The organism is Chryseobacterium lacus (assembly GCF_003336205.1).
Taxonomy (GTDB): domain Bacteria; phylum Bacteroidota; class Bacteroidia; order Flavobacteriales; family Weeksellaceae; genus Chryseobacterium_A; species Chryseobacterium_A lacus.
In genome coordinates this window covers 1-115,343 of sequence record NZ_QPIE01000003.1, presented here as the reverse complement: position 1 = coordinate 115,343, position 115,343 = coordinate 1, and the positions used below count along the sequence as shown (strand labels likewise).

Genomic DNA, 115,343 nt, shown 5'->3' with positions numbered 1-115,343 from the left:
TGCCAAGGCCTTTCGTGCAGTTCGTTTCTTACTTTTTTCTCGATATTCCCTGCAAGAGCAGAGACTTGGGTATTGGAATTTCCGCTACAAATGATGAATGTTTCGGCTACAGAATTTTCAATTCCGGTAAGGTCAAAAATCATGATATCTTCACCTTTGGTATCCTGTATTGCATCTACGATTTTATCTATTAGTTGCTGTTTATCAGTATTTTTACTCATTAAAATTTTCTCTAATCTGCAAATTTATTGTTTTTTCTTTATTTTCACGTTTTTAAAAGTATTAAAACTTTCTTAAATGAGTCCGCTCTTATACCTTCAACATTGCCTTTCCACGAATGATGAGATCCTCCTTCATCCGAATTTCCAAAGCACCGATGTGATTGGGATGTATACTTTTCACCAGACCAAAGGTCGCGGACAGTATGGCAATTCGTGGAAATCAACTGAGCATCAGAATGTTGCCTTTACTATAGCAGTTGAGGAAACACATTTTAAAAACTCAGGTGCATTGATCAATTTTTATACCGCAGTCATTCTCAGGGATTTTATTGCCAATCTGACAAAAAGCGAAGTGAAAATTAAATGGCCGAATGATTTAATCATCAAGAATAAAAAAGTAGCAGGAATTTTAATTGAGAAAAAAGCCCACAAATATATTATCGGAATCGGGATTAATGTGCTGCAGAAAGATTTTATCGACTTGCCGAAAGCTGGAAGTATCCTGACACAAACTGGGAAAATGGTGGATCTTCACTTGCTTGCACGAGGTCTTTTCCAACGTTTCTCATATTTATTTAGTCTTAAAATACCGGAAGATATCGTTTCGGTTTACAATAAGCATCTTTTCAGAAAAGATGAAATTTCCGTTTTTGAGATCAAAGGAGTACGACAAAATGGCATTATTCAGCAGACCGATTCTGGTGGTTATTTATGGATAAATTTAGAAAAAGACGGCGTTCGCAAATTTTCCCATAAAGAAATTGAACTGCTTTACTGATTGGCTCTTTTAAAATATAAGTAGGCTGCGAGCGGCGTGAAAACCATATTTGGCAGCCACATGGCCAGCAATGGCGACAGCGTTTTATTTTCAGAAACAATTTTCAGGGCTTCAAATGAGAATACAAATACAAATGCAAGAGAAATTCCGATTGCTAAATTAACACCCAAACCGCCTCTTTTCTTCTGTGAAGAAAGTGACAGCGCCAGAAATGTGAGTACGATGACCGCAACTGGCATAGAAGTCCGCTGATGAAGTTCATTCAAATGGGTATTCAGGTTGCTGTTTCCTTTTTCCCGTTCTCTGTTGATAAAGTTGGTTAGTTCCGGCGTTGTTTTGCTCTGGCTTAGCAGCACATCCGGGAAAAGTTCCTCAGGAGGAAAGCCGAAACTGCGGGTCATTTCGTTGCCATTGTTCAGGCGCTCGGTATCGTCTTTGTTGATAGTTTTTTCGTGAAAACTGGTAAGAATAAATACTTTTTTCTGCGGATCCCAGTTCATTTCCGAAGCTAAGATTTGGTAAGTGAGTTTTTTGTTTTTATCAAATTTTTTATAAGCAAACCCCGAACCCCTTTTTTCTTTTTTGTTGTAACTGTGGATGAAAATAAATTCATCCTTATTGATTTGGGTAGAAACCGGCGCACTTCCAATAATTTTCTCTCGGTTGGCCGCGCTGTAAGTGTACACTTCCAGTTCATTTTTTTTCACATTCGCCCAAGGCAATACGAAATGATTAATGAGCAAAGAAGCTGTTGCAATGAAAAGTGAAGTGATCAGATAGGGTTTTGCAAATCTGTGAAAACTGGCTCCACTGCTGATGATGGCTACAATTTCCGTGTTGTTGGCCATTCGGGAAGTGAAAAAAATAACGGAAATAAATACCAGAATTGACATGAAAGTCATGACCAGATAAATAATCCAGAAGGGATAATAATTGATCAGGAAATGAGACAGTTCGAAACCGTTGTCCTGGATTCTCGGTTTTTTGGCCTGAACATCAATAATCAGAACCACAACTGACAGCAACAGCAAAATAAACCCGAACGTTCCGAGGTATTTTCTGATGATGTATCTGTCAATAATTCCCATTATTCTTTATTCTGATGTTTTATAAACGTTGTCTGAGCGCCGGCGTAACAGAATCTTTCCATTCATAAAAATCTCCTGCAACGATATGTTGGCGCGCAGTTTTCACCAGATCCAGATAGAATGCCAAGTTATGAATAGATGCTATTTGCTTGGCCAGATATTCTTTGGCAATAAAAAGATGCCTTACATACGCTTTCGAGTATTCTCTGTCTACAAAGCTGGTTCCGAATTCATCCAGGTCGGAGAAATCATTTTTCCACTTTTCGTTTTTCATGTTCATCACCCCGTTCCAGGTGAAGAGCATTGCATTTCGCGCATTTCGGGTCGGCATAACGCAGTCCATCATATCAATTCCCAAACCGATGGATTCCAAAATATTCCATGGCGTTCCTACACCCATTAAATATCTTGGTTTTGCTACCGGTAAAATATCGGTTACAATATCGGTGATGCGGTACATTTCTTCTTCTGGCTCGCCAACAGACAGTCCGCCAATGGCATTTCCGATAGCATCTGCTTCTGAAATCACCTCGGCAGAAATTTTCCTTAAATCTGAATATACTGAACCCTGAACAATAGGGAACAAATGTTGTTTATGACCATAAAGTTCGGGATTTTCTCCGCACCAACTGATGCATCTCTTCAACCAGCGATGGGTGAGTTCCATTGAGGTTTTTGCCTGATTGTATTCACACGGATAAGGCGTACATTCATCAAAAGCCATGAAAATATCCGCACCAATTTGTCTTTGGATTTCCATCGATTTTTCCGGAGAAATAAAGTGAAAGCTTCCGTCGATATGAGATTTAAATTTAACACCTTCTTCCGTCATTTTCCTTGAATCGGAAAGCGAGAAAACCTGATAACCACCGGAATCCGTGAGGATAGGAAGGTCCCATTTCATAAATTGGTGAAGTCCGCCTGCATTTTGCATCACTTCCATTCCGGGCCGCAAATAAAGGTGATAGGTATTTCCGAGAATGATTTCAGCTTTGATGTCCTCTTTCAGCTCGTGCTGATGGACCGTTTTTACGGAAGCTACTGTTCCGACGGGCATGAAAATCGGTGTTTGAATCTGGCCATGGCTGGTAGAAATGACTCCCGCTCTGGCTTTGCTTTCTGTTTTTTTTTCTATTTCAAAAAATGGCTGCATATATTTTATCTTGGAGCAGAGGTGATTTCAGGATTTCCTTTCAGTTTCTTTTCGACGAATTTTTTGGCATCAGGATGTTCTTTCAGAATAATGTCCTGAGCTTTGATCAGAACCTCATCCATTTCCTTTTTCATGATGTAATATTTGTAACTTTCTGTAAAATCTTCTGCTTTTATCTTGTGTTTTTTCAAAATCTCCTGAGTTTCTTTCTGCATTTTACTTCCGGGTTCAGCCAGAAGTTCCTGTTGGCGGAGGGTCATTTCGGCTATTATTTCTGCCATTTGGTTTTTTGAAAGTGGCTTTTCCGGCACGTCCACATATTCGGTACATGCTGTTGTGATTAAAATCAGAAATAGGAATATGAGTTGCTTTTTCATGAATTATAATCTGTTGATCAGCGATTTCCATTTCAAATTAAGCACTCCGAAAATAGCTTCACCAATAATGCCGCCATTCATTTTGCTTTCTCCCTGCACTCTGTTGGTAAAAATAATTGGCACTTCGATAATTTTCACTCCTTTTTTGTACGCTCTGAATTTCATCTCTACCTGAAAACCGTAACCTTTCAGTTTTATTTTATGAAGCCCGATTTTTTGGAGAGTTTCCCGCGAAAAACAAACAAAACCTGCCGTAGTATCATACACAGGAATTCCCAGAACAAACCGGACATAACGCGAGGCGAAATAAGAAAGCAACACCCTTCCCATAGGCCAGTTTACGACATTTACGCCATTGCAATACCGGGAACCCACACTCATTCCGCCTTTTTTGCAGGCTTCAAAAAGTTTGGGAAGGTCTTTTGGGTCGTGTGAAAAATCGGCATCCATTTCAAAAATGTAATCGTAATTATTTTTCAAAGCCCATTGAAATCCATGAATGTATGCTTTTCCCAATCCGTCTTTTACTTTTCTTACACTCAAATAAAGTTCTCCCGGATAATACTCCTGAAGATTTCTTACAATCTCGGAAGTGCCGTCGGGAGAAGAATCGTCCACTACCAGAATATGATATTCCTGCTGCAAAGCAAACACCGCTTCAATGATGTTTCGGATGTTTTCTTTTTCGTTATAAGTAGGTATGATGACGAGTTTCTTCATTTCAGGTGCAAAGATAGCGTATTTCCACTTTTGCTATTTAGGGTGTTTAAAATAATCTCTACTTTTGCAAAAAAAATACCTTTGATATTGGCACTGAATATCATCAGCACCATCAGAATTCCGGAAAATAACGACTGGGTTATCTTTATATTGCTCGGGTGTGGTTTTCTGTACTTATTCATGATTATTTCGCTGCAACGGGATGCTACTATCAGAGAATTTCTTTTGCAGCCGTTTGAGGATTCCAGCAATCAAATCTTGAGCTGGATGATTGTTTCATTGGTGTACTGTATCTCTTTGTCGGTATTGGTTTCTCAATATATTCCATTTGTACCACAAATCGTTGCTGAGAAAGAAATTCTTGGATATCAGTTGAATAAAATTGGCTATACGATGCTGAGTGTTTTTTTGTTCTATTTCGGCAGAATGATTCTCAGTTATTTGTTTTACCAAAGTATCGCTGATTCCAGAAAATGGCCTTTATTTTATTTTGCTGCGACGAAGTTTTACTTTGTGGTTTCGCTGATCCTCATGGCTCTCATTATTGTTCATTATTACTTCGGTATCAATAAGGCAGAAGTATTTCCATATTATATTTTGGGCCTTTGCTGTATTTTTGCATTTAAAAATCTGTTCTATCTGTTTCACCCTCAGAAGGTTTTCCCGTCAGAATGGTATTATAAAATTTTGTATATTTGCACCCTCCAATTTGTGCCATTGTTGGCACTGTGGAAACTGTTGTTTTTTTAAGAAAAATTGAAATGAAAATAAAATCTATTCTTGTATCTCAGCCTGCTCCTAATGAATCTTCTCCTTATCTGGAAATGGCAAAAAAAGAGAAAATAAAAATAGACTTCAGGCCTTTTATTCACGTAGAAGGGGTAGACAATAAAGAACTGAGGACGCAGAAAATAGATCTTTCCCATTACACGGGGATTATCTTTACCAGCAAAAACGCAATCGATCATTATTTCCGGTTGGCAGAGGAAATGCGCTTTAGCGTGCCGGATTCTATGAGGTATATCTGCCAAAGCGAGGCTGTTGCCAATTACCTTCAGAAACACATCATTTACAGAAAAAGAAAAATCAGTTTTGGAGAAAAGAATTTTGCCGATCTGGCTCCTCTTTTTAAGAAATATCCTTCCGAAAAGTATCTTATTCCTACCTCAGATGTCATGAGTCCTGATATTCCGGTAACGCTGGATAAAGCCAATATTGACTGGACCAGATCCATCATGTACCGAACTGTTTGTTCGGATTTGTCGGATATTAATATTGAAGATTACGATATGCTCGTTTTCTTCAGTCCACAAGGGATTCGTTCGCTATTTCAAAATTTTGAAAATTTTAAGCAAGGCAAAACCAAAATTGGCGTTTTCGGCACCACGACACAAAGTGCTGCGGAAGAATCCGGATTGGTAGTGAATGTAATGGCACCTACCAAGGAAAACCCTTCCATGACGATGGCAATAGAAAAATATATCAGAGGTTTAGGTAAATAATTTCCTAAAAATAAGCCAATAGCCGTCTTTTCAGTGTGAAAAGATGGCTTTTTTATTATAATTTTGATTTCTAAATTTTTTAAATGAAAGCTCCCGTAGCGCAAAAAATAAAAAAAGTTCTGGAAACCCATGGCGATCAACGTATTGATCATTATTTCTGGCTGAACGAAAGAGAAAATCCTGAAACGGTCCGATATCTGGAACAGGAGAATGAATACGCCGCTTTCATGATGAAGGATACTATCGAGCTTCAGGAAGCGCTGTATGAGGAAATGAAATCCCGCTACAAAAAAGATGACGAAAGTATTCCTTATTTTTTCAATGATTATTGGTATATCGTCCGTTACGAAGAGAATAAAGAATATCCCTTATTTTGCCGTAAATATCTTTCTTTAGATCAGACGGAAGAACTGATGTTCGATACCAACCTTCTTGCGGAAGGACATTCTTATTTTGATTTCGGAAGTGCTGCCGTAAGCACTGATAATGAATTGGCTGCCTTTTCTACCGATACAGTCGGAAGAAGAATTTATACCATTCAAATCAAAAATCTGAAAACAGGAGAACTTTTACCCGATAATATTGAGAATACCACCGGAAAAGTCGTTTGGGCTAATGATAACCAACATTTCTTCTATATCCGGAAAGACAAAAACCTTCGCGCATTTCAGGTTTTTCGGCACGAGTTGGGAACCGATTCTTCTCAGGATGTTCTGATTTTTCATGAAAAAGATGAAGCTTTTGATGTAAATGTTTACAAAACAAAATCGCTGAAATACATTTTTATTGGCAGTTCAAGTACAGTGTCGGATGAACATCGATTTATACCTGCAGATCAGGTTTTTGCAGATTGGAAAATAGTACAGCGACGAAAAGAAAATCTGGAATATTCCATTGAACATTACCAAAACGATTTCTACATCATTACGAATGCGCAAGATGCTTTCAATTTCAAATTGGTGAAAACTTCCGTAGATCATTGTGAAATGAAATTCTGGAAAGAAATTATCCCTCACCGTCAAGAAATTTTATTGGAAGGTTTTGAGATTTTTGCCCAACATTTGGTATTGGAAGAAAGAAAAGGAGGCCTTTTGCAGATTAATATAATCAATCAGATGACTGGAAATTCTCATTATCTGGAGTTTTCTGATCCGGCTTACACCGCATTTATCGGAATTAATCTGGAATTTGATACCACCAAGCTCCGTTATGGTTATACTTCTTTGACCCAACCGAATGCTTCATTTGAATATGATATGGACAAGAAAACCACAATACTTCTGAAACAGCAGGAAGTTTTGGGCGGAGATTTTCATCCGGGAAATTATATTTCTGAGAGAATATGGGCACCATCCCGGGATGGAGTTACTAAAGTGCCGATTTCACTGGTGTATCGCAAAAACACACAAAAATCTCCTGAAACTCCACTGCTTTTATATGGCTACGGAAGTTATGGGCATACGGTAGATGCGAGTTTTTCTAACGTAAGATTGTCTCTTTTAGACCGGGGTTTTGTTTATGCCATTGCACATATTCGAGGCGGTGAATATCTGGGCAGAACCTGGTATGAAGACGGAAAAATGCTCCGTAAAAAGAATACTTTTTATGATTTTATAGATGCGGCGAAATTTCTCATTACAGAAAGTTACACCTCATCTGCCCATCTTTATGCGATGGGCGGAAGTGCAGGCGGACTTTTGGTAGGAGCTGTCATGAATATGGAGCCGGAACTTTTTAACGGAATTATCGCTCAGGTACCTTTTGTAGATGTGGTAACCACTATGCTGGATGAAACAATTCCGTTGACGACGGGAGAATTTGACGAATGGGGAAATCCCAAAGAGGAGGAGTATTATCACTACATTAAATCTTATTCGCCTTATGATAATGTAGAACCGAGAAAATATCCTAATATTCTGATTACAACTGGTTTTCATGATTCGCAAGTACAATATTGGGAACCTGCAAAATGGGTTTGTAAGCTTCGTGAATTAAAAACCAACGATAACATTTTACTGTTTAAAACCGACATGAGTTCAGGTCATGGGGGAGCCAGCGGACGGTTTGAAAGCCTGAAAGAAGATGCCTTGGAATTTGCATTTTTGCTAAAATTAGAAAATAAAAAATGAAGAACGAAACAGAACTCTGGAAAGAAGTAGAACGTTTTTTCCAGGAAAATTTTGATACCGAAAAACACCCTACAATAGATACCCTGCTTTTCCTTATCGGCATTCAGGAGCTGGGCAGTGGAAAACAAAAATATTCTAAAGACGACAAATTAAACCTCATTCATATTGCGGTTTGCCGGCTTTTGGAACCTTTCGGATATTATCGGTTTTCTCATTATGATGACGATGGTTATCCCCATTTCGAAACTTTGGATGTGCTTCCGGAATTGAAACCGAATGAGCAGCAGATTCTGATGAAGAAAGCCATCATTCAGTATTTCGTGGATGAAGAGCTGTTTCCCGAAGATATTTCAATACTGGAATAGAAAATATCTGTTAAAAATCATTTTTTTGAAACAATATGTACAATATATTGTCGCATTATCTGTTTTTATATTGTTAAAATCAGTAATTTTAACATTTGAATTTAATTTTTGAATGAACAATAAATTCATCCCTATCATTTCGGTGTTTATGACGATTTCTTTAATCGTCTTTGTCACACTGCAATTTTATTGGCTCAAAGGATATTATGAGGCATTGGAACAGGACTTCTCCAATAAAGTTCACGCCGCATTAGAGTCCTCTGTCAAAAAAATAAATGATCAGGAAGTAGAGAAATACTACGCCCGATACAAGAATTTCGATCAGGAAGCGATCGCAAATGCGGATCAGCCTACACTTACGCTCATTCAAACGGTGGAAGATTCGGCAAGTAAAAGGCAAATCACAACTTATAAAAATATCATTGAAAAACAGAGTATTCCGATTTCTCCGCAAGGTGATAGTTTGAATCTTACCAAAATGTACACTGATGAGGCTTTGATTACCATCAAAAAAAATCAGAATACACCCGAGTTGCTTACTGCAGAACAAAATTCACAGATTGAAAGTGGTGAATTCAATTTCCGCGAATTTGCTCAGCTTAATGTAAAAGATCTGCCAATAGATCAAAGAGTGGATCAAAACAGCATTGATTCTTTGGTTTCCAGAGAATTGAAAATGAAGGGAATAGATACCAAATTCGGTTATGGAATAATTGATAGTAAAGATCAGCTTACCACAGTCGCAAGCAGTATTTATAAAGACGAAAAAAATGCCGACAGCTATTCTTTCCCGTTGTATCTGGACAGTAATGATCAGATCCAATATAGTCTGGCGTTAGTCTTCCCGAGGAAAGGATATTCTTTGGCGAAAAATAATTTGCCCATGCTATTGGGAACATTTCTGTCGCTTCTCACGATCTTAGGAATTTATATCATTTCCATCAATTATATGATGAAACAAAAGAAAATAGCTGAGGTAAAAACGGATTTCATCAATAACATGTCACATGAGTTCAAAACACCTTTAGCCACGATTTCAGTAGCGACGGATTCGCTTGCCAATGACAAAATTTCCAATAATCCTGAGAAGGTAAAATATTATTCACATCTGATTAAGCAGGAAAATCTCAGGATGAAAAAGCAGATAGAAAATGTCCTGAACATGAGCAAACTGGAAAGAAATGAGGTTCAGCTTTTTCTGAAAGAAACCAATCTCAGAAATTTAATCCGGGAAATTACAGAAAGTTTCAGCCTCATCGTTGCGCAGCGTGACGGCACGATAACTCAGGAATTTACCGCCGACCGTTACATCGTAAAAGTAGATGAATTCCATATTTCCAATGCGCTCATCAATCTTTTGGATAATGCCAATAAATATTCACCGGAAGTACCCGAAATCTCGGTGAAAACCAAAAGCGACAATCACTGGTATATCATCGAAATTTCGGATAAAGGAATTGGATTGGACAGCGATAATAAAAAGAAAATTTTTGAAAAATTCTTTCGAGAGGAGACGGGAAATATTCATAATGTAAAAGGACAGGGACTAGGACTTTCCTATGTAAAAAAAATAGTAGAGCTTCATAAGGGACAAATTCTGGTGGAATCGCACAAAGGAAAAGGAAGTACCTTTACACTGAAATTGCCCATGACGTCGTAACCTAAATTAAGAATAACAAAAACAAAATAAAATGAACAACAGGATTTTATTAGTAGAAGACGACCAAAGCTTCGGTGCTGTACTGAAAGATTATTTAACCATTAATAATTTTGAAGTAACACTCGCGACCGACGGAGAACAAGGCCTGAAAGAATTCACGGAAAATGAATACGATATTTGTATTTTCGATGTGATGATGCCCAAAAAAGACGGTTTCAGCTTGGCAGAAGATGTGAAAAAAATTGATAAAAACACCCCTATTATTTTCCTTACGGCTAAGAATCTGAGAGAAGATATTTTGCGCGGATATCAAATTGGGGCAGACGATTATATTACCAAACCTTTTGATACCGAATTGCTTCTTTATAAAATAAAAGCGATTCTGCAGCGCAGCAGCACGATTGAAAATGAAGAGCAAGAACAGTTCAAAATGAGTAATATTTATTTCGATTCCATGCTGCGGCAACTCAGAGTAGGCGATAATGAATATAAACTCTCTCCCAAAGAAAATGAATTGCTGAAATTACTTTGTATTCACCGCAATGATTTTATGCCCAGAGATCTGGCTCTAAGAAAAATCTGGAAAAAAGAAAATTATTTCACCGCCAGAAGTATGGATGTTTACATTGCCAAGCTTCGCAAACTGCTGAAAGATGATGATGGGCTGGAGATCATCAATGTTCACGGTGAAGGATTCAGGCTCCTCGTAAAACATTAACTTCCTTTGTTTTAAAAGCATCATTTGTAAAATTTTGCTAAATTTGATGCTTTTACTTTTTAAATTTAAAATATAATGAAAAACTATTTAAATATTTTTCTTGCATCAGGATTACTTCTTACTGCTTGTTCTAAAGATCAAACAACCAATACAACAGCCAATGAAAACGCTGTTACATCCAATGATTCATTAACTGTAGATTCTGCTATGGTCAATACACGGGGCGAAGCAAATACCGTTGCGGCCAATTCAGCTTCCGGTTTAAATCCTGAACACGGACAACCGGGACACCGTTGTGATATTCCGGTTGGTGCTCCGCTCAATTCAGCTCCTTCTGTTACTCAGGCACCTGTTGCAGCAACTGGAGGCGGTTTCAATACCAATCCCTTAGCACAATCCAGAAGCGTTAATGCTCCAGCTCCTGTTGCAGTTCCCACACCGGCTCCGGCTCCACAACCCGCTCCACAACCCACAGCGAAAAAAACTGCGCCCGGAATGAATCCACCACATGGTGAACCCGGCCACCGTTGCGATATTGCCGTAGGAGCTCCTTTGAACAGTGCGCCAGCTAAACCTGCAACAGCACCGCAACAAACACAAACCATTACTCCGGTTTCCAATCCAGCTCCTGTTGCAGAAAAGGCAGCTACTGCCAGCACCGCACCAGGAATGAATCCTCCACATGGAGAACCCGGCCACCGATGTGATATTGCTGTAGGCGCACCTTTAAAATAAAAATTGTAACTTTGCAAATCAATGGCAAAGAAACTGAGTATTTTCCTGTTGATTTTTGCTTTGGGTTTATTTATTACACCCAAACAGATGCTTTTTGCCCAAGCAGAATCGATATGCTGTATTGCAGATTCAGATTCGAAAGACTGTTGTCAGTCCTCACAGGAAACTCAGGAAAAACCATGTCACGATTCAGGCAGTAAAGAACATTCCTGTGAAGGATGCCTTACCTGTACTGCCTGTCATCTTCATATTGCTTTTTTTTCCGTTCCTATTTCGGGATTCTCAACGGATATTCTCAGGGTTTTACCTGTCGAAAAAAAGGCGTTCGCTTATATTACTCCCGAAATTTTGGATGTTAATTCCAAAATCTGGCATCCTCCTAAAATAGTTTAATTTTTTATTGATAGCCAAAATTATGTGCTTCCTTCAACAGTTGAGAAGACTTTTTTTGGGATATTTATTTTATAAATTAAACCTATTTTACAATGAAATTATTATATAAGAGCTTACTAATCATAGTGTTATTCGCTGCCAATTTTATCTTTGCACAAAATGTTACTCACGCAGTTCTGGTAAAAGGCGAATGCGGAATGTGTAAAGAACGCATAGAAACTACCGCCAAAAAAGCCGGAGCAAAAACGGCAAACTGGAGTGCTTCCACTAAAATTCTTAATGTTGAATTTAACGAAAGCGAAACCAACCTCGATACTGTATTGAAGAAAATTGCCGACGCCGGACATGATAACGAACGATACAGCACAACTCAGGAAACGTACAATAACTTACCCGATTGCTGCCATTATGAACGGCAACCCTCTTTCCTGAAAACTGAAAAGAAAGATTCCGAACTTCAATACTTCGTAAAAGGAAACTGTGTGTCCTGCAAAAACAGGATTGAAAAAGCAGCTTTAGATGCGGGTGCAGATGTCGCAGTTTGGGATGCTCCTACTCAGAAGATTACATTGCAACTGGATCCTTCTAAGACATCTGCTGAAGCCATTTTAAAGAAAATTGCGGATGTTGGGCATGATAATGAAATGTTTCAGTCAACAGAAAAAGCGTACAAAGATTTGCCGGCCTGTTGTGTGTACAGCCGGACGCTGGCTTTTGGCGAAAAAAATCCGCTGGTACATATCGATGAACAACCTTCGGAATCTGTTGCCCGAAAAGATTTTTCTGATCATCCGGAACATTATGACAACAGCATTGAAGGAGTAACAGTTATTAAGGAAAGGGACGCTACAGCGCTGAGCAGAAAAGATGTTGGACTGACTTTTAATATCAGCGGAAAAGAACTTTTGAAAGCCGCCTGTTGTAATTTATCTGAAAGTTTTGAAACCAATGCCACAGTTGATGTTTCCTATAGCAATGCCGTAACGGGAACGAAACAGCTCAAAATGCTGGGTTTGGATCAGAAATATACTTCTCTTACTAAGGAATTGCTGCCCGAAATTCGCGGTTTGGCGTCACCTTACGGACTCAATTTTATTCCCGGAAGGTGGATTGGAGGAATTCAGCTTACCAAAGGCGGAAGCACCGTCACCAACGGATATGAAAGCATCACAGGCCAAATTAATACTGAACTTCTGAAACACAGTAAAGAACCTGAAACCTCTTTGAATATTTTTGCAGATTCTAATGCGAGAACTGAAGCGAATATTACCCATACTTCTAATTTAACACAGCACTGGAGTCAAAGTATTTTGCTTCACGGCAACGGAACTTTGGTAAAATCGGATCATAATAATGACGGGTTTTTGGATCAGCCAACCGGAACACAGCTGAATGCAACTTATCTCTTGAATTATACCGATCTTGATCACTCAGGATGGGCTACCCATTTTGGAATCAATTTTCTTCAGGATAAAAGAAAAGCGGGGCAAGTTGATTTTGATTGGCAAAAACCTCAAATTTCTCAGCCGAATTATGGTGTCGGAATTGATATTTCCAGATTTCAGGTTTGGAACAAAACCGGCCATATTTTTGAGGGAAAACCATATCAGAGTATTGGCTGGATGAATCAGTTTACGTACCATCAGCAGGACAGTTTCTTCGGATTGAGAGACTATTTTGGAAAACAAAAGACTTTTTATTCCAATCTTATTTTTGAAAGTATCTTCGGAAACACGAATCATAAGTACAAAACCGGAGCAAGTTTTCTCTACGATAACTATGATGAAGATTATCTTTCTCAAAATTTCAAACGCACCGAAACCGTTCCCGGATTGTTCTTTGAATATACGCTCACAGGAACGAATTATACACTGGTAGCAGGAGCCCGAACAGATTTTCATAATCTGGCCGGAACTCAGTTTACACCAAGGTTAAATTTCAAATATGATTTTACGCCCAAAACCATTCTCCGTTTGTCCGCTGGAAAAGGATTTAGAACGGCCAATGTTTTTGCAGAAAGTCAGGGGTATTTTGCATCCAACAGAACGATAGAAATCATTCCCAATGATGGTGAAATCTATGGTTTGAAGCCGGAAATTGCATGGAATTATGGTGCAAGCCTTCAGCAGGAATTCCAGTTTTTAGGCAGAAAATCTACTGTGGTTGCCGATTTTTTCCGGACTGATTTTCAGCAGCAGGTATTGTTGGATCTGGACCAATCTGCGCAGAAAATTGTCTTTTATAATTTGAACGGAACTTCTTTTGCCAACAGTTTTCAGACGCAATGGGATTTCACGCCCATCAGAAATTTTGAAGTTCGGTTAGCGTATAAATATTATGATGTTCAGGCAGATTATGCCAACGGCCGCCGCGAAGTTCCTTTTATGGCAAAACATCGGGGTTTTCTGAATCTTGCTTATACCACATCGAAAAATGAAAAGGGTGGATTTTGGACATTCGATACTACATTGAATGTTGTTGGAAAACAACTGCTTCCAGAAATGGGAACCAATCCTTCGGAATTTCAGTTGCCAAAATATTCAGGTTCTTTTTCTACATTAAATGCCCAGATTGCTAAAAATTTCAATGATAAAATGAGAGTGTATATCGGTGGTGAAAACCTGACTTCTTACACACAGAACAACCCGATCATTGATGCAGCCAATCCTTTCGGAAATTATTTCGATGGTGGAATGGTGTATGCGCCCATCATGCCGGCTCACATTTATGTAGGTTTTGATGTGAAGTTTTAAAGTTCATTTCAAGCATTAAAAAAAGGATTTCTCAACGGAAATCCTTTTTTATTTTATACCGTTTTCAGCCATTGTGAAGAACTCAAATATTCCTGATCCGGATAATAAATGAACAGGCAATTCTCTTCTTTTATGGTATCAATAATAGATTTTGCCAACGCTCTGGGAATCGCAGGACAACCCCAGCTTCTTCCGATTCTTCCGTGCTTTTTTGTGAACTCTTCGCTCACATAATCCGCGCCATGCATTACTACAGCACGTCTTTCGGCAGCATCATTATAACCCGCATCCATTCCTCGCAATCTTAGTGAATAACCATTTTCTCCAAAATAAGTTTGGTCCGTAATATAAAAACCCATGCTGGATTGCAGTGAACTTTCTGTATTTGAAAATTTCTCAGCAAACTCTTCTCCGGTATTTTTTCCGTGAGCTACCAAAGTATTGAACAGTATTTCTCCGGTTACGGTATTGATGATCCACAGCCTTTTTTCGTTTGATGACAACGAGAAATCACAAATCGTAAGAAGTTCCGAAGTTGCCTTCAGTTTTCCGCTTTCTTTCAACTGATGAAATCCGTTGATGGCTTTTTCAAAAACATCATATTGTAAGATATTTCCACCTTTAAAATCCAAGCTTTTATACAAATTTTCCGCAGAAGATAACTTTTCTTTATTGAGGTAAGAAGAGTTGACAGAAGTTATCTCAGAAGTGCTTATTTTATCTTTGGGTACAGTGTTTTTATTTTCAAAAGGAATATAAGAAGTAGCAACCCCAAAAGTAGCCACCAGTGTTATCATTAATTTTTTCATCTATATTATGTTAAATCATTTGGCTTTGCAAATGTATAAAAACATAACTGTCAATCCTTTAAATTGAAAAAATTTAACGCTAATTAAGATAAATTAACGATGATAATCAGTTGTCCGGCACGAAATCTAAACTAATGGAATTCATACAATAGCGTGTTCCGGTTGGAGGCGGCCCATCATTGAAAACATGGCCCAAATGAGAAGAACAGCGTTTGCAAACCACTTCTATCCGCTCCATTCCGTGGGAGGAATCTCTTTTATACTCGACCCCGTTTTTATCGGCTTCAAAAAAACTTGGCCAACCGCACGTTGAGGCAAATTTCTGCGTACTTTTAAATAAATGATTTCCGCAAGCTGCACAATAGTAAGTTCCTTTTTCATCAAAATCGTTGTATTTACCGGTGTGTGGGCGCTCCGTGCCTTGCTGACGTGCGATGTAATATAACTCAGGATCCAGGTGTTTTTTCCATTCTTCTTCTGAAATGTTAATTTTAGCCGTATCTGTTCTGGAAAAATATGGATTGTTTTTTGATGTGTTGTTGGTCATATCGGATGATTTTATAGGTTGATAGTTCTGAGAACATGCCAACAGAGAAAATGAAATGAAGATGAAGTATAAAATTTTCATTATTCTGATATAATAATCGGAGAATTTCTCTGTCAACAATATTCAAATTTAATCATTACAGAATGAATGAAGAGCAAAAAAGACACCAACTCAGGAAATATAAAACCTTTGCGACAGGGCTTTTCGTTTTAATGGCAGTCATTTTTATTGTTACCACTTATCTGGAAAAACAAGACAATTCCCATTGGATTGGGTATTTCCGGGCTTTTTCTGAAGCGGCGATGGTAGGTGCACTTGCCGATTGGTTTGCCGTTACCGCGCTTTTTCATCATCCTTTAGGTTTAAAAATTCCCCATACGAATCTGATTCAAAATAAAAAAGATCAAATTGGGGATAACCTCGGGAGTTTTGTGGTTTCTAATTTTCTTTCGCCTCAGAGTATTCGTCCCTATATTAAGAAACTTGCTGTTGCGGTATTTGTGGGAGAATGGCTTTCTAAAAATCACAATCAACAACTGCTCATCAAAGAAAGTTCCAATATTCTTCTCGATATTGTTCACCGTTTGGATGACGATGAGGTGGTTCAATTTATTTCTGAAAAAGCAAAAGAAATGTCTGATGGTCTCCGGCTTCATGAAATGATCGGCAGCGGTTTGGAATATGTTATCCGGAGAAATGATCATCAGAAACTCATCACTTCTCTGGCCAAACAAATTAAGGAATATGTTGTCAACAATCAGGATATGGTGCAGGAACGAGTAAAGAAAGAAAGTTTTGCGCTCATTCCTAAGTTTGTGGATAACGTAATTGCAGAAAAAATAACCCGAGGAATTTCCGAGTATTTTGAGGAAGTGGAGCAGTCTTCAGAACACCAATTAAGGAATGAAGTCACTTCTAAACTGCTTCTGTTTTCCGATGATCTCAAAACCAGTGAAATCTGGGAGCAGGAATTCCGAGAAATTAAAAGTAATTTTCTAAAAGAGGAAAAGCTTCAACAGTACTCCCGCGATTTATGGAATTCTATTAAAAAATCCTTGGTTCAGGAACTTGAAAGTGATGATTCTGTTTTCAAAAATTATCTCGTGAAAAATATTTCAGAATGGTCGCAAAAACTTCAGCATGATGAACAACTGAAATACAGAATCGACCATTGGATTCGGGTAACGGCCTATAAATACATCTTAAAAAATACACATCAGTTTGGCCAACTCATCAGCAACACGGTGGAAAATTGGGAAGGAAAAGCCCTGAGCGACAAACTCGAACTGGAAGTCGGGAAAGATTTACAGTTTATTCGGGTAAACGGAACTTTAGTCGGAGGTTTCGTTGGACTTGTGATCTACACGATTACCCACTTTTTTATTTAATATTTTCCAGAATTTTCTGATTAATTTTCTTGATTAATTCCGGGCCTTCGTAGATAAATCCGGTGTATAGCTGAACGAGGCTTGCTCCTGCTTCCAGTTTTTCCATGGCATCTTCGGTGGAATGAATACCGCCAACACCAATAATCGGAAATGCTTTTCCACTTTTCTCCGATAGAAAACGAATCACTTCTGTAGAACGTCTGGTAAGCGGCTTGCCAGATAATCCACCAGACTCTTTTTTATTTTCTGAAATCAAGTTTTCTCTGGAAAGCGTCGTATTGGTTGCAATTACGCCTGCAATCTTGGTATCTCTTACAATGTCAATAATATCTAACAGTTGTTCATCAGAAAGATCAGGAGCTATTTTCAGTAGAATGGGTTTTGCCTTTGCTTTATTAAGATTCTGAGTTTGCAGTTCGCCTAAAAGCTTCGTTAACGGTTCTTTTTCCTGTAAAGCTCTTAAATTAGGTGTATTGGGAGAGCTGACATTGACCACAAAATAATCGACAAATGGAAAGAGTTTTTCAAAACAGATGAGGTAATCCTGCACTGCTTCCTCATTAGGCGTCGATTTGTTCTTGCCAATATTTCCGCCGATGAGAACACCTTTATTTTTTCTGAGCTTCTCCACAGCAGCATCTACTCCGCCGTTATTGAAACCCATTCTGTTGATAATGGCTGAATCTTCCAATAACCGAAACAGTCTTTTTTTGTCATTTCCCGGCTGTGGTTTGGGAGTCAAAGTGCCGATTTCTATAAAACCAAATCCCAAATCCGATAGCTCCTGATAAGCGACTGCATCTTTATCTAGACCCGCAGCAAGTCCGACCTGGTTTTTAAACTTCAGCCCAAAAACTTCTCTTTCCAACCTCTTGTCATGCAAAGGTTTGCCGTATATAATTTTCGAAAGAAAGCTGAAATTTTTAAGCAGGAAAAAGGTCAGATGATGTGCTTTTTCAGGATCCAGCCTAAAGAGTAATGGGCGAATAATGCTTTTATACATAGGATAATTAATAGAAAGCAATATGTGAACTTTTTGTAAATTTATAAAGGCTGTTTCAAGTATGAATACAGCCTTTAATTTAAATTCCGAAAAAGTGAATAATAATATTTACAAAAAATAAATTTACTTAATACTTTCAATATAAATATAAGAGAAAAGAGAACCTTTTTGGCATTCTTCGGATACAAAAAGATCCATTTCTGCTTTTGTTGGGGCTCTATGAGTAATGGTAATCGGCTTATTAGCTTGTTGATATTCTTTTGGTAGATTTAATTCATAAAAGAGATTGCTTGAATTATTTTTACCAGGTGTGTCTGACATGAGCTTGATAATGTATACTTCGTCTTTAAAAGCATCATCTGATTTACAATCAAGTTTAGCCTTCCCTACCACTACTGCATTAGTATCACCCATAGATGATCTGCTTTCTTCGTCGCAGGAAACAGTTAAACTCAGTATAGATAAAAATGCAATTGAAGTTATCACCTTTTTCTTGTTAATAAAAAAATCTTTCATTTCTTTAAAGTTTAGTTTTAATTCAGCGAATATACTATATTATTTGATTTAAAAAAAATATTTTAGATTTTAATTTATTTTTGAATATATACATTTGTAGTCAGCTAAAGGTCGTGATGCATTTCTTTCTGCGCTCATTTTCAAATCGGGATAAAAATCTCTATTTTTGCACATCTAATCAATATTTTATGGCAAAACAGGAAGATGCTTTCAAAAAAGTGGTGTCTCACGCAAAAGAATACGGTTTTATCTTTCCAAGTTCCGAAATTTATGATGGCCTTTCTGCTGTTTATGATTACGGACAAAATGGTGCAGAACTGAAAAACAACATCAAACAGTACTGGTGGAAGGCCATGGTACAGCTGAACGAAAATATTGTAGGAATTGATTCTGCAATTTTGATGCATCCTACCACATGGAAAGCTTCGGGCCACGTTGATGCGTTTAATGATCCGCTGATTGATAACAAAGACAGTAAAAAAAGATTTCGCGCCGATGTTCTGATAGAAGATTATTGTGCAAAGCTGGAAGATAAAGCGCAGAAAGAAATAGATAAAGCTGCAAAAAGGTTTGGCGATGCCTTTGACAAAGCGCAGTTTGAAGCGACTAACAGCAGAGTTATTGATTATCGTGAAAAACAAAAAAGTATTCTGTCGCGAATGGCACAATCTCTTGATAACAATGATCTGGCGGATGTAAAGGCGTTAATCGAAGAACTGGAAATTGCCGATCCTGATACAGGCTCTAAAAACTGGACAGAGGTCCGTCAGTTCAATCTGATGTTCGGAACCAAACTTGGTGCTTCTGCAGAACATGCGATGGATCTTTATCTGCGTCCGGAAACTGCGCAGGGAATTTTTGTTAATTTCCTGAACGTACAGAAAACTTCCCGGCACAAACTGCCTTTCGGTATTGCCCAAATTGGGAAAGCATTCCGGAATGAAATCGTCGCTAGACAGTTTATATTCAGAATGCGTGAATTTGAACAGATGGAAATGCAGTTTTTTGTACCTCCGGGAACAGAATTGAAATTTTATGAAGAATGGAAGCAAAAACGCCTCAACTGGCACTTGGCATTAGGACTTGGCGAAGAAAATTATAAGTTTCACGATCACGAAAAGCTGGCACATTATGCCAACGCTGCGGCGGATATCGAATTTAAATTTCCATTTGGCTTTAAAGAACTGGAAGGAATTCACTCCAGAACAGATTTCGACTTGAATGCACACGAACAACATTCCGGACGGAAACTTCAGTATTTCGATCCGGAAAGAAATGAGAATTATGTTCCGTATGTGGTAGAAACTTCTATTGGGTTAGACCGTTTGTTTCTTGCGTTGATGTCCAATTGTCTGAAAGATGAAGTTCTGGAAGATGGTTCAGAAAGAACGGTTCTTTCGCTTCCTCCCGCCTTGGCTCCGGTAAAAGCTGCCATTCTTCCATTGATGAAAAAAGACGGATTAGGCGAATATGCAGAAAAAATATTTGATGATTTGAAATATGATTTCAATCTTATTTATGAAGATAAAGACAGCATCGGAAAGCGTTACCGCAGGAATGATGCATTAGGAACACCTTATTGCATTACAGTAGATCATGAGTCTTTAAGCGACCATACGGTCACGTTAAGAGATCGTGATACCATGAAACAGGAAAGGGTTGCAGTAAGCGAACTAAGAAGAATTATTGATGAGAAAACCAATTTCAGAAATCTGCTGACTCAATTGAGTTAATCAACTTCAGAAATGATTAAAATGAAAAAGTCCCATAACGGGACTTTTTTTGTGGGCAGTACAGGATTCGAACCAGTGACCTCTGCGATGTCAACGCAACGCTCTAAACCAACTGAGCTAACTGCCCGAACTTCTTCAGTAAAGAAAATTTCTATAAAAAAACCATCAGAATTTTCTGATGGTTTGCTCCTCCTGCTGGGCTCGAACCAGCGACCCTCTGATTAACAGTCAGATGCTCTAACCAACTGAGCTAAGGAGGAATGCTTTTCTTTTGTTAAGCGTGTGCAAATATAATATGTTTTTCAATATTGCACAAATCTTTTTCGGGAAAATTACAGTTTTCCGGTGAAGAGCTTGAAAATGTCGTTTCCGAAAATAAGAAGCATCAGTCCTAAGAGGAAAATGACTCCAATCATCTGTGCGTGTTCCAGAATTTTCTGAGGTACAGGTTTTCCTGTAATGATTTCCCATAAGGTGAACATTACATGGCCACCATCCAAGCCTGGAATTGGGATCAGGTTAAGAAAGGCCAGCCAAACGGAAAACATCGCTGTAAAACTCCAGAACGCAGGCCAGTTGATGCTTAGTGCTCCTGTTTCGGATTTTTCCACCGGCATCATTTTCACAATAGCGATAGGGCCCCCAACATTTTTATATCCCTGAACTTTCGAATTAAATATAATTCTGAACTGCTTCACTTGGGTTGTAAGCGCATCTACTGTTCTTTCCAATCCTCTAGGTATAGCCTGAAAGAAAGTATATTCCTGAACTGTTTTTGTCTTTTCATCAGCGGAAACCAGTTCATTTGCATCAAATGCAAATCCGAGTTTTCCTTCTTTGTTTACCTGAGCTTCCACGGTTGCAGGAGCATTATTTCTTTGAATACCTAGTGTAATTTTTTGTCCCTTATTTTGAGAAAGTTCTCCGGTCAGTTCATCAAAATACTGTACATTTTTTCCATTAACCGAAACGATATGATCTCCTTTTTGCAAACCGGCCTTTTGTGCAGGGCTTTGTGGTAATATAGAATCCACCACGGTTTTAAATCTTGGTGTTAGGTAAAGTCTCACCTCTCGCTGTTTGATTACTTCAGCAATTCCATCTTCGCTCACCGGAAAAGTAATTTCCTGTCCATTTCTCTCTACCGTAACGTCATTGCTGAAAAGAATATTAAGCGATGCCGTTTCGAAACGTTCTACAGGATTTCCGTCTACTTTCAGGATTTTATCTCCGTTCTGAAAGCCCATTTTTCTTCCGGATTCTGTAACGCCGATTCCATCTTCAAATTTATTTAGCGAGCGATATGATTCACCGTTAAAAAAGCTCAGGCTAGAATATATAATCCAGGCGAGGAAAAAGTTGACAGTTACACCACCAAGCATGATGATCAGTCTTTGCCAGGCTGGTTTACTCCGAAACTCCCATGGTTGTGCAGGTTTCTTAAGTTGCTCCGTGTCCATGCTTTCATCTACCATTCCGGCGATTTTCACATATCCGCCTAAAGGCAACCATCCAATACCGTATTTGGTGCTTTCGGGATGCTTTCTCCAGTCGCTTTCCGGAAGATTCTCAATATTAACAGGAACTTCTTTGCTTTCGCCATTCACCAGGATTTTTTCTGTATCGGGCAGGTTTTTCGAAAGAAATTTAAACTTCCATTGGCCATTGATTTTCTTCATCGAAAAAAGAGAAAAATAAGGATCAAAAAACAGGAAGAATTTCTCTGCCCGGGTTCGAAACCATCTCGCTGGCAGAAAATGCCCAAGTTCGTGAAGAAGTACTAAAATTGATATGCTGAGAATGAATTGAAATATCTGAATTGCTAATTCCATTAAGTGTTTTAATTAATTTGCAAATGTAGTAATTATCAAAAGGATGCCAAATAAAAAGGTCCTCGAAGTTGAGAACCTTTTTTGTGATTTTTATGAAGAGGTTTTTAGAAAGTAAATCTTAATCCGATACCGAACCTTCCCGCAAGGAAATCTGAATTACCGCTTCCGAACCAAATTCTTGGTCTCCAGTCGAAAGAAATATCTAATGGTGCACCGGAGATTTTATAATCTAAACCGGCAACAGGTACAATGGAAAATGCAGAATTTCCGTCACCAAAACTTACAGCTGGTCCCGCTCCTACATACCACATTAAACCTGATGCTCCGCTGAAAGGCTGATGGTATTGGTATAGTGCCTGAACGGTTGTCATGTTTCCGCCGAATAATATGGAAAACTCACCGGCATTACTTCCTGAAAAGAAATGCTTCAAATGTGGGCCTACGAGAGTCGATCCGTCACCGACGTCAATCAGTAATCCTGCTCCCGTTCTGTAGGTTTGGGCATTTGTAAATTGGGTTCCTAAGAGAAGTGCAGCTCCTAACATTACTGCTGAAAATAGCTTTTTCATAATAGTAAATTTTTAATGTTTATTTTAATTTTGATGTTTTGAGTATTGATTTTTATTAAAACAACAGCGAACTGACTGTCTGAAAAATCAGTAAAGAAGTAAACAAAAATAAGACCAAAACGATAAAAACAGGCTGTATCACGGAATTGTTCTATCTTTAATGATTGTAAATCTTTTTATCTGATGAAAATTTTAGGCCTCAATCAAAACATCCACTGGAAGGATAAAAACAGAAATTTCCAAGACATTGAAAAAGCGTTTGACCACCAGGAAAGCGACATATTTTTGCTTCCGGAAATGTTCCCGACAGGATTCTGTATGGAACCTGAAGACATTGCAGACAGAAATGAAGAATCTCTGAGTTGGATGAAAAGTTTTGCAAAAAATAAAAACGCAGCAGTCTGTGGAAGTGTGTCCATACACGAACATCAAAAATTCTATAACAGAATGTATTTTGTGGAACCCGACGGAAATTATACCCAATACGACAAAAGACATCTTTTCTCATTTTCCGGAGAAGACAAGGTATATACTGCGGGAAATAAAAGAATGATTACTCAGTATAAAGGCATTCGGATTTTGCTTCAGATTTGTTATGATCTTCGCTTTCCGGTTTTTTCACGAAATAATGGAGATTATGATCTGACTTTGTACGTTGCGAACTGGCCTGAAAAAAGAGTAGAAGCCTGGCAACACCTTTTGAAAGCACGAGCCATCGAAAATCAGGCGTATGTTTTTGGATTAAACAGGATTGGTACGGATGGAAACGGATTATTTTACAAAGAAAGTTCCCATTGTTTTTTTGCAGATGGAAGCGAAATTTCACAAAAAGAAGGCGATCTAATTTCCGCAAAAATAAATCTGGAAAAGCTGATTCAGTTTCGGGAGCATTTCAGGTTTCTGGATGATCGCGATGCGTTTGAAATCAAATAAAACTAACTTTCAGCAAATTGTTTTAGCAGTTTGGTAAGCGTATTCACATCATGAACCCCGCTTTGCTTATACAGCAGTTCTCCATTTTTGAAAACCGCTAACGTGGGAACTCCCCGAACGCCGTATTCAGCGGCAATAGCCGGAAACTGATCGACATCTATTTTTACGATTCTGGCCAAATCGCCAATATTTTCCTTTACCGTGGTAAGAACAGAAGACTGAACTTTGCATGGTCCGCACCACGTGGCAAAAAAATCAATAAGTACCGGACGTTCCGACTGAATGAGTTCCTTGAATTTCTGGGACATTTTTATATTACTTTAAATTGTTAAATCAATTTTCTCTTCGATTTCTTTTGGTTCCGGAAGCTCTAGCTCCGGTGTGTCATCTTCCGAGAATTCATCCCGGTACACCTGTATCAAAAGCACAGTCATAGAAACCAAAATGGGTCCGAAAACCAATCCGATAAATCCAAAAAGATTAAGTCCGAGAATAATTCCGAAGACAGTATTCAGCGGATGTATATTTTCAAGCTTTTTCAGCAAAGTAAATCTCATGATGTTATCCGTAAGCCCGACGATAATCATACAGTACAGCAGAACGCCCACACCTCCGAAAGTATCGCCCTCCGCAATCATAAAAATTCCTACCGGAACAAAAACGATTGCACCGCCTACAATAGGAATCATAGACGTAACTGCCGTTAATGCAAATAAAAGAACCGGGCTTGGCGCTCCGAAAATTAAATAACCAATAAGCGCTACCAAACCCTGTCCTATTGCAACTACCGGAATACCAACAGCATTTGCGATCACCAATTTTCTGAATTTTTCGCCGATAAGATTGATATTGGCTTTTTTTAAAGGCGCTGCAGAAGCAACAAGTCTTTCAAAAAACCTTGGTTTTTCCAGCATAAAATACAGCATGAAAAACATCCCCGCAATCACCGAAAGTGTGCTGAAGGTTCCGCTGAGTGCGGATGTGGAATAATTCCCTGCCCATTCTTTGATCTTGTCCAGGTTTTCCTTGCTTAGGATATCGATGTTCGTTTTGGCATAAACATAATCATGAATTTTATCGAGAAAAACATTGAATTTCTCCAGATATTCTTTAGAATCTCCAATTCGTTCTATGATCAGATCGACCAACAGATATACAGGAATTACCAACACGATGATGCCCAAAAAAACGATCAGTAAAGATGCCCAGACCGGTTTCCATTCTTTTTCTTCCTGAAGATAAAAATTGAACTTACGACAAACAATATACAAGGTAAGCGCACCCAAAAGTGCAGGAATAAACATCGAAAGATTAAATAAAATAAGCAAAACCATGACGGTAATAATCAGTAGCAGGAAAACCTGTTTTATTTTTACTCCGCTGATCTGGTATTTTCTATTGGGCATATTCAAATATTTTGGCGTGGTGTCAACAAATCAAATGTACAAATAATGTTCTTTCTATGATGAATCTGCTTAAACTTTAGAGAAAAATTTACTGTTTTGCCGGCCGCTCTTCTTCTCGGAAGATTCCTTTATAAAGAACATAAATCATCGCATTGGTGAAAGCAAATGTAAACGGAATGCCTATTATTGTGATCATCCCAACGAATTTGAAAATCATCGAAAATAGAATTCCAGACAAAATTAATGGGAAAAACTTTTTCCAGGCCGTAATGTTGAGGCTAAACGTTTGAAAAATCCGCAAATTTCTGAAAAACATCAAAGGCGCACTGAACAAGGTAATGCCTACCCAAATAATCCCAAGAAAAACCGTCGGAGCAGTAAGGCTAAATACCATAAACCAGAAAAAATAATAGCTGGCATAATTGAAGAAATTGATTCCGACATATCCCGCAAACAGGTCTTGAACTACGAGAGGTTCTTTCAGGTCAAGTTTTCTGAACATTTTGTAAAGTCCCATATTCAAAGGAAAAAGAAAAGTAAGGACACCGATAAGAACCCAAGAAAAATTACCATAATTAGGATTCGCAATGATTTTCTTCTGCGCTTCTGCATACGCTTCCATTCCGTTTTTAAGTTCATCCACACTTGCCAGATAATCCTCCATAATGCCATAATATTCAGCAAAATAAAACAACACTGTAATGAGTATCGAAATATAAAGGAGGCTGAACATTACCTGATACATCAGCGTTCTGGTCCAGTAAGAAAATGCTTCTCCAATAATCGTGGATATCCCGACTTTTTCAGGGTTATTTCCGTTCATCTTTATAATTTTGCACAAAAGTAAGGCTAAATAAATTATTTTTGTTTCATGATTACAGGTTTTCATCCCGCTTTCGACAGAATGGATGCCCTTTCCCGGGAGAAAATCCCTTTCTTTTTCATGATTGACTTTTTGTCTGAAAATATCGTTTTATCTACTGTTGAAGAGCTTTCAAACTCAGGAATCCATATTAATTTTCCTCATTTCAAAAATTATGAATTGCCTGACATTTCCCCGGAACTAACTGAATTTACAGCGTTTCCCGAATCTCAGGAATCCTATAAAAAAGGGTTTGATCATGTTCAGAGAAACCTTAAATTGGGAAATTCTTATCTTACCAATTATACCAGAAAAACGGAAATAAAAACCAATCTCACCCTAAAAGACATTTTCTTTGTTTCAAAAGCGAAATATAAAGTTTTGTATCAGGATCAGTTGGTGTTTTTCTCACCGGAAACCTTCGTGGAAGTTCGTGAAGGTAAAATTTTCACGCACCCTATGAAAGGAACAATCGATGCGGAAATTGAAAATGCGGCTGAGATTCTCAAAAATGATGTTAAAGAAAAAGCCGAACATTACACTGTGGTCGATCTCTTACGAAACGACCTGAGCATGGTGGCCGATGAGGTGAAAGTGGAAGAATTTCAACGGATAGATTTTATCAGAACCAAGCAAAAAAATCTGTATGCCATGAGTTCTGAAATTTCCGGAATTTTAAAACCTGAATTTCTCGGAAAAACGGGAAGTGTTATGAAAAGCTTGCTTCCTGCCGGTTCTGTTTTGGGTGCACCTAAACCAAAAACGCTGGAAATTGTTCTGGAATCTGAGGGATATAAAAGAGGTTGGTACACTGGTGTTTGCGGTTGGTTCGATGGCGAAAACATGGATAGTTGCGTGATGATCCGCTTCATAGAAAAAGAAAATGGAATACTTTATTTTAAAAGCGGCGGCGGCATCACACATCTGAGCAATTTAGAAGATGAATATCAGGAAATGAAAAACAAAATTTATGTTCCGGTTCATTGAAAGCATCAAGGTTGAAGAACAGAAAGCTTTTCTTTTGGAGTACCATCAGAAAAGGGTGAACGATACTTTCAAACATTTCAAAAAAGAAAATCCGCCAGATTTATTGCAAATTTTCAGGAACCTTCTGCATCAGAAAAATGGTTTGTTTAAGCTTAGGATTTTGTATGATTTACAAGGAAATTATAATTGTGAAATTCAGCACTATTCTGTCCCGCTCATTTCTGATTTTCAATTGCTCAATGGAGATGATTTAAAATATTGCTTTAAGTATGAGAACCGGCAATTTTTTACTGAATTAAAATCAGAAGCAAAAGCGGCAGAAATTATTATTGTTCAAAATGGTCATATTACAGATACTTCTTTCAGCAATCTTATTTTCTTCAAAAATGAAACATGGTTTACACCTTCTACTTTCCTTCTGAATGGTGTCCAGCGTCAATTCCTTCTGAAAAATAATCAAATTAAAGAAACAAGAATCACGGTAGAGAATCTGAAAACCTTTTCTCATTTCAGGATTATTAATGCCATGAACGATATGAATTCAGGAATTATTTATCCTATAGAAAAAATCATCAACCTGCTTGGTTAATAAATGGTGATCAGTCTTTCAGGTATTCAAAATAGTTTTTCAGGATTTCTGCATTTTCAATTTCACGGGTGATCACTTCCAGGATTTTCGGCTTTTCACTGGTTCGGAAAAATCCGTCTAACACGCGTTCCAAAGTTCCGTCATCTTCTACTTTAATGTATTCAAAACCAAAATGCTGCGCAAGATTTCTGGCTTGTAAAGTGTGTGAAGTAGTTATAAACTCATCCAATGCGTTGCTCGCTTTGGAAGGCCCGGGAATAATTTTAAAAATATCGCCGCCGCCATTGTTGAAAACAACAATTCTCGTGTAAGGTGGAATGTATTGGTTCCATAATCCATTGATGTCATAGAAAAAACTGAGTTCGCCGGTTACCAATAGCACAGGGTTTTTATCTGCCATTGCAAAACCCATCGCTGTGGAAGTGGAACCGTCAATTCCGCTGGTTCCGCGGTTGCAGTAAACTTTAAACTTTTGAAAATCAAAAAGTTGTGCATACCGAATCGCAGAACTATTACTGAAATGGATGTTATAATTCGCAGGTGTTTTTTCTGCTAATAATTTGAAAAGGTAGAAATCGGAAAAACCGGTTTGCAGTGCATATTCCTGATGTTTTACATCTTTCTTTTCCCTCAGTATTTCCCAAAGATTGAAATAAGGTTGAGGTTCCAGATTGATGGCTTTCAGAAGTTTACTAAAAAAGACTTCGGGTTTTGCAGTGATTTGTTGTGTCAGCGAAAAGTAGGTATCTGGTTGCCAGATTTCATCAATATGCCAATGATTTTTGGGTTTGGCTTTTCTCAAAAACTGTTTTACCCTTTTGGAAACTACATTTTGTCCGATGGTAATGAGCAAATCCGGAGCGTATTTTCGTTCATCTTCATCATTAAAACCAAAGACGTAACGATCGATATGGGAAAAGAATTTCTCATTATTCAGGTTGGAGTTGGCTTCGGTTAAAACCACAGCACTATGATTTTTAACCAATTGTGAAAGCTGCATTTGCAGTTCTTCGCTGTAATCCCGCGTTCCTGCCAAAATGAGAATTCTTTTAGAAATGTTCCAGTCGGCAGTGAGTACGGACGGTAAATTATAATTTTTCTTTTGAATGGTATTTTCCACATCAGCAAACAACGGAAGCTCGGAAACCAGCTCATACAACGGTTCCGAAAGTGGAATGTTAATGTGTACCGGGCCTTGTTTTTCCAGACAAACTTCGATTGCTTTTTTTATGATATCAAAATTGTATTCATCAGCATTTTCCTCATCATCTTCTTTCAACTGAAAATCTCCATAACTGTGTTGGTTGAAAAGATTTTTTTGCCTGATGGTTTGCCCGTCGAATAAATCCACGAAATCTTCCGGCCGGTCTGCAGTTAAGAGTAATAACGGAACGTTTTGATAAAAAGCTTCGGTAACAGCCGGATAATAATTTGCTGCTGCCGAACCGCTGGTGCACGTTACGGCAACGGGGTTTTTTAGGCTTTTTGCCATTCCGATGGCGACAAATCCGGCACTTCTTTCATCCACGATGCTGTAACAGTTGAAGCTTTCTGTTTCCGAAAAATGAATAGAAATGGGCGCATTGCGCGAACCGGGAGAGATGATAAAATGCCTGATTCCATAGGCTTCCAGAAGGTGTGCCAAGATTTGGACACTGCGTTTCGATGAAAACTGTTTCATACCGCAAAGGTAGTGGTTTTTTGAAGCGGATGGTACACCGGTTTACAACTTTAAGATTTGCTCTTTATGAGAATTTGTTTACTTTTATCAGACAATAAATTCAGTTTTTATGTTAATTGACTAAAATTAAAATATACCTCAAAATAAACTTATGAAAACCCATACTGCCAATTATTTTGACACTTTTATAGAAGTAGCTGATGACACGAAAGCAGAAGTCGGAACGCCGCCACCGTTGAAGGAAAAGAAAACTGTGGCCGCAATGCAGTATGAGCTCCTAGTTGAAAATCCGTATCGTTTTACTTCGGATGATATTCTGTTTCAAGTGTATGCCGACAGAAACAAGGTGGAAAGCGGAGATTATTCTGAAGCTAGAAAAGCGTTTTTCTCCAAAGGACAACCTTGTTTTCGGGCTTCGCCGTTGACAAAAAGTTATGGGTTTGGAATTCACAGCGATAGTAACGGTAAAATTGCCCTTTATGGAATGGAAACAAAAGAATACCAAAATTTTGTGGCGGATTCAAACATCAAAAAGGTAAAAGCGATGAGATCTCAGAAAAAGTAAGCGGTTGATTTGAATAATAAATAATTTGCCAACTTTAAAGAAATAAAAAACAGCTCCCCGAAAGGAACTGTTCACACTCAAAAAAATCGTTGTAAGGTTACCGAAGTCTGTCCACAGATTTTACGAGCCTTTCATCTCTGCGGATGTAAATATTCGCCATAAAAAGGCAAAATATCGCTACCACAGGAAAGACGGGCTCAATACCTTTCTCAGGAAACGAAATTCCTCCAGATAAATTGAGCAGCCAGTACATCAGTACACCAATCAACAAAACGTTTATAAACAAGTTGAACGTATTCAACATGATTTGTCTTTGTCTTTGCTTATAACTGAAAATGGAAACGATTGCTACCATAAATGAAACCAAACTTATCGCCGCAACGATATATTGGCTTCCGAAAACTTCTGCATCCATTCCGGTAAAATGCAGAGCCGCTGCGGATAATGCAGCGATGAACAGGAAAACAGTTTGTATTCTTTGTATCATTTCAGCTAATAGAGCGCAAAAATAGCACAAATTTTGTTCAATTCAAAAATAAGTGTAGATTTGCAATACAGATTCCTTGGAAAAAAGTCGCCCGACTTGTTTTCTTATCAACTATCTTACAACAACATTTTTTTTTACGAAACATACCTATCATTACTATATGTTCAACTTAGAAACGCTAAGGTCTAAATCCATTTCGGAACTGACCAAAATTACCAAAGATTTGGGCGTGAAAGTAACCAAAAACAGCGATCCTGACACCATCATTTTCGCTATTCTTGATTTTCAGGCTTCCAATACCAAAATAGCCAAAGAATATTACCTCGCTTCCGAGCATCCTGCAAAGGAAGAAGAATCACAAAAAGCACCGGAGCAAGTGAAAAAAACAACTCCCAGAAAGCGAAGTACACCAAAACCCAAACCCGAGGAAGTAAAACCTAAACCAGAAACTGCCGAAGAAAAATCAGAAGTCACGGATATACTTACCATTCCGGCTCCAGTTGCGGTACAGGTACAGCCAACTGAGCAAACTCCAGCGCCCACTTCTGATAAAAAGAAAAGAAAAAGGGTAGACAACAAAACCGAACCTGAAAAATCGCAACCCGCTGAAAAACCAGCTCCCGCATCTTCCGAAAAAACGGAAACTCCTCCAGCGCCACAGCCTAAACCACAGCATCCAAATCAGGCCAACAACGGTGCGAAACAGCATCATCCTCAACATCAGCATAAAAATTCCAATCAACAAAAAAGTACAGAACCGCAGCAGGAATCTGAATCTAAAAAGGAATTTAATTTTGATGGTCTTGTTATTATCGAAGGAGTTTTAGAAATTTTGCCAGACAATTACGGCTTTCTCCGTTCTTCGGATTTCTCCTACATTTCTTCACCCGATGATGTGTATGTTTCTACCTCTCAAATTCGGAATTTCGGCCTGAAAACAGGAGATACTGTAAAAGGAATTGTAAGATTGCCAAAAGAAGGAGAGAAATATTTCTCGCTTCAAAAACCATTAGAAGTAAATGGAAGAGATCTGGCTTTCATCAAGGATCGTGTTGCTTTTGAATATTTAACACCACTTTTTCCTGAAGAGAAATTCAATCTTGCTGGAAAAGAGTCTACGATAGCCACCCGTGTCGTGGATTTATTTGCGCCTATCGGAAAAGGACAGCGCGCCATGATTGTTGCGCAACCCAAAACCGGTAAAACCATGTTGTTGAAAGACATTGCCAATGCTATAGCAGCCAATCATCCTGAAGCTTATATGATGGTTCTTCTTATCGATGAACGTCCGGAGGAAGTTACTGATATGGAAAGGAGCGTGAACGCAGAAGTAATTGCTTCTACATTTGATGAAGCTGCAGATAAACACGTGAAAGTAGCGAATCTGGTTCTTGCAAAAGCACAAAGAATGGTAGAATGCGGACACGATGTTGTGATTCTACTGGATTCTATTACCCGATTGGCAAGAGCTTATAATACCGTAACGCCTGCTTCCGGGAAAGTTCTTTCCGGTGGTGTGGATGCCAATGCGCTTCACCGTCCGAAAAGATTTTTTGGAGCTGCAAGAAATATTGAAGGCGGCGGATCTTTAACCATTATCGCCACTGCTCTTATTGACACAGGTTCTAAAATGGACGAAGTGATTTTTGAAGAATTTAAAGGAACCGGGAATATGGAACTGCAACTCGACCGGAAAATTGCGAATAAAAGAGTATATCCGGCCATTGATTTGGTGTCCTCCAGTACACGACGGGATGATTTGCTTCATGATGAAAATACCCAACAGAAAATGTGGATTTTCAGAAAGTATCTTTCTGATATGAATCCGTTGGAAGCAATGGAATTTGTTCAGAAAAATATAAAAGGTACATTGAACAACGAGGAGTTCTTGATGTCGATGAACCGTTAATAGTAGCTTTCATCAATTATTGATATAATTTTTTTAAAAAATGTTATAAGTTAAAAGAGCGTAAAGATCCCTATCTTTGAAACTAATTAAAATCAACAATATGTCATTTGAATTACCGAAATTAGGATATGCGTACGATGCATTAGAACCAACTATTGATGCTAAAACGATGGAAATCCATCATACAAAGCACCATCAGGCTTATATTGATAATCTGAATAAAGCCATCGCAGGCACCGAACTGGAAGGTAAATCTATTGAAGAAATCTGCAGAACAGGAGCAGATAAACCTGCTGTTAGAAATAATGGAGGGGGACATTTCAATCACACTCTTTTCTGGGAGATTTTGACACCTGGTGGAAGCAAAGAACCAACAGGAAACGTGAAAAATGCAATTGAAAAATTGGGAGGATTTGATAAATTCAAAACTGACTTTTCAGAAGCGGCTAAAACAAGATTCGGTTCCGGTTGGGCTTGGTTATGTAAAAAGGAAGATGGTTCCGTAGAAATTTGTTCAACTCCAAATCAGGACAATCCGCTAATGCCTAATGCAGGTTGCGACGGAACGCCAATCCTTGGTTTAGATGTCTGGGAACACGCTTATTATCTGAATTACCAGAACAGAAGACCCGATTATGTTACTGCTTTTTTTGAAGTAATCAATTGGGATAAAGTGGAAGAACTCTTCAATAAATAGACTTTTCTAAAATAAACGAAGGAAAAAAGACTGTTTTTACGACAGTCTTTTTTTCTTATACACTCCAGAATTCACGATCCAAGCTTCGGTATTGTATGGCTTCTGAAATATGGTCGCTCTCTATATTGTCCAGCCCTTCTAAGTCGGCAATCGTCCTTGCTACTTTTAGAATTCTGTCATAAGCCCGTGCAGAAAGATTCAGTTTTTCCATCGCCTGTTTGATCAGATTTTTAGATGCTTCCTCCAGCTCACAGTGTTTTTCTATTTCTTTCGGTCCCATCTGCGCATTATAACTGATGTCGAGATCCTTATAACGATCAGTTTGTTTGGCTCTGGCTTTCAGAACCCTTTCCCGTATCTCAAGACTGCTTTCTCCTTTTCGTTTGTCCGAAAGTTGGTCAAATTCCACTTTTTGAACTTCAATATGAATATCAATTCTGTCTAGCAACGGCCCGGAAAGTTTGCTCATATACCGTTGCATTTCAAATGCGGTGGAAGTATTATTCGGATCATCAGGAAAATATCCACTCGGACTGGGATTCATACTTGCGACCAACATAAAACTTGCCGGATAATTCACCGTGAACTTAGCTCTAGAAATCGTTACCACGCGATCCTCTAAAGGTTGCCGCATTACTTCTAGAACCGTTCTTTTAAATTCCGGCATTTCGTCCAGAAACAAAACACCGTTGTGTGCTAAAGAAATTTCTCCCGGTTGCGGATAGCTGCCACCACCTACCAAAGCGACATCAGATATCGTATGATGAGGGCTTCGGAATGGTCTCACTGTCATCAGAGAAGTTTCCGAACCTATTTTTCCGGCAACAGAATGAATTTTGGTAGTCTCCAGAGCTTCTTTCATGGTTAATGGCGGCAATACACTCGGAATTCGTTTTGCCAACATGGTTTTTCCGCTTCCCGGAGGCCCGATCAAAATAATATTATGTCCGCCAGCTGCAGCAACTTCCATCGCTCGTTTAGCTGTTTCCTGTCCTTTTACCTCAGAAAAATCAAATGGAAAATCGTTCATTTTTTCCTGAAATTCTTTCCGGGTATCCCATTCTGTGCGTTCCAGCGGAATTCCTTTATCAAAAAAGTCAATAACTTCTTTAATGTTTTCGACACCGTACACCTCCAGTTGGTTCACAATGGAGGCTTCGCGTGTGTTTTGTTTTGGGAGGATAATTCCTTTAAACCCTTCTTCCCGGGCTTTTATTGCAATGGGAAGAATCCCTTTTATTGGCTGTAAACCGCCGTCCAGAGACAGTTCGCCCATGATAATATAATCAGAAACCTGATCTCCCTGTATCTGTCCCGATGCGATCAGAATGCCAATGGCGATGCTCAGGTCATAAGCAGAACCTTCCTTTCTGAGATCGGCAGGAGCCATATTAATGGTGATTTTCTTTCCCGGAATTTTAAAACCCACATTTTTTAATGCTGCGGAAATTCTGTGGCTGCTCTCTTTTATAGCGTTATCGGGCAGGCCAACCAAATAATAGCCTACACCTGGCGTATCTACATTTACCTCGATGGTAATGGTTTGTGCAGAAACTCCATAAATGGCACTTCCATAGATTTTTATAAGCATATCAAATTTGGTTTAAATGGTAAAAATAAGAAGTTTATGTTATACAAAAAACAGGAAAATTCCTGTTTTTTCACTTCATTTTTATCGTTACTTTTGTTTATCTGCTGAGGAACATAACTTGACGACTAGATAATTTATTTTAGAAACAATAGAAAAATTCATTTCAACTAAACAATTTTACAAAAATGATACAAAATATTCCCATCGAAAAAGTGTTGTTTCTGGATATCGAAACCGTACCGAACGCTTCAGCTTGGGAAGATCTTCCCGATTCCGAGAAAAAACTCTGGGACAAAAAAACTTTTCATCAACGTAAAAACGAATTGACAGCGGAAGACTTTTATCAGGAACGAGCGGGTGTGATGGCAGAATTTGGGAAGATTATTTGTATCTCTATCGGAAAAATAGAGAAAAACGGAAAACTTCTTATTAAAAGCTTTTATGGAGACGATGAAAAAGTTTTGCTGGAAGAGTTTGGTGAAATTTTTAACAGACCTAAATTAAGAGATTCCATCTTGTGTGCACATAACGGAAAAGAATTTGATTTTCCGTGGATTGCCCGTCGTTTTCTAATTAACGGAATGCAGCCTCCGATCCCGTTTCAGATGTACGGAAAGAAACCCTGGGAAATTCCACATATTGATACAATGGAGCTCTGGAAATTCGGGGATTATAAATCGTATATTTCGTTGGAACTTCTTGCTCATGTATTTCAAATCCCTACGCCTAAGGACGATATCGATGGTTCACAGGTTTCATCAATCTATTATATTGATAAAGATTTATTTAGAATCGTTCAATATTGTGAGAAAGATGTCTTAACTTTGGCCAATATTTTCCGCAGAATGAGACAGGAAGAATTGCTTATTAAAAAAGAGGAATAATTCAGGATGCGGCAAAAATTTTGAATTATGAAGTTAAATGACGAACAAATAGCCAATTTAGGCGATAATATTATTAAAGCACTCAAAACCGTTTATGACCCTGAAATACCGGTCGATATTTATGAATTAGGACTTATTTACGATATACAGATTTCTGATGAAGCCGAGGTAAAAGTAGTGATGACTTTAACAACGCCTAATTGCCCCGTTGCTGAAAGTATGCCCGCCGAAGTGAAAGAAAAAGTAGCCGGCGTAGAAGGTGTGAAATCTGTGGATCTGGAACTTACTTTTGAACCGGCATGGCATAAAGATATGATGAGTGAAGAAGCGAAATTCGAACTTGGAATTTTATTCTGATTTGAAATACAGTTGATCAATAGAAATTATATTCATCATCTTCATCTACAGGAATATTCCGAAGGAAATTATCGAATTCTTCACCGGGATAATTGCTTTCCGCGCCATAAGAATCGATAATAATTCCTTTGTTTCCCTTCTGATCTACAACTACATAAAGTACTGCATTATCTTCCGGGCTGCTGTCACCTTCAAAACGGAAAGTTTTTAATATTTTTAAATCTTCTGGCTGGTAAGCATGCTCATTACCTTCCAAAATCATCTGCAGATTTTCATGCATCCGAAATTCATTCGTAATTCCTTTATCTGCAAGCTTACTCATTATTTGGCTCATGGTGAGCATCGGTTTTGGTTTTTCCATTGTATTTTTAATTTGTGATGATCAAATATAAAAATATTGTTTAACGAAAACCTTATAGAATTATAATGATTTCTTATTTTTAAAGACCAAATATTAGTATCAGTGTTTAAACCTGAAATTTTGAAAGAAATCTGTGTTGTTAGAATGCCGTTCGGTAAGTATAAAGATACCGTTTTAGCCGATTTGCCTGTTTCTTATCTTGAATGGTTCATGCGTAACGGCGGTTTCCCGAAAGGTAAACTCGGGATGCAACTTTCTACGATTTACGAAATTAAAATTAACGGTTTAATGGATTTGCTAACACCGCTACGTGGAAATACGAAGAATAATGACTCGCCCAAAAAGAAGATTTTCAGATTTTAAGAAACAGTGAACGAAGAAGTCGTTCTAACCTTTAAGTACAGCAATTTCATCACGTAATTTCGCAGCTTTTATAAAATCAAGATTTTTCGCAGCTGCTTCCATGGCTTTCTGTTTTTCAGCAATGAGCTTATCCAAATCCGCTTCGCCATAAGTTTCGCGCTGTTCAGCAACCTGTTTTAAGATCTCTTTCTGCGTATATTTTTCATCAGGGAAATCTTTAGCTCTTCCCACCAAAGCTTCAGATATTTTTTTGTTAATCTGAGTTGGAACAATATTATTTTCCAGATTGTATTGCATCTGTTTATCTCGTCGATAATTGGTTTCATCGATGGCAGCTTGCATGCTTTTTGTGATTTTATCCGCATACAATATTGCTCTTCCGTTGATATTTCTTGCAGCCCGCCCAATAGTCTGAATCATCGAACGTCTTGACCTCAGCATTCCTTCCTTGTCTGCATCTAATATTGCAACAAGAGAAACTTCAGGTAAATCCAGGCCTTCCCTCAAAAGATTCACTCCAATCAGAACGTCAAAAAGCCCGGTGCGTAAATCCTGCATGATCTGGATCCGCTCCAAAGTTTCCACATCAGAATGAATGTATCTGCTTCTGATTCCAAATCTTGTAAAGTATTTTGTGAGTTCTTCCGCCATTTTCTTAGTAAGCGTTGTCACCAAAACGCGTTCATCAATTTCTGCCCGTTTTTGAATTTCTTCCATCAAATCATCAATTTGATTAATCGTCGGCCGAATATCGATCACAGGATCCAGAAGTCCCGTCGGACGGATGATCTGTTCCACATATTCACCGCCGGTTTTTTCCAGTTCGTAATCTGCCGGTGTTGCGGATACATAAATCACCTGGTTTTGCATTCCCTCAAATTCTTCAAACTTCAAAGGACGGTTGTCCATCGCAGCCGGAAGCCGGAAACCATATTCTACCAAGGCTTCTTTACGGCTGCGGTCGCCGCCGTACATCGCGTGAACTTGCGGGATTGTCGCGTGAGATTCATCAATTACCATGAGAAAATCTCGTGGAAAGTAGTCTAACAGACAAAAAGGCCTTGAGCCGGGCAACCTTCCGTCAAGATAGCGGGAATAATTTTCAATTCCGGAACAATATCCGAGTTCTTTAATCATTTCTAAATCCAACTCTGTACGCTCCTGTAAACGCTTGGCTTCCAGAGGTTTTTCAATGCTGTTGAAAAAGTCTACTTGTTTTACCAAATCATCCTGAATATCCCGAATGGCACCGTTTAACGTTTCTTTTGAAGTCACAAAAAGATTGGCAGGATAGATTTGAATTTGGTCGAAATTACTTTCCACATTTCCTGAAACCGGATCAAAAGTTTGAATTTTCTCGATCACATCCCCAAAAAAATGAACCCGAACAGCATTGTCCGCATACGCTGGGAAAATATCAATAACATCGCCTTTCACCCTGAAAGTTCCTCGCTGAAACTCATTCAATGTTCTGGCATATAAAGCATTAACCAACGAATGCAATAGCGCAGTTCTGGTCACTTTATCACCAACCGCAATTGAAATAAGGGATTTATGAAATTCGTTTGGGTTTCCGATACCGTAAATACAGGAAACGGAGGCAACTATCAGAACATCCCGCCTTCCGGAAAGCAAACTTGCCGTTGCCGAAAGTCTTAGTTTCTCAACTTCTTCATTGATGGAAAGGTCTTTTTCGATGTAGGTTCCGCTCGAAGCAATGTACGCTTCCGGCTGATAATAGTCGTAATAGGAAACAAAATATTCAATGGCATTTTCCGGGAAAAATTCCTTGAACTCCATAAAAAGTTGTGCTGCCAATGTTTTATTGTGTGCTAAAACGATGGTTGGTCGCTGAATGTTATTCACAACATTGGCTATGGTAAAAGTTTTTCCGGAGCCTGTTACACCCAGAAGAGTCTGATATTTTTCGCCGGTTTCTATTCCCTTTGTCAATTTTTCAATTGCTTGGGGCTGATCACCAGTTGGTTTAAAGTTGGAATGGAGATTAAATTTCATTGTTCAAAAATACAAAAAGAAAAAAGTAATGTCAGCCCATCATGGTTCTAATTAATTTTGAAACAATAAGCATAAAAGCTATAACCTGTCAATTCAGAAAAGAACTATTTTTACTAAAATTTGAATAAATGAACAGTGCATTTAAATTTCTGGCTGTGGCGACATTATTTCTTGCAGGTTGCCAAAACAATACCAAAAGCCAAAACGGATCTTCGGAAGCGGTTGGAACAGCCCTCCCAAATCCGGAAAGTGATAAGAGAAATACTGATATTCCGGCTGCTTATGAAGGGCAAACCAGGGTAAAAGGCGTGAAAACATCGGTTCCGTATGAAGCTCAGGTAATCGCTTCCGGTCTCGGGAAACCTTGGGGAATTATTAATTTACCGGACGGAAGATTTTTGATCACCGAAAAATCAGGATCTATGATTATTGTTTCAAAAGATGGTAAAACAAAACTTACCGTCGACGGATTTCCAAAAGTGGATGATAAAGGGCAAGGTGGTCTTTTAGATGTCGCTTTAGATCCTGATTTTAAAAACAACAGAATGATATACTGGACTTTTTCAGAACCAGTTAGCAACGGAAATCATACAGCCGTAGCGAAAGGAAAATTATCTGCTGACGAGAAATCAGTTGAAAATCCGGTGGTGATCTTTCGTGCAGTTCCAACTTATGATGGTGATAAACACTACGGAAGCAGAATTATTTTTGATAAAGACGGAAATTTATTCGTAACTACAGGAGAACGGTCAGATATGGCAACGCGTCATTTGGCACAAGATCAAAGTGGTTATTTAGGAAAAATTCTTAAAATAAATAAAGAAGGAAAAGCAGCTGCAGGAAATCCAAATATACCGAGCTGGAAACCGGAAATTTATGCTACAGGAATCAGAAATCCGCAAGGTATTGCATTTCATCCGACAACGGGAGCGTTATGGCAGGCTGAAATGGGGCCCAAAGGAGGGGATGAAGTGAACCTCATAAAACCTGGAATCAATTATGGCTGGCCAACGATTACTTACGGCGAAGAATACAGCGGAAAAACCATTGGCGAAGGAATCGGGCAGAAAGACGGATTGGAACAACCGGTTTATTTCTGGGATCCTTCCGTTTCTCCCAGCGGGATTGATTTTTATACCGGAAATATTGCGGAATGGAAAAATAATTTAATGATTGCCTGCCTTAGCGGAAAAAAAATTATTCGGCTTGTGATAGAGAATGACAAAGTAACCGGCGAAGAATGGTTATTAGAAGACGAAAATGAAAGATTCAGAGATGTTTTGAATGGCCATGATGGAAATCTGTACGGTATTACGGACAGCGGCAAACTGTATAAAGTTTCTCCAAAATAGGGTATCTTTGTCGGATAAAAAATATAAAATATGAAGAAATTATTATTAGCAGTTTCCATTTTAAGTTTAGGATTTGCCTATGCACAAAACAGTGCCTATAGAGGTGAGGGAGACCTCCGATTGAATATTGGTGCGAATTTGCAAAGCGGAGGAACCGGAATTATGGTGTCTTTGGATTATGGTTTGGGCGAAAGTTTTTCTGTTGGAGCACAGGCTGGTTATCTGCTGGGAGCTAAAGAAAATGTCATTGGGGATAAAATTATGGCGGAACATCGGTTTGATGTAAAAGCCAGAGCCAGCGCACACTTGGGTGGTGTTATTGGTCTTCCTGAAAATTTCGATATTTATCCGGGACTGAACCTTGGACTGAAGAATTTCGGTGGCCATGCGGGAGTTCGATATTTCTTTGATAAAGGATTCGGGATTTTTGCAGAAACTCAGTTTCCTATCGCGAGATTCAATACGGATGCGACGGGCTACCGTTTATTGAACAATCAGTTTGCATTTCTCGTAGGCGCATCTTTTGACCTGAACAGAAACCGTGCTACTGCTGAATAAATTATTCATAACCTAAAAAGTAAATCCCGGAAAGCTTTTCAGTTCCGGGATTTTTTGTGCTGTTCTTCTACGCTTCTTTCAGCTTCACTGTAAAATGACGCAAAATTTCCGGTTCCCAGGTGATTTGATATCCTTTGGTGATTTCATTTCTTCTCTCAAAAACATTTTTTAATGCCACCGCAATGTAATCCATGTGATTATTAGTGTAGGTGCGACGCGGAATAGCCAAACGCAAAAGCTCCAGTTTCGGATATCGGTTTTCTCTTGTTTCGGGATCACGGTCTGCCAATAGCGTCCCGATTTCTACACCCCGGATTCCGGCTTCTTTATACAATTCCAACCCCAGTGTTTGTGCAGGAAATTCCTCTCTTGGAACATTGGGCAAGAATTTCAATGCATCAATGAAAACGGCATGTCCACCGATCGGTTTTTGAACCGGAATTCCAAATTCCATTAATTTATTTCCGAGATATTCAACTTGTGAAATTCTGCTTTCTAGGTACTCTAGTTCGGTAGCTTCATCCAGACCAACGGATAGAGCCGACATATCTCTTCCAGCCAGTCCGCCATACGTGATGAAACCTTCATAAATAATAGTAAAATTGGACGCTTTTTGAAAAACTTCTTCGTTATTCAGTGCAATAAATCCACCGATGTTCACCAAGCCGTCTTTTTTAGAACTCATCGTCATTCCTTCTCCGTAGGAAAAAATTTCGCGACAAATTTCTTTGATACTTCTGTGTTGCTGACCTTCCTCTCTTCGTTTGATGAAATAGGCGTTTTCTGCATACCGCGCACTGTCGAAATAAATAGGAATTCCGTAACGGTCAGAAAGTTCTTTTACCTCTTTTATATTCTTGATAGAAACAGGCTGTCCTCCGGAAGTATTGCAGGTAATCGTAATGAGACAAAAAGGAATTTTATCTTTTGGATAGGTTTGATATACTTTCTCCAGTTTTTCCAGATCGATATTTCCTTTAAAAGGATGAAGGTTTTTGATGTCAAAAGCCTCGTCTATGGTACAATCTATTGCGTGCGCTTTCCTGATTTCGATATGGCCTTTTGTCGTGTCAAAATGAGAATTTCCGGGAATCACATCGTCCTCTTTTACCAAGACAGAAAATAGAACATTTTCGGCAGCTCTACCTTGGTGAGTAGGCAAAAGGTAAGGAAATCCTGTAATTTTCTGAACAGTATTGTGAAGTGCTTCAAAAGAGCGGGAACCTGCGTAGCTTTCGTCGCCAGTCATCAGCGCACCCCATTGCTTGTCGCTCATGGCACCTGTGCCGCTGTCGGTGAGCAGATCTATAAATACTTGTGAAGATTTTAAATTAAAAAGATTGAAGTTTGCTTTTTTCAGCCATTCTTCTCTTTCTTCTTTTGTGGATTGACGAATTTCTTCGATCATTTTAATTCTGTAAGGTTCAGCGTAGGGTAAGTTCATTTCGTTAAATATTTTCTGTAAGTAAGGTTGGTAATATTAATAGTAAATTTATTTTATTCCGCAGTTTTGGAAATATTTTTTTCAAGGTGAAATCCCGCTACACCACCGCTTACAGCAAATTTCATGGCTGTTGCAGCACTCATTCCAATAATAGGTTCTATGTTATCTTTTTTGGTGACAATGACCCATCCGGAAATGGCATAAGAGTGCGGAAGGTAAACCGCAACGTGTTCATTTTTATTCACCTCCAACATGTTTTGTTGCGTCAGGAAACCAATTCTCCATATTTCGGGATGTTCGTTGGTCTTTACCCAAACGGGATGGTTGAATTTCTTTTTATCGCCAACGAAGGACGACATCACATCTTTTGTAGGCGTATAAATATGCTTGATGCCTGGTGTTTTTTCCAAAAGAAAATCGATTCTGTCCAGCAAAAGTCTTCCTAAAATGAATTTATTTCCCAAAAATCCCAGAATGGCGGTGAGAGTAATAACAGAAATAAAAACCAATCCCGGATACTGATGTGAAACGGAAGGAAAAAGATTATCAATAGAAGAAATAATATACCAGATGACGAAAACCGTGAGCCCAAACGGGCCGATAATCATCAATCCCTGAAAAAAAGACTTGAGGAAGAATCCCGGAAAATCTCTTTTTCTTTTCACATTGGCCGGCAGCCAGCTTTGTTTATCCGTGTATTGTTTCTCTGGTTCCATATCCTGCGATGATTTTTGCTTCATATTCAAGCCATTCTTCCCATCGTTCGTTCACTTTTTCAGGATCGCCCAACTGCCGAGCGAAACCAATGAATGTAGTATAATGGTTGGCCTCGGAGATCATTAATTCCCGATAAAAAACTTTTAGTTCTTCGTCTTTTATATTTTCTGTGAGCACCCGAAAGCGCTCGCAACTTCGGGCTTCTATCATGGCTGCAAAAAGCATTTTATCGATAATTAAATCTTCACGGCTTCCCTGAATGATAAATTTGGCCAGATCATTTACGTAATCATCCTTCCTCGCTCTGCCAAGCTGATAACCGCGTTTTTTAATAATCTCATGAACCTGCTGAAAATGATCCAGTTCTTCCTGAGCAATGGCCAGAAGTTCGGAAACGATGTCAGGATATTCCGGCAACATAGTAATGAGCGTGATAGAATTGGTGGCTGCTTTCTGCTCACACCAAGCGTGATCCGTCAGAATCTCAGGAAGATTGGATTCTGCGATATTCGCCCAGCGCGGATCAGTCGGGAGTTTTAATTTGAACATATTTTCCTGTGTTTTTGGTAAATTTAAGATTTATCATTGATAAAATTCCATTTTCAAAATTATAACATCTCATTATATGATTCACATGATTTCAGAAATTTTGATTTTGTGGCACTCTAGTTGAAATTCTCATCCTATCAATTATTCAACTATTAAAAAATAAAATTATGACAACTTCATTATTAAAAAGAAAATCCGAAAAACTCGTGTTGCTTACTATTATGCTGCTTTCAAGTATTGCGGCTTTTGCCCAAGACAGCATTTCCATCACTGAAACTACCACCACTAGTACCACAACTGAAGAATGGATGGCAAATCCGTTATATTGGGTGATAGGTGCATTGCTTTTAATCGTTTTGATTGCCTTTATCGTAAGAAGTAACAGCAGAAAAGACTAAGATTTCCACGTTATTTTTTTCGTGCTAACTCATGGAATGTTTAAATATTTATGCGTTTGTACGGAAGCTTGCCAGTGTGGATTTGCCAGAATATAATCTGTAATCTTAGGATACATTTCGTGTCGCTTGCTCCATTCGCTTTGTAGAAAGAGTCGGCATTCAGGAGAAACTCTGGCTGCTTGTTCTTCGGCGAATTTAAAATCGTGTTGATTGAAGATAATCATTTTCAATTCTTGAGCTTGCTGATAAATCTCCGGCTTTGGCAATCCTGTCTTTTTTGGAGAAAGACAAATCCAGTCTAGAATTCCACTCATAGGATAGGCGCCGGAGGTTTCGATATGAATGGTACATCCCAGTTCTTTCAGCCTTCCGGTTAGGATGTCAAGATTCCACATCAGCGGTTCTCCGCCGGTTAATACGATAGTTTTGCAAAAACTTGCTGCTATTTCGGCTACAGATTTCGCATCCATAAGTGGATGTAAATTAGGATCCCAGCTTTCTTTCACATCGCACCAATGGCAGCCTACATCACAACCGCCTAATCTTATAAAATAGGCTGCTTTTCCGGTATGTGCACCTTCGCCCTGTATGGTATAAAAATGCTCCATCACCGGGAGCATTTTTCCTTGTTTTAATAGTATTTCCTGATCGTTTGTCATTTATTTTTGTACAAAATCCATTCATAGAATTCTGTCTTGCAAAATTATTTATTAAATCTCTTGTAGGCAAGTAAAGTGTTTTTCATCAGCATTGCCCTTGTCATCGGTCCAACTCCGCCTGGAACCGGGGTAATCCATCCCGCTTTCGGTTCGCAACTTTCGTAATCTACATCGCCTTCAAGGTGATAACCTTTTGCTCCTGTATCTTCTACGCGGGTTATTCCCACATCAATAATAACTGCACCTTCTTTGATCATGTCTGCTTTCAGATATTTCGGAGCACCTAAAGCCACGATAACTATATCCGCATTCCGGGTATATTCTTCTATATTCCGGGTATGGCTGTGCACGACTGTTACGGTTGCATCTCCGGGATTTCCTTTGCTGCTCATCAGAATGCTCATCGGTCTGCCAACAATTCTGCTTCGGCCTACTACCACGCAGTGTCTTCCGCGGGTAGGTATGTGATGTCTTTCCAGTAATGTCATGATTCCATACGGTGTTGCAGGAAGAAATGCTTCCATTTCCAATGCCATTCTGCCGAAATTCTCCGGATGAAAACCATCCACATCTTTTTTAGGATCTATTGCATTGATGATTTTTTCCTGATCTATTCCTTTCGGAAGTGGAAGTTGGACAATAAATCCGTCCACTTCTTCATTATCGTTGAGTTTTGTAATCTCCGCAAGAAGCTCTTTCTCGCAAACAGTGTCTGGGAAACGGATTAAAGACGAAACAAATCCTACTTCTTTGCAGTCTTTTACCTTGCTGTTGACGTAGGCTTTACTTGCGCCGTTTTCACCCACCAGAATCGCTGCCAAATGAGGCGGCCTTTTCCCTGCTTCTGTAATTTTTTCTACTTCCAGTTGAATTTCTTGTTTGATTTCTTTGGAAACTTTGAGTCCGTCAAGAATCTGAGCCATTTTTTATTTATTTTTGATGATTGCTATATCCTGGAAATGGGCGGCATTTTCTTTTGAAACGAAGCCATTCCAATATCCAGGTTGTATATTTTCGATTTCTAATCCAGCGTTTTCTGTCATTTTCTGTAAGAGCGGAATACTGACTGCGATGTTCGCGGATTCCACTTTTTTATTCATCAGCCGATAGCCTTCTGAAAACTGATGCGGAAAGCTGAATCCTTCATTATTTGCAATCGTTTCTTCAGTGTTTTCATCGTACAAAAAGAAAGTAGCCAGACACTTTCCCTCGGGTTTCATTACCCTTTGAATCTCTTTGAGATAATGTTGAATTTCATGAGTTTTCATGTGGGTGAAAACTGAAAAAAGAAAAACTTTATCAAAATGATGATTGGGATATGGAAATTTAAATTCCGAAACTTTGGTATCAAATGTATTGTACAAATCGTTGTGAAGCGGAACGAATTTGAAACTGAAGTTAGGGTATTTTGTTGTAATATTTTTTTGGCACCAGTCCACTCCCTTTTTTACGACATCGAAACCTTCGTATTGTCCTGTGGTGATTATTTCCGTTAAAGGAACTGCAGTTCGGCCAATTCCGCTGCCAATATCCAGTACCACGTCATCACTTCTCAAATCAATATACTCTTTAAGCTGTTGTGCCTGCTTTTTTCCTTGTTCTATGAAATCTCCGGATCCAATATAAATGTCTCCTTTTCCGGGTTCCATTATTCCTTTTTTTCCGAAAAGGTTTCTATAGCAATCGTGTGGCCAATAATAGATTTTTCTTACCAACAGCCTGATTTCGGGGCTTAATGCATAATATAAAGAGCGAATACTCATAAATGATGGCGTTTAAAATAAGCAATTAAACCATTGGTGGAGCTATCGTGAGAGGTAATATGATGATCATTTTTCAACTCCGGAAGTATCGTTTTGGCCAGAACTTTCCCCAACTCTACTCCAAACTGATCATAACTGAAAATATTCCAGATCACGCCCTGCACAAAGATTTTATGTTCATAAAGTGCAATAAGCTGTCCCAAAGAGAAAGGAGTCAACTCCTTAAACAGCAGACTATTTGTGGGTTTGTTTCCTTGGAAAATATGATGATTAACGAGATTTTCTACAGTTGCAGCATCCATTCCGGATTTTGCCAGTTCTGTTCTTGCTTCGATTTCCGTTTTTCCAAAAGCCAAGGCTTCCGGCTGAGCGAAAAAATTAGCCAGCAATTTTTCCTGATGATCTGAAAGATGATCTGCAGACTGGGTAAAAGCAATAAAATCTGCAGGAATTATTGCAGTTCCCTGATGAATCAGCTGAAAAAATGCATGTTGCCCGTTGGTTCCGCGTTCGCCCCAAAGAATAGGGCCAGTTTTGTAATTAATAAATTCACCGTTGCGATCCACAGACTTGCCGTTGCTTTCCATATCTGCCTGTTGCAAATAGGCCGGAAAACGATGTAGATATTGAGAATAAGGAAGAATTGCATGGGTTTCTGCATGATGAAAATTTCTGTACCAAATTCCCAGCAATCCCATAATTACCGGAATATTTTCGCTGAATTTCGCTGTCCGGAAATGCTGATCCACATTAAAAGCACCTGTCAACAATTCCTCAAAACGGGTAAAACCAACGGCTAAAACAATACTTAATCCGATGGCGCTCCAGAGAGAGTATCTTCCGCCAACCCAGTCCCAAAACCTGAACATATTTTCTTCATCAATACCAAAGTTTTTTACTGCTTTTGTATTCGTTGATATCGCCACAAAATGTTTTGCAATATCCTCATATTCACCACCATTTTTTAAAAACCAATCTTTAGCAGATGCTGCGTTGGTCATAGTTTCCTGAGTTGTGAAGGTTTTGGAGGCAATAATAAAAAGTGTGGTTTCAGCATTCAGTGCTTTCACTGTTTCCGCCAGATGGCTTCCGTCAATATTGGAAACAAAATGTACATTCAGCCGGGTTTTGAAATGTTTCAAGGAAGATACCACCATCGCCGGACCCAGATCTGAACCGCCGATTCCGATATTGACGACATCTGTAATTTGTTTACCCGAAAATCCGCGATGCTCGCCGGAAATTATTTTTTCAGAAAAATCCCGCATCTGATTCAAAACCATTCTGATTTCTTCCTTGATATTTTTGCCATCAATCAAAATCGGATCATCAGAAAAATGACGAAGTGCAGTATGAAGAACAGCTCGGCTTTCTGTTTCATTAATTTTAGTTCCGGAAAACATGCTGTCAATTGCTTCCTTCAATTGGCATTCTTCCGCAAGCTGAAACAGAAGCGTAATCGTTTCCTCGTTAATCAAATTTTTAGAATAATCGAAAAGGAAATTTTCTTTCTCAACCGAAAAATTGCTGAAACGCTCCGGCTGCAGGAATAAAGTCCGCAAATCAAAATCGGTCCGGGCAAAATGAGCCTGAAGCTTTTTCCAGGCCTGTGTGGTGGTAGGATTTATTTTAGCGAGCATACATTTTTGAATTGTAACCGAACTTCAAACTGAGACAAAGTTACGGAAAAAATAAGGCTTTGGAAAGAACACAATGAGTTAGCAGAAATAAAAAATCCGCTTTCAGAAGTGTGAAAGCGGATAAATATAGTGTTTTGCTTGAGGATTGCTTTCCCGGATTAAAGTGAGAAAAGCAATGCCATCAGGTTAATGATGACCGTGATCATTAAACGGGCCGCGACCTTTCGGATTGCTGTAAATCACTTCGGCACCTTGTTCCGGTAATGTTTTTCTTCTTATATCTTCAGGATCGAAAGGTTTTGTTTTTCCAAAATATTCTCTTAATCCTGAAGTCAGCCACATTGGGATGATGACTCCGAAAAACATCAGGATACACCAGAATCCTATCAGGAACATGATTACAAAAAACACGAACCAAAAGAATTGGTAACCTGGCCAGAAAGATGATAATATCAATAACATTGAATTCAGATTTTGAGCAAAATTAAATTATTTTGTTGTATTAAAAAAGTTTTTCATCCTGATTTTTGTTATTTGAAAGCACTTTAGATCATTTTAACGGGAAATACTCTCGAAGAAATCATTCCCTTTGTCATCTGTAATAATAAAAGCAGGAAAATCCACTACTTCAATTTTACGGATGGCTTCCATACCCAATTCCGGAAAATCAACTACTTCTACCGATTTGATATTTTCTTTTGCCAGAATCGCAGCCGGGCCGCCAACAGATCCTAAATAAAAACCACCGTATTTCGCACAGGCATTCGTAACATCCTTGCTTCGGTTTCCTTTTGCCAGCATAATCATGCTGCCGCCATGAGCCTGAAATTCGTCCACATACACATCCATTCTCCCGGCGGTTGTAGGCCCAAAACTTCCGGAGGCCATCCCTTCTGGCGTTTTAGCCGGCCCGGCGTAATAAATCGGATGATTCTTAAAATATTCGGGCATCGGATTACCGGAATCCAGAATTTCTTTGATTTTTGCATGCGCAATATCACGAGCCACAATAAGGGTTCCGCTAAGTTTCAGTCTTGTTTTTATCGGATATTTTGAAAGTTCAGCAAGAATCTCTGCCATAGGACGATTAAGATCTATGGCTACAGGAGCTTCCAAATGTGGTGGCGTTTCCGGCAAAAATCTTTTAGGATTCTCTTCCAGCTGTTCCAGAAAAATTCCTTCTTTATTGATCATTGCCTTGATATTCCGGTCTGCCGAACAGGAAACTCCCATCCCAACCGGACAACTCGCAGCGTGTCTTGGCAACCGGATAACGCGAACATCATGAGTGAGATATTTCCCTCCGAACTGAGCACCAATTGTACTTTTTCGACAAATATCTTGCACTTTTTCTTCCCATTCCAAATCGCGGAATGCCTGTCCGCCCATATTTCCTTCTGTAGGAAGATGGTCATAATATCCGGCGCTCGCTTTTTTCACAGCAGCCAAATTGGCTTCCGCCGAAGTTCCTCCAATCACCAAGGCGAGGTGATATGGCGGACAAGCTGCGGTGCCCAAATCCATTATAGATTTCCGGATGAACTCTTCCATGGATTTTTCATTCAGCAACGACTTGGTTTTTTGATACAGGAAAGTTTTATTGGCCGAACCACCACCTTTTGCAAGAAACAGGAATTTGTAGGAATCTCCTGCCGTTGCGTAGATGTCGATCTGTGCGGGGAGATTGGAACCTGAGTTTTTTTCCTCAAACATGGTAAGAGGTACGATTTGTGAATATCTGAGATTTCGGTTTTGGTACGTATTAAAAATTCCTTTGGAAATCCATTCTGCATCCTCAGCACCGGTGTACACATTTTCGCCTTTTTTGGCTACACAAATCGCGGTTCCGGTATCCTGGCATGACGGCAGTGCTCCTTCCACAGCTACAGCGGCATTTTGCAGAAGATTGTACGCAACAAATCTGTCGTTATCAGTAGCTTCAGGATCATCAATAATATTTTTTAATTTTTGAAGATGTGAAGGGCGAAGCATAAAAGAAACATCGCTAAGTGCATTTTCGGCTAAAAATTCGAGGCCTTTCGGGTCGATCACGAGAATTTCCCTGTCGCCAAGTTTTTCTATTTTTACAAAATCCGAAGTCAGTTTTTTGTATTGCGTGTCATCTTTTAAAATAGGATAAGGTTCCTGATACTGAAATTCCATCATTAATTTTTTATAACAGCAAATTTACAGAAATTTACCGATTGGCAGGCACTGCAACGGTGTGATCAAAATCATTTTTTGTGCTGCAAATGCAGAGACATTTTCTCTACAAATGAAAATGCAGCGGGACAGATAACGGTGTTTTGAATGGTAAGATGATTAATCTGGTAAATTTTCTTTCTGTTCGTATGTGGAAATTCGCGACAGGCTTTTGGCCTTATTTCATAAATAGAACAGGTGTTGTCTTCATTCAAAAACCAACATGGAAGCGAATTCAGTACTTTATCCTGATCTTCATCCGTTCTCAGAAAACGATTTTCAAAGTCTACAGCTTTCATTTTCAGGCCTTTTGATATTCTTTCAATATCTTTTTCCGTAAAAAGTGGTCCTGTGGTTTTGCAGCAATTGGCACATTTGAGACAATTGATATTTTTAAAAACTTCATCATGAATATTTTGAACAGTAACATCCAGATTTTTGGGCGGTTTTTTCTTCAGCTGTGCCAGAAATTTCTGATGTTCTTTTTGTTTCTGAAGCGCTTGTATTTTATGAAGTTCCAAATCCATCGGGCAAATTTACTTTTTTTAAAATTTCATCCAAAAGGCAATGCTTATAATATTTCATAACTTTGTGGTTATGAAAGATCTTGAAACAAGAGCAGACATTGAACTTCTGGTGAATACTTTTTATGGCAAAATTCAGAAAGACGAAACCATTGGTTATTTTTTTAATGATGTAGCTCAGGTAGACTGGAATATTCACCTTCCGAAAATGTATCAGTTTTGGGAAACTTTGTTATTCGGAAAGGTCTCTTACAAAGGAAATCCCATGTCCGCCCATTTTCCTGTTAATGCGAAAGTTGCCATAGAAAAACATCATTTTCAACATTGGCTTCAGCTCTGGACAGAAACGGTAGAGGAACTTTTCGCAGGTGAAATTGCAGAAATGGCCGTTTATAAAGCCAGAAATATATCACAACTCATGGCTCACAAAATGGCGGTAGCGAAAAAGTTGGAATAAAAAAAGCTGTTTCGAAACTGTTTATTTTTGAGAGTTTTAAAATTAAATAATTATTTAAGAAACTAATTGATATTATTCCATAAATAATAGTCCTGAAAGTCTGTAAACATGTGAAATAGAAGTCCTACGGAAATAATCCTGAGATTTCCTTTAAGAAAAATAGTTCCCAGAAAATACAGCGCAATCATCGGATAAGAATGTAACGGATGAAACCCGATACTGTTCCTGTCCGGATCGAAAAGCGGTGTTGCCAGAAGATGATCCAGATCTACCAACATGGTTGCAAGCATCAGAAAGTAAGCTTTCTTCCAATTTTTTCTGAAGAAAACCAGCGCTATAAAAACCGGAAAAACCAAATGTAAAAAATAATGAACAAAGGTTCGCCAATCAGACAACTCCATATATTCTTCCTTTTAAATAATCCTGCCGAAGCGCCTCATTCAGCTTTTCAATAGCGTAACGAAGTGTGGTTCGCGGCATTTCCCGATAATGCTTATTCAGAAAACCGAGGAGAATTTCTTCATTTTTATTTCCCATTTCACGCAGTAACCAGCCGTTGGCTTTGTGCATCAGATCATGAGTATGTTTCAGGTTTTGAAGCACCAATTCCTGTGTCAGTTGAAAAGATCCTTTCTTTACATGCCACAGTGTCGCGACGATGGCCATGCGCTTCTGCCAAAGATTTTCTGAAACTGATAAATTTCGCAAAATGCTGTCGTCATCATGTTCAAAACTGTGTCTTCCCAGAATTTTATAACAGGAATTATCCACCAAATCCCAGTTGTTGATATACTCCAAATGCTGAAGATAGAAATCCACAATTTCATGTTTTTCCTCTTCAGATTTTGATTTCTCATACTTAGAAACAAGCATCAGCAGAGCGCAATGACGGTGCTCATGGATTTTTAAAGATAACAATACGCTCAGTTCTTTCAAAGAAATTTTCTGAAAATAAGCTTTGGCTATTTTCCGTTGATCCGGAACCGTGACGCCGATGAATTCGTCGACTTCAGCATATTCGCCCGGCCCGGATTTAAAAAAGCGGGGAAAGAATTCCTTTTTCTCAGGTTGGGAAAGAAACTGAAGCGCAGTTTTGATTTCTTCGGTCATTATTTCTCCGTTTCTTCCTCATCAAAATATTCAAAAAGAAAATCATTGTACGGAAATCTGGAAATATGAATACGATGAACTTCTTCATAAATCAGTTTTTTCATTTCCGGAAAATTTTCTTTGTTGAGCGCAGAAATAAACACGGTAGGATGTTTGGATTTTGCCATCCAAGTTTTCATCCATGCTTCCAGTGAAATGTTTTTTCGCGTGGAAGGAGTCAGATCGTCCTCAGATTTCTGTTCGTAAGCAAAAGCGTCTATTTTATTAAAAACCATGATCATCGGTTTCTGATGCGCATTTATTTCCATCAAAGTTTGATTTACAGAATCAATATGATCTTCAAAACTTTCATGAGAAATATCCACCACATGAATCAGCAAATCCGCTTCACGAACTTCATCCAGCGTAGATTTAAAACTTTCCACCAACTGAGTGGGTAATTTCCTGATAAATCCTACGGTATCGGTTAAAAGAAACGGCAAATTCCCGATCACTACTTTTCTCACCGTAGTATCCAACGTGGCAAACAATTTATTTTCAGCAAAAACTTCGGATTTTGAAAGCGCATTCATGAGCGTAGATTTCCCGACATTCGTGTATCCTACCAAAGCTACGCGCACCATTTTTCCACGGTTTTGCCTTTGGGTCGTCATTTGTTTGTCGATGGATTTCAATTTTGCTTTCAAAAGAGAAATTCTGTCGCGGATGATCCTTCTGTCGGTTTCAATTTCCGTTTCACCGGGACCGCGCATTCCGATTCCTCCTCGCTGCCTTTCCAAGTGAGTCCACATTCTGGTCAATCGTGGAAGTAAATATTCGTATTGTGCCAATTCCACCTGAGTTCGTGCGTAGGAAGTTTGTGCTCTTTGTGCAAAAATGTCGAGGATTAAATTGGTTCTGTCGATAATTTTCACTTCCAGTTCCCGTTCCAGATTTTTCAGTTGTGACGGGGAAAGTTCGTCATCGAAAATAACGGTTCCGATTTCGTTTTCTTTTACATATTCTTTGATTTCTTCAGCTTTACCGCTTCCTACAAAGGTTTTGGCGTCCGGCTGAGTCATTTTTTGTGTAAATCTTTTTTCTACGGATGCTCCTGCTGTATAAGCAAGAAACTCCAGTTCATCAAGATATTCATTTAGTTTTTCTTCATTTTGATCTCTGGTAATTAAGCCGACCAAAACGGCGCGTTCATAACTATGATCTTTTTTTTCAAGCATAAATTCTTCCTTTCAATGTTACAAATTTAGTTTTTTCCCCGGTTATAAATCATTTTGAAAACAAGCAGAACAGTGGTCGCTATACAAGCTATAGAATTGGTAACAATCATGGAAATATGTTCCTGAATAATGCCGTACCAAAGCCAAAGTCCCGCACTCACAATACCGATAATACAGGTGAGCAATGATATTTCCTCAGCTGATTTCTCTTTGAAAATTTTGATAATCTGAGGAATAAATAAGGCCGAAGACAAACCTCCTGCAAAAAATCCGATAATTTCGGGATCTACATCCATCTGTTCTTTTTATCCGTAAATAACGGGCTTTGAAGGCCTAAAATGTTTCTACTATTTCGGATATTTAATATAAAATTGCAGGCATCACTTTTCACTGGTCGTAAAAATCATTTCGTTTCCTTGCCCATCTGCAAGAATCAGGCGCTGATTTTCAATACGGTACGATTTCATTTCAGCAATCTGCGAGATGAAGTTTTTTTCCAGTTCCATATTATTTTCACAATACATCATGGTGGCGCCAATATCGGAAAACTCAACATTTCCTTTTGAATCAAATTTTGCGGTTAAAAATAAATTGTTGCATCCCATGTAGGCACTGTACTGGTTTTCAGCAGATTCCTTAGGAATTAAATTCAGGTACGCATTGTTTTTCGTCAGCAGAGTTTTATCAAAATCGCTAAATGAAATCAGGCTCCACTGTTTTTGGAGTTGATCTTTGTTGTGTTGTGAGTTACAATTCATCATCAAAATTAACATTAAAGGGAGCAGCAACTGCATAGCGAAACTTTTCATTTATCCGGGTTTTTTAAACAGATCATTCAAAAATACATTAAAAAATGATTAAATTGCGGCAAATTTAATTTTACTTATGAAAAAGATATTTTTACTCTTAACATTCATGTTGAGTTTTGTTCAAATGAGAGCCGATGAAGGAATGTGGCTGATGATGCTGGTAAACAGACTGAAAGGACAGGATTTACAGAAAAAAGGACTAAAATTAACTGCAGAAGAAATTTATTCGGTGAATGGCTCTAGCCTGAAAGATGCCATCGTGCAGTTTGGTGGCGGATGTACTGCGGAAATGGTGTCTAAAGAAGGGTTGCTGTTCACGAATCACCATTGTGGTTACGGACAGATTGCAGCGCTTTCTACCCCTGAAAAAGACCATCTCACGAATGGATTCTGGGCGATGAACAAAAGCCAGGAACTTCCGGCAAAAGGTCTTTCAGTGAGATTTCTGGTTAGAATGGATGATGTTTCCAACAGAATCAATGCGTTGCTGAATAACCAAATGTCCACCAAAGAAAGAAGAGACATCATCGACGCTGAGTATAAAAAGATTCAGAATGAAAATTCTGAGAACGGAAAATATACCGTAGTAGTTCGCGATTTTTACAATGGAAACGAATTTTATTATTTTGTTTATCAGGATTTTAAAGATGTGAGATTGGTAGGAACTCCGCCTAATTCCATCGGAAAATTTGGTGGTGATACCGATAACTGGGAATGGCCAAGACACACCGGAGATTTTGCGGTTTTCAGAGTTTATTCGGACGTCAATGGAAATCCGGCAGAATATTCCCCGAACAATGTTCCGATGAAGCCTAAACATCACCTTCCCGTTTCTATAAAACCTTTTACAGCAGGAGATTTTGCAATGATTGTAGGATATCCGGGACGAACAAACCGTTATATGACATCGTACGGAATTGATCAACTGGTAAATAAAGATTACCCGGGTTGGGTAGACGCGTCCAGAAATGCGATGGATGTGATGAAAAAGTATATGGATCGCGATCAGGCTACGAAATTAAATTACGCTTCTCAGTACGCTTCCGTAGCCAATTACTGGAAAAACAGACAAGGAACCATTGAATCCGTCAATAAAAACGGAACGATTCAGGATAAACAAAAGGTAGAAGAGGTATTCCAAAAATGGGCACAAAAACCTGAAAATAAAGACCTGTACGGAAATGTACTTGCTGATATGGAGTCTTATTACAAAACAACCTCTGCCAGAGGTGTAGAAAGAAATTATGCTTCACAAATGACCAGAAATGCAAAGTATATTTCTTACGCCGTTTCTTTGGGAAGTGCTTTCAAAACGATGATGAACGAAACCGATGCTGCCAAAAAAGCGGAACTGAAGAAAACTTTATCGGAAAGAATCAATACGATGTATGAGAAATTCAATCCGGCAATGGAGCAGGAAATGCTGAAAACCATGGTGGGCCTGTATAAATCCAAAGTGGATGGCTTTGTGGCTTCGCCTTATTTCCAGCATATCAATGCTGATCTTCTGGACGATGTTGCGAAACATTCCATTTTTGCAAACAGAAACTCAGCCATGAATTTCCTTAACAATCCAGATATGCAAACGCTGGAAAGAGATGCGCTTTATAAACTGGGTACCGGATATGTGGAAGATCAAAGAAAACTGAACGATAAATTTTCAGCGGAAGATGATAAATTCAGCAACATCAACAGACTTTATTTCGACGGTTTAAGAAAATCACATCCCAAAGTTGAATTTTATCCGGATGCCAACTCTACCATGAGAATTACTTTCGGGAAAATCTCGACACTTCCTTTCAGAGATGACAGAAATTACCATGGTGTTACCAATAATTTCTACACAGATCTAGACGGAACTGTAGCAAAATACAAAAAAGGAGACGAAGAATTCGATATGCCACAAAAGCTTATCGACCTGAATGCGAAAAGAGATTATGGACAATACGCTGATCCTGCAGGATACCTTCCGGTTAATTTCCTTACCGATAATGATATCACAGGCGGAAATTCCGGATCGCCGGTTTTGAACGGTAACGGAGAACTGATTGGTTTAGCTTTCGACGGAAATTCTGAAGCCCTTTCCGGAGACATCGTTTTCGAGGAAGAATGGCAGAAAACCATTGCCGTAGATTCCAGATATGTACTTTGGGTTATTGACAAATTCGCCGGAGCAGGCCATTTGATCAATGAAATGACCATTGTAAAATAAAATTGAGTTCTAATATCTTTTCTGAAGACTGTCTCCGAAAGTGAGGCAGTCTTTATTTTTATACAAATTCTCTTAAAATATCCAAAATCTTAAAATGATTCTTGAAAGAAATTACTAAATTAGCCACCATTAATAATTTTAGAACAATGAAAAGAATATTTTTACTGCTTACATTCCTTCTGAGTTTTGTACAAATGAAGGCTGATGAGGGAATGTGGCTCATGATGCTGATCAAAAGACTGAATGGAGTGGATATGCAGCGCCAGGGCCTGAAACTGACTCCTGAAGAAATTTATTCCGTTAATAATTCTTCCCTGAAAGATGCTATTGTAAGCTTCGGAGGATATTGCACGGGTGAAATTGTTTCTGATCAGGGATTAATCTTTACCAATCATCACTGTGGATATGACAACATTGCGGCTGCTTCCACTCCGGAACAGGATTATCTGAAAAACGGATTCTGGGCCATGAAGCAGAAAGATGAATTTAATGCGAAGGATCTGTATGTCCGTTTCCTTATCAGAATGGATGATGCAACCCAAAGAATCAACTCAAAACTGAACGATACTATGACGGAAGAACAGCGCAAAGCCGTCATCGACAGAGAATATAAAGCCATTCAAACTGAAAATTCCGAGAACGGAAAATATACCGTAGTTGTTCGGGATTTCTTTAACGGGAATGAATTTTATTATTTCGTTTATCAGGATTATAAAGATGTAAGACTCGTAGGCGCACCTCCCTCTGCCATAGGAAAATTCGGGGGCGATACCGATAACTGGGAATGGCCAAGACATACCGGAGATTTTGCTGTTTTCAGAGTGTATGCTGATGCCAAAGGAAATCCTGCAGAATACGACCCGAAAAATGTTCCTTTGAAACCGAAACACCATCTTCCTGTTTCACTCAAGGGCATTCAGCCCGGAGATTTCTCCATGATCATCGGATATCCCGGAAGAACCAACCGTTATATGACGTCTTATGGAATCAATCAGCTCGTGACCAAAGATTATCCGGCTTGGGTAGAAGCCTCCAATCTCGCGATGCAGGTAATGAAAAAATACATGGACAGGAATAAAGCGACACAATTGAATTACGCTTCACAATACGCCAATGTTGCCAATTACTGGAAAAACAGACAAGGAACCATTGATGCAGTTATTCAAAATTCTACCATTTCTGAGAAAGAGAGAGAGGAGAATGCCTTTGCCAACTGGACACTGCTTCCCGGAAATCAGGATTACGTCGGGATCTTGGAAGAAATAAAAACCTATTATCAGCAGGTTTCCCAACGGAATATGGAAAGAAGCTATAATATTCAGATTCAAATCAATTCCAAGTATATTACAACACCTTTTCAGCTGGGGAATTTATTTAAAACCTATGCAGATCAGGATATGCAGAACAGAATCAAAATGAGGCCTCAACTGGAGGAAGCGATCAATGATTTCTACAATGATTTCGATGCAGAACTGGAAGGCGAAATGCTGAATTCACTGGTGAAGCTTTATCAAACCAAAGTAAACCGTGACGTGGCTTCGCCAACATTGATGGCTCAGGATGCCTCCAACCTTTCTTTGCAGGCGCATTCTTCCATATTCGCCAATAAAGCTTCAGCCCTCAATTTCATGCTGAATCCTGATAAAGTAAAATTGGATGCCGATCCGCTGTACCGACTTTCCAACGCTTATGTTGCTGATCAAAGAGCTTTGGCTAAGAAATTCTCTTTGGTAGAAAGTAATTTTGCCAGAAACAGCAGAATGCTCATGGAAGGTTACAGAAAAGCGTTCCCTGAGAGAACTTTCTATCCGGATGCGAACGGAACCATGAGATTGACTTACGGAAAAGTAGCCACGCTTCCTCAAAGAGCTGACAGAAGTTACAAAGGAATTACCGAGAATTTCTATACAGATATGCAGGGGCTGGTAGATAAATACAAAGAAGGAGACGAAGAGTTTGACCTTCCTAAAAAGGTTCTAGATATGCACGCTACCAGAGATTATGGAATTTACGCCGATGCAGCCGGGTATCTTCCCGTCAACTTCCTTACAGATCACGATATCACTGGAGGAAATTCCGGATCACCGGTGATTGATGCAGAAGGAAACCTGATCGGAATCGCTTTTGACGGAAATTCGGAAGCGCTTTCAGGAGACATCGTTTTCGAACCGAAATGGCAGAAAACCATCAATGTGGATATCCGTTTTGTAATGTGGACTATAGACCAATATGCCGGTGCAAAGAGAATTGTGGACGAAATGACCTTCGTGACCAACGAGCATCCAACACCTGTGAAAGGCAGCGTTCTGAAAGCAAAAAAGAAGAGATAACCTCATCTTGGCATCAATAAAAAACCGGAGAATTTCTTCGGTTTTTTTGTTTCCTCTGCTTTACTTATCTTAAAATACATCTGATGTTTCCAAAAAAGGTTATGGTTCAATAAAGTGAGTAATAGAATCACTTGTAATAATTTGATTTTACCTTTTGTACAGCTCATCAGAACAAGCTATTCAAAAGATACGGACGTTTACTAAAAAACGTTAGGACGTTTTCACTAAAACATCAGGACGTTTTTATAAAAAGATATGGACGAATTATTGCTGAAGACCAAAACTGTGATTTTCTTTAGCTTTTCAGCGTTTTTATTTCTTCTTTCAGTTCGCTGATGATGGATTACAGTTCCTGAATTCTTTCTTCATATTGTTCTATCAGTTTTTCAGATAAGGAATTAATCGTATTAATGGTTCCGACAAACTGAAATGCCATACCGCCGTTTTGTTCCTGATTTTGGTTGTTAAAATTATTGGCATCATCTATAAAGAAACTTTCAGGTCTTACTTCAAAAATCTCGCTCAATTTCTCTAAATGAGTTGCCATGACAGGCTTTCGCCGGTTTCAATTCTTGCATAAGCAGATTGCGAAATATGGAGTTTATCTGCCATTTCTTCCTGCGACAGCCCTTTTGCTTTTCTCAATCTTTTTATTTTCTCTGAAACAATTGTATTCATACTTTGTTTTGTTTAAGCAAATGTAGAAATAAAATCCAAATATTGCTTTACCCGAAATCAGGGTAAGATTATGCGTAAATAGAATGATATGCATATGAAAATATTTTTTAATTTCGGAGAAAATTAAAACACTTAAATTATAAAGCCCATGAAGAGAATCATTAATTACACAGGATTGTTATTCCTGCTGCTGTTAATACTAAATAGTTGTCGACAGGATGAGATGGTCGCCGAAGCGCAACAACAATCTGAAAAGGTTTCAAAGTTTGGAATCTTTAGCAATAAGAAAGAAGGCAGCTTGGCCCGCGAGAATGATATGCATTATCAGGAAGGCTTTCGCTACCTGTACTCCAGCTACTACGAACTCTATCCAGAAGAAGCTCCTGATTTTGAAGATGCTTCAAAACCTTTAGTTGATTTTAGGTTTGCCTCACAAGTGTTTTATGAAGAAGATTCTTCTAAGTATGTTTTATTCCCCATTGTTCATGAAAGGCGGGTAATAGATATCATGGTTGGGCATGTAAATCGTGACGAAACTTATGTAGAGTTTTATTATGCAGAAAAAGATGATTTAGTAGAACTAATTATAAACGAGTTTGCCGAACACGCTGGTGGGGTTATTAGTGGTGAAGAGAATCCACCGCAACCAAAAGAAACTCTAATACAGGAAGTTGTTATTATAGTTCCCAAAGCAGTTAAACCGGTAAAGCAAAGTTTATTTATTGATACAGTAGATTATGCTCACTTGCCTCCAGGTGGTGATTGCACTCTGTATGGTAATTGTGGAGGAGGAGGCAACTCAAACCCTGTAATGCCACAGCCACAAACGCAGCCATCGCCATGCGCAAAATCAAAATCTATATCTCAGAATGCAGATAGAAAAGCTTTACTTGAATTTTTAAAAGGTAAAGCAACAAGTGCTACAGTAGAGCATGCTTATCTAATTCCGCCCAACGAACCTCCATTACATTTACAAGGTGATTATGCGTCAGGACAAATACAAATTAGTCTCAACGGCCAAATAGACTCTATGCTTCATTCTCATTATCAAGGTTTGCTTTCTGTTTTTTCAGTATCTGATATTTTTGCAGTGGCAAGTTTATATCAAAATGGTGGTATTAGCAATGTTGGCACGTTTACTTTTGGCGTTGTTACAGCTTCTGGTACACAATATTTATTAGTAATTGACAACCCGACGAAATTTAGTAATTTTGCTTCAAACCTCCTTAATTCAAATGGAGGATACGATTCAAATTCTGTAAATATGTATCAAATAATATACGATAAATATAATATCAATGAAAGTAACTCTCCTGCTATGAATGAAGCAGCATTTGTTAGATTTCTAGAAGCTACAAATTCAGGACTGAAAGCTCTAAAAGGAACATCAGATTTTAATAACTGGCAAGTATTAAATAAGAACGCCAATGGCACTGTAACCCCACAAAATTGCAATTAACATGAAACTATTTCTAAAAACAATACTGTCTTTCTCATTTATATTTTTTGTTTTCTTTATAAAAGGACAGAACATTGAACCACAACCCGGAGACAACTTACTGAATGCAGAACTAAATAAATATGTAGGTACATGGAAATGGGAGAGCAATGGAACTTCCTTGACAATCGTCTTTAAGAAAGTCAATGCAAAAGTACCAGTTACGATGAACTTATATGCAGATATTTTGTTTGGTTATCACCAATACAAAGTAAATAACACAATTGTAGAGGATTCACTTCCTTTTATTAACGCAACGTTTAACCAAAAAAAATATACAATAATAACTTTTGGTACGCAACCAAATTTACCACCAAACAGAATTTCAGTCGGGTTCAATCACCCTTCTAAAAATAAATCTGTACAAGGGGAATTTGAATATATAGATGCGAACCATATAAAAATAGTTAGTTTAAAGAATTATCAAGGAATTAAAGTTAATTTACCTGGACAACCCCCTTATGATAATACTATTACTTTGCCGCAGAATATCATATTAACCAAACAGTAATTTTGAAAGTGCTCAATACTTTCTTTAAGCCTCTGAGATTTTAATATTCAAAGTGGTACGTAAGAAAAAACAAAAAAAGCCGTTTCATTGAGTTATGAGACGGCTTCTTTGTTTAATAAAGTTCGGTAAAACTACTTTCCGAAACTACAAAGAATAATGATTGACTTAAAAATAATTTCGTATCTTAAAAATTCCAAATTTAAAATCACAAAATCATGCATTACAGAACAGAACACGATACGATGGGCGAAATCAATGTTCCTTCGGATAAATTTTGGGGAGCCCAAACGGAGCGTTCCAGAAACAATTTCAAAATAGGGCCGGAAGGAAGTATGCCATCGGAAATCATCGAAGCGTTTGCGATACTGAAAAAAGCCGCAGCCTTTGCCAATGCCGATCTCGGTGTACTTCCTTCGGAAAAAAGAGACCTGATCGCACAGGTGTGTGATGAAATCCGGGAAGGAAAACTCAACGGGAATTTCCCTCTGGTGATCTGGCAAACCGGCAGTGGAACGCAAAGCAATATGAACGTGAATGAAGTGATTGCTAATAAAGCTCATGTAAATAGCGGAGGAATTTTAGGCGAAAAATCTGTCATTCATCCTAACGACGATGTGAATAAATCCCAAAGCTCCAACGATACTTTCCCTACAGCCATGCACATCGCGGCTTACAAAAAAGTGGTGGAGCACACGATTCCCGCAGTGGAAAAACTAAGAAATACACTGGAACAAAAATCAAAACAATTCCAGAATATTGTCAAAATTGGAAGAACCCATCTGATGGACGCGACTCCTTTAACTTTGGGACAGGAATTTTCGGGCTATGTTGCTCAACTGGATTTCTCGTTAAAAGCAATTAAAAACACTCTCTCTCACCTGTCAGAACTCGCTCTTGGCGGCACTGCTGTAGGAACCGGACTGAACACACCGAAAGGATATGATGTAAAAGTGGCAGAATATATTTCCGAATTTGCGGGGCTTCCTTTCATCACCGCTGAAAATAAATTTGAAGCCTTGGCTGCGCACGATGCTATTGTAGAAAGCCACGGCGCGCTGAAACAACTGGCAGTATCCCTATATAAAATAGCACAGGATATCCGCTTTCTGGCTTCTGGCCCGCGTTCAGGAATTGGTGAAATTTTTATTCCTGAGAATGAACCTGGCTCGTCCATCATGCCGGGAAAGGTAAATCCTACGCAAAGTGAAGCTTTAACGATGGTATGCGCACAGGTTTTAGGAAATGATACTACGATTTCTTTTTCCGGCACTCAGGGAAATTTTGAGCTGAATGTTTTTAAACCTGTCATGATTTACAACTTCCTTCAGTCGGCTACGTTACTGGCAGATGCCTGTATTTCTTTTAATGATCATTGCGCTGTTGGAATTGAAGCCAATGAACCAAGAATCCAGGAACTGGTAGAGAAATCCCTGATGTTGGTTACCGCGCTCAATCCTCACATTGGATATGAAAATGCAGCTACCATTGCCAAAGCTGCGCACAAAAACGGGACTACGCTGCGCGAAGAAGCCATCAATCTGGGATTGTTGACCGCCGAGCAGTTCGATGAATGGGTGAAACCCGAGAAGATGATTTGATAAAAAATCAACAGAAATCTTCTTCCCAAACCAAAGCACTGGCTCCTAAAATAGCAGCATCAGCTTCAGGAAGTTCGCTGAGGATGAGATTTATTTTACCACGTGAAGAGGGAAGAAGATTGCGCTCCATATGAAATTTTGCAGGCCCGAGAAGGAAATCTCCCGCTTTTATAACGCCACCGAAAAGAAGAATTGCTTCAGGCGAGGAAAACATCACGAAATTGGCAAATGCTTCGCCCAGTTTCTGGCCTGTATATCGAAATACTTCTATGGCAACCGCATCTTTCTTCAGGGCACAATCGTAAACGGTTTTAGAATTGATTTCCGTTTCAGGATATTGATTGAGCAGACTGTCGGGAAATTCTGCACGCATCTTTTTTGCCGTAATGGCAATGCCGGTTGCGGATGCATATGCTTCCAGCGAACCTTCCGAATCTGTACTCCAGTGTTTCCTGCCGCCGGGTTTTACTATGGTATGCCCGAGTTCGCCGGCGAAACCATCATGTCCATAAATTAATTTTCCGTCACAAACAATTCCGCTTCCGACGCCTGTTCCCAAAGTAATCATGATGAAATCTTTCATGTTTTTGGCGGCTCCGTATTTCATTTCACCTACTGCAGCGGCATTGGCATCATTGGTAATGGTGCAGGGAATATTCAATTTTTCCGTCAGGATTCGGGCCAAAGGAATACTTCCTTTCCACTTCAGGTTGAGCGCATCCTCTATGGTTCCAGTATAATAATTTCCGTTGGGTGCGCCTATTCCGATGCCACAGAACTGATGATCGCTAAACTTCTGAATCAATGGATGAATAATGTTAGAAAGCGCATTGATGAATTCCTCCACAGTTTCATGTTTTCCAGTAGGCAGGCTTCCTTTCTCTAAGATTTCACCGGCGCGGTTCACCATCCCGAATTTGGTATTGGTGCCGCCAATGTCGATTCCAAGTGCGATTTCCATTGTCATATTGTATGTTTCTACGGATGGGTAATTATCAAATTAAAGTGAAATAAAACATGAAAATTTCTTTCAGGTTTTAAATTTCTCAAATTTAGCATAATTCATGGATTTGGGTAATAGTACGGATATTGATATGGTAAAAATAAAAAATCCGCCTGAAGTTCTCAAGCGGATTAATATATAAAACATTCATCTTACGATGGGATTTCTCCTTTAAAAAGGAAGGAAACGGTTTCTCTATTTACTTTGTCCACCATTTCACTGAAAAGGTAAAAAGATTCCTGTTTGTAAATTACTAGTGGATCTTTCTGCTCGTAAACTGCTCCCTGTGAAGATCTCCGAAGATCATCCATTTCGCGAAGATGCAGTTTCCAGTTTTCATCAATAATAGACAGCGAAATATTTTTTTCAAAATCGTCTATCAGGCTTTGGCACTTGGTTTCAAAAGCTTTATGAAGATCTGCAACAATGGTCATGGTGCGGGTTCCGTCGGTAAATGGAACCTGAATCATTTTGAACATAGAGCCTTGATTCTGGTAAACATTTTCGATGATGGGAAAGGATTTTTCTCTCATCAGTTCCAGCCTCTTTTTATAATCTTCTTCAGCTGCTTTGAAAACGATATTGCTCAGTTCCGGAATTTGTGTGTTTTTGAATACACTTTCAGAAACAGGGGCGTCCATCGTGAAATTCTTAATGATTTCGTATTCAAAATCTTTGTAGTTTCCATCTGCTTTCGTTTTTGCTACCACAGAATGAGCCACATCATAAATCATGTTTGAAATGTCATATTTCAGGTGATCTCCGAAGAGAGCATTTTTTCTTCTTTTGTAAATCACATCCCGTTGCTTGTTCATCACATCATCATATTCCAACAATCTTTTTCGGATTCCAAAGTTATTTTCTTCTACTTTTTTCTGGGCTCTTTCGATAGATTTTGTAATCATGGAATGTTGAATCACTTCACCTTCTTTGTGTCCCATTCGGTCCATCATCTTGGCTATTTTTTCTGAACCGAAAAGTCTCATCAAATTATCCTCAAGTGAGACATAAAATTGTGAACTTCCAGGATCTCCCTGTCTTCCTGCACGCCCTCTCAACTGTCGGTCGACCCTTCTGGAGTCGTGTCTTTCGGTACCTATAATCGCTAAACCTCCGGCTTCTTTTACGCCTTCTCTCAGCTTGATATCAGTACCCCGACCTGCCATATTCGTAGCAATAGTTACCTGTCCCGCACGACCAGCGTCAGCAACAATTTCAGCTTCTTTTTTGTGAAGTTTTGCATTCAGAACCTGATGAGGAATTTTCCTGAGCTGCATCGCTTTTGAAAGTAGTTGAGAAATTTCAACTGAAGTAGTTCCTACAAGAACAGGTCTTCCGGCAGCGGTCAGATGTTCTATTTCTTCAATAACAGCGTTGTATTTTTCACGATTGGTTTTGAAGACAAGATCCTGACGATCATCTCTTTGTATTGGTCTGTTGGTAGGAATTACGACAACATCTAGTTTGTAAATCTGCCAGAATTCTCCTGCTTCGGTTTCCGCTGTTCCCGTCATCCCGGCCAGTTTATTGTACATCCGGAAATAATTCTGGAGCGTAACGGTAGCAAAAGTTTGTGTAGCGGCTTCTATTTTTACATTTTCTTTGGCTTCTATCGCTTGGTGCAATCCATCGGAATACCGTCTGCCTTCCATGATACGGCCGGTTTGCTCATCTACAATTTTTACTTCGCCGTCAATTACGACATATTCATCATCTTTTTCAAAGAGCGTGTACGCTTTCAGAAGTTGATTTAAAGTATGTACTCTTTCTGATTTTACTGCAAATTCTCTGAAGAGTTCTTCTTTCGCTGCAAATTCTTCTTCCTTCGACAGATTTTTCGCTTCCAGTTCTGCTATTTCGGTGCCGATATCCTGTAATATAAAGAAATCTTTATCACCATCGCCGGCGGACATATATTCTACCCCTTTATCGGTAAGATCAATCTGATTATTTTTTTCATCAATCACAAAATAAAGATCTTTGTCTACTTTTGGCATTTCACGGTTGTTATCCGCCATATATTGGCCTTCCGTTTTCTGAAGTAAAGCCTTGTTTCCGGTTTCTGAAAGGAATTTAATCAAAGGTCGGGACTTCGGTAATCCTCTGTATGCCTGAAGGAGCTTGAAACCACCTTCCTTGGTATTGCCTGCGGCAATTAGTTTTTTGGCTTCATTAAAAATCTGGGAAACCGTTTGCTTTTGTACACTTACAATGCGATCCACAGATGGTTTTAAAACGTCAAATTCCTGACGGTCGCCTTGCGGAACTGGCCCGGAAATAATCAGTGGTGTTCTCGCATCATCAATCAATACGGAATCTACCTCATCCACAATTGCGAAATTCAGTTCTCTTTGAACCAGTTCGGATGGAGATGTCACCATGTTATCTCTCAGATAATCAAAGCCAAATTCGTTATTGGTTCCATAAGTGATATCGGAATTATACGCTTTCTTTCTGCCGTCGGAGTTGGGTTGGTGATTGTCGATACAATCAATGGAAAGACCATGAAACTGATATAAAGGCCCCATCCAAGCGGAGTCTCTTTTAGCAAGATAATCATTTACGGTAACTACGTGAACACCCCGGCCCGGAAGTGCATTGAGATAAATGGGAAGTGTTCCTACAAGCGTTTTTCCTTCACCAGTGGCCATTTCTGCGATTTTACCGCTATGAAGTACTACACCTCCGATGTACTGTACATCGTAATGCACCATGTCCCAAATAATTTCTGTTCCATGAGCATTCCATGAGTTTTTCCAAACCGCTTCGTCACCCTCTATCTTTACAAAATCTTTGCTGGCAGCGAGTTCACGATCCCAATCTGTTGCTTTCACACGAATTTCACCATTCTCTGCCCACCTTCTTGCGGTTTCTTTAATGAGTGCAAAAGCTTCAGGAAGGATTTCCATCAATACTTTCTCTTCTGTTTCGTAAGCTTCTTTGTTCAGCGCATCTATCCGCTGAAAGAGCGCTTCTTTTTCATCAATATTGGAAGTATTCTGAATTTGTTTCCTGGTTTGTTCGATCTCGGAAGTGACAGAAGCAGATGCGCTTTTTATTTTTTCTTTGAATTCCGCTGTTTTCACTCGCAATTCATCATCACTCAGTTGCCGGATGTTATCCTCTACAGCTTTTATTTTGGTTACTACTTTTTTTACCTCTTTCAGATCATTGGCGTTTTTATCACCAAGAAAACCTTTTAGAATTTTGTCTAAAACACTCATGTCTTGTTATTTGCTTGCAGCGGACTGCCGGCTGCTTTGGATTTTGTTAAAAATGGCAGATGGCAAAGCCTCCGCCGTGGTAAAACTAATATTCATCCTCATTCCAGAGGAAATCTTCATCTGTAGGATAATCGCTCCATACTTCTTCTATAGATTCATAAATCTCGCCTTCATCTTCTATCGCCTGAAGGTTTTCGACTACTTCCATCGGCGCACCGGTTCGGATGGCATAATCAATAAGCTCCGCCTTCGTCATAGGCCACGGAGCATCGCTTAAATAGGAAGCTAATTCTAATGTCCAGTACATATTCTTAGTGTTTTTATTTTCCCTGCAAAAGTATAAAATTAGCTGAAAAATCAAAGTTTTTTCCCGCTGATTTTCAATCTTTTTGAAACATTTGCAATGATTCTTTATTCCTGATTTTGAGTTGTCGTGAATCTTTTTGGTTTCCGCTTTTCAAAAAGGCTAAAACAGGCTTTTATATTCAGTATTTCTTGCAGCTTTGGGCTCAATTTTTCAAAAACCATTCCACAAATCTTTTTATGCCATTTTGGAAGTTTACCTTAGGTTGATAACCGATCATTGCTTTTGCTTTATCAATATTGGCGTGGGTTTTCATGACATCTCCCTGTTGTAAAGGAAGGTAATTCTTTCTCGCTTTTATTCCCAATTCTTCTTCGATGGTGGTTACCATTTCATCGAGCTGTATCACCTGATTTTCTCCAAGATTGAGAATTTCGTAAACTTGAGTATGAGTTTGCAGATATTCAATACTTTTTAAAATTCCGTCAATAATATCGTCAATATACGTATAATCCCGGGAAGTGGTTCCATCTCCGTAGAAAGGAATTTCCTGTTGCCCCGAAATCATTTTCGTAAACTTATGAATTGCAAGATCAGGTCTTTGCCTCGGCCCATATACCGTGAAAAAACGAAGCTGAATCATATCTATTGCATACAAATGATGATAAACATGGCCTAAAGTTTCTACACTTTTCTTGGTTGCTGCATAAGGAGAAATGGGTTGATCCACTGAATCTGTTTCAGAAAACGGGATTTTCTCGTTATTTCCATAAACACTGGAGGAGGAAGCGCAGATAAATTTCTGAATTTTAAAATCTCTGCACAGTTCCCAAAGATTCATCGTTCCGCGAATATTGACTTCCTCATACTCCAAAGGCCTGTCGATAGAAGGTCGGACACCCGCCAAAGCTGCCAAATGAATCACCATATCAACTGAATGATTTTCAAAAACCGTTTTCAGACCGGTACGATCTCTAATATCCTGATAATATAGATGATACCGCTCAGAACGGGTGCTGTTTACAAGTGTATTGATGTCAATATCCTTTTCTGAGAAAGAAAAATGCGAAGATTGCTGTAAAGATTCCAGCGTATTTCGGATTTTAATTTTGTAATCATAAAAACTGTCAAAATTGTCAACGTTAATGACAGAGTGTCCGTTTCGCAAAAGGTGCTGAGCTAAATGAGAACCTATGAAACCACTGGCTCCGGTGATGAGATACGTCATACTGGATTTTATTTGTATCGCAAAGGTATAAAATTAGAAAGAGGAAAATAATTCCTTATTTTTACGAAAAATTCAGAATGAAATTTCAGGGACAGGTGCTGAAGATGAGCACGATTAATGATACTCCTATTCAATATTATATGAATTTTTCTAATGATTTGATTAACATGAATCAACTCATCGGAAAAAAATTGAAACTCACGCTTATTGGCTATCAATGTGTGAATTGTGGAAATGATGAGAGATTGTACCGAATGGGATTCTGCAAAAATTGTTTTTTTGAAAGCCCTTATGCCAGCGATACCATTATACGGCCCGAACTTTCCACCGCACATCTGGGAATTGCCGAAAGGGATTTGCAGGTAGAACAGGAAATTCAACTGGTTCCACACGTGGTTTATCTGGCTTATACCGGAGATGTAAAAGTGGGCGTTACGCGATTCAATCAACTTCCTACAAGATGGATAGATCAGGGTGCTACTTTCGCACTGCCCATTGCCAAAACCACCAACCGTTATGAAGCCGGAATGATAGAAGTTGCCCTGAAAGAGCATCTCCCGGATAAAACAAATTATAAAAAAATGCTTCAGGACGATTTTGAAGACGATCTGGATCTGGCGGATTTCAGAAATAAAATAGAACAGTATTTTCCTGAAGAGTTCAAAAATTTCTATTCTATGGAAGGCGAGGTGTCGCGGTTGGATTATCCTTATGAAGCTCCCGCGAACATCAATGTTTTTACGCTGGACAAAAATCCCGAGTTTGAAGGAACATTAGCCGGAATTAAAGGGCAATATCTTTATTTTGAAGGTGGAAATTTCATCAATATGAGAAGTCATGAAGGCTATGTAGTGGAGCTTGAAACTTTGTAGTTTTCTAATTTATAGATTATAATTAAGCAAACATTTCAAAATAGCTTGAAAAAACATTGCGACTGCTTTTTCCATATCTTTAGATCATATTTTTTCTGATGAATAAAAGATGGGCGAAAAAGGGTGTCATAGCTCTGGCGATTATAATGATTCTAGGGATTGTCGCCAATCTCGGGCTTCATCTTTGGCTCCAACACAAGTTGCCGGAAATCATTAAGAAAAAAAGTGATTATGTAGTTTCATATCAATCGCTTCAAGTTAGTTTGATTACAGGTTCCATCGTTGCACAGGATATTTCGATAGAAACTAAGCACTCGGAAAATCAGGAAATTCTTCGCTTGAAAGGAAAAATAAATGCCTTGGAGATCAGCAGGTTTGGGATTTATCGTGCAGTATTTAAAAAGGAATTTTATTTCAATGAATTATTTCTGGACAAACCTGATCTTCAAATTATTCTCGCCCGGCCAAAACTTGATTCAGAAAAACGTAAAACGCAGGATTTAATTAAAAACATTAGAATTGACGGCGGAAATATGCAGGTTTTCACGGCGAAAGGAAAGAAACTCCTTTCCGTGAACCAACTGGATCTTGAGGTTCAAAATATCCGCATGACGGAAAAATCCAGAGAAAGTGTGCTGCCGTTAGCGTTCGATCATTACGATATTCAAAGTGAAGAGTTTTTTTATCAGCCTGATGATCTGTACATTGTTTCTGCAAAAAGCATCAACACGGAGAGAGGAAAAATGGTGATTGATGAATTTAGGTTGATACCGCAAGTCAAGCCGCAACAGTTTGAAAAATCTTTCCCTGAAAGGAAAAACATGTTTCACATTACTTCCAAAGAAGTTCACTTTACCGATATTCAGCTGAATAAAACCATCATTTCAATGGCCAACTTCACTCTGGAACAACCTGAAATTCTGATGCACACTTCAACGGCTTCTGTGGAAAGAAAGAAAAAGGGGGAAACTCCAGAGCTGAAACTTGATGATATTGTTTTGAAAAACGCCAAAATCGAAATCAGAAAAACCAACGGCGAAACCATTTTTGGATCAGAAAAAGTGAATCTTGGAATCAATAAATTTATTCTCGATCAGGAAACATCGAAGGAAACAATTCCGTTTACCTATGCCGATTTCAAAGTTTTCGGAGAAAATATTTCTTTCGCTGCAAAGAGCCAGAAAGGAAAAATAGGATCCATTTCTCTGACACCGAAAAGCGGAAAACTCAATCGAATCTCTGTAGTTCCATCCGGTAACAATTCAAATAATTCTTCCTTACAATTTACCGGTAATCAATTGACTTTCACTACAAACCACTGGAGTTTTAAAAATAATAAACTTCATTTAGACATTGAAAATATTACCGTGAACGAAGCCAAAGGTTCACTGCGAGCGGCGGCAAATTCCCAACCGAAGAAAACACAAGTTTCCACTATTCATTTTCCAGTAAAAATTAGAAATATCTTAGTGAAAAACTCTGATTTTACTTTTTTAAATAAAGAACAACCTCTTACCATAACCGGCCTGACTGCCAATGTAAATTCTTTGAAAATTTCACAAACCGATCAATTGGTCTTCGATCCCGGAAATTACTCCATCACTGCAAGAAATTTACACTACAAAACCCGCTTTTACAACATTAAAACAAATAATGTGAATCTAAATCCGTCGACTATTCAGATGGAGGATTTCACCATGATCCCGACAGTTTCCAGAAGTGAATTTATCCGAATGATTCCTGTGGAAAAAGACCTTTATACGCTGAAAGCGCCTAAGATTTCAATACAGGGAAAATGGAATTTACTTTCGAAAAATAAATCCTTCAATGCAGATCAAATTACCATTCAATCAGCACACGCAAATATTTTCCGGAGCAAAATTCCAAAAGATGATGCTTCTGTAAAGCCAATGTATTCTGAACTATTGAGGCGGATTTCGTTTCCTTTCACAGTGCAGAAACTGGAACTCAAAAGTGCTTTGCTGGAATATGAAGAAGACACCGAAAAAAGTGAAGGCCCGGGAAAACTGACTTTCGGAAATTTTAACATGACAGCACAAAATATCAACTCAGGGAAACGGTCTGGAAATACCAAAATTCCGATTCGCATCCAGTGTCGTTTTATGAACGCTTCTCCTATGAATGTTAGCTGGAATTTGGATACGGCGAGTAAAGATGACCGGTTTCAGATTAAAGGAAGCATCGCCGATTTGCCGGCGCCACGCATTAATCCTTTTATTGAACCTTATCTGAAAATTCGTGCTACAGGAAGCATTGATGCCTTGAATTTTGATTTTAATGGAAATAAATCAGGAATTCTGGGAGCAATGCAGATCAAGCACAAAGACCTGAAAGTGACTTTGCTGAAAGAAACCGGCGAAAAGAAGAAAGTTCTTTCGGCCATTGTCAATATTTTTGTAAAATCTGATTCAGAAAACTTTCCAGATTCTGTGCAAATAAAAGCAGAGCGCGATCCTTCCCGGTCATTTTTCAATTTGTTCTGGAAAGGAATTGAGGACGGCTTAAAGAGAACCCTTATTGGGATTTCACCTGGGGAGAAGAAAGAAACGGAAGCGAATTCCAAATAAAAAATCCTGACTCACAAAAAGTCAGGATTTCAATTTTTATGCTAACGCTAATTATGCGTTAGGCTCTATAGATACGAAAGATCTGTTGTTTGCTTTCTTTCTGAAAACTACTTTACCGTCAACCAATGCGTGCAAAGTGTGGTCTTTACCCATTCCCACGTTTTCACCCGGGTGGTGTTGCGTACCTCTTTGTCTTACGATGATGTTGCCAGCAATTGCTGCCTGTCCTCCGAAAATCTTCACTCCCAGTCTTTTGGAATGCGACTCTCTACCGTTTTTGGAACTACCAACTCCTTTTTTGTGTGCCATTTTATTTTAAGGTTTTTTGGTTTATAAATTATTCAGCGTTGTTGCTGTCTGTTGTTGTTTCTGTAGCTGCAGGTTCTGCTGCTGCTGCTTTCTTAGCCTTTGGAGCGGCTTTCTTTTCTTTCTTGTCATTATCGAAACCTGTGATTCCGGTAATTACGATTTGAGATAAAGATTGTCTGTGACCATTCTTTTTCTCGTATCCTTTTCTGCGTTTCTTTTTGAAGACAATTACTTTGTCAGCTTTTACGTGGTCCAGGATTTCAGCATCAACAGTGATACCGCTTACAGCCGGGGCGCCAACAGTTGTAGAACCGTTCACAGTAAGAAGAACTTTATCAAAAGAAACTTTCGATCCTTTGTCTCCTTTCAGACGGTTTACAAACAACTTCTGGTCTTGCTCAACTTTGTATTGAAGCCCTGCTATCTCTACAATTGCAAACATTGCTTATAATTTTTAGGTTGTTAATAAATATTTGAGTGTGCAAAAGTACAAAATATTTCTATAATTCAAAGGGTTGTCTGTGTTTTTTATTTTACATTTGATTCTGAATAAGCAGACTATATGCAAAGAGACCTTTACATTGATTTCGCCAAGGGTATTGCCACCCTTTCCATTATTTTTATTCACACCGTATTCTGGAGCGGACAGTTTTATGTTCCTACGGAAATGCGGGTGCTTTCACTACTAATAGATGTGCCGCTGTTTTATGCACTCAGCGGAATAACTTCCGGCAATAATGTTGAAAAAACACTTTACCGACTTCTGAAACTGCAGATTACCTACATGATCTTTGTGACATTTCTGTTTTTCCTGGATTATTTATTTAAAGTTTTCGGGCTTCATTTTTTCGGAATAGATGAGATGAAAAGTTTCTATTCCACGTTTGGCAGTAAATATGTGCCACAAAATATTTCGGACATTCCACAATGGCAAAACTTAGGCAACTGGTACCTTCACAGCTATACCAACGCGGACACTTTTCCTGTAGTGATGGGAAGTTTCTGGTATCTGAAAGTATATTTCATCATGACCGTTTTTGGTGTTTTGATCCTGAAATTCTTTCCGAAGCATGTTCATTGGTTCATCGGAATCTGTCTCGCACTCATCCTTCTTTTTCATTTCTTTCCACATTATTATCCTTCAGGTCAGGTAGGATATATCGTTGTTTATCTCGGCGTTTTTCTGGTTGCCAATACTTTAAAAGGAAAAAAAATCCCTACGAAAACCATTCCTTTTATCTATGCAGGAATTGCGATACTATTAATCGGAATGTTCTGGAATTACGGAAATGATATATTTTACAGAATGAATAAACAGAAATTTCCCCCGAAAATCCCGTACGTTATTTGGTCTTTATTTTCGTTGGCCACCTTGTTTGTTTTGTATAACAGATTGAAAATAAGGAAAGATAATTTCATCAATTATATTGGGCGGAATGCTATTTTCTATTATTTCGCACAGGGAATGAGTTCTTCGCTCATCTACTTTATTGTGGTTCCGTTGCAGGAAAGAATGCAGTGGGGAGTTTTGTTGATATTTATTTTTGCTGTTAATATTATTTTAGCCATTCTCCTTGCAGAATTCCTCAAAAAGATTGATGAACTTGGCTGGAAAGTTTTAGAATTTTTAAAACAAAAAACCGCTCAAATTTAATTTAAGCCCTTAGGAACATAGAGTCAAATCTGCTATAGAAGGTGGGTTTGATTATTGTAATGAAAAAATTTCTTATCTTTAATTTCTTTTTTTTAATAGAATGCAGAAACTTCGGTTTTCCAAATACTTCAAAGGAATTGTCATCCTGCTGGATATCTTTATCATTGCTTTTGTCTTTGTTTTCTTTTTTCATCTCAGAAACCGGGAACTTCAGATTCAAAATGTAGACTGGGAGCAAAATGGGCTTTCTGTTTTGTTGCTTATTTTCTTCTGGATATTGTTGAGCGGCAGAACCAAACTCTACGATATTCCCAGAAACCTAACCTACACGCTCTATCTGGAACGCCTCATTAGCCATATTCTTATTTTTCTGTTCGGGATTATCCTTTTAGGAAAAGTAAGCAATAATATCTTTCTGAAATATGAACGTTTTGGCTTGGCTATCAGTCTGTTTGTTATTTTCTTTTTTCTAAAATCGATTATTTTCTTTTTCTTGAAATTTTTGAGAACAAAAGGCCTCAACTTCCGGAATGTCATGTTTTTAGGCTCAAAAACAGACGCGAGTGAAATTTTGGAAAATGCATTGAAAGAGAGAAGGGATTATGGTTTTAAAATTCACCCTTATCCTCATTCGGAAATTCGAAATGATGAATTGACAGCTTTTTGGAGTGAAAACGGAATTCATACGCTGTATATGCCGGCGCATGGTTCAGGCATCAGTTCCGCACAACAGAATGAAATTTATCGGCAGGCAGAAATCCATAAAATAAAAGTAGCCCTCATCCCGGAAACAGATAACAACCATTATTTCAATTATGAAGTAATGTATATTGAAACCCAGCCTGTCCTTTCGCCGGCGAAATTTCCGTTGGATTATTTCAGTAACTGGCTGATAAAAAGGATATTCGATGTTCTGTTTTCAGCCTTCGTTCTTGTTTTTATTGCTTCATGGCTTTTCCCGATTCTGGCTTTATTGATTAAAGTGAACAGCAAAGGCCCGGTTTTTTTCAAACAGAAACGCTATGGTTATCATGATGAGGTTTTTTACTGTTATAAATTCAGAACGATGGTGGTGAATAATGAATCCGCCAGTAAAACCACAAAAGAAAATGACGACCGCATTACCTCAATAGGAAAATTTTTAAGAAAAACCAGCCTGGATGAAATGCCTCAGTTCATTAATGTTTTGTTTGGCGAAATGTCCGTCGTGGGTCCGCGTCCGCACATGCTTTTGGTGGATGATTTTTATAAAAGAAAAATAGGAAAATATACCATTCGAAGTCTTGTAAAACCTGGAATTACAGGCCTCGCTCAGGTAAATGGCCTGCGAGGTGACACCGGAGATATGAATGTTGAAATGAAAAAAAGAATCCTGGCCGATGCGTTCTATGTGAAAAACTGGAGCCCGATTCTGGATCTTGTCATTATCGTCAAAACTATTTATCTCGTGCTCGCGGGAGATAAAAAAGCATATTAAACAACTGAAGATAAGTAGAAAAATATTAATTTAGCCGCATGATAAAAAAGTTTCTGAACGCTTTTGGAGAATACTTTTTGCTGATGGGGAAATCCATCAGAAATCCTCAGAAAATGTCTGTTTTCTGGAAACACTTGATGAGAGAGATCAATGATCTGGGAGTAAATTCCTTCGGATTGGTTGTTTTCACATCTATATTCGTAGGTGCGGTAGTAGCCATTCAAATGTATAATAATTTTGAAGCATCTGCTTTTCCTATTCCTGCCTCTTTCGTTGGATATGCGACTAAGGCGGTACTGGTCTTGGAATTTTCACCTACCATTATCAGTTTGGTTTTGGCAGGCAAAGTAGGCTCTTACATTGCATCCAGCATTGGTACCATGCGAGTTTCGGAACAGATTGATGCGCTGGATATTATGGGGGTTAATTCTCCTAATTTCTTAATATTACCGAAAATTCTGGCGAGTCTTATTTTCAATCCTTTGCTGATTGCTATGAGTATTTCCATGGGAATTTTAGGCGGATACTTGGCGGGAGAAATGACGGGCAACTGGACTCAGGATGATTATGCTACAGGTATTCAGATGTATATGCCGAATCTTTTTTACTATTATGCTTTCATCAAAACTTTGGTTTTTGCGTTCATCATTGCTACAGTTCCGTCTTATTTTGGATATAATGTAAAAGGAGGTTCTCTGGAAGTCGGAAGAGCAAGCACCCAGGCGGTAGTATGGACGATGGTCTTTATTATTATTACCGAATTATTATTGACCCAAATGATATTAAGCTGATGATTGAAGTAAAAGATTTAAAAAAGAAATTTGGGGATACTGAAGTCCTGAAAGGCATCAGTACCAGTTTTGAAACCGGTAAAGTTAACCTCATCATTGGGCAAAGTGGTTCAGGGAAGACGGTGTTTCTGAAATCGTTGCTCAATGTGTACGAACCATCCTCGGGAACCATTCTTTTCGATGAGAGAGATGTCACGAAATTGTCAAGAGAAGAAAAACAAAGTTTGCGTGCAGAAATCGGAACTGTATTTCAGGGCGGTGCCCTTTTCGATTCCCTTACGGTGGAAGAAAATATAACATTTCCGTTGGATATGTTTACCAATCTTACTTTCCGTGAAAAGAAAAGAAGAGCAAGAGAAGTAATGGACAGTGTGCATTTGGAAGGAGCCAGCAGAAAATTTCCAGCAGAAATTTCCGGTGGTATGCAGAAAAGAGTTGCTATCGCGCGGGCGATTGTGAATAATCCCAAGTACCTTTTCTGTGATGAACCCAATTCCGGATTAGATCCTTATACTTCCAATGTTATCGACGATCTGCTAATAGAAATCACGCAACAATATAATACCACCACCATTATCAATACCCATGATATGAATTCGGTGATGACTATTGGCGAGAAAATTGTATATCTGAAGGATGGCCTTCTGGAATGGGAAGGAAATAAAGATAATGTTATTACAGCAAAAAATGAGAATCTGATTGATTTCGTATATTCATCAGAACTTTTTAAAGAACTTAGAGAATATTTCTTATCCACAGATAAAACTTCAATTGACAATATTAAACCTAAGGAAAATGAATAAACTTATTTTTACCATCTTGTTTTCGGCTTCCATAAATCTTGCTGCTCAAGTGTCCTTTGCCGGAAAAGCGAATATGATTTTTCCAACCGGAAGCCCATCCTGGGAAAATTTAAGCAACGCTGTTCCCGAAATTTACAGTAATAGCGGGAAAAATAACATAGGATTCAATATCGGAATTTCAGCCAAGGTTGATCTTCCTTCCTCTTTCTTTATTATGCCAGAACTGTACTATACTACTTTCAAAAATTCTTTTACGCACAGAGATACCAATACAACGATTGAAGCAGTGAATAATCGTATAGATTTGCCCGTGCTTTTGGGGATGAACGTAGTGAGCGATTATCTTGGCGTGGTAGCCGGACCTGTAGCAAGTTATAATCTGAGCTCAGAAAACCAGTATAATGATTTCAAAGAGAATGCAACGAAAAATTTTACGGTTGGATACCAGTTTGGTCTTCAGTCCAAAATCAGCAAAATTGTTCTTACAGCAAGATATGAAGGAGCATTCACTTCGGATGAAAGAACGTATGTGAATACTGCTTCCAATGCGATTGATCCTGATTATGTGATTAGATATGACAACAGGCCAAGCTTGATTATTTTAGGAATCGGATACGTTTTCTAAGAATTGTTATTGATTTAATTTGCAATAAAATAAATGCGCAGAATTAAAAATTATTCTGCGCATCATTATTTAAAACTGATTCTTGTCTTAATGCTTCTTCTTTTTTAGCAAGTTCTTCAGCTTGTTTTTGTAAAGCTGCTCGTTCTTCCAAAAGTTTTTTAAATTCCTGTCTTTTCTTTTCTTCCCTTATTGCTGAACCTTTGCTGATGTAACCGATAACACCTCCGATGATGAGCCCAATTCCTATTCCTGCCAGCATTCCCATCAGACTGATGGGTTCAAAAAATCTGACGGGAGAAAACTCCGGCATCAGATTATACAATAAAAATGAAACGCCGAGAAGCAGCACACCTGCAAAGATCAAGTTCTTCATAATGGATGGGATTGTAGACTCAAATGTAAATAAATTTAAGACAATTTCGCTCAAAAAAAGAATTTATTTTCCGCCAGCAGCTCTGTAATACTCCATTGCTTTGTTCATATATTTATTCAAACCGGCAATACGGTTTTCTGGTCCGGGGTGGGTAGAAAGGAATTCAGGCGGGCGTTGGTTGTTTCCGGATGCAGATTCCATTCTATTCCAAAACGGGATCGCTTGTCTGGGATCGTATCCAGCCATTCCCATAAGATAAAGTCCCATTTGATCGGCCTCAAGCTCTTGTTTCCTTCCGTAGGAAAGTAAAACCATTTGTCCTCCAATAGGATACACTTGCGAAAATATTTGACCCCATTGTCCGCTAGAAATAGTGGATCCAATAAGAGCACCTCCCAATTCTGCCACCATTGCCTGAGAAATTCTCTCGTTTCCGTGTCCTGCTAATGCGTGAGAAACTTCATGTCCGAGAACAACGGCAAGTCCGGTATCATTTTGAGTAACAGGCAGAATTCCTGTATAAACAGCTACTTTTCCTCCTGGCATACACCAAGCGTTAAGTTGCTTATTCTCAATGAGTTTGAATTCCCAATTGTAATGTGCAAGGTCAGATTCCCGGCCAATATTTCTATAGTACGCTTGCGCTGCATTTTTAATTCTGTTTCCTACATTCGTAACACTTTTGGCTTGTTGCGTTCCGGTAATCACTTTTTGCTGAGTCAACGTTTTCTGATATTCCTGTGCCGCCATGGTAGCAATTTCAGCGTCATTAGCAAGTTTCAGAGAAGATCTTCCGGTAATGGGATTGGTGGAGCATGCCGTCATCACGGTTAGCGTAATTCCGATTCCTAAAATACTTTTACTATTCATAACAGATTATTTAATACTAATTAGATTCCTCAATTTTTATTCCAAAAGAAAAAAGGTGCTTTTTTTGCATTACATTTGTTGTGATTGTACAACAAAAATTTCAAAAAATGAAAAAGATTATATTTCTGATGATGAGCATGTTACTATTTCAGGGATGCTCTTCACAAATTTACGTATCTCCGGAAGCGTTAGAAAGCATGGTGAACGCAAAGCAGTTCACTTTCATGGCAGAAAAAGCCAATACTTCAAATGCTGATGTGATCAATGCTGCTAATTCAATTCCTACATACAGCGCATCCCGAATGATGAGGTTGGATTATGGTTATAGCCTTATTCTGAAGGAAAATTCCATAACGGCTGCGCTGCCTTATTTTGGCAGAGTTTACAATGCAAATATTTACAATACTGATAAACAAGGGATTAATTTTAGCTCTAAAGATTTTACCATTACACAGGAGAAGAATAAGAAAGGAACTTATTTACTGAAAATCAATCCGCGGGATGTTTCTCACATCAATGTTTTACACTTGGAAATTTACAAAAACGGAAAAGCGACACTTTCTGTGGATGCTCAGGACCGGCAACCGATTTCCTATGACGGGTATATCATGAAAATGAAAAATGAGGAAACTAAGAAATAGATTTCCCTAAAAGTTTTTCCACGAATAATTTAGCTTCAGAACTCGGATTTGCGCGCAGTTCTGATACATTTTTTTTATGATTTACTAAAGAATTCTGCATGGTATTTTCCTGGGTTGTTGCCTGAATAATATAATGCTGTACCCAATATTCAAAACGTTTTTCGGCCTGCTGTTTGCGTATTTCTTCAAAACGTCCGCTTTGTTTTTTGAGTTCGATAAATTCTGAAATTTTTTCATTTACTACATCGATTCCTTCATTTTGCAATGCAGATCCTAATAACACCGGAACCTTCCAATTTTTCTCTTTTTCATGCAGAAAATACAATGCTCTCAGAAGTTCCTGTTTCGTAGATTTCGCTTTATTTTTATTTTCAGGATTTACTTTATTGATGAAGATAATGTCCACCATTTCCATCACACCGCGTTTTATTCCCTGCAATTCATCGCCGCCGCCAATTATTTTCAGAAAAAGAAAAACATCTGAAATGTCTGCTACCAGAACTTCACTTTGTCCCACGCCAACGGTTTCTATTAGAATATGATCATATCCTGCGGCTTCACAAATCAGCATCGTTTCAAAAGTAGTGTTTGCAATTCCTCCCAGAAATCCTGAGCTTGGGGAAGGTCGGATGAAAGCATTTTCTTCCTTGGCTAGTTCTTCCATCCGTGTTTTATCTCCTAAAATGCTGCCTTTATTTAAAGAAGAACTCGGATCAATAGCGAGAACTGCGACTTTTTTTCCTTTCTGAATGAGAAGTTTACCAAAGCTTTCGATGAAAGTGGATTTTCCTGCGCCGGGAACTCCTGTAATGCCTATGCGAACCGATTTTCCGGTATATGGCATTATTCTTTTCAGCAAATCTTCAGCTTGTAGCCGGTGTTCTGCGTTTCGGCTTTCCACCAGCGTGATGGCTTTGCCCAGCATTCGTTTGTTGCCGGATCTAATTCCTTTTATCAGTTCTTCGTTGGAAATTTTCATTTTCTCAAATGTACAAAAAACAATTTTCCGGCTTCAAAAATATCTGTATTTTAGAGCACAAATATTTACCAATGAAAAAAGTAATTCTTACAGTGATGGTTTCAGGTATTTTTATGGTTTCCTGTTCACAGAAAGGAACTGCAGTACAAGCCGGAAGCAAGGTTTCAGAATCTGACCGGATTGCACAGGGAAAAGTAATTTTCGATAATTCTTGCGGAAAATGCCATGATCTTCCTGACCCGAAATCTCATAACGATGATGAATGGATCGGGATTGTCAATATTATGGCCAAAAAATCCAAGCTTACAGATGAGCAGGGAACTTTGGTCTATGAATATATTACGGCAAATAATTAAAATAAGTCTTTACCGTAGTTTTTAGGTTATCAGGGCATCATTTTTTCAAGAATTTCACAGGCAGATTTTGGCAGGTTAGTTCCCGGCCCGAAGATGAAGTCGGCACCGTTTTGATATAAAAAATCATAATCTTGTTGTGGAATTACACCGCCAACAACAATACTGATGTCCTCTGCACCAAGCTTTTTTAGTTCTTTTACTACCTGAGGAACAAGAGTTTTGTGCCCGGCCGCAAGCGAGGAAATTCCCAGAATGTGTACATCATTTTCTACCGCCTGTTTTGCCACTTCTTCAGGAGTTTGAAAAAGAGGAGCTACATCCACATCGAAACCCATGTCTGCAAAAGCCGTTGCCACTACTTTGGCACCACGGTCGTGTCCGTCTTGGCCCATTTTGGCGACCATTATTCTTGGTCTTCTCCCTTCAGATTCATCAAATTTTTGAGTTAAAGCCACTGCTTTTTCAAAATATTCATTTTTATTGGCATTCATAGCATATACGCCTTGTATGGTTCTGATATTGGCTTTGTACCGCCCGAAACTTTCTTCCATGGTATCGCTCATTTCGCCTAAAGTAACCCTTCTTCTGGCTGCTTCAATGCAGATTTCCAGAAGATTTCCGCTTCCGGTTTCGGCTGCTTTTCTAAGTTGGTTCAAAATTTCTGCCGTTGCTTCAGCATTCCGTTCCGATTTTATTTTTTCAAGCCTTACAATCTGTTTTCTCCGAACTTCAGAATTATCAATATCCAAAATATCAAATTCGGGCTGTTTCAAATGTGATTTAAAAGAATTGACCCCGATGATAAACTCTTCGCCACTGTCAATTTTTGCCTGTTTTTTCGCCGCGGCTTCTTCAATTCTCATTTTGGGAATTCCCGCTTCGATGGCTTTTGTCATTCCGCCTTCCTGTTCAACTTCATCAATATATTTCATCGCTTCATCGATCATCTGCTGGGTGAGGCTTTCTATCAAATTGCTTCCGCCCATTGGATCTACAACATCGCAGATTCCGCTTTCATGCTGAAGAATAATTTGTGTATTTCTCGCAATTTTCGCAGAATAATCGGTGGGCAGTGCTATGGCTTCATCTAAGGCATTCGTGTGGAGCGACTGTGTTCCGCCCAAAGCAGAAGACAAGGCTTCAATGGCAGTTCTTGTAATATTATTAAAAGGTTCCTGCTCGGTTAAGCTCCAGCCCGAGGTTTGAGAATGGGTTCGCAAGGCTAAAGATTTTGGATTCTGAGGATTAAACTGAGTCAAAAGATGAGCCCAGATGTATCTTGCAGCACGCATTTTTGCAATTTCCATGAAATGATTCATTCCTATAGCCCAGAAAAACGATAAACGTGGAGCGAAATCATCAATGCTCATTCCTGCTTTAATTCCAGTTCTCACATACTCTAATCCGTCTGCCAGCGTATAAGCCATTTCCAGAACCGGAGTTGCACCCGCTTCCTGCATATGATACCCTGAAATAGAGATAGAATTGAATTTAGGAATATTTTTAGAAGAATATTCAAAGATATCTGCAATGATTTTCATGGAAGGAGCAGGCGGATAAATGTAGGTGTTGCGCACCATGAATTCTTTCAGAATATCATTCTGTATCGTTCCGGAAAGTTTTTCCTGACTAACGCCTTGCTCCTCAGCGGCTACGATGTAAAAGGACAAAATAGGAAGAACGGCACCGTTCATCGTCATAGAAACTGAAATCTCATCCAAAGGAATTTCATGGAACAAAATTTCCATATCTTCCACGGAATCAATGGCTACGCCGGCTTTTCCTACATCGCCGACTACTCTGGGATGATCGGAATCGTAGCCGCGGTGTGTTGCCAGGTCGAATGCTACAGAAAGCCCTTTTTGTCCAGCGGCCAGATTTCTTCTGTAAAATGCATTGGATTCTTCAGCAGTTGAAAATCCTGCATATTGACGGATAGTCCACGGTTTTTGAACATACATTGTCGAATATGGCCCGCGAAGATAAGGAGCGATTCCCGCCTGAGTATTTAGTATATTACTGTCCTGAGTATCTTTTGAAGTATAAGATGATTTCATTTCTAGGCCGTCTTTTTCAAAAAAATATGGTTGTTTTCCTTCAAAAGAGTGTATGAAATCTGGATGCTGATTCTGAATTTTCTGACGCATTTCTTTGTTAATTGCTAAAGGCAGTAAAGTTAAGGTTTTTTAGAACTTGTTTAATTATTGCCTGAATTTACTTTTATAGTATCCTTACTTGTGTTTGTACTTTTTTTAAGGTCTTTTTCGGCTTTATCAACTTCCTCCTTTATTTTTTTTCCTGCGTGTTCCAGCGCTTTTCCGGTTTTCTGCGCAGCCTTATTCACCTCTTCTTTCACATTTTGAGCTGTGGAGTCAATCTTTTCTTCATCGAAACCTACTTTCTCTACTGTTGTAATTTTGCCTTCATCATTTACGGTGGTCGTGGTTTTCTTCTCACAGGAAATAAACAAAACGGCAGACAGAAGTGTTATATAAACGAAAGGTTTTTTCATGTTTAGAATTTTTAGATTTTAACAAATATATAAAATAAAAAAACTCATAACCGATAAGATTATGAGTTCAGAATGATTTTTTAAAAATCATTATCTTGTGATATCGCCATCACCGTCTGTGGCATCATTAGCAGCGTCTTTCACTTCATTGGCACCATCCCGGATGGTATTTCCTGCCGCATCCATAGTGTTTTCGACCGCATTACCCAGAGAATCTGTAATAGGCAAAGAATCATCATCAACGATAATAGCGGCAGAATCTCCGATGATTATTGCAGAATCATCATGAACGTCAGAAGCCGTGGCTTCAGTCTTTTTACACGAAACAAGTGATACGGCGGCGATGGCACCGATGATAAAAATTGACTTTTTCATAAAATTGTAATTTAAGTGATTAATAATAATTTGGTAAATATACATATTTATGCTACAAAAAATGTTTAATAATTTTCCTCTTCTCCTTTCATCTTTTCCGCATTTTCCGCCATGATGACTGCGTCAATCATTTCCTGAATTTCACCGTTCATATAAGCATCCAGATTGTAAATAGACTTGTTGATGCGGTGATCCGTCACTCTTCCCTGAGGATAATTGTATGTTTTTATTTTCGCAGAACGGTCGCCGGTAGAAACCATCGATTTTCTTTGTGCGGCTACATCTCCCTGCACTTTCTGGAGTTCAATATCGTAAAGTTTTGCACGAAGCATTTCCATTGCCAATTCTCTGTTAGCCAGCTGCGACCGTGCCTGCTGACAAACCACAACAAGGCCGGAAGGTTTATGCGTAAGTTGAACTTTGGTTTCTACTTTATTTACGTTCTGGCCTCCTGCTCCGCCGGAACGCGAAGTCTGCATTTCAATATCGGCAGGATTTATTTCTACATCTACTTCTTCAGCTTCCGGAAGTACGGCCACCGTGATGGCAGAAGTATGAACTCTTCCCTGAGATTCAGTTTCCGGAACACGCTGCACCCGATGAACGCCTGATTCAAACTTCATAATTCCGTAGACGCCTTCGCCTTCCACTTTCATAATGAGTTCTTTGTAACCTTTGGCAGCCTCGTTGGAATCGGTAATTTCATGTCGCCAGCCTTTGGTTTTAAAATACATGGAATACATTCTGTAAATATCTTCCACGAAAATGGCCGCTTCGTCGCCGCCGGTTCCTGCTCGCAGTTCTACAATGACGTTTTTGTCATCCGTCGGATCTTTCGGTATCAACAATACTTTCAGTTCTTCCTCCAATGCCGGAATTTTTTCCTGAGCTTCCATTTTTTCCGCTTTTGCCAGATCTACAAAATCTTTATCAGAACCGTCTGCGATAATTTCGTCAGACTCGGAAATGGTATCTAAAGCACCTTTATACTGATTGTACACCTTCACGATCTTTCCCAAGTCGCTGTATTCCTTATTCAATTGCGAATATTTTTTCTGATCTGTAATGACATCCGGCTGGATGATGAGATCTGCTACTTCATTGTAGCGCTGTTTTATCGCTTCGAGCTTCGGAATTAATGATTTTGACATACTGGAAATTTTTTGGTTGCAAAGATAGGTAAAAGTAGGAAGTCTCTTTTTCGGAAAACGTATTTCGCTTACATAATTTCTTGGTTGTGTTTTAATATTTTAATGCTAGTGTTTTCAGCAAGTAATTAATGCCTAATTTTATAAACTTAATTTTTAAACCGATTAAAATGAAATTATCAACATTTTACATTTTGGCAGCCGGAAGTATTTTCGCCGCATCGTGCAGCGCGACCAAAACGTATTCCATTCATTCAAAAAGTGGCTCGCAGGTACAAGGAACTGCGAAGTTCACCCAAAAAGGAAACACTGTAGAACTGGATTTGAATGCTTATAAACTGAATCCAAACGGAATTCACGCCGCACATATTCACGAAAAAGGAGATTGTTCTGCAACAGACGGCAGTTCGGCAGGTGGACACTGGAATCCAACGTCGGAAGACCATGGTAAATGGGGACACGGAAGCCATCACGCAGGGGATCTGGGAAACTTGAAGGCGGATGCCAACGGAACCGGCAGATTGGTAATGAGTACGGATAAATGGTGTCTTGGTTGTAGTGATGAAACCAAAAATATCTATGGAAAATCCATTATTATTCATGAAAAAGAAGATGATTTCAAAACACAACCTACCGGAAATGCAGGCGGACGAATTGGATGTGTTGAAATAAAATAATTCTGTTCATTCAGAAAATAAAATCCGCCTTGTTTTTATGCAAAGCGGATTTTTTAATTATATTTCGTTGATGATATTTACAGCTTCCTGCAGGTAAACATCCCTTTCCAAGCGTTTGATCCAGTTTTCGTTTTTCTTTTTAAAGGCTTCGTCTTTTTTCTCGCGCTGAATTTCATCAGGATAAATATTGAATTTTAATCCGTTTTTAAACTTATTCAAAGCTTCAAATTTTTTGATTTGATCTTTTCTTTGTTTCATCAGTTCAAAAAACTTGGTTTGGTTCAGTGGAATGGATTCTTCTTTATTCATGTTTTCCTTCCACTGGGCAGATTCTAGAAGCAACTGATAGTTGGTATTGTTCATCATTCTCTTCTCGCTGTTTTTCCTGAGGCTTTCCACATTCACCATTTTCACGGGAGTGAACTGTGCTGCAGGAATTTTGTCCCAAGCAAGTGCATAGTCATCATAACGCTCGCCGATTTCAGAAAAGGTATAAAAATCTTTCATTTCAATATCTGAAACAATTCCTTTTTTCTGTGTCGATTCACCCGTGACGCGATAAAACTTCTGAATCGTCAATTTTACAGAACCGAAATCATCATTGGTGCTTAAAAACCGGTTGAGGTCAATGAAAGTTTGTACCGTTCCTTTTCCAAAAGATTGTGGAGATCCTACGACAACAGCTCTTCCGTAATCCTGCATTGCTCCCGCAAGAATTTCTGATGCAGATGCGGAAAGTTCGTTTTGCATGATGACCAATGGACCTGTCCACAGCGGATTGTTGTTTTTATTTTTTAGAGTCTGAATTTTCCCCTGAGTGTCTTTTACTTGAACATACGGCCCTGCATTCATGAAAAGTCCCATAATATCGCCCACTTCAGTAAGAGATCCGCCGCCGTTGTTTCTTAAATCCAAAATAATTCCCTGAACGTTCTGAGCTTTCAGCTTTATGATTTCTGCTTTCACGTCATCGGAAGCATTACGCCCGTCCGATTTATCGAATTCTGCATTAAAACTCGGAAGATTGATGAACCCGAACTTCTTGCCATCCGGAGAATCGACGATGATACTTCTGGCATACGTGTCTTCCATGGCCACCTCTTCGCGGATCATGGTAACTTCCTGTATCGTTTTGTCTTTCTTTTCCACGGTTAAAGTTACTGCAGTTCCTTCTTTCCCCCGAATGAGCCGAACTGCCTCGTCGGAAAGCATTCCTACTACATTCACTGCTTCTTTATTGGGCAAAGATTTTACTTTTATTATTTTATCGCCCTCAGAAAGCTGTTTTGATTTCCAGGCAGGAGCTCCAATGGTAAGCGGGCCTAAAAATAAATTTCCTTTTTTCTCCTGAATAATCGCACCGATACCAATAACTTTTCCGGTGAAATTAACATCAAAATCTTCTTTGTTTCGGGGAGAAAAATAGCTGGTATGCGGATCGAAAACTTCAGAATAAGCGTTCATATACACCGTGAACCAATCCATTTTTTTTCTTTTTTTGAAACGGGTAAAAGTTTCACTCATATAATCTTTTACTTCATCGCGCGCTTTGGTAAATTTTTGTTCAGGTGTTAGAATTTCCAGTTTGATGGTGTCTTGCAAACCGTGTTTCTGAACACTGTCCTTCTTCTTGCGTTGCGCTTCTTCTCGGCTGTTCAGGGTTTCAATTTCCTGAAGAATGTTGTATTTAATGAATTTTTTCCAGTCATTGTACTGCTCTTCTTTGTTGGCAGGAGATTTCTTTATTTTATGTTCAAGAATCAGAGTTTCTTCTTCATTAAGATCAATAGGTTTGCTGAAAATATCTTTTGAGATTTGATCCGCATCATCCACCCGTTGATACAAGCGGTCAACAGTGAGTTTATAAAAGGTAAGTTCGCCTCTGTTCAGATAATCGTCAAGTTTGGTTTTGTGTTTGCTGAATTCTTCCATATCCGACTGCAGGAAATATCTTTTCCCGAAATCAATCATTTCAAAATATTTGTCATATACCTGTTGCGAATAGGCATCATTTATTGGTTTCGGACTGTAATGAAGGTAAGCGAGCGTATTTTTGACACTTACCATGATGGTTTGCATTTTTTCATCATCATTTTGCGGAGCATTGAAGCAAAACATCAGACTCATTAAAGGGATGAAAAGTAGCAACGTATTGAGCTTAAATTTTTTAAACATATTTGGTTTCTTGTCTTTTATTAGTAAAGAATTAGGTGCATTTGTTACGAGCGCCTACAGAACTTCAAATTTAGTACCTAATTTATAATTGGCGCCTTTTTTTTCATTATTTTTGTTAAAAATCAATTTAAAATGCAAAAACCCCTTATATTGGTTACCAATGATGATGGTATTACGGCTCCGGGCGTTCGGAACTTGGTAGAATTTATGAACGAAATAGGCGAAGTGGTCGTAGTGGCACCCAATTCGCCACAGAGCGGAAAAGGTCACGCGATTACTATCAACTCTACTTTAACTTTTGAAGAAATATCGCTGGAAGGTCCACAGTCCGATTATTCGCTGAGCGGAACTCCTGTAGATTGTGTGAAATTTGCGCTGGATAAAATTCTGACCAGAAAGCCGGATATTGTGGTTTCGGGGATTAATCATGGTGCGAATTCTTCCATCAATGTGATTTATTCGGGAACGATGTCGGCTGCCGTAGAAGCCGGCGTGGAAGGTCTTCAGGCGATTGGATTCTCACTTTTAGATTTCAGTTGGGACGCAGATTTCGGGCAGGCCAAGGAATTTATTCAGGAAATTGTACTGAAAACTTTAGAAAATCCATTGCCAAAAGGTGTTGTGCTGAATGTGAATATTCCAAAACTGGAAAAAGACAAAATAAAAGGAATAAAAGTCTGTCGCCAAGCGCACGCTAAATGGGAAGAAAGCTTTGATGAAAGAATCAATCCGCATGGTAAAAAGTATTTCTGGCTCACAGGATATTTCAATAATATGGACAGCGGAAGCGATGCCGACGAAACAGCTTTGGCAGACGGATTTATCTCCGTAGTTCCTGTTAAGTTTGATCTCACTGCACATGAACATCTGGAGCAGATTGCTGCAGTTTTAAATACTTGATCTCATCAAAAAAAGTCCCGGAATTTTCGGGACTTTTCATTATTTTTCAATGGCTAAATCAATCACCTCTTTCATTCTGGTAACATAGTTGATTTTCAAGCCTTTCAGATAATCTTTCTTTATCTCTTCTACATCTTTTCTGTTGGCTTCACTAAGGATAATTTCCTGGATTCCGGCGCGTGATGCTGCCAGAAGTTTCTCTTTTATTCCGCCAACAGGAAGCACTTTACCACGAAGGGTAATTTCTCCTGTCATCGCAAGATGAGGTTTTACTTTTTTGTTTTTATAGCTGGACACCATCGAAGTCAGCATCGCAATTCCTGCGGAAGGGCCGTCTTTAGGCGTTGCACCTTCGGGAACGTGTACGTGAATATTTTTTTTCTCAATATCTTCCTCGGAAATTCCCAGTTCGCCGTATTTTGCTTTGATGTATTCCAGAGCGATCGTAGCAGATTCTTTCATTACATTCCCGAGATTTCCAGTCATCGTAAGATTTCCTTTTCCATTGCTGAGGATACTTTCAATAAAAAGAATATCGCCGCCTACTGATGTCCAAGCTAATCCTGTAACCACACCCGGAACTCCTGTGATTTCCGAGATATTTTTAGGCCTTGGAATTCCTAAAATTTCATCAATCTTGTCAATGGTAATTTTAGGGTCATATTCTTTTTCCATGGCGGTTTGCAATGCTACCCAGCGTGAGATGGAGGCGATACGTTTTTCCAGAGATCGCACGCCGCTTTCAGAAGTGTGCGCTTCTATAATATGTCTTATTTCGGGATTTCCGAGTTTGTAAGATTTTGCATTCAAACCGTTTTCATCCAATTGCTTTTTGATGAGATGCCGTTTGGCGATTTCAATTTTTTCTTCCAAAGTATATCCCGCAATCTGAATTACTTCCATCCTATCCAGCAAAGGAGATTGTATGGAGGAAAGCGAATTGGCTGTTGCAATGAACAGTACTCGCGACAAATCGAAACCGTACTCCAGATAATTGTCATAAAAGCTGTGATTCTGTTCAGGATCCAGCACTTCCAGTAAAGCCGAACTTGGATCTCCGTGAATTCCCTGTCCGATTTTGTCGATTTCGTCCAGAACAATCACCGGGTTTGAAGTTCCCGATTTTTTAATGGATTGCAGAATTCTGCCTGCCATGGCTCCGATATAGGTTTTCCTGTGGCCGCGGATTTCGCTTTCGTCATGAAGTCCTCCCAAAGATACTCTCACATATTTTCTGCCTAATGCATCGGCTACGGATTTTCCCAAAGAAGTTTTTCCTACTCCAGGAGGGCCTGCCAGACAGAGAATCGGCGACTTCATATTGTTTTTCAGCTTCAGAACAGCCATGTGCTCCAGAATTCTTTTTTTAATATCTTCTAATCCGAAATGTGCTTTGTTGAGAATTTTCTCTGCTTTTACGATATCGAAAACATCTTTGGAATAAATTCCCCACGGAAGATCGGTGAAAAAATCAAGATAATTTCGTTGAACATTGTAGTCGGGAGAGTTGGGATGCTGCCTTTGAAGCCGGCTCAGTTCTTTATCAAAATGTTCCTGAACTTCTGTACTCCACGTGAGTTTTTCGGCTTTTTTACGAAGCTCATCAGCGTCTGATTCTGCACCGTTGCCAAGTTCGTCCTGAATAGTTTTCAGTTGTTGGTTCAGAAAATATTCTCTCTGTTGCTTGTCCAGATCTTTGGATGTTTTCTGATGAATCAGGTTTCTAAGTTCCAGTTTTCTGAAATCATCATGCATCAACTGATAACATTTTTCTGCTCTTTTCTGAAGGTGTCTTTCTTCCAGCAAAGCTTGTTTGGAAGCGATATCAAAATTCGCATTGGAACAGATGAAATTCAGCAAATCTTCCGGCTGCGAAATATTTTTGATAGCAAAATTAGCTGCGTTTGGAATATTGGGATCGATGTTGATGATTTTTCCCGCAAGATCTTTGATGTTTTCCATCAAAGCTTCAAATTCTTCACTTTTAGGAAGAGTGTCTTTCAGTTTTGCAATTTCAGCTTTGAAATAGGGTTCATGCTGAATCATTTTTTTCACCCGAAATCTTCCGAAACCTTTCATAATTGCAGTAACATTTCCTTCAGGTAATTTGATGATTTTCACAATTTTCGCATACGTTCCTACGGTGTATAAATCTTTTTCAGAAGGTTGTGCGATATTGGAGTTTTTCTGACTGATAATGCCGATAAATTCACCGTTTCTCTGCGCTTCTTCTATCAAGCGGATGGAATTTTTTCGGCCTGCGGTAATGGGAGTAATTACTTGTGGAAACATGATCATATTCCGTACCGGAAGAATGGGAAATACTTTTTGAACCGTATTCTCTGCGGTTTCTTTTATATCATCAACGTTCAACTCTTCCGTTACCATACCAAAACTCTCATTCAGTATATTTTCAAAATCTATCTCTTCAAATTCTTCCATATAAAAAGGGGGTGACAAACTGTCACGGTTTAATTTAGTTTGTGCTTGTCATGGTTTTAATGCCCATGGAAAGTGCTTTTATTGCTGTCAGTAAGGGGGAATTCTCAATTCCTGTGCCATTGTTATTTTTATAAAAAAGAGGACAGATTTTCATTAAACAGCTAAGAACAAATAAAAATAGATTCAAATTTTCTATAATTTCCTAAAAATGTGTATTTTCGCAGACTGATAAAAATACGTATTAAAAAGATGGCAGTTTTAGCGGAAATTAGAAAAAGATCGTGGTTACTTATTGGGCTGATCGCATTTGCATTATTAGCATTCTTGCTGACACCCGACCAGTTTGATCAAATTTTTAGTAAAAATCCAAACATACTCGGGAAGGTAAATGGCGAAACAATTACCAGAGAAGAATATAGTGATCAGCTGTATGTTCTTCAACAGCAAGCCCAACAACAAGGCCAGCCCGGTACGGGTTTAGAAGAGCAGGCGTGGCAAATGATGGTGCAAAGCAAACTTATCAAACAACAGTTTGAAAAAATGGGACTGCAGATGACCGATGATTTCTTCTATAGCCAATTGCAGTTCGATCCTATGTTCGCGCAAAATCAGCAGAATTTTGACGAAAAAGGAAACTTCAGGCTGCAAGAAATTAAAAAACAAGTCGCTGATCTTCAGAATAGTGGCGATCTTCAGGCTTACAACCAATGGATGAAAACCAGAAAAGCTATTGAGTACCGAATGATGGCAAGACAGCTTTTTGCCAATATTACCACCGGAATTACTACCGGAAAAAAAGAAGCTGAGGAGCTGATGAAGCAACGCGATCAGTTGGCAGATATTGATTTTGTAAAAGTAGATTACGGAACATTTCTGCAAAAAAATCCAATAAAAGTAACTACTGCAGATCTTGCCAATTATATCAAACAATATCCTTTAACTTATAAAGCGGATCCAAGTGTGAATTTAGGGGTAGTTTATTTTCCTTCTATGCCCAGCAAGGCGGATGAAGATGCTACCATGAAGGAAATTAACAACTTGCTTTCCGGTCAGTCAGATGCCAGCGGCGTAGCGGAAAACTTTCAAAACACAACAAACGATTCCATGTTTGTCATGCTGAATTCTGAATTGCCTTTCGATTCCAGATATTTAAGCGAAAATCAACTACCGCCAGCCATCAGAGAATGGGTTAAAACAGCATCAAAGGGCCAGATTAACGGACCTTATAGAGAACAAGATGTCTTGGTACTTACCAAGTTATTGGATAAAAAACCATCGGATTCCGTATTATCAAAGCATATTCTTATCGCTTATGAAGGATCCGAGCGTTCTACTGCAACGCGTAAGAAAGAAGAAGCCAAGAAAATTGCGGACAGTCTGTATGCAGTAATTAAAGGAAATCCTGCAGCTTTTGCTGAAGGCTTGAAGTTATCTGACGAACCAAATGCTGTGGAAAGAAACGGAAGTGTTGGTTGGGTTACTCCTTCCTCGCCTTTTGATCCTGCTTACATGAAATTCCTTTTGAATAACCCGAAAGGTGCTACCAATGTGGTGGAGTCAGCTTTTGGTTATCATATCATCAATATTGAAGATAAAAAATCCGGAACAATGGGTTACAAGCTTGCCCACATCGTGAAAGGATTAACAGCTTCAGACGCCACTGAAACAGAGGTTGACAAAAATGCACGAAGATTTATTCAGCAAGTACAGGGAAAAACGTTCAACGATTTTGCTAATCTTGCCAAAAAATCCAACTATAATTTCAGCAATGCCAAATCGGTAAAAAGATTTGACGGGCAAATACAGGGGTTAGGAACTCCAAAAGACAGCGAAATTATTTCCTGGGCTTATGATAAAAAAAGAAAGAAGGGCGATACTGAATTCTTTGTAGTAGAAGGTAGCGGCGACAGAGTAGTCGTTATTATGAATGGAAAACAGGAAAAAGGATTAGCCGATCCGGAATCTGTGAGAGAACAGATAGAACCAATTGTGAAAAACCAATTGGCCGCGAAAAAAATTATCGAAAAAATGAAAAGCGGAAATGCAACCGGACTTGCTCAGGTAGCAAAACTGTTCGGAACGACACAACAATCCGGACAAGTGAACCTTCTGAACCCTCAGATTGCCGGAGCGATGGAACCTAAAGTTGCCGGAGCAGCATTCGGGGTAGCGAAAGGAAAAACTTCAAATCCCGTGGAAGGTGCAACTGGAGTGTATGTTTTGGTGAAAAAATCTGAAACGGTGAATAAGCAACCTGGAGATATCAAACAAATGACAGAATCTATTTCAGGACAAAACGCAAGCATGTTCGGGCAGGCATTCCTGAAAAGTTTACAGGATAATGCCGACATAAAAGACTACCGAATTGAAGTCTGGGACAAAGGGTTTCAATAACAAATGAAAGAGCGGCAACCAATTGCCGCTTTTTTTATTTTGATAAACATTTAAAATCTTATATTTGTTCCCGTAAAATTTTTTATTCTCAATGAAAATAACAAAAGAAATAAAAGCAGGTTTTATTGCCATTCTGGCCATTGTAGGATTTGTTTTACTATTCCAGTTTATGAAAGGAAAAAGTCTTTTCACTACAGATAATGTATTCTATGCAAAATATGATAATGTAGAAGGACTGACAGCGTCCAGCCCGGTTTCTATTAACGGACTGAAAGTAGGCAAAGTAGATCAGATCATTCCTATTTCCAAAACCAACGGCGATATTCATTTCGTGGTGAAACTCTTGGTACACGACGATTTTCAGTTTTCTAAGCAGTCAACTGTGGAGATTTTTGAACCGGGAATCATGTCAGCCAAAGAAATGAAAATCAATCTGGTTTCCGGCCCAACGATGGCAAAAGACGGAGATACCCTGAAAGGTTCCTTCAAAATGTCGATGCTGAATAATATTTCCTCGCAGGTTGGCCCGGTAAAAGATCAGGTACAGGAAGTTCTTAGACGAGTTGATTCTCTCACCACCAATGCCAATAAGATTTTTGATGACCAGAATCGTGCAGAAATCAGAGCATTACTCATGAATCTGAACAGAACAGTTTCAGCTCTGGAAGGAACTTCAGGAAGTGTAAATACCTTAATTGCCAACAGCGATCCCAGAGTGCAGAGGGTATTGGATAATGCTAATGAAGCTATGATTTCCGCCAATGTTGCTGTGGATAAATATGGAAACCTTGCCGAAAGTATTGATACCAAAAAGCTCAACAGCACCATTAATAATCTTGATCTGACCGTTAGCAAACTCAATGATGTTATTGTTGGCATTGAAAACGGACAAGGAAGTTTAGGAAAACTCGCAAAAGATGAGCAACTTTACAACAATCTTCAGGAAACTTCTAAAAACCTGAACGAACTGGTGTTGGATTTGAAAGCCAACCCAAAAAGATACCTTAACTTCTCGGTCTTTGGGAAAAACAGTAAAGATTAAACCTCTTCAGAATGGCGTATATTGATAATATTCTGTTTGTAGTACTGCTGATTGTAGGATTCGGCCTCTTTTTTAAAAGCCTCAAAGAAATCTACAGAAACATACAGTTAGGAAAAAAAATAAACCGCTCCGACCGTAAAAATGAGCGCTGGGCGTTAATGGCCAATGTCGCATTGGGACAAAGTAAAATGGGAGCCAGGCCGGTTGCCGGTTTTCTCCACGTTCTTGTGTATGTAGGGTTTATTATTGTCAATATCGAATTGATCGAAATTATAGTAGACGGAATCTTCGGAACACATCGCTTTTTAGCCGGAGTTCTAGGTGCCACATTTTATAATGCGCTGACTTCAGTTTTAGAAGTGATGGCCTTCTTAGTGATTATTGCAGTAGTTTTGTTTTTCATTAGAAGAAATTTCTATGGCGTAAAACGGTTGACCATGAAGGAACTTTTCGGTTGGCCAAAGAATGATGCCAACTGGATTCTGATCATTGAGTTTCTGCTGATGGTTGCATTTTTCACGATGAATACTACCGATGCTATTCTTCAGCAAAGAGAAGTATATGCACAACACGGTTTTTTCCCGGTTTCTCAAAACCTGATTGTTCCCGTTTATGAATGGTTTAGTTTTGGCAATGGATTTATTTTATTTGTTGAAAGAGCAGCTTGGTGGCTTCATTTCATCGGCATTCTTTTCTTTATGAATTATTTGTATTATTCCAAACATCTTCATATTATTTTTGCCTTTCCAAATACATGGTTTGCCAACCTGGAACCAAAGGGAAAACTGAACAATCTGGAATCAGTAACCAAAGAAATAAAACTGATGATGGATCCTAATGCGGATCCGTACGCTGCACCACCGGAAGCAGATCCGAATGCAGTCCCGGAGAAATTCGGAGCGAGCGATATTTTTGATTTAAATCAAGTGCAGTTGCTGAACGCTTACACTTGCACCGAATGCGGAAGGTGTACCGCCGTTTGTCCGGCCAATATTACCGGGAAAAAGCTTTCTCCGCGGAAAATCATGATGGATACCCGCGACAGAATCGAGGAAGTTGGAAGAAATATTAATAAAAACGGAAAATTCATTGATGATGGCAAGAAACTTTTGGATGATCATATCACCAGAGAAGAACTTCGTGCCTGCACTACTTGCAACGCCTGTGTCGAAGCTTGTCCGGTGCTTATCGATCCGCTTTCTATCATTATGGATCTGAGAAGATTTATGATCATGGAAGAATCTTCAGCGCCACAGGAATGGAATCTTATGTTCCAGAATATTGAAAATAATGCTGCTCCGTGGCAATACAGTCAGGCCGACCGTCTGAATTGGGCAAATGATTAATTTGTCATAAAAAATAAAAAATATTATTCTGATTTTAACAGACAGAAACAATGCAAATTAAAACAATGGCAGAATATACTGCCGAAGGAAAATCACCGGAAGTACTTTTCTGGGTTGGATGCGCAGGAAGCTTTGATGACCGCGCCAAAAAAATAACCCGTGCTTTTTGCAAAATATTAGATAAAATAGGAGTGGAATTCGCGGTTCTTGGCCCTGAAGAAAGTTGTACAGGAGATCCCGCAAAACGAGCCGGAAATGAATTCGTTTTTCAGATGATGGCGATGACGAATATTGAAATTCTGAACGCTTACGAAGTTAAAAAAATTGTTACTGCATGTCCGCACTGTTTTAATATCATCAAAAATGAATATCCTGAGTTGGGCGGAGTTTATGAAGTGGTACATCATACGCAGTTCCTGAAACAGCTTATGCAGGAAGGAAGACTGAAAATAGAAGGCGGAAAGTTTGAAGGAAAAAAAATAACTTTTCATGATCCCTGTTATCTGGGACGCGCCAATGGTGAGTATGAAGCTCCCCGGAATCTGCTCCAGAAACTGGATGCGGAACTGGTTGAAATGAAACGCTGCAAAAGTAACGGATTGTGCTGCGGAGCTGGAGGTGCTCAAATGTTCAAAGAACCGGAGAAAGGAAAAAAAGACATTAATGTGGAGCGTACAGAAGAAGCATTGGCGGAAAAACCCAATATCATTGCAACTGGTTGTCCGTTTTGTATGACCATGATGACGGATGGTGTGAAACATGTAAATAGCGATGTCCAAGTAAAGGATATTGCGGAACTCATTGCGGAAGCAGAAGATTTATAAAAATGAAAATAGAAGAATCAGATATCATAGAAACCAACGACTATAAAGTGATTATTTATCCTGCTTCCAGAGCCTTTACGGCAAAGGAATGCAAGACCATTGCAGAAAAATTATACGACTTTCTGGGAACTTGGGCTGCTCATGGCAAACCCCTTTCGTCTTCGTTTAAGATTGAAAAAAACCAGTTTATTATTATTGTTGTAGATGAAGAAAAAGAAATGACTTCCGGATGTTCTATCGACTCTCTGAACGGCATCATGCGGGAACTGGATAATGAGTTTCAACTCGGTTTATTTGATAGAATGAAAGCCAGCTATGTAGAAAACGGAGAGGTGAAAACCATGAAACTTCAGGATTTCAGACAGGCAGTTAAAAACAACGAAATTTCTACGGATATTGAAGTTTTTGATTTTTCTAAAGATACCTACATCAGTTTTCTTTCAGATTTTCTTTTGCCTTTACAAAGAAGTTGGGCTGGAATTTACGTTCAGTAATATAGAATTTGAAAATAAAATAAAAGGCTGTTTCCTGAGAGACAGCCTTTCACTATTATTTACATTCCTAGAATTTCGCGAACTCTTTTCAGTGTTTCAGTAGCTATTTGGCGGGTTTTTTCAGCACCTGCCAATAGTTTTGCATCCAGTTCCGGAAGATGGTTCATATAATAGTCAAATTGTTCTCTTTCAGTTTTGAACCGTTCCAAGATTAAATTCAGAAGTTCAGTTTTAGCGTGCCCGTACCCGAAATTGCCGGCCAGATATTTCCGCCTCAGTTCTCCCGTTTGCTCCGCTGTCGCAATGAGTTCATAGATTGCAAAAACTTTGTCTGTAGCGGGATCTTTCGGTTCTTCCATAGATTTGGAATCTGTTTCAATGCCCATTACCTGTTTTTTCAGTTGCTTTTCAGGAAGGAAAATGTTGATGATATTCCCTCTGGATTTCGACATTTTATTTCCATCAGTTCCCGGAACATATTTGGTATCTTCTTGAAGTTCTGCTTTTGGCAATACGAAAGTTTCTCCCATTTGATGGTTAAATCTCGCTCCCATATCTCTCGCCATTTCCAGATGTTGCAGCTGATCTTTCCCTACCGGAACAATTTCGGCATCGTACAGTAAAATATCCGCAGCCATCAGAACAGGATAAGTGAAAAGTCCGGCATTCACATCCTCCAAGCGGTCTGCTTTGTCTTTAAAAGAATGGGCAAGGGTCAGCCTTTGATAAGGAAAAAAACACGAAAGATACCAGGAAAGCTCGCACACTTCCGGAATATCGCTTTGTCTGTAGAAATACGTTTTATCAGTATCTAATCCGCAAGCCAGCCACGCTGCAGCAATTTCGTAGGTATTTCTTTTCAATTCCTCAGCATTTTTAATCTGGGTTAAAGAATGCATGTTGGCAATGAACAGGAAAGATTCGTTTTCTGATTGCTTTGAAAGTTCTATCGCAGGGATAATCGCACCCAGAAGGTTTCCCAGATGAGGCGTTCCTGTGGCCTGAATTCCGGTAAGGATTCGTGACATAAAATTGAAATTTGCGGTTACAAGAAATGATTTGCGAAAATAAGAAAAACAAAAACTTCAGGCAATTTGCTGAAGTTTCATATTTAATATAAAATTCTAAAAATCCAGTCCGTTCGGGAAAGCTTTTTTTCTGAAAATAAGCAACAAGGCTGCACCTACAGAAATGGCGGCATCGGCAACATTGAAGATATATTTGAAAAATTCAATTTGTTTGCCACCCAGCAAAGGCCAACTTTCCGGCACCGTCCAGTCGATTAGAGGAAAATGGAGCATATCTACCACACAGCCCTTCATAAAAGAAGAATAACCTTCCCCGAAAGGAACTATTTGGGAAACGCCGCCATATTCAATCCACCGGTTCACGCTTTCGTCGTACACCGTACCACTGTCGAAGATCATTCCGTAAAACATTCCGTCGATCAGGTTGCCAATAGCTCCAGCAAAAATCATCGCCATCGGGATCAGCAAATAATTGGTGGTGATGCCCTGCTTTTTCCATTTCATGAAAAGATAAATCATCCCTCCGATAAGGAAAAGGCGGACGATCACCAGAAAATATTTCCCCAATAATCCCCCAAAATGAAAACCGTAAGCCATACCTGGGTTTTCTACAAAAGTCATCCGAAACCAGTCCAGCCCCATCACGGGAATGCTTTCGCCGTATTGGAAATTGGTTTTGATATAAAATTTGGAAGCTTGGTCTATTAATAAAATAATGAGGGTAACGAATGCTATTTTCTTCATAATTTGTTGAAAACCTGGAGAGTTTTTAAGATTGAATTTTATTATTTGAAAATTCTGACAACTTCTTTCTCCTCCTGGTTCATAAGTTTTGTGAGTGAATTTCTCCTCTATTTATCCCTATTTCTTTGAAAGTTCATCGAGTCTCCTTCGGTCTTTTTCGGACAAATCATCGATGCCGTTTTCTCCCATTTTACTCAGAAGATGGTCGATTTCCTTTTGTCTTGAAACTTTCTCAGCATTGAATTTATCGTCAATGGTGTAATTTCTTTCTGCATCGGGCGCAATTTTCTCCTTAATTTCTTTCCGGAAAAAATAGGCGAAAATTACTACAACAGCGAGAATGATGAGGACAGTATTCAATTGGATAAAAGTTATAAGTTACAAAGTCCGTATTTACAAGAACCCGATACTGTGTTTTTGTAAGAAATTGTACACTTCTTGCGTTTTTAGGATTTTAACGCTGCATATTTTTCGCTTCGATGCTTAAGGTGGCGTGTGGAACGGCTTTCAATCGGTCTTTAGGAATCAGTTTTCCGGTCACTCTGCAAATTCCGTACGTTTTATTTTCGATGCGGATGAGCGCATGTTTCAAGTCGCGGATAAATTTCTCTTGGCGGCCGGCCAAAATTGCGTTCTGCTCCTTGCTCAGGGTTTCTGCGCCTTCTTCAAAAGCCTTGAAAGTGGGCGATGTATCGTCGGTTCCGTTATTTTGGTCGTTCACGAAATTTTCATTAATCAAAGCCAGATCTTTTTCGGCTTTCTCTATTTTTGCGCTAATTAATTCTTTGAATTCTTTTAAATCAGCATCGCTGTAACGCTGTCTTTCTTCTGCCATGTCTGCAAATTTTCGATGTTGTTTAATTATTTATTTTCCTTCTTTCTTTGAAAGTGATTCAAGATAAGAAATATTTTTAGATTTTACTAACTTTTACATTAAACTGAATCTCGTCTATCTCGATCCTGTCAAAATCTGCGAGTGAATTTACAATTTCTATTTTATTTGACAATACTTCGTCTGAAATATATTGTTGATTCTTCATGATTTCTGTTTCAAAAGGCGAGTTTCCTTCCAACTGAATTGAAATTCTGTCGGTTAAGTCAAAATTCTTTTCTTTTCTTAAGTTTTGAATCCGGTTGATGAACTCTCTGGCAATTCCTTCCGATTTCAGTTCTTCAGTAATGGTAAGATCCAGTGCAACGGTAATTTTCCCTTCGCTGGCTACCGTCCATCCCGGAATATCCTTCGTTGAAATTTCTACATCATCCAAACCAATTTCGTGGCCGGCAACGGACATTTTTCCGTTTTTCTCGAGGTCGGCAATTTGTTCCGTTGTCATCGAAGAAATTTCTGTACCGACGGTTTTCATGTCTTTTCCAAGCCTTGAGCCCAGTGTTTTGAAATTCGGTTTAATCTGTTTTACAATCAGATGCGACGCTTCTTCAGCATTGATGAGCTGTAGTTCCTTCACGTTCACTTCTTGCTTAATCAGTTCCGAAACGGCTGCGATTTGTTTCTCCGTTTTTTGATCCAGCACCGGAATCATCACTTTCTGAAGCGGCTGCCGAACCTTAATGTTTTCTTTTTTTCTGAGTGAAAACACCATGGAAGTGATCGTTTGTGCTAAATGCGTTTTTTCTACGAGATCCATTTCTATTTTGCTTTCTTCAGCGATTGGAAAATCGGTTAAATGTACAGAAGTAGCGGTGTCTTTTCCTGTTACTTTATTCAAATCCTGATAAAGGCGATCCATGAAAAAAGGCACTATCGGTGCAGAAAGTTTTGCAACAGTTTCCAGACAGGTGTACAATGTTTGGTAAGCCGAAATTTTATCAGCTGAATAGTCACCTTTCCAGAAACGTCTTCTACAAAGCCTTACATACCAATTACTTAGATTGTCATTTACGAAAGTATTGATGGCTCTTGCCACCTTTGTAGGTTCATAATCTTCATAAGATTCCTTTACTTCTTTAATGAGAATATTCAGTTCTGAAAGAATCCACCGGTCGATTTCCGGGCGGTTTTCTACGTTTTTTTCTTCGTATTTAAAACCGTCCACATTCGCATATAGCGCAAAAAAAGAATATGTATTGTAAAGCGTTCCGAAGAATTTTCTCCGCACTTCATCAATTCCTTCCACATCAAATTTCAGATTTTCCCAAGGATTGGCATTAGAAATCATGTACCAGCGCGTTGCATCCGGCCCATATTTTTTCAATGTCTCAAAGGGATCAACTGCGTTTCCAAGGCGTTTTGACATTTTCTGTCCGTTTTTGTCCAGAACCAAACCGTTGGAAACCACATTTTTATAGGCTACTGAATCGAAAACTGAAGTTGCAATCGCATGCAGCGTGTAGAACCATCCACGAGTTTGATCCACACCTTCTGCAATAAAGTCGGCAGGAAATGCTTTTCTCTGATCAATTAATTCTTTATTTTCAAAAGGATAATGCAGCTGTGCATACGGCATTGCACCGGAGTCGAACCAAACGTCGATCAAATCGCTTTCGCGCTTCATTGGCTTTCCGGAATTGGAAACGAGGATGATTTCGTCCACATAATTTTTATGAAGATCTATTTTTTCGTAATTTTCATCTGACATATTTCCGATTTCAAAAGCTGAAAAAGGATTTTCTGTCATCATTCCTGCGGCGACGGATTTTTCAATTTCAGAATAAAGTTCTTCTACGGATCCGATGATTTTCTCTTCTTTCAAGTCTGCACTTCTCCAGATAGGTAGCGGTATTCCCCAGTATCTGGAGCGGGAAAGATTCCAGTCGTTTACATTTTCCAGCCAGTTTGCAAATCTCCCTTCGCCGGTAGATTTCGGTTTCCAATTGATGGTTTCGTTCAGATCCACTAAACGTTGGCGCTTTTCCGTCATTTTTACAAACCACGAATCGAGCGGATAGTAAAGCACTGGCTTATCTGTTCTCCAGCAATGTGGATAGCTGTGAACATATTTTTCTACCTTAAAAGCTTTGTTCTCGGTTTTTAATAAAATCGCGAGTTCTACATCCCAAGATTTTTCAGGAGCAGTTCCGTCGTCGTAATATTCATTTTTGATATAGTTTCCTGAGAAAATTTCAGGTACATTTTTGCCTTTCAAAAATCTTCCGGTTAGATCCACCAAAGGAACCAAATTGTCGTTTTCATCCTTCACCAACATTGGCGGAATTCCGTTTTCCTTGGCTACGCGCGCATCATCCGCACCAAAAGTGGGTGCAATATGCACAATTCCGGTTCCGTCTTCCGTGGTTACAAAATCGCCCACAATAACTCTGAAGGCTTTTACAGGATTTTCGGCCGGCAAAAACCACGGTATCAATTGTTCATATTCAGTTCCGGCCAAATCTTCACCTTTGAATTCTGCTAAGATCTGATAAGGAATCGTTTTGCTTTCAGAAGTATAATTCACGAAATCTTCATCTGAACCTTCATTATATTTTTTACCAAATTGTTTCGGCAATAAAGCTTTTGCTAAAATAATGTTAATCGGGTCAAAAGTATACTGGTTAAAGGTTTTTACCAAAACATATTCAATATCTTTTCCTACGGCCAAAGCGGTGTTGGAAGGCAAAGTCCACGGTGTAGTAGTCCACGCTAGAATATGAATTGTTTCGGAAAAGGTTGTTTTTAATTGTAATGTTGAGGATAGATTCTTCACTTTAAACTGAGCCACAACGGTAGTATCAGAAACATCACGATACGTTCCCGGCTGATTGAGTTCGTGAGAAGAAAGACCTGTTCCCGCTTTTGGTGAATAAGGCTGAATGGTATATCCTTTATACAGCAATCCTTTATCATAAAGCTGTTTTAGCAACCACCAAACGGTTTCCATGTATTTCGGTTCGTAGGTGATGTAAGGATTTTCCAGATCGACCCAATAGCCTATTTTCTCCGTCAGGTCATTCCATACATCAGTGTAGCGCATCACAGCTTCGCGGCATGCTTTATTATAATCTTCAACAGAAATTTTGGTTCCGATGTCTTCTTTGGTAATTCCCAGTTCCTTTTCCACACCTAGTTCTATCGGTAATCCATGGGTATCCCAGCCTGCTTTTCTGAATACTTTTTTACCGTTCTGGGTTTGAAAACGACAGAAAATATCTTTAATCGCTCTTGCCATCACATGATGAATTCCCGGCATTCCGTTCGCAGAAGGCGGACCTTCATAAAATACGAATTCCGGTTTCCCTTCGCGGATTTCAACCGATTTCCTGAATATATCGTTTTCGTTCCAGAATTTGGAAACACCGTCTGCTACGGCGGTGAGATCAAGGTTTTTGTATTCGTTAAACTTCTTCATTTTCAAACTGTTCTGTTGCAAAATTTAAGAGTGCGAATATAAGAAATTCTATGCTATTATAAGAGCGATCGACAATGCATTTTTTGTATGATAAATCAAGTTTTATTCTCTCTTAATATGAAGTAAAATAAATAAGTTCGAAAAGCCAGAATTCCCACTTTAAAAAAAACTTATACTTTTGCAAAAAATTCAGGATGTCCAAAAATCTCGTTATTGTCGAATCGCCGGCAAAAGCCAAAACCATACAGAAATATCTCGGAAAGGATTTTGAAGTGAAATCCAGCTTCGGCCATATTCGGGATCTGCCTAAGAAAGGAATGGGAATAGATCTCACCACTTTTACGCCCGATTATGAAGTATCTCCCGATAAAAAGAAAATTGTTTCCGAGCTGAAAGAAGCCGTGAAAAAAGCGGAAACCGTTTGGTTGGCTTCCGATGAAGACCGTGAAGGAGAAGCTATTGCGTGGCATCTGGCGCAGGAATTGAAATTGGATGAAAACAATGCGAAGAGAATCGTTTTTCATGAAATTACCAAAAATGCCATCCAGAAAGCGATAGAGAATCCGAGAAAAATTGACCAGAATTTGGTGAATGCCCAGCAAGCCAGAAGAGTTCTGGACCGGATTGTGGGTTTTGAAATGTCGCCGGTGCTTTGGAAAAAAGTAAAAACCGGACTTTCGGCAGGAAGAGTGCAGTCTGTTGCAGTACGCCTTGTAGTAGAAAGAGAATTAGAAATCAGAAATTTCAAGCCGGTTTCTGCATTCAAGATTGAAGGGACTTTCCTGAATGAAGAACAACAGGAAATTGCTGCCAAACTGAAAGGTGATTTTAAAAAAGAAGAAGAAGCCGAGAATTTTTTAACTCAGGCAAAAGACACCGAATTCAAAGTTCAGAACGTTGAAACAAAGCCCGGAACCCGTTCTGCATCAGCACCATTTACAACATCTACGCTTCAGCAGGAAGCATCGTCCAGATTAGGTTATAATGTCACCACAACAATGCGTTTGGCACAACGATTATACGAAGAAGGATTCATAACTTATATGAGAACAGATTCCGTAAATCTCTCTCAGGAAGCGATCAACGGAGCGAAGTCTCAAATTATTTCAGAGTTTGGGGAAGCGTATTCTAATCCGAGAAATTATACCACAAAATCTGCTTCTGCACAAGAAGCCCACGAAGCGATACGGCCGACAGATTTCTCTGTGAAATCTATTGGGGATGCTCAGTTGAATAAGCTCTATCAGCTCATTTACAGAAGAACGCTCGCTTCGCAGATGAGCAATGCCAAGATCGAAAGAACCGTAATTCAGATTGGAAATTCAAAACTTCAGTATCAGTTTGAAGCTCAGGGAGAAGTAATTATTTTTGAAGGTTTCCTGAAAGCGTACGGAATTATTAAAAACGAAGATGAAGACGATGAAGACAACGAAAAGATCCTCCCGAAAGTAAAAGTTGGTGAACTATTAAAATATAAAAAAATTGAAGCTACCGAGAAATTCACAAGGCCTGCAGCACGTTACACGGAAGCCGGACTGGTAAAAAAACTGGAAGAACTCGGTATCGGAAGGCCTTCAACTTATGCGCCGACGATTCAAACCATTCAGAATAGAGAATATGTAGATAAACGGGAAATTTTGCCACAGGAAAGGGAAATCGTAAAAATGACCCTTACGAAGGAGCTTAAAAAACAAGTTGTTACAGAGAAATTCGGTGGCGATAAAAATAAATTTGTTCCTACCGACATTGGTGAAGTTGTGAATGAATTTCTGACGAATAATTTCGCCGAGATTCTGGATTATGGTTTTACAGCAAAAGTAGAACAGAACTTCGACGATATTGCCAATGGAGCCGAAAAATGGAAAGAAGTTTTGGGTGAATTTTACAAAGACTTTCATCCTAAAATAGAAGATGTAGAGGAAAATGCAGACCGCGCTACAGGAGAACGATTGCTGGGGAAAGATCCGAAATCAGGAAAAAATGTTTATGCAAGAATGGGGCGCTATGGTGCTATGATTCAAATTGGAGAAAGTGATGATGAGGTGAAGCCAACTTTTGCGAGCTTGATGGCAACACAAAATATTGCCACCATTACTTTGGAAGAAGCTCTGGAACTGTTCAAACTGCCTTTTGAACTTCAGGATTATGAAGGCAAACCGGTTTCTGTTGCGGTCGGAAGATTTGGCCCGTATATAAAATGGGGCGAAACGTACATTAGTATTCCGAAATTAGAAGATCCTTTGTCTGTAAATCAGGAACGTGCCGAAGAACTTATAAAAGAAAAACAACTTGCCGACGCTCCGGTTGCTCATTACAAAGGAGAACCTGTAACCAAAGGAAAAGGAAGATTCGGGCCATTCATCAAATACAAAGATATGTTTGTGAATGTTCCTAAAAAATATGATTTCGAGAATCTTTCTCAAAATGACATTCAGGAGTTGATAGAAGCAAAACTGGAAAAAGAAGCGAACCGCTATATACAACAGTGGGAAAAAGAGAAGATTTCTATTGAGAATGGACGTTGGGGCCCTTTTATTAAATTTGGGAAAACAAATTTTAAAATTCCAAAAACCAAAGACGACGAGAAATATACCGCTGAGGATTTAGCAGAAGTGACTCTGGAAGAAGTGAAAAAATGGATTACAGCACAGGATAAGACTGCTTTTGCAGAAAAGAAAAAAACTGCGGCCAAAAAAGCAACTCCAAATAAAACCGCAGCTCCAAAGAAAACTGTGGCTGCGAAAAAAGCTCCAAAAAAATCTGATAAATAATATTGAAAACAATTTTTGGGAAGGTTCTGTGAAAGGCGAAGTAAATTTTGCTATTTTTGTTGAATTACAATCCTGATCAATTCATGAACTACGAAGATTTCATTATTCCCCCGAAATATATCAAGACCGAAAAATGGCAGTTCGGCAGTCAGTTGAAAGACGAATTGCCTGAAGCCGGAATTGCGTTGCTTTGGGTATCGGATTATCGTGGAGCAGGCGAATCTGCAGAAATGCTGGATTTTACTCCGGTCAGGCGACAGCTTTATCAACTTTCAGGGTTGGATTTCGAAGTGCCCGTTCATGATTTCGGAGATTTGATTTCAGGGAAAACGAGAGAGGATACCCACTATATTCTTCAGGAAATATTATCTTCCTGTCATTATAAAAAGACAATTCCTGTTGTGATCGGTGGAAGCAATGATCTCTCTTTTTCTGTTTATTCTGCGCTGAATTTTCATCATAAAAACATCAGCTATACTCAGATTTCAGATAGGATTTCACTGGATACGGAAGGTACGGAAGTTACGGAAAATAACTTCCTAAGCAAAATATTTTCATCAAAGAACTTTTCAATTAATAAATATCATCACCTTGGTTATCAGAAGCATCTGAATGAAGTTGAGACCATAAAATTGATGAATGAAGTGGATTTTGATGTAATGAGACTGGCAGAAATGATGAACCGGTCGGACAAAGCAGAACCCTTTTTGCGGACTACCGATATGGTGACGGTAAATTGTGATGCTGTGGAAAGTATGAGCGATTGTTTTTCAATCCATCCGCAGGTAAACGGACTGAACCGAAGAGAAATATGTGCCATTATGAAAGAAATCGGGCTGGGCAGAAATTTGAAATCTGTTGGGATTTTCAATGTGGTTGCTGATTCCGGAAATATATTGAATGAACAGCTTCTGGCGCAGATGATCTGGTATTTAACAGAAGGCATCAACATTCGGAAAAGCCATCCTGAAGAAAGGGAATTTGAAACTTTCTGGGTAATAATTGATGATGCTCAATACGCTTTTCGGCGAGATGTTTTCAGCAATCTGTGGTATGTCGGAAATAGTGAAAGTATTGAGGAATGGTTGCCTTGCACAATAGATGACTACGAAAACGCAAAACGGGGTATTTTAAGTTCCCGGTTGTTGAAGTTTTTACATCATTAATATTTCTCAGAATGCGTTTTTCGTGATTGATTTAGAAAAGGTTGCTACTGATTAAAAGCCTTGTAGCTCTATAGAATTTAGAATAAAATAAAGATTTTGACGTTTAGTTTTTAAAAATTATATTTTTTTTGTCTATATTTAACTTATCATTAAGAATTTTGGAAATATAAAAATGTTTTATATTTGCACAAATAAAATTTTTTAAAGTAACCATAAACCGTATTCTTCCATGAATAAAAAATTATTATTTAGCATACTAGCTCTTGTATTGACAATTGCAGATATGGATGCACAAAGGCATGAGTTAGGTGTGCGAGTAGGCCACAGCAACCTTGTAGGTGATATTGGCCGCACCAATTATATTTTGCAAATGCCGTTCAGAGATGTTTCCACGTTTGGTTTGCCCGTATACGGAGGTTTACTTTACAGAATGAATTTCAATCCGCATCAGACTTTGCGTTTTGATTTGGGTTATAATCATGTTCAGTTTGCTGATGCAGCAGCCAAGGAAGAATATCGTTACAACAGAAAAATGTGGGGAACCAATGATCTTTATGAAGCAAGTGCCATTTTTGAATATAATTTCTTCCCTGTGAATAATGAACAACAGAGAGGAATGATCAGCCCTTATATCTTTGCCGGTGTAGGAGCGATGATGCATGATGTTACCCAGGCAACGATGTCTCATGACTTCAGACGAGATGTGAACGGTGTTGCTCAGGCTCCTGTAAACGAGCTGGATTTTAATTCGACCATAGAATACGATTCCGGGAAGAAAGTAACAGGATATGTTCCTTTCGGTGTTGGTTTGAAATATAAATTCAACTACAACTGGGCTATATCGGCAGAAGTAATGTTCAGGCCTACCATCAGTGAACAGTTAGATTACAGCATGCTGAAGGAAAAAGATCTTAAATCCACTTTTAATGCAGATATTCTTTCTCCCAATACCAATACTTCACTCTTGCAAACTGGCTACTATTATGCAGTAGCTCAGGAAAGAGAACGGGATTTTCTATACAGAAGAAAGGTGGGAGATCCTAATTCCAAAGACTGGATCAACAGTGTTACTCTGGCAGTAACCTACTCATTCGGAAGACCGCCGTGTTATTGTGATTAATATGTCATCAGTAAAAGAAAAAATCAATTTACAAAATATCCCGAAACATGTGGCTATCATTATGGATGGCAACGGAAGATGGGCGAAATCACGCGGAGAAGAGAGGACTTTTGGGCACAAAAATGCAATCAATTCAGTCAGAAATGCAATTAATGCCTGTAATGAGATCAACATTCCCTATTTAACCTTGTATACTTTTTCCTCAGAAAACTGGAGTCGGCCTCACGACGAAGTGAATACATTGATGAATCTGCTTTCCGAGACCCTGCTTCTGGAAGCCGAGGAAATTTTCACAAAAGGCCTCAGGTTACATGTCATCGGAGAAGTGGATAAACTTCCTGCGTTGGTGAAAGAGCAGCTGATGAATGTGGTGGAACTTACTAAAGACAACGCAAAAGGAAATCTTATTCTGGCATTAAGTTATGGTTCGCAACGGGAAATTCTGCAGGCTGTAAAACAAATCAGTGAAAAAGTAAAGAAGGGAGACCTTCAGGCCGAAGATATCAATGAACACATTTTTGAAGAACATCTGTACACTAAAAATTTTCCTCCGGTAGATTTAATGATCCGAACGAGTGGTGAAGTGCGCATCAGCAACTTCATGTTGTGGCAGATTGCTTATGCAGAACTACAATTTCTTAATATTTTGTGGCCAGATTTCACGAAAGATACTTTCTTCCAGTGTATTGTAGATTATCAAAACAAAGAAAGAAGATACGGCAAAACCAGCGAGCAGCTGGAAATAAATAAATAAAAGTTATTATACTATACAATGAAGCTTAGATTCATCCCTATCATTATGTTTGTTGCCTCGGCACATTTTTACGGTCAGGTAACACCACAGGGAAATACTCAGGATAATAATCCTGTATATACTGAAAACCAGACAGGTACTTATAAATTAAAAGACATCGTCATCGATGGTGTCAAGAAATATTCACCCGCGCAGATTCTCAGATTCACAGGCCTCAACAAAGGTGAAACCGTGGATATTCCGGGGCAAAAGATCAGTTCTGCGATTAGAAAACTGTGGGAACAGAACGCTTTTTCGGAAGTGGAAGTGTATGTGGAAAGTATTGAAGGAGATAATGTAGTCCTGAAGTTTCATCTGGAAGATCTCAAAGAACTAGGCGAAGTGAAATTCACAGGAAAAGGAATCGGGAAATCTAAAAATGAGAAACTGGCAAAGGATAACAACCTGAAACCCGGAGTGAAAATCACTCAGAATCTTGTTTCTACTCTTAAAACGAATGTTCCAAAAGAATATGTCAGCAAAGGTTTTGCAGATGCCAAAATTACCATTCATGATAAAATAAATGCAAGCGATCCTAATCTGGTAGACTGGACTATTGAAGTAGAAAAAGGGAAAAGAATTAAAATCGACCACATTGAGTTTGAAGGAAATGAAACCATTTCGGATGCTAAGTTGAGAAAAAAAGCCTTCAAAAATACAAAACAGAAAAGATTCGGAATCGGCGGTATTTTCAAACCATCGAAATTTGTTCGTGAAAAATACGAAGAAGATAAGCATAATCTGGTTAATTATTATAATTCTTTAGGATACCGTGATGCCAGAATTATTTCAGATTCAGTTTGGAGAAATCAGAATAGAAACTTTGAGATCAATGTAAAACTGAATGAGGGTAAAAAATATTACATTGGCGATATTACTTTTACAGGAAATACAGCGTTTTCAACGGATTATCTGGAGCGGGTTTTAGGATATAAAACCGGCGACATTTATGATGCAATAGGTTTTAATAAAAAAGTGGGCGAAGATGGCGGAAAAGATGATGACAGCGATATCAAATCGATGTACATGAACAGCGGCTATCTTTTTTCCAATGTAACTCCAGTGGAAAAATCCGTAAATGGAGATTCCATCAATCTTGAAATTAGAATTGCTGAAGGAGAAAAAGCAGCCTGGAATCGCGTCAGTTGGAGCGGAAATACGACAACACACGACCATGTTGTATTGCGTTCCCTTCGTACACGTCCAGGAAGTTTGTTTGCAAAAGCGGATATCAGAAGAACTTATTTTGATTTAGCTTCGATGCAGTTCTTTGATCCGCAGGCTATTAAATATGATATTCAACCCAATCAACAAGACAATACCGTTGATGTTCACTGGTCTTTGGTAGAAAAAGGATCTTCACAGGTTCAGCTTCAGGCAGGTTACGGTGGCGATACTTTTATTGGAACACTGGGATTGACCTTTAATAACTTTTCATTGAAAAACTTCCTGAAGCTCAAAGGTTTCAGGCCGATTCCCCAAGGTGACGGACAAACGTTGTCGCTTCAGGCGCAGGCAGGATATTATTTCCAGAATTACGGAGTTTCCTTTATGGAACCATGGCTTTTCGGAACTAAACCTACCGCACTTTCTGTAGGAATTAATCAGTCACTTGTTAATTATTCAGACCAGTATGGAGGTTCTCAGAAACTGAATATTTTTTCAGCAAATGTAGGGTTGAACCGACTTTTGAAATGGCCGGACGATTATTTCTCTCTCTACACGGGACTTCAATATCAGAGCTATAATTTCAATAATTATCCTTTCCAGTTCGGAGAAGTCACAGAATACAATGGAAATGCACAAAACTTCAACATCAATGTTGGCTTGAGCAGAAACTCCGCAGGTTTAGATCCGATTTTCCCTACACAGGGATCCAACGTGGAAGCGTCGGTGAAATTTACGCCGCCTTATTCATTGTTTAGTAATAAAGATTATTCCACAATGACTCCTGTTCAGAAATACAAACTGATGGAGTTTTATAAAGTAAAATTCAAAGCGGATGCCTATAATGAAGTTATCGGGAAACTGGTGATGCGTACTACCGCCGAAATGGGCTTCATGGACGGATATAACAAAGAATTAGGCGCGCCGCCTTTTGAAAGATTTTATGTAGGCGGAACCGGACTTTTCGGAGGAAGATTCGACGGAAGAGAACTTATTCCGCTGCGTGGATATGAAAATGCTTCTACCAACGGAGGAACAAGAACTGACGTTACCCAATTGGGTGGAGGTACTATTTACAACCGTTTTTCGTTAGAATTAAGATATCCGATCTCTATGAACCAAACCGCCAAAGTATATGCACTTACTTTTCTGGAAGGGGGGAATGTCTGGAACAAATGGGGAGATTTCAACCCATTTCAGCTGAAAAGGTCCGCCGGTGTAGGAATCAGAGTATATATGGGAGCGTTCGGATTAATAGGGTTTGATTTTGCTTATGGTTTTGATAAGCCATTATTCAGTTCAGAACCTTCGGGTTGGAGAACGCACTTCCTGATGAACCAAACTTTGTAAATTTGACAATGAAAAACTTTAAAATAATTTTATTATTTGCGCTTCTTTTCACCTATGCTTCCGCAGAAGCACAGAAGATCGGCGTGGTAGATACAGATTATATCCTGAATAGGCTGCCGCAATATAAAGAAGCCGAAAACCGGTTGAACGCACAAATTGCAACCTGGCAAACTGAAATTCAGAATTTACAGTCTGAGTATGAAAGAAAAAAATCTGCTTTTGATAACGAAAGAGTATTGTTGGTAGGCGAACAACTGAAGCAACGGGAAAAAGAAGTTATGGATCTTGATAAAAATATCAAGACAACGCTCAGCCTTCGTTTCGGAACAAATGGCGAGATCGCGAAGCTGAGAGCGAATCTCACACAACCTTTTCAGGATCAGATCTGGGACGCAATAAAGACGATTTCCGAGAAAAACGGATTGGGCATAGTTCTTGATAAAAGCAACAACATTAGCGTAATATTTCTTCAGAAAAGATATGATTATACCGACAAAGTTCTGGATTTTCTTACAAAAGGTACAACGGGTAAAAGTTCATCAAAAAAATAGTTTAACTTTGCGCCCATATTACAATCAAACGAAAACAAATTAATTATTTAACCTAAATTATGAAAAAAATAAGTGTATTATTTGCTGTGGTAATGTTGCTGATGACAGCAGGCGTAGCAAATGCTCAGAAAATTGCAGCTTTGAATTATGAGGAAATTCTTTCCTTGATGCCTGAAACTAAAAAAGTAACTACAGATCTTGATACTTTTAGCAAAACGAAAGAAGCTGAACTTAAAAAACTAGGCGATACTTTCCAGGCAGAAGTCCAAAAATATCAGGCAGAAGGTGCAAAACTAACTGAAGCACAAAGAACAGCGAAAGAAACTGAACTGCAGAAAACACAGACCAATTTGCAACAAATGGCTACAACTGCACAACAAGATCTTATGAAAAGAAGAGAAACACTTCTGAAGCCTGTACTTGATAAGTTGAACAACGCTATCGAAAAGGCTGCAAAAGCAAACGGTTGGGATTTTATCATTGATGCCAGCGCACTCATCTACAGAGGTGGTACTGATGCTACTCCTGCAGTGAAAAAAGAATTGGGAATTTAATTTTAAAAATAACTGAAAATACGGCCATCTCTGTTTAGGGATGGTTTTTCTATTTTTGCATCATGGAAAAAGAAATTTCAACAATCGTCAAAATCCGTTTTAATGATTGCGATCCGATAGGACACCTCAATAATGTAAAGTATTTGGTATATATGCTGAATGCGAGAGAAGATCACGTAGAAAATTTTTACGGATTTACTTATGAAGATTACACTCAACAAACCGGCTGTACATGGATTACGATACAGAACGAAATTGCATATCTGAAAGAAGTACGGTACAACTCAAAAGTTCAAATCAGCAGTAAAACAGTCGATGTGGGTGATAGACTGTCAAAAATAGAAATTCTCATGAAAAGTGAAGATGGGAAAACCATCCACGCAGTACTTTGGATTACGATAATCTATTTCAACCTGAAAACAAGAAAATCTGAAGTACAGCCTGAAGAGATCAAGAACAAATTCCGGGAATATGGAGTTGAAATTGAGCAGAAAGATTTTCAAAGTAGGGTTTCTTATTTCAGAAAGCACAACAAAACAGCATAATTTTAACATGAAAAAAAGAATACTCATTACAGGAGGAAACGGACAATTGGGGAACTGTTTGAAAAAAATAGCACCCGATTATGAACTGAATTATGATTTCCGTTTTACAGATTCATCCGACTTGGATATCACAGACGAAGCCGCAGTTTTTGATTTTTTTGAAGAATATAAACCTCATTATTGCATCAATGCGGCAGCATATACCGCAGTAGATTTTGCTGAAAAAGAGGAAGAAATGGCTTTTTCCGTGAATGCAGATGCTGTGGCTTTTCTCGCAGAAGCTTCCAAAAAATTCAAAACAACGTTCATTCATGTTTCTACTGATTATGTTTTTGATGGGGAAACAGAAATTTCGTATTCAGAAGACGATTTCACCCAGCCTTCCGGAGTGTATGGAGCTTCTAAGCTGAAAGGAGAAAATTTGGCCATTGAACTAAATCCTGAAAGTATCATCGTACGAACTTCCTGGCTTTATTCAGAGTTTAATAAAAATTTCGTGAAAACCATGCTGAATCTTTTCAGTCAAAAAGAAGAGTTGAGTGTAGTTGCTGATCAGTTCGGGCAACCTACAAATGCTAATGACCTTGCCGAAGCACTGATGAAAATTATAGCTAACGAGAATAAAACGTACGGCATTTTTCATTTTTCAAATTATCCCGAAACTACATGGTATGAATTTGCTTCGAAAATTGCTGAATTTTCCAAAAGCAAAGTGAAAATAAATCCTATTTCTACAGATCAATTTCCCACAGCAGCCAAAAGACCGAGAAGAAGCACCATGGATTTAAGTAAAATTGAAGAAAAATATAATGTGGAAATCAAACACTGGGAACAAAGTCTGGAAGAATGTATTGGAATCTTAAACAACTCGAAATGAAGAATTTTATAATCATTCTTTTTGTTGGCTTGATGAATTTTGCTGCTGCTCAGAATGTCATTCTTTCCAAAGTAGCAAAAGTTCATGATAATAAAGACAAGATCTTTTATAGAATAAATCCGGAACATTCGGAAGCAGAATATTTGGGCGAAGTAGAAGTGCAGGGATTTTCAGAAGATGATGCTGAAATATTTTTACGTGTATATTCTAAGGCGAAAGAAATTGGAGCCAATGCATTTGTTTATGCTCCCGTTCAGGCAATAGAAGGCGGTTTCCTTCCTTTCGATCCTTGGAATTATAAATTAGCACTATATTATTTACCTTCTCATTTATTTTCTGAAGAAAATAATATGTTGTATTTATTTGCACCGTCCAATAAAAAACAAAAGATGACGCTGAATGAAAAGAGCATAATTTTGCATCCTAGAACTTTTACGAAACAGGTTTTGCAACCAGGAAATATTTATACAATTTCTACAGGAAAACTCTTGGGATCTTCGGCTAAATTTTCTGCACAGGATTCTCAGCCAGCACAATATATTCAAATTTTGCCTTTTCGTATCGGGTCAAACTCCCCAGAAAATCCCGGAATCAACATCAAAACTGGCGATATTCAACTGTTAGAGAAATCCTACGCCCAATTTCTCACAGTAATTTATAAAGAATTTTAAATTTTTATAAGTGGCAGTTAAGTTATATTGTCTTTAAAACATGAGTGGGAAGAAAAAAATCATTCTCATTTTCAAACAATTACTTAATTAGTGTAAAAATACTGCAGCCATTATTTGGAACAATAGAAAAAGAGCGTATCTTTGCAATCCCAAAACGAGAGAATGTTTTAAGGGAAGCGCAGGAGAGGCGATTGAGGATTAGGATGTATTTGATAGGGGTTAGAAAATTATTTTTAATTTATTTTCAAGAACATTTGGTCAGTTCAAAAATAGTTTATACTTTTGCACTCGCAAATCGGGGTTAACGACAGAAAGAGAATCCTGATACAAGCGAAAAGAGAAGAGATCTTTGAAATATAAATAACAACCA

Annotated in this window: 113 protein-coding genes and 2 tRNA genes (1 of these 115 running past the window's edge); 57 read left to right on the top strand and 58 right to left on the bottom strand. The window is 38.8% G+C overall.

Going from position 1 to position 115,343, the window contains the following annotated elements:
* Positions 1-221, bottom strand: the 5' portion of a protein-coding gene (rsfS, locus tag DQ356_RS04410) for a ribosome silencing factor (RefSeq protein ID WP_114303266.1). The gene continues 142 nt to the left of window position 1, outside the view; 221 of the gene's 363 nt are visible here — the first part of the coding sequence; it begins with the start codon at positions 219-221; the stop codon falls past the left edge of the window.
* A gap of 76 nt (positions 222-297) precedes the next feature.
* On the opposite strand from rsfS, the gene DQ356_RS04405 reads away from it, so the two are divergent.
* Entirely contained in the window at positions 298-999 is a 702-nt protein-coding gene (locus DQ356_RS04405) for a biotin--[acetyl-CoA-carboxylase] ligase (protein ID WP_114303265.1), read from the top strand.
* Here the strand turns inward: DQ356_RS04405 and DQ356_RS04400 are convergent.
* Genes DQ356_RS04400 through DQ356_RS04385 form a run of 4 tightly spaced genes read right to left on the bottom strand, consistent with a single transcriptional unit; the run spans position 993 to position 4,337 of the window.
* Positions 993-2,087, bottom strand: a complete 1,095-nt coding sequence (locus DQ356_RS04400; RefSeq protein ID WP_114303264.1) for an LptF/LptG family permease — start codon at positions 2,085-2,087, stop codon at positions 993-995. The genes DQ356_RS04405 and DQ356_RS04400 overlap by 7 nt on opposite strands.
* Before the next feature lie 19 nt (positions 2,088-2,106).
* A complete protein-coding gene (gene tgt / locus DQ356_RS04395) occupies positions 2,107-3,240 on the bottom strand; it encodes a tRNA guanosine(34) transglycosylase Tgt (protein ID WP_114303263.1) in 1,134 nt (377 codons plus the stop codon).
* Between the two features lie 5 nt (positions 3,241-3,245).
* Entirely contained in the window at positions 3,246-3,617 is a 372-nt protein-coding gene (locus tag DQ356_RS04390) for a DUF4296 domain-containing protein (RefSeq protein WP_114303262.1), read from the bottom strand.
* 3 nt (positions 3,618-3,620) lie between these two features.
* Positions 3,621-4,337: a polyprenol monophosphomannose synthase gene (locus DQ356_RS04385; protein WP_114303261.1), complete on the bottom strand. Its 717-nt coding sequence runs from the start codon at positions 4,335-4,337 to the stop codon at positions 3,621-3,623.
* Positions 4,338-4,424: 87 nt separating this feature from the next.
* On the opposite strand from DQ356_RS04385, the gene DQ356_RS04380 reads away from it, so the two are divergent.
* The 9 genes from DQ356_RS04380 to DQ356_RS04340 all read left to right on the top strand — a co-directional run bounded on the left by DQ356_RS04380 (position 4,425) and on the right by DQ356_RS04340 (position 14,592).
* Positions 4,425-5,087, top strand: a complete 663-nt coding sequence (locus DQ356_RS04380; RefSeq protein ID WP_228420640.1) for a DUF4271 domain-containing protein — start codon at positions 4,425-4,427, stop codon at positions 5,085-5,087.
* Between the two features lie 11 nt (positions 5,088-5,098).
* Positions 5,099-5,839, top strand: a complete 741-nt coding sequence (locus tag DQ356_RS04375) for a uroporphyrinogen-III synthase (protein ID WP_114303462.1) — start codon at positions 5,099-5,101, stop codon at positions 5,837-5,839.
* Between the two features lie 83 nt (positions 5,840-5,922).
* The gene (locus tag DQ356_RS04370; RefSeq protein WP_114303259.1) at positions 5,923-7,968 is read left to right on the top strand and encodes a S9 family peptidase; all 2,046 of its coding nucleotides are present in this window, start codon (positions 5,923-5,925) and stop codon (positions 7,966-7,968) included.
* On the top strand, positions 7,965-8,333 hold the full coding sequence (locus tag DQ356_RS04365) for a hypothetical protein (RefSeq protein WP_114303258.1): 369 nt from the start codon (positions 7,965-7,967) through the stop codon (positions 8,331-8,333). The genes DQ356_RS04370 and DQ356_RS04365 overlap by 4 nt, the downstream gene beginning before the upstream one ends.
* A 112-nt stretch (positions 8,334-8,445) precedes the next feature.
* Positions 8,446-9,993: a sensor histidine kinase gene (locus tag DQ356_RS04360; RefSeq protein WP_114303257.1), complete on the top strand. Its 1,548-nt coding sequence runs from the start codon at positions 8,446-8,448 to the stop codon at positions 9,991-9,993.
* Positions 9,994-10,024: 31 nt separating this feature from the next.
* A complete protein-coding gene (locus DQ356_RS04355; protein WP_114303256.1) occupies positions 10,025-10,711 on the top strand; it encodes a response regulator transcription factor in 687 nt (228 codons plus the stop codon).
* A gap of 75 nt (positions 10,712-10,786) precedes the next feature.
* Positions 10,787-11,446, top strand: a complete 660-nt coding sequence (locus tag DQ356_RS04350) for a hypothetical protein (protein WP_114303255.1) — start codon at positions 10,787-10,789, stop codon at positions 11,444-11,446.
* A 21-nt stretch (positions 11,447-11,467) separates the two neighbouring features.
* Positions 11,468-11,839, top strand: coding sequence for a hypothetical protein (locus DQ356_RS04345; RefSeq protein WP_114303254.1), 372 nt, complete (start codon positions 11,468-11,470; stop codon positions 11,837-11,839).
* Positions 11,840-11,931: 92 nt separating this feature from the next.
* Positions 11,932-14,592 carry a TonB-dependent receptor domain-containing protein gene (locus tag DQ356_RS04340; RefSeq protein WP_114303253.1) on the top strand — a complete coding sequence of 887 codons (2,661 nt, stop codon included), beginning with the start codon at positions 11,932-11,934 and terminating at the stop codon, positions 14,590-14,592.
* 53 nt (positions 14,593-14,645) lie between these two features.
* Here DQ356_RS04340 and DQ356_RS04335 read toward each other — a convergent pair whose 3' ends face one another.
* Together DQ356_RS04335 and msrB are read right to left on the bottom strand one after the other, a co-directional pair.
* Positions 14,646-15,401, bottom strand: coding sequence for a murein L,D-transpeptidase catalytic domain family protein (locus DQ356_RS04335; RefSeq protein ID WP_114303252.1), 756 nt, complete (start codon positions 15,399-15,401; stop codon positions 14,646-14,648).
* A 106-nt stretch (positions 15,402-15,507) separates the two neighbouring features.
* The gene (msrB, locus tag DQ356_RS04330) at positions 15,508-15,948 is read right to left on the bottom strand and encodes a peptide-methionine (R)-S-oxide reductase MsrB (protein WP_228420638.1); all 441 of its coding nucleotides are present in this window, start codon (positions 15,946-15,948) and stop codon (positions 15,508-15,510) included.
* 143 nt (positions 15,949-16,091) lie between these two features.
* On the opposite strand from msrB, the gene DQ356_RS04325 reads away from it, so the two are divergent.
* Positions 16,092-17,336 (top strand): DUF445 domain-containing protein, encoded by a 1,245-nt coding sequence (locus DQ356_RS04325; RefSeq protein WP_114303251.1) that lies wholly within the window; start codon positions 16,092-16,094, stop codon positions 17,334-17,336.
* Here DQ356_RS04325 and DQ356_RS04320 read toward each other — a convergent pair.
* Together DQ356_RS04320 and DQ356_RS04315 are read right to left on the bottom strand one after the other, a co-directional pair.
* Positions 17,329-18,339, bottom strand: a complete 1,011-nt coding sequence (locus tag DQ356_RS04320) for a quinone-dependent dihydroorotate dehydrogenase (RefSeq protein ID WP_114303250.1) — start codon at positions 18,337-18,339, stop codon at positions 17,329-17,331. The two genes, DQ356_RS04325 and DQ356_RS04320, sit on opposite strands and share 8 nt — an antisense overlap.
* 123 nt (positions 18,340-18,462) lie before the next feature.
* A complete protein-coding gene (locus DQ356_RS04315) occupies positions 18,463-18,855 on the bottom strand; it encodes a hypothetical protein (protein ID WP_114303249.1) in 393 nt (130 codons plus the stop codon).
* Positions 18,856-19,043: 188 nt separating this feature from the next.
* Here DQ356_RS04315 and DQ356_RS04310 point away from each other — a divergent pair, with 188 nt between their 5' ends.
* Positions 19,044-20,588, top strand: coding sequence for a glycine--tRNA ligase (locus DQ356_RS04310; RefSeq protein ID WP_114303248.1), 1,545 nt, complete (start codon positions 19,044-19,046; stop codon positions 20,586-20,588).
* Positions 20,589-20,640: 52 nt separating this feature from the next.
* Here the strand turns inward: DQ356_RS04310 and DQ356_RS04305 are convergent.
* From DQ356_RS04305 to DQ356_RS04290, 4 genes are all read right to left on the bottom strand, one after another.
* Positions 20,641-20,715: transfer RNA gene (locus DQ356_RS04305), tRNA-Val, on the bottom strand.
* Positions 20,716-20,774: 59 nt separating this feature from the next.
* A tRNA-Asn gene (locus DQ356_RS04300) sits at positions 20,775-20,848 on the bottom strand.
* A 72-nt stretch (positions 20,849-20,920) separates the two neighbouring features.
* Positions 20,921-22,420, bottom strand: coding sequence for an RIP metalloprotease RseP (gene rseP / locus DQ356_RS04295; RefSeq protein WP_114303247.1), 1,500 nt, complete (start codon positions 22,418-22,420; stop codon positions 20,921-20,923).
* A gap of 104 nt (positions 22,421-22,524) precedes the next feature.
* Complete coding sequence (locus DQ356_RS04290; RefSeq protein WP_114303246.1) at positions 22,525-22,989, bottom strand: hypothetical protein; 465 nt, start codon at positions 22,987-22,989, stop codon at positions 22,525-22,527.
* Positions 22,990-23,172: 183 nt separating this feature from the next.
* Between DQ356_RS04290 and DQ356_RS04285 the strand changes: the two genes are divergently transcribed.
* A complete protein-coding gene (locus DQ356_RS04285) occupies positions 23,173-23,922 on the top strand; it encodes an amidohydrolase (protein ID WP_114303245.1) in 750 nt (249 codons plus the stop codon).
* Positions 23,923-23,924: 2 nt separating this feature from the next.
* On the opposite strand, the gene trxA is transcribed toward DQ356_RS04285, so the two are convergent.
* The 3 genes from trxA to DQ356_RS04270 all read right to left on the bottom strand — a co-directional run bounded on the left by trxA (position 23,925) and on the right by DQ356_RS04270 (position 26,151).
* The gene (trxA, locus tag DQ356_RS04280; protein WP_114303244.1) at positions 23,925-24,230 is read right to left on the bottom strand and encodes a thioredoxin; all 306 of its coding nucleotides are present in this window, start codon (positions 24,228-24,230) and stop codon (positions 23,925-23,927) included.
* A 12-nt stretch (positions 24,231-24,242) separates the two neighbouring features.
* Positions 24,243-25,328 carry an AI-2E family transporter gene (locus tag DQ356_RS04275; protein ID WP_185123765.1) on the bottom strand — a complete coding sequence of 362 codons (1,086 nt, stop codon included), beginning with the start codon at positions 25,326-25,328 and terminating at the stop codon, positions 24,243-24,245.
* An 88-nt stretch (positions 25,329-25,416) separates the two neighbouring features.
* The gene (locus DQ356_RS04270) at positions 25,417-26,151 is read right to left on the bottom strand and encodes a hypothetical protein (protein WP_114303242.1); all 735 of its coding nucleotides are present in this window, start codon (positions 26,149-26,151) and stop codon (positions 25,417-25,419) included.
* Positions 26,152-26,199: 48 nt separating this feature from the next.
* Between DQ356_RS04270 and DQ356_RS04265 the strand changes: the two genes are divergently transcribed.
* Both DQ356_RS04265 and DQ356_RS04260 read left to right on the top strand, forming a co-directional pair.
* A complete protein-coding gene (locus DQ356_RS04265; RefSeq protein ID WP_228420637.1) occupies positions 26,200-27,177 on the top strand; it encodes an aminodeoxychorismate synthase component I in 978 nt (325 codons plus the stop codon).
* Entirely contained in the window at positions 27,161-27,766 is a 606-nt protein-coding gene (locus DQ356_RS04260; RefSeq protein WP_114303241.1) for an aminotransferase class IV, read from the top strand. Before DQ356_RS04265 ends, DQ356_RS04260 begins: the two co-directional genes overlap by 17 nt.
* A 10-nt stretch (positions 27,767-27,776) precedes the next feature.
* Here DQ356_RS04260 and menD read toward each other — a convergent pair whose 3' ends face one another.
* On the bottom strand, positions 27,777-29,447 hold the full coding sequence (gene menD / locus DQ356_RS04255; RefSeq protein ID WP_114303240.1) for a 2-succinyl-5-enolpyruvyl-6-hydroxy-3-cyclohexene-1-carboxylic-acid synthase: 1,671 nt from the start codon (positions 29,445-29,447) through the stop codon (positions 27,777-27,779).
* Between the two features lie 151 nt (positions 29,448-29,598).
* On the opposite strand from menD, the gene DQ356_RS04250 reads away from it, so the two are divergent.
* On the top strand, positions 29,599-30,012 hold the full coding sequence (locus DQ356_RS04250) for a DUF6157 family protein (protein WP_114303239.1): 414 nt from the start codon (positions 29,599-29,601) through the stop codon (positions 30,010-30,012).
* Between the two features lie 97 nt (positions 30,013-30,109).
* Here DQ356_RS04250 and DQ356_RS04245 read toward each other — a convergent pair whose 3' ends face one another.
* Positions 30,110-30,499 carry a DUF4293 domain-containing protein gene (locus DQ356_RS04245; protein ID WP_114303238.1) on the bottom strand — a complete coding sequence of 130 codons (390 nt, stop codon included), beginning with the start codon at positions 30,497-30,499 and terminating at the stop codon, positions 30,110-30,112.
* Between the two features lie 160 nt (positions 30,500-30,659).
* Here DQ356_RS04245 and rho point away from each other — a divergent pair, with 160 nt between their 5' ends.
* On the top strand, positions 30,660-32,408 hold the full coding sequence (gene rho, locus DQ356_RS04240) for a transcription termination factor Rho (protein WP_114303237.1): 1,749 nt from the start codon (positions 30,660-30,662) through the stop codon (positions 32,406-32,408).
* Positions 32,409-32,508: 100 nt separating this feature from the next.
* Positions 32,509-33,105, top strand: coding sequence for a superoxide dismutase (locus DQ356_RS04235; protein WP_114303236.1), 597 nt, complete (start codon positions 32,509-32,511; stop codon positions 33,103-33,105).
* 55 nt (positions 33,106-33,160) lie between these two features.
* Here the strand turns inward: DQ356_RS04235 and DQ356_RS04230 are convergent, their stop codons facing one another.
* The gene (locus DQ356_RS04230) at positions 33,161-34,696 is read right to left on the bottom strand and encodes a YifB family Mg chelatase-like AAA ATPase (RefSeq protein WP_114303235.1); all 1,536 of its coding nucleotides are present in this window, start codon (positions 34,694-34,696) and stop codon (positions 33,161-33,163) included.
* A gap of 185 nt (positions 34,697-34,881) precedes the next feature.
* Between DQ356_RS04230 and DQ356_RS04225 the strand changes: the two genes are divergently transcribed.
* Both DQ356_RS04225 and DQ356_RS04220 read left to right on the top strand, forming a co-directional pair.
* Positions 34,882-35,580 (top strand): 3'-5' exonuclease, encoded by a 699-nt coding sequence (locus DQ356_RS04225; protein WP_114303234.1) that lies wholly within the window; start codon positions 34,882-34,884, stop codon positions 35,578-35,580.
* A 27-nt stretch (positions 35,581-35,607) separates the two neighbouring features.
* Entirely contained in the window at positions 35,608-35,937 is a 330-nt protein-coding gene (locus tag DQ356_RS04220; protein WP_114303233.1) for an SUF system Fe-S cluster assembly protein, read from the top strand.
* A gap of 16 nt (positions 35,938-35,953) precedes the next feature.
* On the opposite strand, the gene DQ356_RS04215 is transcribed toward DQ356_RS04220, so the two are convergent.
* On the bottom strand, positions 35,954-36,298 hold the full coding sequence (locus tag DQ356_RS04215) for a hypothetical protein (RefSeq protein ID WP_114303232.1): 345 nt from the start codon (positions 36,296-36,298) through the stop codon (positions 35,954-35,956).
* Between the two features lie 102 nt (positions 36,299-36,400).
* On the opposite strand from DQ356_RS04215, the gene DQ356_RS04210 reads away from it, so the two are divergent.
* A complete protein-coding gene (locus DQ356_RS04210) occupies positions 36,401-36,661 on the top strand; it encodes a DUF3820 family protein (protein WP_228420635.1) in 261 nt (86 codons plus the stop codon).
* Positions 36,662-36,685: 24 nt separating this feature from the next.
* On the opposite strand, the gene uvrB is transcribed toward DQ356_RS04210, so the two are convergent.
* Positions 36,686-38,677: an excinuclease ABC subunit UvrB gene (gene uvrB / locus DQ356_RS04205; RefSeq protein ID WP_114303231.1), complete on the bottom strand. Its 1,992-nt coding sequence runs from the start codon at positions 38,675-38,677 to the stop codon at positions 36,686-36,688.
* Between the two features lie 128 nt (positions 38,678-38,805).
* Between uvrB and DQ356_RS04200 the strand changes: the two genes are divergently transcribed.
* Both DQ356_RS04200 and DQ356_RS04195 read left to right on the top strand, forming a co-directional pair.
* Entirely contained in the window at positions 38,806-40,029 is a 1,224-nt protein-coding gene (locus DQ356_RS04200; RefSeq protein WP_114303230.1) for a PQQ-dependent sugar dehydrogenase, read from the top strand.
* 30 nt (positions 40,030-40,059) lie between these two features.
* Entirely contained in the window at positions 40,060-40,587 is a 528-nt protein-coding gene (locus DQ356_RS04195) for a DUF6646 family protein (protein WP_114303229.1), read from the top strand.
* A 67-nt stretch (positions 40,588-40,654) separates the two neighbouring features.
* On the opposite strand, the gene DQ356_RS04190 is transcribed toward DQ356_RS04195, so the two are convergent.
* From DQ356_RS04190 to miaE, 3 genes are all read right to left on the bottom strand, one after another.
* Complete coding sequence (locus DQ356_RS04190; protein ID WP_114303228.1) at positions 40,655-42,031, bottom strand: tryptophanase; 1,377 nt, start codon at positions 42,029-42,031, stop codon at positions 40,655-40,657.
* A gap of 53 nt (positions 42,032-42,084) precedes the next feature.
* The gene (locus DQ356_RS04185) at positions 42,085-42,639 is read right to left on the bottom strand and encodes a DUF502 domain-containing protein (RefSeq protein WP_228420647.1); all 555 of its coding nucleotides are present in this window, start codon (positions 42,637-42,639) and stop codon (positions 42,085-42,087) included.
* Between the two features lie 79 nt (positions 42,640-42,718).
* Entirely contained in the window at positions 42,719-43,297 is a 579-nt protein-coding gene (miaE, locus tag DQ356_RS04180) for a tRNA-(ms[2]io[6]A)-hydroxylase (protein WP_114303226.1), read from the bottom strand.
* Between the two features lie 167 nt (positions 43,298-43,464).
* Here miaE and DQ356_RS04175 point away from each other — a divergent pair, with 167 nt between their 5' ends.
* Positions 43,465-43,695, top strand: coding sequence for a hypothetical protein (locus DQ356_RS04175; RefSeq protein ID WP_114303225.1), 231 nt, complete (start codon positions 43,465-43,467; stop codon positions 43,693-43,695).
* A gap of 29 nt (positions 43,696-43,724) precedes the next feature.
* On the opposite strand, the gene DQ356_RS04170 is transcribed toward DQ356_RS04175, so the two are convergent.
* The 7 genes from DQ356_RS04170 to DQ356_RS04140 all read right to left on the bottom strand — a co-directional run bounded on the left by DQ356_RS04170 (position 43,725) and on the right by DQ356_RS04140 (position 50,486).
* Positions 43,725-44,354 carry a 7-carboxy-7-deazaguanine synthase QueE gene (locus tag DQ356_RS04170; protein ID WP_114303224.1) on the bottom strand — a complete coding sequence of 210 codons (630 nt, stop codon included), beginning with the start codon at positions 44,352-44,354 and terminating at the stop codon, positions 43,725-43,727.
* Between the two features lie 44 nt (positions 44,355-44,398).
* Positions 44,399-45,277 carry a bifunctional 5,10-methylenetetrahydrofolate dehydrogenase/5,10-methenyltetrahydrofolate cyclohydrolase gene (locus DQ356_RS04165; protein WP_114303223.1) on the bottom strand — a complete coding sequence of 293 codons (879 nt, stop codon included), beginning with the start codon at positions 45,275-45,277 and terminating at the stop codon, positions 44,399-44,401.
* Positions 45,278-45,280: 3 nt separating this feature from the next.
* Positions 45,281-46,117 carry a class I SAM-dependent methyltransferase gene (locus DQ356_RS04160; protein WP_114303222.1) on the bottom strand — a complete coding sequence of 279 codons (837 nt, stop codon included), beginning with the start codon at positions 46,115-46,117 and terminating at the stop codon, positions 45,281-45,283.
* Positions 46,114-47,757, bottom strand: a complete 1,644-nt coding sequence (gene pgi, locus DQ356_RS04155) for a glucose-6-phosphate isomerase (protein WP_114303221.1) — start codon at positions 47,755-47,757, stop codon at positions 46,114-46,116. The genes DQ356_RS04160 and pgi overlap by 4 nt, the downstream gene beginning before the upstream one ends.
* Positions 47,758-47,943: 186 nt before the next feature.
* A complete protein-coding gene (locus tag DQ356_RS04150; protein WP_114303220.1) occupies positions 47,944-48,219 on the bottom strand; it encodes a hypothetical protein in 276 nt (91 codons plus the stop codon).
* Positions 48,220-48,312: 93 nt separating this feature from the next.
* The gene (locus tag DQ356_RS04145) at positions 48,313-49,920 is read right to left on the bottom strand and encodes a fumarate hydratase (RefSeq protein ID WP_114303458.1); all 1,608 of its coding nucleotides are present in this window, start codon (positions 49,918-49,920) and stop codon (positions 48,313-48,315) included.
* A 71-nt stretch (positions 49,921-49,991) separates the two neighbouring features.
* Entirely contained in the window at positions 49,992-50,486 is a 495-nt protein-coding gene (locus DQ356_RS04140; protein ID WP_114303219.1) for a YkgJ family cysteine cluster protein, read from the bottom strand.
* A 70-nt stretch (positions 50,487-50,556) separates the two neighbouring features.
* On the opposite strand from DQ356_RS04140, the gene DQ356_RS04135 reads away from it, so the two are divergent.
* Complete coding sequence (locus DQ356_RS04135; protein WP_114303218.1) at positions 50,557-50,940, top strand: group III truncated hemoglobin; 384 nt, start codon at positions 50,557-50,559, stop codon at positions 50,938-50,940.
* 62 nt (positions 50,941-51,002) lie between these two features.
* On the opposite strand, the gene DQ356_RS04130 is transcribed toward DQ356_RS04135, so the two are convergent.
* The 5 genes from DQ356_RS04130 to DQ356_RS04110 form a co-directional block, all read right to left on the bottom strand.
* Positions 51,003-51,341, bottom strand: a complete 339-nt coding sequence (locus DQ356_RS04130; protein ID WP_114303217.1) for a DUF6122 family protein — start codon at positions 51,339-51,341, stop codon at positions 51,003-51,005.
* Positions 51,328-52,050: a DNA alkylation repair protein gene (locus tag DQ356_RS04125; protein WP_114303216.1), complete on the bottom strand. Its 723-nt coding sequence runs from the start codon at positions 52,048-52,050 to the stop codon at positions 51,328-51,330. Before DQ356_RS04125 ends, DQ356_RS04130 begins: the two co-directional genes overlap by 14 nt.
* Entirely contained in the window at positions 52,050-53,267 is a 1,218-nt protein-coding gene (gene hflX / locus DQ356_RS04120; protein ID WP_114303215.1) for a GTPase HflX, read from the bottom strand. The genes DQ356_RS04125 and hflX overlap by 1 nt, the downstream gene beginning before the upstream one ends.
* A 26-nt stretch (positions 53,268-53,293) precedes the next feature.
* Positions 53,294-53,563, bottom strand: coding sequence for a SemiSWEET family sugar transporter (locus tag DQ356_RS04115; RefSeq protein ID WP_114303214.1), 270 nt, complete (start codon positions 53,561-53,563; stop codon positions 53,294-53,296).
* 84 nt (positions 53,564-53,647) lie between these two features.
* Positions 53,648-54,076 carry an META domain-containing protein gene (locus tag DQ356_RS04110; RefSeq protein WP_114303213.1) on the bottom strand — a complete coding sequence of 143 codons (429 nt, stop codon included), beginning with the start codon at positions 54,074-54,076 and terminating at the stop codon, positions 53,648-53,650.
* A 76-nt stretch (positions 54,077-54,152) separates the two neighbouring features.
* Between DQ356_RS04110 and DQ356_RS04105 the strand changes: the two genes are divergently transcribed.
* Together DQ356_RS04105 and DQ356_RS04100 are read left to right on the top strand one after the other, a co-directional pair.
* Complete coding sequence (locus DQ356_RS04105) at positions 54,153-56,288, top strand: S46 family peptidase (RefSeq protein WP_114303212.1); 2,136 nt, start codon at positions 54,153-54,155, stop codon at positions 56,286-56,288.
* A 146-nt stretch (positions 56,289-56,434) separates the two neighbouring features.
* Complete coding sequence (locus DQ356_RS04100) at positions 56,435-58,618, top strand: S46 family peptidase (protein ID WP_114303211.1); 2,184 nt, start codon at positions 56,435-56,437, stop codon at positions 58,616-58,618.
* 343 nt (positions 58,619-58,961) lie between these two features.
* Here the strand turns inward: DQ356_RS04100 and DQ356_RS04095 are convergent, their stop codons facing one another.
* Both DQ356_RS04095 and DQ356_RS04090 read right to left on the bottom strand, forming a co-directional pair.
* Positions 58,962-59,165, bottom strand: a complete 204-nt coding sequence (locus tag DQ356_RS04095; RefSeq protein ID WP_114303210.1) for a hypothetical protein — start codon at positions 59,163-59,165, stop codon at positions 58,962-58,964.
* Positions 59,150-59,296 (bottom strand): helix-turn-helix transcriptional regulator, encoded by a 147-nt coding sequence (locus DQ356_RS04090; RefSeq protein WP_114303209.1) that lies wholly within the window; start codon positions 59,294-59,296, stop codon positions 59,150-59,152. Before DQ356_RS04090 ends, DQ356_RS04095 begins: the two co-directional genes overlap by 16 nt.
* Before the next feature lie 148 nt (positions 59,297-59,444).
* Between DQ356_RS04090 and DQ356_RS04085 the strand changes: the two genes are divergently transcribed.
* The 3 genes from DQ356_RS04085 to fumC all read left to right on the top strand — a co-directional run bounded on the left by DQ356_RS04085 (position 59,445) and on the right by fumC (position 62,903).
* Entirely contained in the window at positions 59,445-60,755 is a 1,311-nt protein-coding gene (locus DQ356_RS04085) for a hypothetical protein (protein ID WP_114303208.1), read from the top strand.
* Position 60,756: 1 nt separating this feature from the next.
* A complete protein-coding gene (locus tag DQ356_RS04080; protein WP_114303207.1) occupies positions 60,757-61,305 on the top strand; it encodes a DUF6705 family protein in 549 nt (182 codons plus the stop codon).
* 215 nt (positions 61,306-61,520) lie between these two features.
* Positions 61,521-62,903: a class II fumarate hydratase gene (gene fumC / locus DQ356_RS04075; protein ID WP_114303206.1), complete on the top strand. Its 1,383-nt coding sequence runs from the start codon at positions 61,521-61,523 to the stop codon at positions 62,901-62,903.
* 7 nt (positions 62,904-62,910) lie between these two features.
* On the opposite strand, the gene DQ356_RS04070 is transcribed toward fumC, so the two are convergent.
* From DQ356_RS04070 to DQ356_RS04055, 4 genes are all read right to left on the bottom strand, one after another.
* On the bottom strand, positions 62,911-63,864 hold the full coding sequence (locus tag DQ356_RS04070) for an ROK family protein (protein ID WP_228420633.1): 954 nt from the start codon (positions 63,862-63,864) through the stop codon (positions 62,911-62,913).
* Positions 63,865-64,058: 194 nt separating this feature from the next.
* Complete coding sequence (gene secA, locus DQ356_RS04065; RefSeq protein WP_114303204.1) at positions 64,059-67,130, bottom strand: preprotein translocase subunit SecA; 3,072 nt, start codon at positions 67,128-67,130, stop codon at positions 64,059-64,061.
* 85 nt (positions 67,131-67,215) lie between these two features.
* A complete protein-coding gene (locus DQ356_RS04060) occupies positions 67,216-67,437 on the bottom strand; it encodes a DUF2795 domain-containing protein (protein ID WP_002662059.1) in 222 nt (73 codons plus the stop codon).
* A 202-nt stretch (positions 67,438-67,639) separates the two neighbouring features.
* Positions 67,640-68,662, bottom strand: a complete 1,023-nt coding sequence (locus tag DQ356_RS04055) for a GDP-mannose 4,6-dehydratase (RefSeq protein WP_114303203.1) — start codon at positions 68,660-68,662, stop codon at positions 67,640-67,642.
* 77 nt (positions 68,663-68,739) lie between these two features.
* Here DQ356_RS04055 and DQ356_RS04050 point away from each other — a divergent pair, with 77 nt between their 5' ends.
* Both DQ356_RS04050 and DQ356_RS04045 read left to right on the top strand, forming a co-directional pair.
* A complete protein-coding gene (locus DQ356_RS04050; protein WP_114303202.1) occupies positions 68,740-69,534 on the top strand; it encodes a DUF2797 domain-containing protein in 795 nt (264 codons plus the stop codon).
* Between the two features lie 98 nt (positions 69,535-69,632).
* A complete protein-coding gene (locus DQ356_RS04045) occupies positions 69,633-72,122 on the top strand; it encodes a DUF748 domain-containing protein (protein WP_114303201.1) in 2,490 nt (829 codons plus the stop codon).
* 51 nt (positions 72,123-72,173) lie between these two features.
* On the opposite strand, the gene rpmA is transcribed toward DQ356_RS04045, so the two are convergent.
* Both rpmA and rplU read right to left on the bottom strand, forming a co-directional pair.
* The gene (gene rpmA, locus DQ356_RS04040; protein ID WP_114303200.1) at positions 72,174-72,431 is read right to left on the bottom strand and encodes a 50S ribosomal protein L27; all 258 of its coding nucleotides are present in this window, start codon (positions 72,429-72,431) and stop codon (positions 72,174-72,176) included.
* 28 nt (positions 72,432-72,459) lie between these two features.
* The gene (gene rplU, locus DQ356_RS04035) at positions 72,460-72,873 is read right to left on the bottom strand and encodes a 50S ribosomal protein L21 (protein ID WP_114303199.1); all 414 of its coding nucleotides are present in this window, start codon (positions 72,871-72,873) and stop codon (positions 72,460-72,462) included.
* A 120-nt stretch (positions 72,874-72,993) separates the two neighbouring features.
* Between rplU and DQ356_RS04030 the strand changes: the two genes are divergently transcribed.
* The 5 genes from DQ356_RS04030 to DQ356_RS04010 all read left to right on the top strand — a co-directional run bounded on the left by DQ356_RS04030 (position 72,994) and on the right by DQ356_RS04010 (position 77,781).
* Positions 72,994-74,085 carry an acyltransferase family protein gene (locus DQ356_RS04030; RefSeq protein ID WP_114303198.1) on the top strand — a complete coding sequence of 364 codons (1,092 nt, stop codon included), beginning with the start codon at positions 72,994-72,996 and terminating at the stop codon, positions 74,083-74,085.
* A gap of 100 nt (positions 74,086-74,185) precedes the next feature.
* Positions 74,186-75,562, top strand: coding sequence for an exopolysaccharide biosynthesis polyprenyl glycosylphosphotransferase (locus DQ356_RS04025; protein WP_114303197.1), 1,377 nt, complete (start codon positions 74,186-74,188; stop codon positions 75,560-75,562).
* Between the two features lie 38 nt (positions 75,563-75,600).
* Positions 75,601-76,353, top strand: a complete 753-nt coding sequence (locus tag DQ356_RS04020; protein WP_114303196.1) for an MlaE family ABC transporter permease — start codon at positions 75,601-75,603, stop codon at positions 76,351-76,353.
* On the top strand, positions 76,353-77,156 hold the full coding sequence (locus tag DQ356_RS04015; protein WP_114303195.1) for an ABC transporter ATP-binding protein: 804 nt from the start codon (positions 76,353-76,355) through the stop codon (positions 77,154-77,156). Before DQ356_RS04020 ends, DQ356_RS04015 begins: the two co-directional genes overlap by 1 nt.
* The gene (locus DQ356_RS04010) at positions 77,149-77,781 is read left to right on the top strand and encodes an outer membrane beta-barrel protein (protein WP_114303194.1); all 633 of its coding nucleotides are present in this window, start codon (positions 77,149-77,151) and stop codon (positions 77,779-77,781) included. Before DQ356_RS04015 ends, DQ356_RS04010 begins: the two co-directional genes overlap by 8 nt.
* Before the next feature lie 43 nt (positions 77,782-77,824).
* Here DQ356_RS04010 and DQ356_RS04005 read toward each other — a convergent pair whose 3' ends face one another.
* Both DQ356_RS04005 and DQ356_RS04000 read right to left on the bottom strand, forming a co-directional pair.
* Entirely contained in the window at positions 77,825-78,154 is a 330-nt protein-coding gene (locus DQ356_RS04005) for a hypothetical protein (protein ID WP_114303193.1), read from the bottom strand.
* 63 nt (positions 78,155-78,217) lie between these two features.
* The gene (locus tag DQ356_RS04000) at positions 78,218-79,024 is read right to left on the bottom strand and encodes a M48 family metallopeptidase (RefSeq protein ID WP_114303192.1); all 807 of its coding nucleotides are present in this window, start codon (positions 79,022-79,024) and stop codon (positions 78,218-78,220) included.
* 107 nt (positions 79,025-79,131) lie between these two features.
* Between DQ356_RS04000 and DQ356_RS03995 the strand changes: the two genes are divergently transcribed.
* A complete protein-coding gene (locus DQ356_RS03995) occupies positions 79,132-79,665 on the top strand; it encodes a DUF4251 domain-containing protein (protein ID WP_126723234.1) in 534 nt (177 codons plus the stop codon).
* Here the strand turns inward: DQ356_RS03995 and meaB are convergent.
* Positions 79,655-80,644 carry a methylmalonyl Co-A mutase-associated GTPase MeaB gene (gene meaB / locus DQ356_RS03990; RefSeq protein ID WP_114303190.1) on the bottom strand — a complete coding sequence of 330 codons (990 nt, stop codon included), beginning with the start codon at positions 80,642-80,644 and terminating at the stop codon, positions 79,655-79,657. The genes DQ356_RS03995 and meaB overlap by 11 nt on opposite strands.
* A gap of 71 nt (positions 80,645-80,715) precedes the next feature.
* On the opposite strand from meaB, the gene DQ356_RS03985 reads away from it, so the two are divergent.
* Positions 80,716-81,000: a c-type cytochrome gene (locus tag DQ356_RS03985; protein ID WP_114303457.1), complete on the top strand. Its 285-nt coding sequence runs from the start codon at positions 80,716-80,718 to the stop codon at positions 80,998-81,000.
* Positions 81,001-81,029: 29 nt separating this feature from the next.
* On the opposite strand, the gene scpA is transcribed toward DQ356_RS03985, so the two are convergent.
* The 4 genes from scpA to prfA all read right to left on the bottom strand — a co-directional run bounded on the left by scpA (position 81,030) and on the right by prfA (position 85,038).
* On the bottom strand, positions 81,030-83,147 hold the full coding sequence (scpA, locus tag DQ356_RS03980; protein WP_114303189.1) for a methylmalonyl-CoA mutase: 2,118 nt from the start codon (positions 83,145-83,147) through the stop codon (positions 81,030-81,032).
* A gap of 50 nt (positions 83,148-83,197) precedes the next feature.
* Positions 83,198-83,512 carry a hypothetical protein gene (locus DQ356_RS03975; protein WP_114303188.1) on the bottom strand — a complete coding sequence of 105 codons (315 nt, stop codon included), beginning with the start codon at positions 83,510-83,512 and terminating at the stop codon, positions 83,198-83,200.
* A 90-nt stretch (positions 83,513-83,602) separates the two neighbouring features.
* On the bottom strand, positions 83,603-83,887 hold the full coding sequence (locus DQ356_RS03970) for a hypothetical protein (protein WP_126723233.1): 285 nt from the start codon (positions 83,885-83,887) through the stop codon (positions 83,603-83,605).
* 65 nt (positions 83,888-83,952) lie between these two features.
* A complete protein-coding gene (gene prfA, locus DQ356_RS03965) occupies positions 83,953-85,038 on the bottom strand; it encodes a peptide chain release factor 1 (RefSeq protein ID WP_114303186.1) in 1,086 nt (361 codons plus the stop codon).
* Positions 85,039-85,205: 167 nt separating this feature from the next.
* Between prfA and DQ356_RS03960 the strand changes: the two genes are divergently transcribed.
* The gene (locus DQ356_RS03960) at positions 85,206-85,712 is read left to right on the top strand and encodes a superoxide dismutase family protein (RefSeq protein WP_114303456.1); all 507 of its coding nucleotides are present in this window, start codon (positions 85,206-85,208) and stop codon (positions 85,710-85,712) included.
* A gap of 57 nt (positions 85,713-85,769) precedes the next feature.
* Here DQ356_RS03960 and DQ356_RS03955 read toward each other — a convergent pair whose 3' ends face one another.
* A complete protein-coding gene (locus tag DQ356_RS03955) occupies positions 85,770-87,887 on the bottom strand; it encodes a carboxy terminal-processing peptidase (RefSeq protein WP_114303185.1) in 2,118 nt (705 codons plus the stop codon).
* A 132-nt stretch (positions 87,888-88,019) separates the two neighbouring features.
* Between DQ356_RS03955 and surE the strand changes: the two genes are divergently transcribed.
* Positions 88,020-88,787 carry a 5'/3'-nucleotidase SurE gene (gene surE / locus DQ356_RS03950; protein ID WP_114303184.1) on the top strand — a complete coding sequence of 256 codons (768 nt, stop codon included), beginning with the start codon at positions 88,020-88,022 and terminating at the stop codon, positions 88,785-88,787.
* A gap of 39 nt (positions 88,788-88,826) precedes the next feature.
* On the opposite strand, the gene lon is transcribed toward surE, so the two are convergent.
* A complete protein-coding gene (gene lon / locus DQ356_RS03945) occupies positions 88,827-91,229 on the bottom strand; it encodes an endopeptidase La (protein ID WP_114303183.1) in 2,403 nt (800 codons plus the stop codon).
* Between the two features lie 249 nt (positions 91,230-91,478).
* Between lon and DQ356_RS03940 the strand changes: the two genes are divergently transcribed.
* The 5 genes from DQ356_RS03940 to DQ356_RS03920 all read left to right on the top strand — a co-directional run bounded on the left by DQ356_RS03940 (position 91,479) and on the right by DQ356_RS03920 (position 97,329).
* Entirely contained in the window at positions 91,479-93,623 is a 2,145-nt protein-coding gene (locus tag DQ356_RS03940) for a peptidylprolyl isomerase (RefSeq protein ID WP_114303182.1), read from the top strand.
* Between the two features lie 91 nt (positions 93,624-93,714).
* The gene (locus tag DQ356_RS03935; RefSeq protein WP_114303181.1) at positions 93,715-94,665 is read left to right on the top strand and encodes an MlaD family protein; all 951 of its coding nucleotides are present in this window, start codon (positions 93,715-93,717) and stop codon (positions 94,663-94,665) included.
* A gap of 11 nt (positions 94,666-94,676) precedes the next feature.
* Positions 94,677-96,011: a (Fe-S)-binding protein gene (locus DQ356_RS03930; RefSeq protein ID WP_114303180.1), complete on the top strand. Its 1,335-nt coding sequence runs from the start codon at positions 94,677-94,679 to the stop codon at positions 96,009-96,011.
* Positions 96,012-96,076: 65 nt separating this feature from the next.
* The gene (locus DQ356_RS03925) at positions 96,077-96,835 is read left to right on the top strand and encodes a (Fe-S)-binding protein (protein WP_185123764.1); all 759 of its coding nucleotides are present in this window, start codon (positions 96,077-96,079) and stop codon (positions 96,833-96,835) included.
* A gap of 2 nt (positions 96,836-96,837) precedes the next feature.
* Positions 96,838-97,329, top strand: coding sequence for a hypothetical protein (locus DQ356_RS03920; RefSeq protein ID WP_114303178.1), 492 nt, complete (start codon positions 96,838-96,840; stop codon positions 97,327-97,329).
* Between the two features lie 59 nt (positions 97,330-97,388).
* Here the strand turns inward: DQ356_RS03920 and trpS are convergent, their stop codons facing one another.
* From trpS to ileS, 5 genes are all read right to left on the bottom strand, one after another.
* Positions 97,389-98,357, bottom strand: coding sequence for a tryptophan--tRNA ligase (trpS, locus tag DQ356_RS03915; protein ID WP_114303177.1), 969 nt, complete (start codon positions 98,355-98,357; stop codon positions 97,389-97,391).
* A 96-nt stretch (positions 98,358-98,453) separates the two neighbouring features.
* Positions 98,454-99,101: a lipoprotein signal peptidase gene (locus tag DQ356_RS03910; RefSeq protein ID WP_114303176.1), complete on the bottom strand. Its 648-nt coding sequence runs from the start codon at positions 99,099-99,101 to the stop codon at positions 98,454-98,456.
* A 117-nt stretch (positions 99,102-99,218) separates the two neighbouring features.
* The gene (locus DQ356_RS03905; protein WP_114303175.1) at positions 99,219-99,461 is read right to left on the bottom strand and encodes a DUF6576 domain-containing protein; all 243 of its coding nucleotides are present in this window, start codon (positions 99,459-99,461) and stop codon (positions 99,219-99,221) included.
* A gap of 94 nt (positions 99,462-99,555) precedes the next feature.
* Positions 99,556-99,936: a TraR/DksA family transcriptional regulator gene (locus tag DQ356_RS03900; RefSeq protein ID WP_114303174.1), complete on the bottom strand. Its 381-nt coding sequence runs from the start codon at positions 99,934-99,936 to the stop codon at positions 99,556-99,558.
* A gap of 76 nt (positions 99,937-100,012) precedes the next feature.
* Positions 100,013-103,408: an isoleucine--tRNA ligase gene (gene ileS, locus DQ356_RS03895; RefSeq protein WP_114303173.1), complete on the bottom strand. Its 3,396-nt coding sequence runs from the start codon at positions 103,406-103,408 to the stop codon at positions 100,013-100,015.
* 194 nt (positions 103,409-103,602) lie between these two features.
* On the opposite strand from ileS, the gene topA reads away from it, so the two are divergent.
* The 11 genes from topA to DQ356_RS11315 all read left to right on the top strand — a co-directional run bounded on the left by topA (position 103,603) and on the right by DQ356_RS11315 (position 115,278).
* Positions 103,603-106,179: a type I DNA topoisomerase gene (topA, locus tag DQ356_RS03890; RefSeq protein ID WP_114303172.1), complete on the top strand. Its 2,577-nt coding sequence runs from the start codon at positions 103,603-103,605 to the stop codon at positions 106,177-106,179.
* An 83-nt stretch (positions 106,180-106,262) separates the two neighbouring features.
* Positions 106,263-107,345: an arginase family protein gene (locus tag DQ356_RS03885; protein ID WP_114303171.1), complete on the top strand. Its 1,083-nt coding sequence runs from the start codon at positions 106,263-106,265 to the stop codon at positions 107,343-107,345.
* Between the two features lie 229 nt (positions 107,346-107,574).
* Entirely contained in the window at positions 107,575-108,465 is an 891-nt protein-coding gene (gene porG / locus DQ356_RS03880) for a type IX secretion system protein PorG (protein ID WP_114303170.1), read from the top strand.
* Position 108,466: 1 nt separating this feature from the next.
* Positions 108,467-109,219, top strand: a complete 753-nt coding sequence (locus DQ356_RS03875; protein WP_114303169.1) for an isoprenyl transferase — start codon at positions 108,467-108,469, stop codon at positions 109,217-109,219.
* 18 nt (positions 109,220-109,237) lie between these two features.
* Positions 109,238-111,775 (top strand): outer membrane protein assembly factor BamA, encoded by a 2,538-nt coding sequence (gene bamA, locus DQ356_RS03870; protein WP_114303168.1) that lies wholly within the window; start codon positions 109,238-109,240, stop codon positions 111,773-111,775.
* Between the two features lie 8 nt (positions 111,776-111,783).
* Positions 111,784-112,326 (top strand): OmpH family outer membrane protein, encoded by a 543-nt coding sequence (locus DQ356_RS03865; RefSeq protein WP_114303167.1) that lies wholly within the window; start codon positions 111,784-111,786, stop codon positions 112,324-112,326.
* Between the two features lie 59 nt (positions 112,327-112,385).
* Positions 112,386-112,880 (top strand): OmpH family outer membrane protein, encoded by a 495-nt coding sequence (locus DQ356_RS03860; protein ID WP_114303166.1) that lies wholly within the window; start codon positions 112,386-112,388, stop codon positions 112,878-112,880.
* A gap of 62 nt (positions 112,881-112,942) precedes the next feature.
* On the top strand, positions 112,943-113,425 hold the full coding sequence (locus tag DQ356_RS03855; RefSeq protein WP_114303165.1) for an acyl-CoA thioesterase: 483 nt from the start codon (positions 112,943-112,945) through the stop codon (positions 113,423-113,425).
* A 7-nt stretch (positions 113,426-113,432) separates the two neighbouring features.
* Positions 113,433-114,302, top strand: coding sequence for a dTDP-4-dehydrorhamnose reductase (rfbD, locus tag DQ356_RS03850; RefSeq protein ID WP_114303164.1), 870 nt, complete (start codon positions 113,433-113,435; stop codon positions 114,300-114,302).
* A complete protein-coding gene (locus DQ356_RS03845; RefSeq protein ID WP_114303163.1) occupies positions 114,299-114,973 on the top strand; it encodes a hypothetical protein in 675 nt (224 codons plus the stop codon). The genes rfbD and DQ356_RS03845 overlap by 4 nt, the downstream gene beginning before the upstream one ends.
* Before the next feature lie 44 nt (positions 114,974-115,017).
* Complete coding sequence (locus DQ356_RS11315; protein ID WP_126723232.1) at positions 115,018-115,278, top strand: hypothetical protein; 261 nt, start codon at positions 115,018-115,020, stop codon at positions 115,276-115,278.
* Positions 115,279-115,343 lie beyond the last annotated feature (65 nt).

Excerpts from the sequence above, each read along its gene's own strand:
- DQ356_RS04405 (WP_114303265.1), top strand. The coding sequence starts at position 298 with ATGAGTCCGCTCTTATACCTTCAACATTGCCTTTCCACGAATGATGAG.
- DQ356_RS04400 (WP_114303264.1), bottom strand. The coding sequence starts at position 2,087 with ATGGGAATTATTGACAGATACATCATCAGAAAATACCTCGGAACGTTC.
- tgt (WP_114303263.1), bottom strand. The coding sequence starts at position 3,240 with ATGCAGCCATTTTTTGAAATAGAAAAAAAAACAGAAAGCAAAGCCAGA.
- DQ356_RS04390 (WP_114303262.1), bottom strand. The coding sequence starts at position 3,617 with ATGAAAAAGCAACTCATATTCCTATTTCTGATTTTAATCACAACAGCA.
- DQ356_RS04385 (WP_114303261.1), bottom strand. The coding sequence starts at position 4,337 with ATGAAGAAACTCGTCATCATACCTACTTATAACGAAAAAGAAAACATC.
- DQ356_RS04375 (WP_114303462.1), top strand. The coding sequence starts at position 5,099 with ATGAAAATAAAATCTATTCTTGTATCTCAGCCTGCTCCTAATGAATCT.
- DQ356_RS04370 (WP_114303259.1), top strand. The coding sequence starts at position 5,923 with ATGAAAGCTCCCGTAGCGCAAAAAATAAAAAAAGTTCTGGAAACCCAT.
- DQ356_RS04365 (WP_114303258.1), top strand. The coding sequence starts at position 7,965 with ATGAAGAACGAAACAGAACTCTGGAAAGAAGTAGAACGTTTTTTCCAG.
- DQ356_RS04360 (WP_114303257.1), top strand. The coding sequence starts at position 8,446 with ATGAACAATAAATTCATCCCTATCATTTCGGTGTTTATGACGATTTCT.
- DQ356_RS04355 (WP_114303256.1), top strand. The coding sequence starts at position 10,025 with ATGAACAACAGGATTTTATTAGTAGAAGACGACCAAAGCTTCGGTGCT.
- DQ356_RS04350 (WP_114303255.1), top strand. The coding sequence starts at position 10,787 with ATGAAAAACTATTTAAATATTTTTCTTGCATCAGGATTACTTCTTACT.
- DQ356_RS04345 (WP_114303254.1), top strand. The coding sequence starts at position 11,468 with ATGGCAAAGAAACTGAGTATTTTCCTGTTGATTTTTGCTTTGGGTTTA.
- DQ356_RS04340 (WP_114303253.1), top strand. The coding sequence starts at position 11,932 with ATGAAATTATTATATAAGAGCTTACTAATCATAGTGTTATTCGCTGCC.
- DQ356_RS04335 (WP_114303252.1), bottom strand. The coding sequence starts at position 15,401 with ATGAAAAAATTAATGATAACACTGGTGGCTACTTTTGGGGTTGCTACT.
- msrB (WP_228420638.1), bottom strand. The coding sequence starts at position 15,948 with ATGACCAACAACACATCAAAAAACAATCCATATTTTTCCAGAACAGAT.
- DQ356_RS04325 (WP_114303251.1), top strand. The coding sequence starts at position 16,092 with ATGAATGAAGAGCAAAAAAGACACCAACTCAGGAAATATAAAACCTTT.
- DQ356_RS04320 (WP_114303250.1), bottom strand. The coding sequence starts at position 18,339 with ATGTATAAAAGCATTATTCGCCCATTACTCTTTAGGCTGGATCCTGAA.
- DQ356_RS04315 (WP_114303249.1), bottom strand. The coding sequence starts at position 18,855 with ATGAAAGATTTTTTTATTAACAAGAAAAAGGTGATAACTTCAATTGCA.
- DQ356_RS04310 (WP_114303248.1), top strand. The coding sequence starts at position 19,044 with ATGGCAAAACAGGAAGATGCTTTCAAAAAAGTGGTGTCTCACGCAAAA.
- rseP (WP_114303247.1), bottom strand. The coding sequence starts at position 22,420 with ATGGAATTAGCAATTCAGATATTTCAATTCATTCTCAGCATATCAATT.
- DQ356_RS04290 (WP_114303246.1), bottom strand. The coding sequence starts at position 22,989 with ATGAAAAAGCTATTTTCAGCAGTAATGTTAGGAGCTGCACTTCTCTTA.
- DQ356_RS04285 (WP_114303245.1), top strand. The coding sequence starts at position 23,173 with ATGAAAATTTTAGGCCTCAATCAAAACATCCACTGGAAGGATAAAAAC.
- trxA (WP_114303244.1), bottom strand. The coding sequence starts at position 24,230 with ATGTCCCAGAAATTCAAGGAACTCATTCAGTCGGAACGTCCGGTACTT.
- DQ356_RS04275 (WP_185123765.1), bottom strand. The coding sequence starts at position 25,328 with ATGCCCAATAGAAAATACCAGATCAGCGGAGTAAAAATAAAACAGGTT.
- DQ356_RS04270 (WP_114303242.1), bottom strand. The coding sequence starts at position 26,151 with ATGAACGGAAATAACCCTGAAAAAGTCGGGATATCCACGATTATTGGA.
- DQ356_RS04265 (WP_228420637.1), top strand. The coding sequence starts at position 26,200 with ATGATTACAGGTTTTCATCCCGCTTTCGACAGAATGGATGCCCTTTCC.
- DQ356_RS04260 (WP_114303241.1), top strand. The coding sequence starts at position 27,161 with ATGTTCCGGTTCATTGAAAGCATCAAGGTTGAAGAACAGAAAGCTTTT.
- menD (WP_114303240.1), bottom strand. The coding sequence starts at position 29,447 with ATGAAACAGTTTTCATCGAAACGCAGTGTCCAAATCTTGGCACACCTT.
- DQ356_RS04250 (WP_114303239.1), top strand. The coding sequence starts at position 29,599 with ATGAAAACCCATACTGCCAATTATTTTGACACTTTTATAGAAGTAGCT.
- DQ356_RS04245 (WP_114303238.1), bottom strand. The coding sequence starts at position 30,499 with ATGATACAAAGAATACAAACTGTTTTCCTGTTCATCGCTGCATTATCC.
- rho (WP_114303237.1), top strand. The coding sequence starts at position 30,660 with ATGTTCAACTTAGAAACGCTAAGGTCTAAATCCATTTCGGAACTGACC.
- DQ356_RS04235 (WP_114303236.1), top strand. The coding sequence starts at position 32,509 with ATGTCATTTGAATTACCGAAATTAGGATATGCGTACGATGCATTAGAA.
- DQ356_RS04230 (WP_114303235.1), bottom strand. The coding sequence starts at position 34,696 with ATGCTTATAAAAATCTATGGAAGTGCCATTTATGGAGTTTCTGCACAA.
- DQ356_RS04225 (WP_114303234.1), top strand. The coding sequence starts at position 34,882 with ATGATACAAAATATTCCCATCGAAAAAGTGTTGTTTCTGGATATCGAA.
- DQ356_RS04220 (WP_114303233.1), top strand. The coding sequence starts at position 35,608 with ATGAAGTTAAATGACGAACAAATAGCCAATTTAGGCGATAATATTATT.
- DQ356_RS04215 (WP_114303232.1), bottom strand. The coding sequence starts at position 36,298 with ATGGAAAAACCAAAACCGATGCTCACCATGAGCCAAATAATGAGTAAG.
- uvrB (WP_114303231.1), bottom strand. The coding sequence starts at position 38,677 with ATGAAATTTAATCTCCATTCCAACTTTAAACCAACTGGTGATCAGCCC.
- DQ356_RS04200 (WP_114303230.1), top strand. The coding sequence starts at position 38,806 with ATGAACAGTGCATTTAAATTTCTGGCTGTGGCGACATTATTTCTTGCA.
- DQ356_RS04195 (WP_114303229.1), top strand. The coding sequence starts at position 40,060 with ATGAAGAAATTATTATTAGCAGTTTCCATTTTAAGTTTAGGATTTGCC.
- DQ356_RS04190 (WP_114303228.1), bottom strand. The coding sequence starts at position 42,031 with ATGAACTTACCCTACGCTGAACCTTACAGAATTAAAATGATCGAAGAA.
- DQ356_RS04185 (WP_228420647.1), bottom strand. The coding sequence starts at position 42,639 with ATGATTATCGGCCCGTTTGGGCTCACGGTTTTCGTCATCTGGTATATT.
- miaE (WP_114303226.1), bottom strand. The coding sequence starts at position 43,297 with ATGTTCAAATTAAAACTCCCGACTGATCCGCGCTGGGCGAATATCGCA.
- DQ356_RS04175 (WP_114303225.1), top strand. The coding sequence starts at position 43,465 with ATGACAACTTCATTATTAAAAAGAAAATCCGAAAAACTCGTGTTGCTT.
- DQ356_RS04170 (WP_114303224.1), bottom strand. The coding sequence starts at position 44,354 with ATGACAAACGATCAGGAAATACTATTAAAACAAGGAAAAATGCTCCCG.
- DQ356_RS04165 (WP_114303223.1), bottom strand. The coding sequence starts at position 45,277 with ATGGCTCAGATTCTTGACGGACTCAAAGTTTCCAAAGAAATCAAACAA.
- DQ356_RS04160 (WP_114303222.1), bottom strand. The coding sequence starts at position 46,117 with ATGAGTATTCGCTCTTTATATTATGCATTAAGCCCCGAAATCAGGCTG.
- pgi (WP_114303221.1), bottom strand. The coding sequence starts at position 47,757 with ATGCTCGCTAAAATAAATCCTACCACCACACAGGCCTGGAAAAAGCTT.
- DQ356_RS04150 (WP_114303220.1), bottom strand. The coding sequence starts at position 48,219 with ATGTTATTGATATTATCATCTTTCTGGCCAGGTTACCAATTCTTTTGG.
- DQ356_RS04145 (WP_114303458.1), bottom strand. The coding sequence starts at position 49,920 with ATGGAATTTCAGTATCAGGAACCTTATCCTATTTTAAAAGATGACACG.
- DQ356_RS04140 (WP_114303219.1), bottom strand. The coding sequence starts at position 50,486 with ATGGATTTGGAACTTCATAAAATACAAGCGCTTCAGAAACAAAAAGAA.
- DQ356_RS04135 (WP_114303218.1), top strand. The coding sequence starts at position 50,557 with ATGAAAGATCTTGAAACAAGAGCAGACATTGAACTTCTGGTGAATACT.
- DQ356_RS04130 (WP_114303217.1), bottom strand. The coding sequence starts at position 51,341 with ATGGAGTTGTCTGATTGGCGAACCTTTGTTCATTATTTTTTACATTTG.
- DQ356_RS04125 (WP_114303216.1), bottom strand. The coding sequence starts at position 52,050 with ATGACCGAAGAAATCAAAACTGCGCTTCAGTTTCTTTCCCAACCTGAG.
- hflX (WP_114303215.1), bottom strand. The coding sequence starts at position 53,267 with ATGCTTGAAAAAAAAGATCATAGTTATGAACGCGCCGTTTTGGTCGGC.
- DQ356_RS04115 (WP_114303214.1), bottom strand. The coding sequence starts at position 53,563 with ATGGATGTAGATCCCGAAATTATCGGATTTTTTGCAGGAGGTTTGTCT.
- DQ356_RS04110 (WP_114303213.1), bottom strand. The coding sequence starts at position 54,076 with ATGAAAAGTTTCGCTATGCAGTTGCTGCTCCCTTTAATGTTAATTTTG.
- DQ356_RS04105 (WP_114303212.1), top strand. The coding sequence starts at position 54,153 with ATGAAAAAGATATTTTTACTCTTAACATTCATGTTGAGTTTTGTTCAA.
- DQ356_RS04100 (WP_114303211.1), top strand. The coding sequence starts at position 56,435 with ATGAAAAGAATATTTTTACTGCTTACATTCCTTCTGAGTTTTGTACAA.
- DQ356_RS04095 (WP_114303210.1), bottom strand. The coding sequence starts at position 59,165 with ATGGCAACTCATTTAGAGAAATTGAGCGAGATTTTTGAAGTAAGACCT.
- DQ356_RS04090 (WP_114303209.1), bottom strand. The coding sequence starts at position 59,296 with ATGAATACAATTGTTTCAGAGAAAATAAAAAGATTGAGAAAAGCAAAA.
- DQ356_RS04085 (WP_114303208.1), top strand. The coding sequence starts at position 59,445 with ATGAAGAGAATCATTAATTACACAGGATTGTTATTCCTGCTGCTGTTA.
- DQ356_RS04080 (WP_114303207.1), top strand. The coding sequence starts at position 60,757 with ATGAAACTATTTCTAAAAACAATACTGTCTTTCTCATTTATATTTTTT.
- fumC (WP_114303206.1), top strand. The coding sequence starts at position 61,521 with ATGCATTACAGAACAGAACACGATACGATGGGCGAAATCAATGTTCCT.
- DQ356_RS04070 (WP_228420633.1), bottom strand. The coding sequence starts at position 63,864 with ATGGAAATCGCACTTGGAATCGACATTGGCGGCACCAATACCAAATTC.
- secA (WP_114303204.1), bottom strand. The coding sequence starts at position 67,130 with ATGAGTGTTTTAGACAAAATTCTAAAAGGTTTTCTTGGTGATAAAAAC.
- DQ356_RS04060 (WP_002662059.1), bottom strand. The coding sequence starts at position 67,437 with ATGTACTGGACATTAGAATTAGCTTCCTATTTAAGCGATGCTCCGTGG.
- DQ356_RS04055 (WP_114303203.1), bottom strand. The coding sequence starts at position 68,662 with ATGACGTATCTCATCACCGGAGCCAGTGGTTTCATAGGTTCTCATTTA.
- DQ356_RS04050 (WP_114303202.1), top strand. The coding sequence starts at position 68,740 with ATGAAATTTCAGGGACAGGTGCTGAAGATGAGCACGATTAATGATACT.
- DQ356_RS04045 (WP_114303201.1), top strand. The coding sequence starts at position 69,633 with ATGAATAAAAGATGGGCGAAAAAGGGTGTCATAGCTCTGGCGATTATA.
- rpmA (WP_114303200.1), bottom strand. The coding sequence starts at position 72,431 with ATGGCACACAAAAAAGGAGTTGGTAGTTCCAAAAACGGTAGAGAGTCG.
- rplU (WP_114303199.1), bottom strand. The coding sequence starts at position 72,873 with ATGTTTGCAATTGTAGAGATAGCAGGGCTTCAATACAAAGTTGAGCAA.
- DQ356_RS04030 (WP_114303198.1), top strand. The coding sequence starts at position 72,994 with ATGCAAAGAGACCTTTACATTGATTTCGCCAAGGGTATTGCCACCCTT.
- DQ356_RS04025 (WP_114303197.1), top strand. The coding sequence starts at position 74,186 with ATGCAGAAACTTCGGTTTTCCAAATACTTCAAAGGAATTGTCATCCTG.
- DQ356_RS04020 (WP_114303196.1), top strand. The coding sequence starts at position 75,601 with ATGATAAAAAAGTTTCTGAACGCTTTTGGAGAATACTTTTTGCTGATG.
- DQ356_RS04015 (WP_114303195.1), top strand. The coding sequence starts at position 76,353 with ATGATTGAAGTAAAAGATTTAAAAAAGAAATTTGGGGATACTGAAGTC.
- DQ356_RS04010 (WP_114303194.1), top strand. The coding sequence starts at position 77,149 with ATGAATAAACTTATTTTTACCATCTTGTTTTCGGCTTCCATAAATCTT.
- DQ356_RS04005 (WP_114303193.1), bottom strand. The coding sequence starts at position 78,154 with ATGAAGAACTTGATCTTTGCAGGTGTGCTGCTTCTCGGCGTTTCATTT.
- DQ356_RS04000 (WP_114303192.1), bottom strand. The coding sequence starts at position 79,024 with ATGAATAGTAAAAGTATTTTAGGAATCGGAATTACGCTAACCGTGATG.
- DQ356_RS03995 (WP_126723234.1), top strand. The coding sequence starts at position 79,132 with ATGAAAAAGATTATATTTCTGATGATGAGCATGTTACTATTTCAGGGA.
- meaB (WP_114303190.1), bottom strand. The coding sequence starts at position 80,644 with ATGAAAATTTCCAACGAAGAACTGATAAAAGGAATTAGATCCGGCAAC.
- DQ356_RS03985 (WP_114303457.1), top strand. The coding sequence starts at position 80,716 with ATGAAAAAAGTAATTCTTACAGTGATGGTTTCAGGTATTTTTATGGTT.
- scpA (WP_114303189.1), bottom strand. The coding sequence starts at position 83,147 with ATGCGTCAGAAAATTCAGAATCAGCATCCAGATTTCATACACTCTTTT.
- DQ356_RS03975 (WP_114303188.1), bottom strand. The coding sequence starts at position 83,512 with ATGAAAAAACCTTTCGTTTATATAACACTTCTGTCTGCCGTTTTGTTT.
- DQ356_RS03970 (WP_126723233.1), bottom strand. The coding sequence starts at position 83,887 with ATGAAAAAGTCAATTTTTATCATCGGTGCCATCGCCGCCGTATCACTT.
- prfA (WP_114303186.1), bottom strand. The coding sequence starts at position 85,038 with ATGTCAAAATCATTAATTCCGAAGCTCGAAGCGATAAAACAGCGCTAC.
- DQ356_RS03960 (WP_114303456.1), top strand. The coding sequence starts at position 85,206 with ATGAAATTATCAACATTTTACATTTTGGCAGCCGGAAGTATTTTCGCC.
- DQ356_RS03955 (WP_114303185.1), bottom strand. The coding sequence starts at position 87,887 with ATGTTTAAAAAATTTAAGCTCAATACGTTGCTACTTTTCATCCCTTTA.
- surE (WP_114303184.1), top strand. The coding sequence starts at position 88,020 with ATGCAAAAACCCCTTATATTGGTTACCAATGATGATGGTATTACGGCT.
- lon (WP_114303183.1), bottom strand. The coding sequence starts at position 91,229 with ATGGAAGAATTTGAAGAGATAGATTTTGAAAATATACTGAATGAGAGT.
- DQ356_RS03940 (WP_114303182.1), top strand. The coding sequence starts at position 91,479 with ATGGCAGTTTTAGCGGAAATTAGAAAAAGATCGTGGTTACTTATTGGG.
- DQ356_RS03935 (WP_114303181.1), top strand. The coding sequence starts at position 93,715 with ATGAAAATAACAAAAGAAATAAAAGCAGGTTTTATTGCCATTCTGGCC.
- DQ356_RS03930 (WP_114303180.1), top strand. The coding sequence starts at position 94,677 with ATGGCGTATATTGATAATATTCTGTTTGTAGTACTGCTGATTGTAGGA.
- DQ356_RS03925 (WP_185123764.1), top strand. The coding sequence starts at position 96,077 with ATGGCAGAATATACTGCCGAAGGAAAATCACCGGAAGTACTTTTCTGG.
- DQ356_RS03920 (WP_114303178.1), top strand. The coding sequence starts at position 96,838 with ATGAAAATAGAAGAATCAGATATCATAGAAACCAACGACTATAAAGTG.
- trpS (WP_114303177.1), bottom strand. The coding sequence starts at position 98,357 with ATGTCACGAATCCTTACCGGAATTCAGGCCACAGGAACGCCTCATCTG.
- DQ356_RS03910 (WP_114303176.1), bottom strand. The coding sequence starts at position 99,101 with ATGAAGAAAATAGCATTCGTTACCCTCATTATTTTATTAATAGACCAA.
- DQ356_RS03900 (WP_114303174.1), bottom strand. The coding sequence starts at position 99,936 with ATGGCAGAAGAAAGACAGCGTTACAGCGATGCTGATTTAAAAGAATTC.
- ileS (WP_114303173.1), bottom strand. The coding sequence starts at position 103,408 with ATGAAGAAGTTTAACGAATACAAAAACCTTGATCTCACCGCCGTAGCA.
- topA (WP_114303172.1), top strand. The coding sequence starts at position 103,603 with ATGTCCAAAAATCTCGTTATTGTCGAATCGCCGGCAAAAGCCAAAACC.
- DQ356_RS03885 (WP_114303171.1), top strand. The coding sequence starts at position 106,263 with ATGAACTACGAAGATTTCATTATTCCCCCGAAATATATCAAGACCGAA.
- porG (WP_114303170.1), top strand. The coding sequence starts at position 107,575 with ATGAATAAAAAATTATTATTTAGCATACTAGCTCTTGTATTGACAATT.
- DQ356_RS03875 (WP_114303169.1), top strand. The coding sequence starts at position 108,467 with ATGTCATCAGTAAAAGAAAAAATCAATTTACAAAATATCCCGAAACAT.
- bamA (WP_114303168.1), top strand. The coding sequence starts at position 109,238 with ATGAAGCTTAGATTCATCCCTATCATTATGTTTGTTGCCTCGGCACAT.
- DQ356_RS03865 (WP_114303167.1), top strand. The coding sequence starts at position 111,784 with ATGAAAAACTTTAAAATAATTTTATTATTTGCGCTTCTTTTCACCTAT.
- DQ356_RS03860 (WP_114303166.1), top strand. The coding sequence starts at position 112,386 with ATGAAAAAAATAAGTGTATTATTTGCTGTGGTAATGTTGCTGATGACA.
- DQ356_RS03855 (WP_114303165.1), top strand. The coding sequence starts at position 112,943 with ATGGAAAAAGAAATTTCAACAATCGTCAAAATCCGTTTTAATGATTGC.
- rfbD (WP_114303164.1), top strand. The coding sequence starts at position 113,433 with ATGAAAAAAAGAATACTCATTACAGGAGGAAACGGACAATTGGGGAAC.
- DQ356_RS03845 (WP_114303163.1), top strand. The coding sequence starts at position 114,299 with ATGAAGAATTTTATAATCATTCTTTTTGTTGGCTTGATGAATTTTGCT.